The sequence below is a fragment of the Vibrio sp. MM46 genome (assembly GCF_027587135.1).
Lineage (GTDB): Bacteria > Pseudomonadota > Gammaproteobacteria > Enterobacterales > Vibrionaceae > Vibrio > Vibrio harveyi.
Genome location: NZ_JAPPTO010000006.1, coordinates 57,672 through 173,014, shown reverse-complemented (window position 1 = coordinate 173,014; position 115,343 = coordinate 57,672). Strand labels below are relative to the sequence as shown.

At 45.6% G+C, this 115,343-nt stretch carries 102 protein-coding genes and 1 other RNA gene (2 of these 103 cut by a window edge); 54 read left to right on the top strand and 49 right to left on the bottom strand.

What is annotated here, in order from left to right; genetic code table 11:
• The 6 genes in view from sufA to sufE are tightly spaced (at most 48 nt apart) and all read left to right on the top strand, a layout consistent with a single transcriptional unit that may run on beyond the window.
• Window positions 1–367, top strand: the 3' portion of a protein-coding gene (gene sufA, locus OH459_RS09130) for a Fe-S cluster assembly scaffold SufA (protein WP_005447677.1). 5 nt of this gene lie to the left of the window's left edge; 367 of the gene's 372 nt are visible here — the last part of the coding sequence; its start codon lies off the left edge, out of view; it ends in the stop codon at window positions 365–367.
• Between the two features lie 48 nt (window positions 368–415).
• Complete coding sequence (gene sufB, locus OH459_RS09125; RefSeq protein WP_269986430.1) at window positions 416–1,891, top strand: Fe-S cluster assembly protein SufB; 1,476 nt, start codon at window positions 416–418, stop codon at window positions 1,889–1,891.
• 6 nt (window positions 1,892–1,897) lie between these two features.
• The gene (sufC, locus tag OH459_RS09120; RefSeq protein ID WP_017818897.1) at window positions 1,898–2,644 is read left to right on the top strand and encodes a Fe-S cluster assembly ATPase SufC; all 747 of its coding nucleotides are present in this window, start codon (window positions 1,898–1,900) and stop codon (window positions 2,642–2,644) included.
• Entirely contained in the window at window positions 2,619–3,899 is a 1,281-nt protein-coding gene (sufD, locus tag OH459_RS09115; RefSeq protein WP_033007387.1) for a Fe-S cluster assembly protein SufD, read from the top strand. The genes sufC and sufD overlap by 26 nt, the downstream gene beginning before the upstream one ends.
• Entirely contained in the window at window positions 3,896–5,119 is a 1,224-nt protein-coding gene (gene sufS, locus OH459_RS09110; protein WP_199479925.1) for a cysteine desulfurase SufS, read from the top strand. The genes sufD and sufS overlap by 4 nt, the downstream gene beginning before the upstream one ends.
• Window positions 5,120–5,132: 13 nt before the next feature.
• Entirely contained in the window at window positions 5,133–5,540 is a 408-nt protein-coding gene (gene sufE / locus OH459_RS09105; protein ID WP_005447670.1) for a cysteine desulfuration protein SufE, read from the top strand.
• A 19-nt stretch (window positions 5,541–5,559) separates the two neighbouring features.
• Here the strand turns inward: sufE and OH459_RS09100 are convergent, their stop codons facing one another.
• Window positions 5,560–5,946, bottom strand: a complete 387-nt coding sequence (locus tag OH459_RS09100; RefSeq protein ID WP_227740455.1) for a hypothetical protein — start codon at window positions 5,944–5,946, stop codon at window positions 5,560–5,562.
• 202 nt (window positions 5,947–6,148) lie between these two features.
• On the opposite strand from OH459_RS09100, the gene OH459_RS09095 reads away from it, so the two are divergent.
• Window positions 6,149–7,477, top strand: coding sequence for an aspartate aminotransferase family protein (locus OH459_RS09095; RefSeq protein ID WP_269986425.1), 1,329 nt, complete (start codon window positions 6,149–6,151; stop codon window positions 7,475–7,477).
• Window positions 7,471–8,316 carry a 3-keto-5-aminohexanoate cleavage protein gene (locus OH459_RS09090; protein WP_269986424.1) on the top strand — a complete coding sequence of 282 codons (846 nt, stop codon included), beginning with the start codon at window positions 7,471–7,473 and terminating at the stop codon, window positions 8,314–8,316. The genes OH459_RS09095 and OH459_RS09090 overlap by 7 nt, the downstream gene beginning before the upstream one ends.
• A gap of 177 nt (window positions 8,317–8,493) precedes the next feature.
• On the opposite strand, the gene OH459_RS09085 is transcribed toward OH459_RS09090, so the two are convergent.
• The 6 genes from OH459_RS09085 to smpB form a co-directional block, all read right to left on the bottom strand.
• On the bottom strand, window positions 8,494–9,861 hold the full coding sequence (locus tag OH459_RS09085) for a Na+/H+ antiporter NhaC family protein (RefSeq protein ID WP_005447666.1): 1,368 nt from the start codon (window positions 9,859–9,861) through the stop codon (window positions 8,494–8,496).
• Window positions 9,862–10,040: 179 nt separating this feature from the next.
• Window positions 10,041–10,616 (bottom strand): DedA family protein, encoded by a 576-nt coding sequence (locus tag OH459_RS09080; RefSeq protein WP_029789196.1) that lies wholly within the window; start codon window positions 10,614–10,616, stop codon window positions 10,041–10,043.
• 145 nt (window positions 10,617–10,761) lie between these two features.
• Window positions 10,762–12,804, bottom strand: a complete 2,043-nt coding sequence (locus OH459_RS09075) for an FUSC family protein (protein WP_269986423.1) — start codon at window positions 12,802–12,804, stop codon at window positions 10,762–10,764.
• Window positions 12,805–12,903: 99 nt separating this feature from the next.
• A complete protein-coding gene (locus OH459_RS09070) occupies window positions 12,904–13,797 on the bottom strand; it encodes a LysR family transcriptional regulator (protein WP_114321550.1) in 894 nt (297 codons plus the stop codon).
• Window positions 13,798–13,934: 137 nt separating this feature from the next.
• Window positions 13,935–14,302: a transfer-messenger RNA gene (ssrA, locus tag OH459_RS09065) on the bottom strand.
• Window positions 14,303–14,370: 68 nt separating this feature from the next.
• The gene (gene smpB / locus OH459_RS09060) at window positions 14,371–14,856 is read right to left on the bottom strand and encodes an SsrA-binding protein SmpB (protein WP_005440253.1); all 486 of its coding nucleotides are present in this window, start codon (window positions 14,854–14,856) and stop codon (window positions 14,371–14,373) included.
• Window positions 14,857–14,974: 118 nt separating this feature from the next.
• Between smpB and OH459_RS09055 the strand changes: the two genes are divergently transcribed.
• A complete protein-coding gene (locus tag OH459_RS09055; protein WP_005447659.1) occupies window positions 14,975–15,418 on the top strand; it encodes an SRPBCC family protein in 444 nt (147 codons plus the stop codon).
• Window positions 15,408–15,764, top strand: coding sequence for an RnfH family protein (locus tag OH459_RS09050; protein WP_005447657.1), 357 nt, complete (start codon window positions 15,408–15,410; stop codon window positions 15,762–15,764). The genes OH459_RS09055 and OH459_RS09050 overlap by 11 nt, the downstream gene beginning before the upstream one ends.
• A gap of 135 nt (window positions 15,765–15,899) precedes the next feature.
• Here the strand turns inward: OH459_RS09050 and bamE are convergent, their stop codons facing one another.
• The 4 genes from bamE to nadK form a co-directional block, all read right to left on the bottom strand.
• Window positions 15,900–16,259, bottom strand: coding sequence for an outer membrane protein assembly factor BamE (gene bamE / locus OH459_RS09045; protein WP_005447656.1), 360 nt, complete (start codon window positions 16,257–16,259; stop codon window positions 15,900–15,902).
• A gap of 249 nt (window positions 16,260–16,508) precedes the next feature.
• Entirely contained in the window at window positions 16,509–18,173 is a 1,665-nt protein-coding gene (recN, locus tag OH459_RS09040; protein ID WP_049535692.1) for a DNA repair protein RecN, read from the bottom strand.
• Between the two features lie 168 nt (window positions 18,174–18,341).
• Window positions 18,342–19,529 carry a DUF3103 domain-containing protein gene (locus OH459_RS09035; RefSeq protein ID WP_005447654.1) on the bottom strand — a complete coding sequence of 396 codons (1,188 nt, stop codon included), beginning with the start codon at window positions 19,527–19,529 and terminating at the stop codon, window positions 18,342–18,344.
• A gap of 242 nt (window positions 19,530–19,771) precedes the next feature.
• Window positions 19,772–20,656: an NAD(+) kinase gene (gene nadK, locus OH459_RS09030; RefSeq protein WP_005447653.1), complete on the bottom strand. Its 885-nt coding sequence runs from the start codon at window positions 20,654–20,656 to the stop codon at window positions 19,772–19,774.
• A gap of 145 nt (window positions 20,657–20,801) precedes the next feature.
• Between nadK and grpE the strand changes: the two genes are divergently transcribed.
• The 4 genes from grpE to dnaJ all read left to right on the top strand — a co-directional run bounded on the left by grpE (window position 20,802) and on the right by dnaJ (window position 26,662).
• Window positions 20,802–21,398 (top strand): nucleotide exchange factor GrpE, encoded by a 597-nt coding sequence (gene grpE / locus OH459_RS09025; protein WP_005447652.1) that lies wholly within the window; start codon window positions 20,802–20,804, stop codon window positions 21,396–21,398.
• A 420-nt stretch (window positions 21,399–21,818) separates the two neighbouring features.
• Complete coding sequence (locus OH459_RS09020; protein ID WP_005447650.1) at window positions 21,819–23,093, top strand: dicarboxylate/amino acid:cation symporter; 1,275 nt, start codon at window positions 21,819–21,821, stop codon at window positions 23,091–23,093.
• Between the two features lie 301 nt (window positions 23,094–23,394).
• Complete coding sequence (gene dnaK / locus OH459_RS09015; RefSeq protein WP_005447648.1) at window positions 23,395–25,311, top strand: molecular chaperone DnaK; 1,917 nt, start codon at window positions 23,395–23,397, stop codon at window positions 25,309–25,311.
• A 202-nt stretch (window positions 25,312–25,513) separates the two neighbouring features.
• The gene (gene dnaJ / locus OH459_RS09010; protein ID WP_005447647.1) at window positions 25,514–26,662 is read left to right on the top strand and encodes a molecular chaperone DnaJ; all 1,149 of its coding nucleotides are present in this window, start codon (window positions 25,514–25,516) and stop codon (window positions 26,660–26,662) included.
• A gap of 132 nt (window positions 26,663–26,794) precedes the next feature.
• Here dnaJ and OH459_RS09005 read toward each other — a convergent pair whose 3' ends face one another.
• Window positions 26,795–27,229 carry a type IV pilin protein gene (locus OH459_RS09005; protein WP_005447645.1) on the bottom strand — a complete coding sequence of 145 codons (435 nt, stop codon included), beginning with the start codon at window positions 27,227–27,229 and terminating at the stop codon, window positions 26,795–26,797.
• Between the two features lie 103 nt (window positions 27,230–27,332).
• Between OH459_RS09005 and OH459_RS09000 the strand changes: the two genes are divergently transcribed.
• From OH459_RS09000 to tadA, 6 genes are all read left to right on the top strand, one after another.
• The gene (locus tag OH459_RS09000) at window positions 27,333–27,848 is read left to right on the top strand and encodes a GspH/FimT family pseudopilin (RefSeq protein ID WP_026138335.1); all 516 of its coding nucleotides are present in this window, start codon (window positions 27,333–27,335) and stop codon (window positions 27,846–27,848) included.
• Window positions 27,849–27,857: 9 nt separating this feature from the next.
• Window positions 27,858–28,484 (top strand): PilW family protein, encoded by a 627-nt coding sequence (locus OH459_RS08995; RefSeq protein WP_005447638.1) that lies wholly within the window; start codon window positions 27,858–27,860, stop codon window positions 28,482–28,484.
• Window positions 28,484–29,791 carry a hypothetical protein gene (locus OH459_RS08990; protein ID WP_005447637.1) on the top strand — a complete coding sequence of 436 codons (1,308 nt, stop codon included), beginning with the start codon at window positions 28,484–28,486 and terminating at the stop codon, window positions 29,789–29,791. Before OH459_RS08995 ends, OH459_RS08990 begins: the two co-directional genes overlap by 1 nt.
• Window positions 29,781–30,191 (top strand): type IV pilus modification PilV family protein, encoded by a 411-nt coding sequence (locus OH459_RS08985; RefSeq protein ID WP_005447635.1) that lies wholly within the window; start codon window positions 29,781–29,783, stop codon window positions 30,189–30,191. The genes OH459_RS08990 and OH459_RS08985 overlap by 11 nt, the downstream gene beginning before the upstream one ends.
• A gap of 289 nt (window positions 30,192–30,480) precedes the next feature.
• Complete coding sequence (locus OH459_RS08980) at window positions 30,481–32,040, top strand: AbgT family transporter (protein ID WP_005447634.1); 1,560 nt, start codon at window positions 30,481–30,483, stop codon at window positions 32,038–32,040.
• Window positions 32,041–32,417: 377 nt separating this feature from the next.
• Window positions 32,418–32,951, top strand: coding sequence for a tRNA adenosine(34) deaminase TadA (tadA, locus tag OH459_RS08975; RefSeq protein WP_005447631.1), 534 nt, complete (start codon window positions 32,418–32,420; stop codon window positions 32,949–32,951).
• 503 nt (window positions 32,952–33,454) lie between these two features.
• Here the strand turns inward: tadA and mltF are convergent.
• Window positions 33,455–35,059, bottom strand: coding sequence for a membrane-bound lytic murein transglycosylase MltF (mltF, locus tag OH459_RS08970; protein ID WP_005447627.1), 1,605 nt, complete (start codon window positions 35,057–35,059; stop codon window positions 33,455–33,457).
• A 323-nt stretch (window positions 35,060–35,382) separates the two neighbouring features.
• Here mltF and purL point away from each other — a divergent pair, with 323 nt between their 5' ends.
• A complete protein-coding gene (gene purL, locus OH459_RS08965; RefSeq protein ID WP_269986414.1) occupies window positions 35,383–39,279 on the top strand; it encodes a phosphoribosylformylglycinamidine synthase in 3,897 nt (1,298 codons plus the stop codon).
• 232 nt (window positions 39,280–39,511) lie between these two features.
• Window positions 39,512–39,814, top strand: coding sequence for a DUF3622 domain-containing protein (locus OH459_RS08960; RefSeq protein ID WP_005447624.1), 303 nt, complete (start codon window positions 39,512–39,514; stop codon window positions 39,812–39,814).
• Window positions 39,815–39,903: 89 nt separating this feature from the next.
• On the opposite strand, the gene OH459_RS08955 is transcribed toward OH459_RS08960, so the two are convergent.
• The 3 genes from OH459_RS08955 to OH459_RS08945 form a co-directional block, all read right to left on the bottom strand.
• Entirely contained in the window at window positions 39,904–40,326 is a 423-nt protein-coding gene (locus tag OH459_RS08955; RefSeq protein WP_005447623.1) for a hypothetical protein, read from the bottom strand.
• 179 nt (window positions 40,327–40,505) lie between these two features.
• Window positions 40,506–42,686: a TonB-dependent receptor domain-containing protein gene (locus tag OH459_RS08950; RefSeq protein ID WP_269986413.1), complete on the bottom strand. Its 2,181-nt coding sequence runs from the start codon at window positions 42,684–42,686 to the stop codon at window positions 40,506–40,508.
• 240 nt (window positions 42,687–42,926) lie between these two features.
• Window positions 42,927–43,997 (bottom strand): succinylglutamate desuccinylase/aspartoacylase family protein, encoded by a 1,071-nt coding sequence (locus tag OH459_RS08945; RefSeq protein ID WP_005447618.1) that lies wholly within the window; start codon window positions 43,995–43,997, stop codon window positions 42,927–42,929.
• Window positions 43,998–44,327: 330 nt separating this feature from the next.
• Between OH459_RS08945 and OH459_RS08940 the strand changes: the two genes are divergently transcribed.
• Complete coding sequence (locus OH459_RS08940) at window positions 44,328–44,867, top strand: DUF3332 domain-containing protein (RefSeq protein WP_005447616.1); 540 nt, start codon at window positions 44,328–44,330, stop codon at window positions 44,865–44,867.
• A gap of 98 nt (window positions 44,868–44,965) precedes the next feature.
• Here the strand turns inward: OH459_RS08940 and OH459_RS08935 are convergent, their stop codons facing one another.
• Window positions 44,966–46,438: an aminoacyl-histidine dipeptidase gene (locus OH459_RS08935; protein WP_009697714.1), complete on the bottom strand. Its 1,473-nt coding sequence runs from the start codon at window positions 46,436–46,438 to the stop codon at window positions 44,966–44,968.
• A gap of 1,040 nt (window positions 46,439–47,478) precedes the next feature.
• On the opposite strand from OH459_RS08935, the gene OH459_RS08930 reads away from it, so the two are divergent.
• The 14 genes from OH459_RS08930 to pgpA all read left to right on the top strand — a co-directional run bounded on the left by OH459_RS08930 (window position 47,479) and on the right by pgpA (window position 60,299).
• Window positions 47,479–48,768: an NCS2 family permease gene (locus OH459_RS08930; protein ID WP_005447607.1), complete on the top strand. Its 1,290-nt coding sequence runs from the start codon at window positions 47,479–47,481 to the stop codon at window positions 48,766–48,768.
• A gap of 342 nt (window positions 48,769–49,110) precedes the next feature.
• Window positions 49,111–49,575 carry an oxytetracycline resistance phosphoribosyltransferase domain-containing protein Tet(34) gene (gene tet(34) / locus OH459_RS08925; RefSeq protein WP_005447605.1) on the top strand — a complete coding sequence of 155 codons (465 nt, stop codon included), beginning with the start codon at window positions 49,111–49,113 and terminating at the stop codon, window positions 49,573–49,575.
• A gap of 90 nt (window positions 49,576–49,665) precedes the next feature.
• A complete protein-coding gene (gene frsA, locus OH459_RS08920) occupies window positions 49,666–50,913 on the top strand; it encodes an esterase FrsA (protein ID WP_009697716.1) in 1,248 nt (415 codons plus the stop codon).
• A 118-nt stretch (window positions 50,914–51,031) separates the two neighbouring features.
• On the top strand, window positions 51,032–51,421 hold the full coding sequence (gene crl, locus OH459_RS08915; protein WP_005447601.1) for a sigma factor-binding protein Crl: 390 nt from the start codon (window positions 51,032–51,034) through the stop codon (window positions 51,419–51,421).
• A 122-nt stretch (window positions 51,422–51,543) separates the two neighbouring features.
• Complete coding sequence (gene proB / locus OH459_RS08910) at window positions 51,544–52,683, top strand: glutamate 5-kinase (RefSeq protein WP_005447599.1); 1,140 nt, start codon at window positions 51,544–51,546, stop codon at window positions 52,681–52,683.
• Between the two features lie 17 nt (window positions 52,684–52,700).
• Complete coding sequence (locus OH459_RS08905) at window positions 52,701–53,951, top strand: glutamate-5-semialdehyde dehydrogenase (protein WP_269986411.1); 1,251 nt, start codon at window positions 52,701–52,703, stop codon at window positions 53,949–53,951.
• Window positions 53,952–54,078: 127 nt separating this feature from the next.
• Window positions 54,079–54,528, top strand: coding sequence for a transcriptional regulator NrdR (nrdR, locus tag OH459_RS08900; RefSeq protein WP_005424846.1), 450 nt, complete (start codon window positions 54,079–54,081; stop codon window positions 54,526–54,528).
• A gap of 7 nt (window positions 54,529–54,535) precedes the next feature.
• Entirely contained in the window at window positions 54,536–55,660 is a 1,125-nt protein-coding gene (ribD, locus tag OH459_RS08895) for a bifunctional diaminohydroxyphosphoribosylaminopyrimidine deaminase/5-amino-6-(5-phosphoribosylamino)uracil reductase RibD (RefSeq protein ID WP_053053242.1), read from the top strand.
• An 11-nt stretch (window positions 55,661–55,671) separates the two neighbouring features.
• On the top strand, window positions 55,672–56,325 hold the full coding sequence (locus OH459_RS08890; protein ID WP_029789187.1) for a riboflavin synthase: 654 nt from the start codon (window positions 55,672–55,674) through the stop codon (window positions 56,323–56,325).
• 152 nt (window positions 56,326–56,477) lie between these two features.
• Window positions 56,478–57,587, top strand: coding sequence for a bifunctional 3,4-dihydroxy-2-butanone-4-phosphate synthase/GTP cyclohydrolase II (gene ribBA, locus OH459_RS08885; RefSeq protein ID WP_005447594.1), 1,110 nt, complete (start codon window positions 56,478–56,480; stop codon window positions 57,585–57,587).
• A gap of 169 nt (window positions 57,588–57,756) precedes the next feature.
• Window positions 57,757–58,227 carry a 6,7-dimethyl-8-ribityllumazine synthase gene (gene ribH / locus OH459_RS08880; RefSeq protein ID WP_005440184.1) on the top strand — a complete coding sequence of 157 codons (471 nt, stop codon included), beginning with the start codon at window positions 57,757–57,759 and terminating at the stop codon, window positions 58,225–58,227.
• A complete protein-coding gene (gene nusB / locus OH459_RS08875; RefSeq protein WP_005440182.1) occupies window positions 58,227–58,694 on the top strand; it encodes a transcription antitermination factor NusB in 468 nt (155 codons plus the stop codon). Before ribH ends, nusB begins: the two co-directional genes overlap by 1 nt.
• Window positions 58,695–58,772: 78 nt before the next feature.
• A complete protein-coding gene (gene thiL, locus OH459_RS08870) occupies window positions 58,773–59,738 on the top strand; it encodes a thiamine-phosphate kinase (RefSeq protein WP_005447592.1) in 966 nt (321 codons plus the stop codon).
• A 57-nt stretch (window positions 59,739–59,795) separates the two neighbouring features.
• A complete protein-coding gene (gene pgpA / locus OH459_RS08865) occupies window positions 59,796–60,299 on the top strand; it encodes a phosphatidylglycerophosphatase A (protein ID WP_005447591.1) in 504 nt (167 codons plus the stop codon).
• 95 nt (window positions 60,300–60,394) lie between these two features.
• Here the strand turns inward: pgpA and dxs are convergent, their stop codons facing one another.
• Genes dxs through xseB form a run of 3 tightly spaced genes read right to left on the bottom strand, consistent with a single transcriptional unit; the run spans window position 60,395 to window position 63,428 of the window.
• Complete coding sequence (gene dxs / locus OH459_RS08860) at window positions 60,395–62,260, bottom strand: 1-deoxy-D-xylulose-5-phosphate synthase (protein ID WP_009697722.1); 1,866 nt, start codon at window positions 62,258–62,260, stop codon at window positions 60,395–60,397.
• A 19-nt stretch (window positions 62,261–62,279) separates the two neighbouring features.
• Window positions 62,280–63,164 carry a (2E,6E)-farnesyl diphosphate synthase gene (ispA, locus tag OH459_RS08855; RefSeq protein ID WP_005447589.1) on the bottom strand — a complete coding sequence of 295 codons (885 nt, stop codon included), beginning with the start codon at window positions 63,162–63,164 and terminating at the stop codon, window positions 62,280–62,282.
• 21 nt (window positions 63,165–63,185) lie between these two features.
• Window positions 63,186–63,428, bottom strand: a complete 243-nt coding sequence (gene xseB, locus OH459_RS08850) for an exodeoxyribonuclease VII small subunit (protein WP_038898518.1) — start codon at window positions 63,426–63,428, stop codon at window positions 63,186–63,188.
• 265 nt (window positions 63,429–63,693) lie between these two features.
• Here xseB and pomA point away from each other — a divergent pair, with 265 nt between their 5' ends.
• The 7 genes from pomA (at window position 63,694) to rlmM (ending at window position 70,584) form a co-directional block, all read left to right on the top strand.
• Window positions 63,694–64,455, top strand: a complete 762-nt coding sequence (gene pomA / locus OH459_RS08845; protein WP_005427558.1) for a flagellar motor protein PomA — start codon at window positions 63,694–63,696, stop codon at window positions 64,453–64,455.
• Between the two features lie 15 nt (window positions 64,456–64,470).
• Window positions 64,471–65,415, top strand: a complete 945-nt coding sequence (locus tag OH459_RS08840) for a flagellar motor protein MotB (protein WP_005447588.1) — start codon at window positions 64,471–64,473, stop codon at window positions 65,413–65,415.
• Window positions 65,416–65,613: 198 nt separating this feature from the next.
• Complete coding sequence (thiI, locus tag OH459_RS08835) at window positions 65,614–67,062, top strand: tRNA uracil 4-sulfurtransferase ThiI (RefSeq protein ID WP_029789185.1); 1,449 nt, start codon at window positions 65,614–65,616, stop codon at window positions 67,060–67,062.
• A 521-nt stretch (window positions 67,063–67,583) separates the two neighbouring features.
• Window positions 67,584–68,504, top strand: a complete 921-nt coding sequence (locus OH459_RS08830; protein WP_009697724.1) for a transcriptional regulator GcvA — start codon at window positions 67,584–67,586, stop codon at window positions 68,502–68,504.
• A complete protein-coding gene (locus tag OH459_RS08825) occupies window positions 68,485–69,108 on the top strand; it encodes an alpha/beta fold hydrolase (RefSeq protein WP_269986407.1) in 624 nt (207 codons plus the stop codon). The genes OH459_RS08830 and OH459_RS08825 overlap by 20 nt, the downstream gene beginning before the upstream one ends.
• Window positions 69,098–69,496, top strand: coding sequence for a DUF423 domain-containing protein (locus OH459_RS08820; protein ID WP_269986406.1), 399 nt, complete (start codon window positions 69,098–69,100; stop codon window positions 69,494–69,496). The genes OH459_RS08825 and OH459_RS08820 overlap by 11 nt, the downstream gene beginning before the upstream one ends.
• The gene (rlmM, locus tag OH459_RS08815; RefSeq protein ID WP_017188443.1) at window positions 69,493–70,584 is read left to right on the top strand and encodes a 23S rRNA (cytidine(2498)-2'-O)-methyltransferase RlmM; all 1,092 of its coding nucleotides are present in this window, start codon (window positions 69,493–69,495) and stop codon (window positions 70,582–70,584) included. The genes OH459_RS08820 and rlmM overlap by 4 nt, the downstream gene beginning before the upstream one ends.
• 87 nt (window positions 70,585–70,671) lie before the next feature.
• Here the strand turns inward: rlmM and OH459_RS08810 are convergent, their stop codons facing one another.
• The 6 genes from OH459_RS08810 to queF form a co-directional block, all read right to left on the bottom strand.
• A complete protein-coding gene (locus OH459_RS08810; RefSeq protein ID WP_009697728.1) occupies window positions 70,672–71,424 on the bottom strand; it encodes a DNA/RNA non-specific endonuclease in 753 nt (250 codons plus the stop codon).
• Between the two features lie 192 nt (window positions 71,425–71,616).
• A complete protein-coding gene (xni, locus tag OH459_RS08805; RefSeq protein WP_005447572.1) occupies window positions 71,617–72,399 on the bottom strand; it encodes a flap endonuclease Xni in 783 nt (260 codons plus the stop codon).
• A gap of 57 nt (window positions 72,400–72,456) precedes the next feature.
• A complete protein-coding gene (gene ppnN / locus OH459_RS08800; RefSeq protein ID WP_005447570.1) occupies window positions 72,457–73,833 on the bottom strand; it encodes a nucleotide 5'-monophosphate nucleosidase PpnN in 1,377 nt (458 codons plus the stop codon).
• Window positions 73,834–74,050: 217 nt separating this feature from the next.
• Window positions 74,051–75,616 carry a GGDEF domain-containing protein gene (locus tag OH459_RS08795; RefSeq protein ID WP_005447568.1) on the bottom strand — a complete coding sequence of 522 codons (1,566 nt, stop codon included), beginning with the start codon at window positions 75,614–75,616 and terminating at the stop codon, window positions 74,051–74,053.
• Window positions 75,617–75,714: 98 nt separating this feature from the next.
• Window positions 75,715–77,997: a tetratricopeptide repeat protein gene (locus tag OH459_RS08790; RefSeq protein ID WP_017188442.1), complete on the bottom strand. Its 2,283-nt coding sequence runs from the start codon at window positions 77,995–77,997 to the stop codon at window positions 75,715–75,717.
• A 148-nt stretch (window positions 77,998–78,145) separates the two neighbouring features.
• Window positions 78,146–78,991, bottom strand: a complete 846-nt coding sequence (queF, locus tag OH459_RS08785) for an NADPH-dependent 7-cyano-7-deazaguanine reductase QueF (protein ID WP_009702368.1) — start codon at window positions 78,989–78,991, stop codon at window positions 78,146–78,148.
• Between the two features lie 107 nt (window positions 78,992–79,098).
• Here queF and syd point away from each other — a divergent pair, with 107 nt between their 5' ends.
• From syd to OH459_RS08765, 4 genes are all read left to right on the top strand, one after another.
• Complete coding sequence (gene syd / locus OH459_RS08780; RefSeq protein WP_005447560.1) at window positions 79,099–79,644, top strand: SecY-interacting protein; 546 nt, start codon at window positions 79,099–79,101, stop codon at window positions 79,642–79,644.
• Window positions 79,645–79,646: 2 nt separating this feature from the next.
• The gene (locus OH459_RS08775; protein ID WP_005447555.1) at window positions 79,647–80,423 is read left to right on the top strand and encodes a Zn-ribbon-containing protein; all 777 of its coding nucleotides are present in this window, start codon (window positions 79,647–79,649) and stop codon (window positions 80,421–80,423) included.
• A 318-nt stretch (window positions 80,424–80,741) separates the two neighbouring features.
• The gene (locus OH459_RS08770; RefSeq protein ID WP_269986404.1) at window positions 80,742–82,937 is read left to right on the top strand and encodes a bifunctional metallophosphatase/5'-nucleotidase; all 2,196 of its coding nucleotides are present in this window, start codon (window positions 80,742–80,744) and stop codon (window positions 82,935–82,937) included.
• A 90-nt stretch (window positions 82,938–83,027) separates the two neighbouring features.
• Entirely contained in the window at window positions 83,028–84,218 is a 1,191-nt protein-coding gene (locus tag OH459_RS08765; RefSeq protein WP_009699859.1) for a YibE/F family protein, read from the top strand.
• A gap of 87 nt (window positions 84,219–84,305) precedes the next feature.
• Here the strand turns inward: OH459_RS08765 and OH459_RS08760 are convergent, their stop codons facing one another.
• From OH459_RS08760 to metN, 3 genes are read right to left on the bottom strand one after another with little or no spacing between them, the layout of a single operon-like run.
• A complete protein-coding gene (locus tag OH459_RS08760) occupies window positions 84,306–85,115 on the bottom strand; it encodes a MetQ/NlpA family lipoprotein (protein WP_005447551.1) in 810 nt (269 codons plus the stop codon).
• A gap of 32 nt (window positions 85,116–85,147) precedes the next feature.
• Window positions 85,148–85,825, bottom strand: coding sequence for a methionine ABC transporter permease (locus OH459_RS08755; protein WP_005432672.1), 678 nt, complete (start codon window positions 85,823–85,825; stop codon window positions 85,148–85,150).
• A complete protein-coding gene (gene metN, locus OH459_RS08750; RefSeq protein ID WP_172580410.1) occupies window positions 85,815–86,849 on the bottom strand; it encodes a methionine ABC transporter ATP-binding protein MetN in 1,035 nt (344 codons plus the stop codon). Before metN ends, OH459_RS08755 begins: the two co-directional genes overlap by 11 nt.
• A gap of 343 nt (window positions 86,850–87,192) precedes the next feature.
• Between metN and gmhB the strand changes: the two genes are divergently transcribed.
• From gmhB to treC, 4 genes are all read left to right on the top strand, one after another.
• Complete coding sequence (gene gmhB / locus OH459_RS08745) at window positions 87,193–87,744, top strand: D-glycero-beta-D-manno-heptose 1,7-bisphosphate 7-phosphatase (RefSeq protein ID WP_005447547.1); 552 nt, start codon at window positions 87,193–87,195, stop codon at window positions 87,742–87,744.
• 74 nt (window positions 87,745–87,818) lie between these two features.
• Window positions 87,819–88,766, top strand: coding sequence for a trehalose operon repressor TreR (gene treR, locus OH459_RS08740; protein WP_050934962.1), 948 nt, complete (start codon window positions 87,819–87,821; stop codon window positions 88,764–88,766).
• Between the two features lie 175 nt (window positions 88,767–88,941).
• Complete coding sequence (treB, locus tag OH459_RS08735; RefSeq protein ID WP_005440120.1) at window positions 88,942–90,366, top strand: PTS trehalose transporter subunit IIBC; 1,425 nt, start codon at window positions 88,942–88,944, stop codon at window positions 90,364–90,366.
• Window positions 90,367–90,459: 93 nt separating this feature from the next.
• Window positions 90,460–92,145, top strand: a complete 1,686-nt coding sequence (gene treC, locus OH459_RS08730) for an alpha,alpha-phosphotrehalase (RefSeq protein WP_050934963.1) — start codon at window positions 90,460–90,462, stop codon at window positions 92,143–92,145.
• A gap of 98 nt (window positions 92,146–92,243) precedes the next feature.
• Here treC and OH459_RS08725 read toward each other — a convergent pair whose 3' ends face one another.
• From OH459_RS08725 to OH459_RS08715, 3 genes are all read right to left on the bottom strand, one after another.
• Window positions 92,244–93,143: a hypothetical protein gene (locus OH459_RS08725; protein ID WP_050934965.1), complete on the bottom strand. Its 900-nt coding sequence runs from the start codon at window positions 93,141–93,143 to the stop codon at window positions 92,244–92,246.
• A 131-nt stretch (window positions 93,144–93,274) separates the two neighbouring features.
• Window positions 93,275–94,801, bottom strand: a complete 1,527-nt coding sequence (locus OH459_RS08720; RefSeq protein WP_005447542.1) for a winged helix-turn-helix domain-containing protein — start codon at window positions 94,799–94,801, stop codon at window positions 93,275–93,277.
• Between the two features lie 90 nt (window positions 94,802–94,891).
• Entirely contained in the window at window positions 94,892–95,494 is a 603-nt protein-coding gene (locus OH459_RS08715; RefSeq protein ID WP_005447540.1) for a YitT family protein, read from the bottom strand.
• A gap of 347 nt (window positions 95,495–95,841) precedes the next feature.
• Here OH459_RS08715 and glyA point away from each other — a divergent pair, with 347 nt between their 5' ends.
• Window positions 95,842–97,092 (top strand): serine hydroxymethyltransferase, encoded by a 1,251-nt coding sequence (gene glyA / locus OH459_RS08710; RefSeq protein ID WP_005440106.1) that lies wholly within the window; start codon window positions 95,842–95,844, stop codon window positions 97,090–97,092.
• A gap of 727 nt (window positions 97,093–97,819) precedes the next feature.
• Here glyA and lipA read toward each other — a convergent pair.
• From lipA to leuS, 12 genes are all read right to left on the bottom strand, one after another.
• Entirely contained in the window at window positions 97,820–98,785 is a 966-nt protein-coding gene (gene lipA / locus OH459_RS08705) for a lipoyl synthase (RefSeq protein ID WP_005447535.1), read from the bottom strand.
• Window positions 98,782–99,444, bottom strand: coding sequence for a lipoyl(octanoyl) transferase LipB (lipB, locus tag OH459_RS08700; RefSeq protein WP_005447534.1), 663 nt, complete (start codon window positions 99,442–99,444; stop codon window positions 98,782–98,784). The genes lipA and lipB overlap by 4 nt, the downstream gene beginning before the upstream one ends.
• 176 nt (window positions 99,445–99,620) lie before the next feature.
• A complete protein-coding gene (gene ybeD / locus OH459_RS08695) occupies window positions 99,621–99,899 on the bottom strand; it encodes a DUF493 family protein YbeD (protein WP_005384135.1) in 279 nt (92 codons plus the stop codon).
• A gap of 126 nt (window positions 99,900–100,025) precedes the next feature.
• Window positions 100,026–101,204, bottom strand: a complete 1,179-nt coding sequence (locus OH459_RS08690; RefSeq protein ID WP_005447533.1) for a serine hydrolase — start codon at window positions 101,202–101,204, stop codon at window positions 100,026–100,028.
• 92 nt (window positions 101,205–101,296) lie between these two features.
• On the bottom strand, window positions 101,297–102,100 hold the full coding sequence (locus OH459_RS08685) for a septal ring lytic transglycosylase RlpA family protein (protein ID WP_009697737.1): 804 nt from the start codon (window positions 102,098–102,100) through the stop codon (window positions 101,297–101,299).
• 3 nt (window positions 102,101–102,103) lie between these two features.
• Window positions 102,104–103,225 carry a rod shape-determining protein RodA gene (gene rodA, locus OH459_RS08680; protein WP_005447521.1) on the bottom strand — a complete coding sequence of 374 codons (1,122 nt, stop codon included), beginning with the start codon at window positions 103,223–103,225 and terminating at the stop codon, window positions 102,104–102,106.
• On the bottom strand, window positions 103,225–105,150 hold the full coding sequence (gene mrdA, locus OH459_RS08675) for a penicillin-binding protein 2 (RefSeq protein WP_017188433.1): 1,926 nt from the start codon (window positions 105,148–105,150) through the stop codon (window positions 103,225–103,227). Before mrdA ends, rodA begins: the two co-directional genes overlap by 1 nt.
• 29 nt (window positions 105,151–105,179) lie before the next feature.
• Window positions 105,180–105,650: a 23S rRNA (pseudouridine(1915)-N(3))-methyltransferase RlmH gene (gene rlmH, locus OH459_RS08670; protein WP_005447517.1), complete on the bottom strand. Its 471-nt coding sequence runs from the start codon at window positions 105,648–105,650 to the stop codon at window positions 105,180–105,182.
• Between the two features lie 4 nt (window positions 105,651–105,654).
• A complete protein-coding gene (gene rsfS, locus OH459_RS08665; RefSeq protein ID WP_009697738.1) occupies window positions 105,655–105,972 on the bottom strand; it encodes a ribosome silencing factor in 318 nt (105 codons plus the stop codon).
• 90 nt (window positions 105,973–106,062) lie between these two features.
• The gene (gene holA / locus OH459_RS08660; protein WP_172580411.1) at window positions 106,063–107,082 is read right to left on the bottom strand and encodes a DNA polymerase III subunit delta; all 1,020 of its coding nucleotides are present in this window, start codon (window positions 107,080–107,082) and stop codon (window positions 106,063–106,065) included.
• 5 nt (window positions 107,083–107,087) lie between these two features.
• On the bottom strand, window positions 107,088–107,645 hold the full coding sequence (locus OH459_RS08655) for an LPS-assembly lipoprotein LptE (protein WP_009697740.1): 558 nt from the start codon (window positions 107,643–107,645) through the stop codon (window positions 107,088–107,090).
• Window positions 107,646–107,816: 171 nt separating this feature from the next.
• Entirely contained in the window at window positions 107,817–110,390 is a 2,574-nt protein-coding gene (gene leuS / locus OH459_RS08650) for a leucine--tRNA ligase (protein ID WP_009697741.1), read from the bottom strand.
• A gap of 155 nt (window positions 110,391–110,545) precedes the next feature.
• On the opposite strand from leuS, the gene OH459_RS08645 reads away from it, so the two are divergent.
• A complete protein-coding gene (locus tag OH459_RS08645; protein WP_005447499.1) occupies window positions 110,546–111,016 on the top strand; it encodes a zinc ribbon-containing protein in 471 nt (156 codons plus the stop codon).
• Window positions 111,017–111,066: 50 nt separating this feature from the next.
• Here OH459_RS08645 and lnt read toward each other — a convergent pair whose 3' ends face one another.
• From lnt to miaB, 5 genes are all read right to left on the bottom strand, one after another.
• Window positions 111,067–112,587, bottom strand: a complete 1,521-nt coding sequence (gene lnt, locus OH459_RS08640) for an apolipoprotein N-acyltransferase (RefSeq protein WP_045488655.1) — start codon at window positions 112,585–112,587, stop codon at window positions 111,067–111,069.
• A gap of 37 nt (window positions 112,588–112,624) precedes the next feature.
• The gene (gene corC, locus OH459_RS08635) at window positions 112,625–113,524 is read right to left on the bottom strand and encodes a CNNM family magnesium/cobalt transport protein CorC (RefSeq protein WP_053053230.1); all 900 of its coding nucleotides are present in this window, start codon (window positions 113,522–113,524) and stop codon (window positions 112,625–112,627) included.
• A gap of 106 nt (window positions 113,525–113,630) precedes the next feature.
• Complete coding sequence (ybeY, locus tag OH459_RS08630) at window positions 113,631–114,095, bottom strand: rRNA maturation RNase YbeY (protein WP_005425552.1); 465 nt, start codon at window positions 114,093–114,095, stop codon at window positions 113,631–113,633.
• A gap of 2 nt (window positions 114,096–114,097) precedes the next feature.
• Window positions 114,098–115,195, bottom strand: a complete 1,098-nt coding sequence (locus tag OH459_RS08625; protein WP_269986389.1) for a PhoH family protein — start codon at window positions 115,193–115,195, stop codon at window positions 114,098–114,100.
• A gap of 73 nt (window positions 115,196–115,268) precedes the next feature.
• On the bottom strand, window positions 115,269–115,343 hold the end of the coding sequence (gene miaB / locus OH459_RS08620; RefSeq protein WP_005438595.1) for a tRNA (N6-isopentenyl adenosine(37)-C2)-methylthiotransferase MiaB. The gene runs 1,350 nt beyond the window's last position; only the last 75 of its 1,425 coding nucleotides appear in the window; its start codon lies off the right edge, out of view — the gene reads right to left on this strand; the stop codon is at window positions 115,269–115,271.

Sequence of the window (115,343 nt, the reverse complement as noted above, 5' to 3'; positions counted from 1 at the left end):
GGGACTCAACTCAGTAGACAGCTTCGATCCAAGCAGCAGTTGGCAAGGGCTAACTCTGACCGATAAAGCTGCCAATCAAATTAACAAGCTGCTCGAAAAAGACGAATCTCTATGTGGCTTGCGACTCACAATTAAGCCTTCAGGTTGTGCGGGCTACGCGTATGTACTGTCCACCGTGGATGAAGTCATCGCTGACGATCTTGTATATGAGCATCTAGGCGCCAAGTTATTTGTGCCTCTTGATGCCATGCCTTATCTCGATGGAACAGAAGTGGACTTCATTTCACAAGGGTTGAACCAGATGTTCCAGTACAACAATCCTAAAGTACAAAGTGCTTGTGGTTGTGGTGAAAGTTTTAATGTGTAAAAGCGAGCACTGCTCTAGGGCAGTGGCTGGTTTTAAATGGTACCGACAATGACACAAAGTGGTATTGAGATCCAAGAAGATGTTCAAGCTTGGGTTGATGATGATAGTTACAAACAAGGGTTCTACAGCAATATTGCGACAGACCAGTTAGCAACAGGCATCAATGAAGATGTTGTACGTGCGATTTCTGCCAAAAGAAACGAACCTGAATGGATGCTGGAGTTCCGACTTCGGGCGTTTCGAATTTGGCAAACCATGGAGGAACCGCATTGGTTAAAAGCGCACTACGCCCCGCTTAACTATCAAGATTATAGCTATTATTCCGCGCCATCTTGTGGTCAGTGCGATGATACTTGTGCTGGCGATGAAGCATCGCAAGACCCGGAGTTTTTGACTAAAGAAGTCGAACAAGCTTTTGACCTGCTGGGTGTGCCAGTTCGTGAGGGAAGCGAAGTCGCTGTTGATGCAATCTTTGACTCCGTATCGGTCAAAACCACGTACAGTGAAAAATTGGCAGAGAAAGGCATCATTTTTTGCTCATTCAGCGAAGCGATTCACAAGTACCCTGAGCTAGTACAAGAGTACCTAGGGACAGTCGTCCCGCCAGAAGATAACTTCTTTGCTGCGCTAAATGCTGCCGTTGCGTCGGATGGCACCTTCGTTTACATCCCCAAAGGTGTTGAGTGTCCTATGGAGCTCTCGACCTATTTCCGGATCAATGCTGCAAAAACAGGTCAATTTGAACGTACGATTTTGATTGCTGATGAGGGCAGCTATGTCAGCTATATCGAAGGATGTTCGGCACCATCGCATGATAATTACCAGCTGCATGCTGCGGTGGTAGAAGTGATCGTCCTCAAAGATGCTTACGTGAAGTATTCGACCGTACAAAACTGGTTCTCAGGCAAAGATACCAACGGCGGTATCCTCAACTTTGTGACCAAGCGAGCGCTGTGTAAAGGCAGTGGTTCAAAGATGTCTTGGACTCAATCCGAAACGGGATCTGCCATTACATGGAAGTACCCAAGCGTCATTCTCCAAGGGGATAACTCGATCGGTGAGTTTTATTCCATCGCGTTAACGTCGGGTAAGCAGTTGGCTGACACTGGCACTAAGATGATCCATATCGGTAAAAATACCAAGTCCACCATCATCTCAAAAGGCGTCTCCGCTGGGCACAGTGAAAACAGCTACCGCGGATTAGTGAAGATCTTACCGAGCGCTGAAAATGCGCGAAATTTCACTCAATGTGACTCGATGCTCATCGGTCCGGATTGTGGGGCGCATACCTTCCCTTACGTTGAAGTAAAAAACAACTCCGCTCAGGTCGAGCATGAAGCAACCACAACCAAAATTGGTGAAGACCAACTGTTTTACTGTTCACAACGAGGCATCGCTGAAGAGGATGCGATCTCAATGATTGTGAACGGTTTTTGTAAGGATGTGTTTTCCGAATTACCGCTGGAGTTTGCCGTAGAAGCACAAAAATTATTGGCAATCAGCTTAGAACACAGCGTTGGATAATGAAAAATGTTAATAATTAACAACTTAAAAGCCCAAATTGAAGAACAAGAAATTCTAAAAGGAGTCAATCTTCAGATTAACCCTGGAGAAATTCACGCCATCATGGGACCAAACGGTTCCGGTAAAAGCACGCTGGCAAGCACGCTCGCGGGACGTGAAGACTACGAAATTACCGATGGATCTGTCGATTTCAACGGCAAGGATTTATTGGAATTAGATCCTGATGAACGTGCAGGCGAAGGCGTGTTCTTGGCATTCCAATACCCTGTCGAAATTCCGGGAGTGAGTAACCATCTCTTCTTACAAGCATCAGTGAATGCGGTGCGAAAATACCGTGAACTTCCGGAATTGGAACGCTTTGAACTTGCGGATTTAATTGAGGAGAAAATTGAGCTTCTCAATATGCCGAAAGACTTACTTTCTCGCTCGGTAAACGTCGGCTTTTCTGGCGGAGAAAAGAAGCGTAATGACATCTTGCAAATGGCGGTACTTGACCCACAACTTTGCATTTTGGACGAGACCGATTCTGGATTAGATATTGATGCACTTAAAGAAGTTGCTAATGGCGTAAATAGCCTAAAAGACGGCAAACGTTCTTTCATCATTGTGACCCATTACCAACGCATTCTTGATTACATCAAACCTGACTTTGTGCACGTGCTGTATCAAGGAAAAATCATCAAATCGGGTGATTTCTCTATGGTGGCTGAGTTAGAGGAGAAGGGCTATGGTTGGCTCACCGGAGAGGAGTAATTGTCTATTGCCATTCAGTGACTATTTAAAGCCTCGTCTGATTGAGTTAGATGAGGTTGCCAAATACCATTGGCAAGCCGCGTTAGCACAAGGATTACCGACTCGTCAGCATGAAGATTGGAAATACACCTCGCTTGAAGGCTTCGATGCCATTGATTTTTCCAGCCAGCGTGAGACTGATGTATCGATGGCTTTCGTTCAGGCTCACAAGCTTGATATGGATGCAGAAAGGTTAGTTTTTGTGAACGGTCAGTTCCAACCTAATTTGAGTGATATTGATGGCGAGGCATTTCGACTTTCTTTACTTAATGGTGATGCAAAACAAGCGTTGCCTGCCGCGATTGCACCAGAAATCTTTTTGCATCTCACGGAAGCATTTTCCGATACGACTTTGTTGATTGAGGTCGATGCCAAACATACCGTAGCCAAGCCTATTTACTTGATGCAAATTGAGTCTCGACCTCAAGGTGGTATGGCACATCATCGCGTACACCTAAAAGTCGGACAAAGTAGCGAAGTTAAAATTGTTGAGCACCTTCTTTCTGCTTGTCATGGCAACCGTGTGGCAGCAAGTTATTCCGGTTCGCGACTTACGATGGAGGTTTCGGACAACGCTGAGCTTACCCATTACAAGCTCTGCTTGGGTTCTGTGGAACATTACCATTTTGCTCACAATGATCTTTTCGTTGGACGAGATGCAAATGTATCAAGCCAGACTTTTTTGCTCTCTGGTCAATTGACGCGCCACCACACCAGCTGCCAGTTAAATGGCGAAAATACAGAGATTGAAATCAACAGCCTAGCGCTACCTAGCCATCAGCAAACGTACGACACGCGTACTTACCTTGAACACAACAAAGGGCATTGCACGAGTCAGCAACTGCACAAAATTATTGCCAGTCAGCAAGGCAAAGCAGTATTTAACGGCATGATCAAAGTCGCCCCAAACGCGCTCAAAACTGACGGACAAATGGACAATCACAACTTGTTGCTAAGTAAAGCGTGTGAGGTCAACAGTAAGCCTCAACTGGAGATCTATGCGGACGACGTGAAGTGCAGTCACGGTACTACCACAGGAGCATTGAGCAAAGAGCAGGTGTTTTATTTGCAGGCTCGCGGATTGCCAAAGCACCAAGCTGAACAATTGATCACCCTTGCCTTTGCCGCGGAAGTCGCAGAGGCGATTGATATTGACGTTATTCGTACGCTGGTTTTACAGCATATAGAGTCCAAGCTAGCAGAGGTAAATGCATGAGCTCTTCCATAACAGCGCAACGAGCACACTTTCCAACCTTACATCAGGAAGTGAACAACAAGTCTTTGGTTTACTTAGACAGCGCAGCAAGTGCACATAAACCATCGGTCGTGATTGAACGAGTCGACACCTTTTATCGACATGAAAACGCAGCGGTTCATCGTGGAATCCATCATTTGAGTGCTCATGCGACAGACTTGATGGAACAAGCGCGTGATAAGGTTCAGCAATTCATTAGTGCCAAGCTGCGTGAAGAGGTGGTTTTTGTTCATGGAACTACGCATGGCATTAACCTTGTTGCGAATGCTTATGCGAAAGCGCAGTTGACGGAAGGTGATGAGATCATCGTGTCTGAAATGGAGCATCACGCCAATATCGTGCCTTGGCAAATGCTAGAACAAGACATCGGGATCAAAGTGGTGGTGTGGCCGCTAGAGCTTGATGGAAGCTTGAGTTTGGATACGCTGAAAACGCTGATGACTGGGCGTACTCGCTTATTAGCGGTCACCCACGTCTCTAATGTGCTTGGTACCATTAATCCGGTCAAAAATATCATCGAGTTGGCTCATCAGAATGGCACCCGAGTGCTGGTAGATGGGGCACAAGCAGTGATGCACCAAGCGGTCGATGTACAAGAAATTGACTGCGACTTCTATGTCTTTTCAGGGCATAAGCTCTATGGTCCGACAGGGGTAGGGGTGTTATACGCGAAGAAAGAGCTGCTTGATATTATGCCTCCGTGGGAAGGTGGCGGCGCGATGATAAAAGAGGTCGATCTTTACCAAGGAGCCACTTATAACGACGCGCCATGGCGTTTTGAAGCTGGCACTCCTAATGTTGCAGGCATTATCGGTTTAGGGTGTGCGATTGATTATGTGCTCGATCTTGGGTTTGAAGCGATTGGTCGCTATGAACAAGCATTGGTTGACTACCTCTACGATCAATTAAAGACGGTGCCAGATATTGTCATTTATGGTCCTCAAGAGCGCTGCGGCGTAGTGTCATTCAACCTTGCACAAGTGCATGCCTTTGATGTGGGTAGCTTTTTAGATAAGTACGGTGTTGCGATTCGAACGGGGCATCATTGCGCTCAACCTCTGATGAAATACTACCAAGTACCTGCGATGTGTCGTGCATCGGTTGCTTTATATAATAATCAACAAGATATTGATGTTTTGGTTTCTAGCCTAAAACGTATCCATACCTTGTTAGTCGGATAGGAAAGAGAAAGTAGTGGACCAAAAACAATTAATTAAAAACTTCAATCGATGTATTGATTGGGAAGACAAGTACTTATACATCATTTCGCTTGGCGAGAAGTTTGCTCGTTTACCAGAAGCGTTACAGACTGAACAGACGGCCATTTACGGCTGTCAAAGCCAAGTATGGATTCAGGTACAAGTAGAACAAGGAAAAGTGCAATTGTTGGGTAGCAGCGACGCGGCTTTAGTGAAAGGGCTTGTCGCTGTGGTGTGCTTGTTATTGCAAGATAAAACACCGAAGCAGTTGTTGGAGACTAACATTAAAAGCATTTTTGCTGAGTTAGGTTTACAGCAACAATTAACTCCGGCCAGAAACCAAGGCATTGAAGCTATGGTTAAGAGTATCTTTAAGCAAGTTCAAGCGCTAGAAATGGCGTGATTTCCGCAGAGCTTCTGTGTTAGGTAATGGACGAGCGTTTGGCAAAGTCAGTGCGAAGGATCTTGGCTTTGTCCATCACGTCATAGCCTTTGTAGAGTTGACAAGTGAGATTGAGTGAATCAAGTGCGTAGGCTTTGCATTGGGAGCGGCAGCAAAGCTCGTTATTGGTGTCATTCAATTCAGCCATCATTCTGGTGTAGAGCTTTTTTAGGCAAAGTAGATAACTCATATCATCACCGCTATCACGAGCAGTCAGGGCGACGTCGAGACTCGCATGATAATACTCTGATAACCGTTTTTCAGACGGACCATGACGATTAAGATTCATCTCTGCAAGAAAGAACTCTGAAGTGGCTGTTTGTAATCTATCCTTATAGTCGTCAATCTCTGCAGTTAGCCATGTCATCACGCAATCCATAAAACACCTTCCATCTGTTACTTGATCTTAATGATAATTATTATCATTTATAAATCAAGGCTTCTTATACGTTTTTATCGTTACTCCTGCGTCTATTCCAAATGCTCATCGCGGTTAACTTTTCTTACCTTGCGTATAAATCGCATCTTCCTGACTATGCTTAGCAAATAGTCACTAGGAAGGGACGCTCATGTCTTATGTGTTTCACCGCCATTGTCACGCCAAGTTGCCTACTATCGCCAGAGGGGAAGGGGTTTATCTGTTCGATAGCCAAGGTAATCAATATCTCGATGCTTGCGGTGGCGCTGCCGTATCAAACCTTGGGCACAGCCACCAAGCTGTTAAACAAGCCATGCTCGACCAAATCGAAAAAGTACCTTTTGCTCATACTGGCTTTTTTACTAGTGAAGTAAGTAAGCAGTTGGCTGAGTTGATTTGCCAGCAAATGCCATCGCAATTCAATCACGTCTACTTAGTCTGTGGGGGCTCTGAAGCGGTTGAATCTGCACTAAAGATGGCAAGACAATACTTTGTGGAATGTGGTAAGCCAGAGAAAAAGCAGTTTATTGCTCGCCAGCAAAGTTATCACGGTAATACGCTTGGTGCGTTGGCTGTTGGTGGTAACGAATGGCGGCGTGAGCCTTTTAAACCCATTTTGCACCCAAGCCATCACATTGCGCCGTGCTATGCCTATCGTCATCAAAGAGAAGGTGAATCAGAGCTCGATTACTCACTGAGAGCTGCCAATGAACTTGAAGCTAAAATTTTAGAACTGGGCTCGGATAACGTCATGGCGTTTGTTGCAGAGCCGATTGTTGGCGCAACAGCTGGCGCAGTACCTGCCACTCTAGGTTACTTCAAACGAATACGAGAGATTTGCGATCGCTATGATGTGTTGCTGATCATGGATGAGGTGATGTGTGGCGTTGGTCGTAGCGGTAGCTTTTTTGCTTTTGAACAAGAGCAAGCCGTCCCAGATTTAGTCTGCATGGCGAAAGGATTAGGTGCGGGTTATCAACCTATCGGAGCCGTTGTTGCCAATGACAGAGTCTATCAAGCAATCGCGTCTGGTAGTGGCTTCTTTCAACATGGGCATACTTTTATGGCGCATCCCGTCGCATGCGCAGCCGCCGTTGCAACCATTCAGACCATCGGTGACCAAAAGCTCCTGCAAGCCGTCAACCAACAAGGAGCAATGTTAAAAAGAGAACTCGAGTCAGCACTTTCAGACTTCCCGTATATTGGGGATATTCGTGGTAAAGGGCTGTTTCTTGGCATTGAACTTGTGGCAGACAAAGTAAGTAAAATCCCTCTGCCTAATTCAATTTTGGTAGACAAAAAGATCAAACATCAAGCGATGAAAAATGGACTGATGTGCTATCCAATGGGGGGCACGATTGATGGTGTCAATGGGCATCATATCCTTCTTGCACCGCCTTTTATCATCGAACGAAGCCACATCGACGAGCTGGTGGAAAAGCTCACTCGTACACTCAGAGAGGTGTCGCAAACATGGTAATAAATTCCCCTACAGAAAGAGCTCGAATTGCGATTATTGTTGCGCCTAATGGAGCGAAAAAAACCAAGCAAGATCATGCTCAATTGCCGATGAATACTGAAGAAATGGTTGCCGAGGCGAAAGCATGTCAAACGGCAGGGGCTACCATGATCCATTTGCACGCGAGAGATGTGCAAGGCAGGCATTCTCTAGAGGTTGATGACAACTTAGAAATCTACCACGCGGTGAAAGCTGCGGTTGGGAATTCGATGATAGTTCAGCTCACAACTGAGGCTGTTGGTATGTATTCACCACAACAGCAAATGGCGCTGATCAAAGCGGTAAAACCAGAAGCCGCCTCTTTTGCTTTGCGTGAACTGATTCCTGATGAGCAGAGTGAGGAGCAAGGTCTTATCTTTTTTGATTGGGTCGCTTCTCAGGGCATTCTCAGCCAAATCATTTTGTATGATCAGGCAGACATCGAGCGCTATTTCTCCCTAAGAGAGCGAGGCGTTTTACCAAAGCAAAACCAACACGCGTTAGTGGTACTTGGTCGATATCATGAGGCTCAACAATCTTCGCCATGGGATTTACGGGCACTGCATTTGGAGCGCTTTATCGAAGAGAACGTTAGATGTGCCGTATGCGCGTTTGGCGCGAGAGAGCAAGACTGTTTAACCCATGCAATGTTACTGGGATTGGATGTTCGGGTAGGCTTTGAGAACAACCATTTGAGTTCGGATGGTCAGCTCGCGAAAAGCAATGCAGAGCAAGTTCGGCGATTGAAAGAGATTTGTGAATTGCTCGATGTGCCCCTGCATGATGCGGAGAGTTTTCGCCTTAGCCTGAGTGGTAGTTGATTTGAGAGATTCCCGACTCAGTCGTTCCTCCTTCTCGAGAATGACGGAATTAGCCTTGGTTGATGCTTTGTTTTACATAGCGTCATTATCTAGAGCGGCGAAGGAGCGAGTAGGGAATCGCTTCTTTTCTTAAGACACAAAAAAGGCTCCAATCGGAGCCCTTCTTCAAAGTTAATTTTAGCTTTCAGTCTGAGGGACAGGCTGACGTGCCGGATGCTTGATAAACACCGCCACGATAGCTGCAATTGCAAGCGCGAAACAGTAATAAGAGTTCGCGACAACTTCTAGTGGAGAAAGGTTAAATACCGAGCCCAATAGCAGAACTTGCGCACCGTATGGCAATACACCTTGGATAACACACGAGAAAATGTCCAACAAACTTGCAGAGCGACGCGGTGAAACGTTGTTCTCTTCTGCCAGCTGACGAGCCACGCTACCTGATACGATGATGGCAACGGTGTTGTTGGCGGTACAGGTATTCACCATCGAAACCAGACCAGCAATACCGAGCTCACTTGCACGACCATTTGCTTCTTTCGAGTGGCTAGAGCCAAACGTACGGATGATGCCGCTCACTAGGTTAGTTAGAAACGCGAGACCGCCTTGGCGACGCATAAGCTCACTCAGACCACCAATCAGCATGGATAGCAGGAAGATCTCTTGCATGTTGCCAAAGCCTGAGTAGATGTCTTGTGCGAAGTTGGTTAGACCGTAATCATCGATAGAAGACAAGCTCACGCCGCCTGCCAAAACGATACCAATAGTAAGCACGACAAACACATTCATGCCTGATACAGCAAGGATAAGAATCGTCACATATGGCAGCACTTTCAACCATTCAATAGGACCGGTTTCTGGTACTTGAGTCGCTGTGCTGTTGAAGGCGAAGATCACAAGCGCAACCAGTGCTGCTGGTAGTGCGATACGGATGTTCTCTTTGAATTTGTCCTTCATCTCACAGCCTTGAGAACGGGTTGCCGCAATCGTGGTGTCTGAGATGATCGAAAGGTTATCACCAAACATTGCGCCGCTAAGCACTACACCAGCAGTCAATGGAAGACTCATACCTGCTGATTGAGCAATGCCCAGAGCAACAGGCGCAACTGCTGCGATGGTACCCATTGAGGTGCCCATCGCTGTCGCAATAAATGCAGAAATCAGGAAGATACCCGGCAAGATCATGCTAGTTGGAATCGCAGAAAGACCAAGGTTAACTGTCGCATCTACGCCGCCAGACGCTTTTGCAACTGCAGCAAAGGCACCGGCAAGCAGGTAGATCATACACATCGCGATGATGTCTTGATGACCAACGCCACGCATAAAGTGTTCGATAGAGCGATTGAGTTTGTCTTTGCTTAGGATGAGCGCAAGGATCACAGCAGGCAATACCGCGATAGGCGCTGGCAGTTGGTAGAAGGCGAAATCAACGCCTTGCAAGGATAAGTAAGTGCCCACGCCAATAAACAGCGCAAGGAATAGCACTAAAGGTAAAAGTGCGACCGCTGATGGTGCGATTGCTTTATTAGAATTTTTAGAACCAGACATGTGAACGACAACATAATCAACAAATAAGGCGAGCAGACTAATCTGACACCAAAGACTTGTCAACGTCTAGACGTCTAAATGGCTGGTTATTTTTAATCGAAAAGACCAAGAAAAAAGGCTCACATAACATATCTTATTGATACTGTGAGCCTTTGTAGAATTTTACTTGTGTAGAGTATTTATGCTTTTTTTCGTTTGAGGAGCGCGAAGATCATCAGTGAGAACAACAACGCTGCGCTCGACCAAACCACGTAGCGATGCTCGGTATAGAACTGGCTGAGAACGCTTAGATGCTCAAACGCAAAGTTAGTGAGCAAACTGAACACGGCAACCCAAATGGTGGTTGCAAGGGCGTTGCCCAATAAGAACTCTTTACGCGACATCTTAGCAATGCCACAAGCAAGCGGCATAAACTGTTTCATTCCTTCAATAAAGCGGCTGACAACCAAGCAAGCAGGACCATACCTCTGAATTGTATTTTGTAGCTTCAGCATTTTAGGGCCAGAAATATAGCCTTTCTTGTCTAACCAACCTTCAAAGTAATAGCCAATCAGGTAGCCGCACGTGTTGCCAAAAAAGCAACTCAACCAAGAGACTATCATCACTAGGCTAAGGTTCATGACATGCTCAGATGAGATGATAGACGCCGCAATCATCAGCGATTGCCCCGGCATCGGAATGCCAATACCTTCAAGAAAGATGCTGACGATAAGGGCGAGATAGCCATATTGCTCAAGCAGCGGCTTCATCGCCATCAGTAAATCATTAATGTGTTCCAAATGCTTTCCTCTAACCAAAGTGGAACGAAGCTGGAGTGATACTCCTGTTAGTTAGCTTGGTCAATCGACGTTGTTCTCAAATAGTCAAATCTGACATTCCGTTGATAATAGTGGCGCGTATTTAGTCTTTTAGGTTACGCCTTACTAAGTCGTGCATTTGCTTAATCGTCATCAATGCTAACCAGATGATCTCTTCGACAGAGCGCTGTCCTGCGGTCGAGGAGGGATGATTGGCATCGGTTTTATTGCTCAGTGCTGGCAGCTCATGAACACGATTGTCACGAATCGTACTGATCAACGCATCCATCGCATCATGAATCAGGCGTTCTACTTGCAATGAACCTTGGTAATGGGTGCCCCCTCTCACTAGAGGGATCAGCAAGCAGAGGTAGTGACTCAACAAGCGATAATGGCTCAACATATCTTCATAATAATGCGGATCGGCGCGAGTGTGCCTTGGCTCTTGCTGCATCTCGTTGTAAATCAGTTCAAGATCGCTTTCTGCAGTGAGCATGGCGGCACGTTGCTTAGTGAGCGCCATGTGATCACGTTGCTCTGTGTCGACTTGTAACTGCTCATAGCAATACACAAATAAGCTTTTTGAACTATCGAGCGCTTTTAATGCTTGGGTATGAATCTCCTTACCTCGCCACTGCGGCCACAATAATCCATAACCAAGTAGGACAATTGCGCCACCGACGACATTGTCGATCAAGCGCGGAGCGGCAAAGTCGAGCCCCTGGTGTGCCATGGTTTGATAAACCAAAATCAACAGCGCGGTAATACAGCCAATCGCCAGCGAGTAATGGCGCATAATATTGAGCATTGCGATGGGTAATAGGAGCGCGATTAATACCAACAGGATGGTCGTTGGTACGCCAAGATGAATCAAAGAGGTGGCGAAGAGTACCCCAAGTGCCGTGCCTAAGCTGCGTTGCCAAGTTTTACTTCGGGTTGCCAAGAAACTCGGTTGAATGACCATCAACATGGAAATCAACACCCAATCCGGGCGAATCAATTCAAAGTATTCAGCAATCCCAGCTCCAAGAGCGAACATCAAACCAACGCGAGTCACATGGCGCCAAATTGGGTTGCCTCGACTTGGCAAACGAAAAGACAGCTCGAATGGTTGCACCTCAAAGGAGCGTTCATAAGCGGGCTCATTGAGCTCAATACGACGAGAAATATGCTTTACCGCGTATGCCCAGTAGCGAAAGCGAGGTTGGTCTTCTAACTTCACCGCCTCAATCAAATCATGGGCTTCCTGCTCTAGTGAGCTCAAGTGTTCCATCTCTTCATGCGTGTTATGTAAAAGCTGCTTGGCTTTGTGTCTTAATCTTTGCTGGCAGTGTTGGCTCCAAACCAAGAGCAGATCTCGTTTCGGTTTACTGGATTGAAATTGCTTAAGCAGATCAGGGTTGCTGGTATGGCTGCTCAAGACGACTTCAAATGTATCGAGCGCCAAAAACAAAGCCTGACGTAGAGAGTTGGCATCTTCATGTTTCGAGCGAAAAGATTCTGATTGCAGTGCTTGTTGGAACAGTTCAATCAACTGATATTTGATGCGTCGTTTCGGAGCATCGGTTTCGCTTCCAAGTAAGAAAGCTTGGCGATATTGAATGTAGTCCGCTAGCGTCTCGTAAATCGCAGAAAGACAAACACGCAGCGCGTAATGTTTCCATAAGGCAAACCAAAGCCAACTGAACAGCGCAAAAGTGAGTGGTCCCAACACCAACATAGGATAGAGACCAAGTACCGCGCTGGAATTATGTAGTGACAAGCTCACGACCGCGATCAGCAAGCTCGACATGCCAAGACGTCCCCAAAACGGACCATTCACTGCTGTACTCGCCAATATTGCTCCCATCGCGCCGTAAGTTAGCCACAGCGGTAAGCCCATATTCAGCAGAGCATAACTGATGACGAGCGTAATGCTCCACGTAAAAGCGGTAATCGCAAAGCGTGTCCAGCGTCTAGGACCGGCAGTGTCTAAACCGCTGATCAATGCTGCAGGCATGGTCATTAAAGCTGTCATGGCGAGATTGATTTGGTTGAATAGCACACCCAATCCCATGAATATGACAATCGCGCTGGTAGCACGCAAACCAAGGTTGACAGAAGGGGAGTACCAGATTTTACGCAGAAAGGCAGGAGATAACGTCATAAACCCTCATTACAGTTGGCAACACCTTCAGTGTAACGCGAATATCTTTACATGTGCTGGCTTCAACCACAGTTTGAAAAATTGAAGCGGAGTCGTTATCTAACCGACGCCTTCTCCAAGTTGAGTAAATAGCCAATCAGTGAACAGCGAGACTTTTCGCGCCGCTAGACGGTAGTTCGGCACAAATACGTAATAGCCATAATGGCTATGCATACGCAATTGTTGGATGTGGTAGACCTCATCTCTCGACATCGCCTGTTGCACCATAAAATCAGGCAGGAGGGCAAGCCCTTTGCCAAGCTTTACCGCTTCATAAGAAAGATAGAAATGCTCATGACCGACAGGGTGATAATGAATCGCGCTTTGCAGAGATTGCTCTAGTTTGAACTGCTCCCACAACTGCGGGCGCGTTGTTTGAGGAATAAAAGCGAAATCCGTAATGGATTGTTTGTCGTTACACGTTGAAGAACTTGATGAGCCCGTTAGCAGCAGCGTTTCTTGACGCAACAATCGACCATGTTCGTAGTGACTAGAGAGAGGAAGGCAACGGATGGTGATGTCGCTGTCTACGTCTAACTGATTTATTGGACCATCACTGGTGCGAACTTTAACGCGGATATCAGGATGGATTTGATGGAATGCATCAATGTTTGGCACCAACCACAAACTGGCGAAAGAAGGCGTAACATCAACCACCAATAACTCTTGCTCTGTGTTGGTTTGAATCAAGCTTGCCGTCGCATGTTGGATTATCTCCAGCGCTTCGGTCACCTTGGGTAAGTAACGTTTTCCTTCTTCGCTGAGTTCAATACCATTGATACCACGCTGAATCAAAGGTAACCCAACCAGTTGCTCTAACGTCGCAATTTGTTTGCTCACGGCACCTTGAGTTACGCACAAACTCTCTGCCGCTTTAGAAAAACTCAGATGGTTAGCAACTGCAACAAAGGTTCGCAGCGCACGAATAGAAGGGTACTCACTGCCTTTTAGCATAAACTCATGTCCATTGATGAATGCTTAACCACAGACTAAGAGATTTTGGCTAGGAATCAAAGCGATGAGTTGAGGGGAAATACGAATCGCAGATACAAAAAGGGCCAACCCTTTCGAGTTGGCCCTTTCCAAACGTTTGGTGGAGCTGGCGGGAGTTGAACCCGCGTCCGAAAACCTTTCATCATTGGTACTACATGCTTAGTCGATCTTTAAATTCACCACCCACCTGCGAACCGACACGCTAATGAATGACTATCCTGAATTAAAATTCGCCGTTCATCTCTCAGGCGGGAGAATCCGGGCTAGCGCGTTTGGGTTTGATCCCTCGTTGGTCCCCGTCTTACGTGCGGAAGCTAGGGCGAGAGAGCTCTGAGCAGGTTATTAAGCTGCTAGTGCGTAGTTTTCGTCGTTTGCGACTATTTTTTTGCGGTTTGTTAACGAGGCCTACCGCACCTCGGCATGCACCTCAGACTTCTGAATTCCCGTCGAATCCTAAATCAGCCCCAGAGGTAATATCGGCATAGTAACAGAAAAGCCTAAGCTGTCCAGTACTATGCGTCTAAGTGGTCAAGTTTAACGCAGTGAACTCTTCATCACGCGTGCTTTTTCACGAGCCCAGTCTTTTTCTTTCAGATCGGTACGTTTGTCGTGAAGTTTTTTACCTTTCGCAACACCGATTTTGATCTTCACCCAAGAGCGAGACCAGTACAGTGACAATGCGGCTAGCGTCATACCTTCACGGTTGATGCGACCAAGAAGGTTGTCGAGTTCACGACGACTCATCAATAGTTTGCGCACACGTGTAGGGTTTGCGACAACGTGAGTAGAAGCTTGGTTAAGAGGCGTGATGGTCATTCCGCTGACAAAAGCTTCTCCGTCACGCATGAAAACGTAGCTTTCAGCGATATTGGCTTTACCTTGGCGAAGTGCTTTCACTTCCCAGCCTTGTAGCTCCAAGCCTGCTTCAATTTCATCGTCAATGAAGTATTCGTGGCGAGCTTTTTTATTCAGCGCGATAGTGTTGCTACCCGCTTTTTGCTTTGATTTTTTCTTTACCATAATGGACTCATTATACGGGTTGGATATGGGTTAGGAAATCCTTTTATTTGCGCTATCGTGGAATAAAAGTAGAATTGGCACAAGCCTTAAACATGTACGCGTATCGATAGGAGTGTGTATGAAGCAAATCAGCCGTTCTGCCTTGGTGTCTTTTAGTGCAGAGCAGATGTTCGATCTGGTCAATGATGTTTCTAAGTATCCTGAGTTTCTACCTGGTTGTTCAGGTTCACGAATCATTGAGTCTTCGGACGATGGTATGGTGGCTTCTGTCGATGTAGCAAAAGCAGGTATCAGTAAGACATTTACAACCTCTAACGAGATTATTCCGGGTCAAGCGATCATGATGAATTTGGTCGATGGTCCATTTAAGACACTGCGTGGTGGTTGGATCTTCACTGCTTTGGATGAGCAGGCGTGTAAAGTGGAACTGAAGCTTGAGTTTGAATTCTCAAGCAAGATGATCGAAATGGCTTTCGGCAAGATTTTTAATGAGCTAACCAATAACATGGTGAATGCTTTTACCAAACGCGCGAAACAGGTGTACGAGTGCTATGAGTATTGAGTCGGACATGATTCACGTGGAAGTGGTTTATGCGCTTCCTCAAGAGCAGCGTGTATTCAATTTGGTGGTAAACAATCAAGCAACGGTTGAAGATATTATCCGCCAGTCGGGTGTGCTTGAGCTATACCCGGAGATTGATTTGAAGAAGAATAAAGTCGGTGTTTACAGCCGTAACGTGCGATTAGATGCAACGGTACGCGACAAAGACCGTATCGAAATTTACCGCCCACTATTGGCAGATCCAAAAGAGATTCGTCGTAAACGAGCGGAGCAAGCAAAGGCCGCTGGTAGTGCAGACCCTGTGACAGGCGGTAAGCCCAATGCTTTGAGAAAAGCTGAGGAATAATGCTTTTGATTACGAACAACGCCTCCCAATTGGGAGGTGTTGTTTTTTGTGGGGCGAACTTTCCTTGCTCTGTTGAGCAGAAATAAAAAAGCCTCCGTCAGGAGGCTTTAAGAATACAGTGAAAATAAAGGTTGCTTACTGAATCTTCTCGTAAAATGCATCGCTTTTCGGGTAGTCACCAGTGATGTCTGCCAGCGTGCCTTGGTCGTTAAACTGAACGATAAGATCTTTTTGCACTGAGTCACCGTGACCAGGAGTGTGGTGGTAAATGTAGTACCACGTATTCGGGTAGCCATTTTCAACCAACATAGGTGAACCAAGAACGTAGCGAACCTGTGCTTTAGTCATCCCAAACTTTAATTTATCAACCGCACTTTGTTCTACGTAGTTGCCTTGGTTGATATCAATGCGATAAACCAGTTTTTCCAATACCGAACATCCTGTCAGCAATGTCATTGCTAATGGTACGGCAACTAACCACTTCTTTAATTGCATAATAATTTCTTAGTAACCTTTAAAATACTGCGCTGATAATAAACAAGCTCGACGCAGATGTAAAAAGCTATGCGTCGTATGGTAGGGAATCTGACAACGAATTTTGAGTTGAGTTGCATTTATTCGCTGAGATTGAACAATAATTGGCGGAACATTGCGCATTCGTTTAGCGAAAAGCAAAAGTACTGGGGCAGTTGAAATGGGAGAGAGCCACTGAACTGATTGATATGCGGTGGCTCAGTAATAATCTTAAGCAGCGATAAGCAGTTCTTTAGCATTTGCCAATGTAGAATCTGTAATTTGACTACCACCAAGTAGACGAGCTAATTCTGCCACACGTTGCTCTTCATCTAGTGAGCGCATTTGTGTTTCAGTTTGACCACCTTTGGTGTGTTTTGCGACAAACATTTGCTGATGACCACAACCTGCGACTTGAGGTAAGTGGGTGACACACATTACTTGGGTCGACTCTCCTAGTTTGCGCAGCATCTTACCGACAACAGCGGCGGTTGGACCACTGATACCTACGTCTACTTCATCGAAGATCAAGCTTGGAGTATCTACTTTCTGCGCGGTGATCACTTGGATGGCTAATGAGATACGTGATAGCTCACCACCCGATGCCACTTTAGCGATGGGTTGCAATGGCTGACCTGGGTTGGTTGAAACCAAGAAGCAGACGCTGTCCATTCCCAGCGGTGATGGGTGGGTATTTTCGTTGTTCACTTCAATGCTGAATACCGCTTTCTCCATGCTCAATTCGTGCATGCTTTGTGTGATCAGTTTGTTCAACTCTTTTGCGTAGCGACTGCGTGATTTGTGCAGTTTTTCCGCTTGGGTCAAGAAGCTTTGATATTTTTGTTCAACTTCTTGAGCGAGTTCATCCAAACGTTCATCAGAGCAATCGAGCGCTTCGATTTGAGCCAACAGATCTTGATGGTGTTGATATAGCTCATCAGGCATAACGTGGTGTTTACGAGCCATTGACATCACTTTAGAAAAGCGTTCTTCGACATAAGCCATGCGACCCGGATCGACATCAATGCCATCAAGGTAGCTGCGAAGTTCGTTTTTAGTTTCTTCTAGCTGGATCATTGCTTCTGCCAGCATATTTGGTAGCTCTGCTAATTTCTCATCCAATTCAGCTAATTGAATTAGGGAGTGATTGGCCGATTGCAAAATACCAAGCGCATTGACTTCTTCACCTTCGTAAATAAGTTCGATGGCTTGCTGACAGGTAGCGGCAAGTTCACCGCTATTGGACAGTCGTTTGTGCTCTTGTTCGAGCTCTGCGAATTCTTCTTCACCTAGCGATAACTCATTCAGTTCTTTGATTTGGTATTCGAGCAACTGCTTTTGTGCCTGATTTTGCTGGCTGTTCTCTTTTAGTTGCTTGAGGTTATTGTCTGCCTGACGCCAATGCTGGTAAGCACTGCGTGTGCCTTTTAATAGGTTTAAATGTCCTGCATATTGGTCAAGCATTGCCATTTGGTGCTCGCTCTTCATCAATTGATGATGTGCGTGCTGTCCATGGATGTTGATCAACAACTGCCCAAGAGATTTGAGTTGTGAAAGTGGGACTGGGCTGCCGTTGATGAAGGCTCTAGAGCGACCTTCTTTGGTGATGATGCGACGCAAGATACACTCGCTGCCATCAAGCAGGTCGTTATCTTCTAGCCAACGCGTTGCGTGTAGATTGTTATCCAGTAAAAAGGCAGCGCTGACTTCTGTTTTCTCTTCGCCTTGGCGCACCATACCTGCATCGGCACGTCCGCCTAAACAAAGACCTAACGCATCAATTGCAATAGACTTACCTGCACCTGTTTCACCAGTAATGGTGGTCATGCCCTTTGAAAGCTCGAGCTGTAAAGACTTAACAATCGCAAAATTATTAACACTTAGATGAGCCAGCATTTTTATTTACCTGTATAACTGAACAATACTGTATAAGAAAACAGTATATACTGTTTCTTTATACAGTAAAGTCAGGTGCGGTATTTTTTCTTAAAGAAGCGGCTTTTTGTGATGAAGAGAAGAAAAATAGGTCGTGCAAAATGCAACGACCTATTTAAATTGAACAAGTTACGGACGAGTTGGGTTAATGGTGAGCGGTTCTAATGTGACGACTGCATTGACTCCCGCGCCCGGATGGTCGACGTAAGATGTGTCTTGCATCAGGGTGTAGTAAACATCAACGAAATCGTCATCATTGGTCAGAACCCCATCAGGAATTGCATCAATGATCTTGTTGGTGATCTGAGGAATAATGGCATACGCCTGCACCTCTGGATCTGGAATCGCCTTTAATACTTCTTCAGCAACTTGAACGAGCAGTTTTGCCAACTGTTTGTAATCCGTACCGTCATCTTGTTCCATCAATACAATGTCAGCCGCGCCCCAACGGTAACGAGACCAATGAATGATGATTTGATTCGGGTAATAGTCTTTGTTGTCATAATCCAAATATGGAAGCTCGACTAAATCTAACGTCGGCTCGTCGCGACTTGGGTTCACCCCTGTGACGATGGCGTAGATTTCTGCTTTACCCGAGATCCATGGTTCTTGGTCATCAGAAAGACGGATCTTCTTCAGTTGTGTAGTCTGAATTGGTTGAACCGAACTTTCAGCGCTAGCGAGAAGTGGGGAATTAACTTGCTGTTTGTCCGCTAGGTATGGCTGAACCATCGTGGCTTGACCTAAGCTCTTCATCTCAGCTTGCATCGCTTGCAGACCTGCTTTTAGTTCTGCAGAGCTGTTATTGTCGACAACCAATACTGGTACGTCAGGAAGCTGATAGACATCGAGCTGGTGGATTTGACCATATACATCGTACGCTTCGATATACTGCCATTGCGAGTCATCACCGCTTGGCTCGAAAGCAAATAGGGGATCGACTTTCCCTTCTTGCCATACATTTAGCATCTCTTCATTCGCTAGACGGACTTCTAGCAACTGATCTGAGTATTGTTCGATGCCTTTCCATGTGCGGATTTGGTTGTCGGCTTGTACAAGCTGTTTACTGAAAGCAGCTTGAGGCGTTTGTTCAACAAAGGAAGATACTGGGACGCTAGTGTGCTCCGCGGTAATGTCCCTACGTAGCATTGGTTCCATGCTGGTATAGCTCTCACTAAGTTGCTGAGCGAGTGCGCGTTTTGTGTTGGTTATATCCTCGGCTTTTGCGTTTGATATATTGTTAACCTTTGCCTCCTCAGACTGGCAGCCCATAAGCGCTAAAGTACTGAGAGCGGACAATATAATTGTTTTTTTCATAGTGTGTCCTTTGAGATAGTTTGTATGAAATAGAGTTAATATTCTATTCATGGCAAGAATATCACCAGACACCTATCATTCAATTTGCTCTCCAAGATTTGTATAAAATCTGCCCACAAGATCAAATTTTATAAATCTAGATTTAGTAGGTTTTTATTTTGTGTCGCCTTAATCGGGATAGAGTAGAAAGCTGAAATATGAGCAAAGAAAAAAGGTTGATGCTTTCACACCAACCTTTATTGCTAAAACAGTTTGCTCGACCATCCAAGCTTATTTCTTAGTACGTGATAGTAGCTATAGTCTTTCGGGTGGATAAGTTTGAGAACGTTCGGGCTCTGGTAGATGTGTATTTCATCACCTGGAGAGACGGGGAGCGAAACTTGTCCGTCACAACTTACTTCCTGAGTACCGCGGTTTTCTGGTGACACGACCAGTTTGATACGACGTTTGCCATCGACAACTAATGGGCGGCTAGACAATGTGTGCGGGAACATTGGCACTAAAGAAATCGCGTTTAAGCTTGGTGACAAAATAGGTCCACCACCTGACAGGGAGTAAGCCGTAGAGCCTGTTGGAGTAGAGACAATCAAACCATCGGCACGCAGCGAAAACGCAAAGCTGTCATCAATATAAACTTCAAACTCAATCATGTGCGCCACTTGTCCTGGGTGGAGCACGGCTTCGTTTAATGCCGCGTTATGGCTCTTGATTTGACCGTGACGATGGATCTCTGCTTCCAATAAGAAACGCTCTTCTTCTATATATTCGCCTTTTAATACGGCTTTTAATGCTTCTTTGAAATCGTCGGGGTTTAGATCCGTCAGGAACCCCAAGTTACCTCGGTTGACACCAATCACAGCAACATCGAAACGAGATAGAATACGAGCAGCACCCAGCATGTTGCCATCACCGCCAACTACGATAGCGAGATCGGCGTTTTTACCTAGCTCTACGAGGCTAGCAAACTGGCTTTGCGGGATTTCGTCTAAAATTGCAGCAAGGCGATCATCGATAAATACTTGGTAACCTTCGGATGTCAGCCATTCGTATAACTCTCTATGAGTTTGAATTGCCTGCTGATCTCGTGGTTTTCCGATAATCGCGATCACGTTACATGGGTTTTTCATAGCATTTCCGCATTAAAGAGGCTTGAATCAGGAATCTTCATCCCCATAATAATGGCAAGTTACCTAAATATGCGAATTTTTATGTGGTTAAAGCCCACAAAACGTGAGTGGCTTTAAGGGCATTAAGTTGAATTCTGGAGATATCATGAGCAACGAAGAAAACAAAGTTACAGAAGAAGAGCTTGATCAAATCATCGAAGAAGCTGAGAAAGTAGAAGCCGCAGCGCAAGAAGCTGAAGCAGAACTTGAAGAAATTGGTGATGAGAAAGACGCTAAGATTGCTCAACTAGAAGCAGCACTACTGTCTAGCGAAACAAAAGTGAAAGACCAGCAAGATGCGGTTCTTCGCTCTAAAGCTGAAGTAGAAAACATGCGTCGTCGTACTGAGCAAGAAATCGATAAAGCTCGTAAGTACGCTCTGAACAAATTCGCTGAAGAACTACTTCCAGTTATCGATAACCTTGAGCGTGCAATCCAAGCTGCAGATGCAGAGCACGAAGTGGTTAAGCCAATTCTTGAAGGTGTTGAGCTAACACACAAGACGTTTGTAGACGCAGTATCGAAATTTGGTTTGAAAGAGATCAACCCAGAAGGTGAAGCATTCAACCCTGAATTCCACCAAGCTATGTCTATTCAAGAAAGCCCAGATCACGAATCAAACACAGTTATGTTTGTGATGCAAAAAGGCTATGAGCTAAACGGTCGAGTTGTTCGTCCTGCAATGGTTATGGTTGCTAAGTAATCAAATAACTCATTGATATAAATATATTAAAACGCCTGCTATTCAATAGCGGGCGTTTTTGTTTCAAACATCTCTATAACATATTCATCTCTCTGAATATGTGCGAAAAATGAAATTTGATCCCCTTCAAATTTTTTCTTATTGGTAAAAAATTTTCCAATAAGGGATATCCTTTCTTTATCTTGCTTACTTATGGAATGGGTGTGTCTATAAGTACCTGTTATCACTCGCAATCAAAATTTAATTCTGAATATGAATGTAGATCTAGTGGTTTACTTTTAATGTTATTTATTAACAATCCTGTAAAGAAAGTCTTTATTTTGTAACTGTGGTGTGTATTATTCGCGAGGTCTGCCGTAAAAACCAGCAGATGTAACTATAAAAGCATAAATAGCAAACACAACATTTTGGAGATTTATGATGGATAAATCGCTTTCTAGCAAGATTTTTATCGGCTTGTTTGCGGGTCTTCTGATCGGTACTGCAATTCAGTATCTTTTTAGTGGCGTTGCTCTCTTTGATACATATTTACTTGGCGCAGCGGAAGGCGCTGGTGGTATGTTCGTATCATTGATTAAGCTGTTAGTAGTACCTCTTGTTTACGTATCTATCGTATGCGGTATCGTGGACCTAAAAGACATCACGGCTTTTGGTCGTCTTGGTGGTAAAACCTTTGCTCTATACATTATCAACACCATCATCGCGATTACTGCGGCACTGACTGTTGGTCTTATTTTCCAACCGGGTGCTGATGCAAATCTGGCAGGCACGATTTCAGAAACTGTTAACTTAACAACAACTGAAACACCTGACATTTTCTCGTTGGTTGTAAACATCGTTCCAAGCAACCCTGTACAAGCGTTTGCAAATGGCGACATGTTACAAATCATTTTTATGGCAATTTTGACAGGTCTTGCTATTCAAGCTTTGGATTCTCGAGGCGGTCCGGCAATTCGTACGTTTAAAATGGCGAACGAAATCATGATGAAGCTGGTTGGTCTAGTAATGAGCCTTGCACCTTACGGTGTATTTGCTCTGATGATTCAACTAGGTGCAACACTGGATGCAAACACGCTGATGTCTGTTGCTGGCTACGTAGCACTTGTTGTTGCAATGCTAGTGTTCTGGATTTTCTTCTTCTACCCAATGGCGGTAGGTATTGCGACGGGCACTTCACCAAAAGCGTTCCTACGTGCAACTCGAGAGCAGATCCTATTCTCACTATCAACTGCAAGTTCAAACGCAACTATCCCGGTAACAATGCGCACGCTAACTGAGAAGCTTAAGGTTTCTAAGTCGGTTGCTGGTTTCGGTGTACCGCTGGGCGCAACAATGAACATGTCTGGTGTTTCTATCTATATCGCACTAGCAACTATGTTTGTCGCAAACGCGTTTGGTCAGCCAATCAATACTGCTGATATCTTTACTCTTGGTCTAACTATCTTGCTACTTTCTATCGGTGCTGGTGGTGTTCCGGGCGGCGGCGTAGTGATGGTAGGTGTTCTATTACACCAACTAGGTCTTCCACCAGAAGGTTTAGCAATCATTGCAGCTGTAGACCGTATCAACGATATGTTCTGTACTTCATCTAACGTAGTTGGTGATACAGCAGTAAACACTATTGTTGCGAAGTCTGAAGGCGAGATTGGTAAAGAAGAAGTCGTAGACGCAGAGCCTGCACAAGCAAGCGCATAATTTGCAATACACTCTTAGTTGAAAAGCGAGGCTATATGCCTCGCTTTTTCTTTTATAGAAACGAGAATCGAGATTGAAAAGTCGAAAGGGGCAGAGTTGCGCTCGTCTCTCGCCTTTTGCGCAACTTTTTTTTGTTTTTTTTCACTCTCTCCCTTGAAAAGCCATTTGCAGCCCTTATCTATTGGGCATAAGAGAAGCAAACAACATTACTTTAGTTTGTGAGCAAGGGTTGAAACCCGATTCTAAGTCCCCACATAGGGGATATAGCAAAACAAAATAGAATTTATTCGGAGATAGCCTGATGGGTAAAATCATTGGTATTGACTTAGGTACTACTAACTCATGTGTTGCTGTACTAGACGGCGACAAACCACGTGTAATTGAAAACGCAGAGGGTGAACGTACTACTGCATCGGTTATTGCTTACACTGACGGTGAGACGCTAGTAGGTCAACCAGCGAAACGTCAAGCAGTAACTAACCCAACTAACACGCTATTTGCAATCAAGCGTCTAATTGGTCGTCGTTTTGAAGACGAAGAAGTTCAGCGTGACATCGAAATCATGCCTTACAAAATCGTTAAGGCTGACAACGGTGATGCATGGGTAGAAGCAAAAGGCCAGAAAATGGCGGCTCCTCAAGTATCTGCTGAAGTACTTAAGAAAATGAAGAAAACTGCTGAAGACTTCCTAGGTGAGGAAGTAACTGGCGCAGTTATCACAGTTCCTGCTTACTTTAACGATGCTCAACGTCAAGCTACTAAAGACGCTGGTCGTATTGCAGGTCTAGAAGTTAAACGTATCATCAACGAACCAACAGCGGCTGCTCTAGCATACGGTCTAGACAAGTCAGGTGGCGACCGCACTATCGCGGTATACGACCTTGGTGGTGGTACATTCGATATCTCTATCATCGAAATCGATGAAGTTGAAGGCGAGAAAACATTCGAAGTTCTAGCAACTAACGGTGACACTCACCTTGGTGGTGAAGACTTTGATAACCGTCTAATCAACTACCTAGTAGACGAGTTCAACAAAGAGCAAGGCATCAACCTTAAGAACGATCCACTAGCAATGCAACGTGTTAAAGAAGCAGCAGAAAAAGCGAAAATCGAGCTTTCTTCTACTTCTCAAACTGACGTAAACCTACCTTACGTTACTGCTGATGCAACTGGTCCTAAGCACATGAACATCAAAGTGACTCGTGCGAAACTAGAATCTCTAGTTGAAGACCTAGTACAACGTTCTCTTGAGCCACTAAAAGTTGCTCTAGCTGACGCTGACCTATCAGTAAACGACATCACTGACGTAATCCTAGTTGGTGGTCAGACTCGTATGCCTATGGTTCAAGCGAAGGTTGCTGAGTTCTTCGGTAAAGAAGCTCGCCGCGATGTAAACCCTGATGAAGCAGTAGCAATGGGTGCTGCAGTTCAAGGTGGTGTACTTGCGGGTGAAGTTAAAGACGTACTTCTACTAGACGTTACTCCACTGTCTCTAGGTATCGAGACAATGGGCGGCGTAATGACTAAGCTAGTTGAGAAAAACACGACTATCCCAACTAAAGCGAACCAAGTTTTCTCTACAGCAGAAGACAACCAGAGCGCGGTAACTATCCACGTTCTTCAAGGTGAGCGTAAGCAAGCGTCTTTCAACAAATCTCTAGGTCAATTCAACCTAGAAGGTATCCAAGCAGCACCACGTGGTATGCCACAAATCGAAGTTACTTTCGACCTAGATGCGGATGGTATCCTACACGTTTCAGCGAAAGACAAGCAAACTGGTAAAGAGCAGAAGATCACTATCCAAGCTTCTGGTGGTCTAAGCGATGACGACATCGAGAAAATGGTTCAAGAAGCAGAAGCTAACAAAGAAGCGGACAAAAAGTTCGAAGAGCTAGCAACTGCACGTAACCAAGCTGACCAAATGATTCACGGTACTCGTAAGCAAGTAGAAGAAGCTGGTGAAGCTCTACCTGCAGAAGAGAAAGAGAAGATTGAAGCAGCTATCTCTGAGCTAGAAACTGCACGTAAAGGTGATGACAAAGAAGCGATCGACGCTAAAGTTCAAGCGCTAATGACTGCAGCTCAAAAGCTAATGGAAATCGCTCAACAACAAGCTCAAGCGCAACAAGCACAAGGTGCTGACGCTGGTGCACAACAGTCTCAAGAAGACGATGTTGTTGATGCTGAGTTCGAAGAAGTTAAAGACGACAAGAAATAATATTTCTTAACTAGGCGGCTTATGGTCGCCTAGAGTCGATAAGACTTTTGTGTGCGGGCGTTTGGGGTAACTCTTACGCCCGTCTGTTTGTCCAAGCTGTCTTTCTAGTTAAGTATTTTGCAATAAGTGCACTTACCTAGAACGATACAAACACCAAGCGGTAAATCATGCCGTTTGCAGTAATTAATTGGTGACGAAGAACATGTCAAAACGTGATTTTTACGAAGTATTAGGCGTAAGCCGTGATGCCTCTGAGCGCGATATCAAAAAGGCGTACAAGCGTCTAGCAATGAAATACCACCCAGACCGTAACCAGGGTGATGAATCTGCTGCGGATAAGTTTAAAGAAGTAAAAGAAGCGTACGAAATTCTCACTGACCCTCAAAAGAAAGCGGCGTACGATCAGTATGGTCATGCTGCTTTTGAACAAGGCGGTGGCGGCTTCGGCGGCGGCGGTTTTGGTGGCGGTGGTGCTGATTTCGGCGACATCTTTGGTGACGTTTTTGGCGATATCTTTGGCGGCGGTCGTCGTGGCGGTGGTCAGCAACGTGCACAACGTGGCGCAGATCTACGTTACAACATGGAACTGTCGCTAGAAGAAGCTGTTCGTGGCGTATCGAAAGAAATCGAAGTACCAACGCTTGTTCATTGTGATACCTGTGACGGTAGCGGTGCGAAGAAAGGTTCTTCAGCTGAGACTTGTGGAACCTGTCATGGTCACGGTCAAGTTCAAATGCGCCAAGGTTTCTTTGCTGTGCAGCAAACCTGTCCTACCTGTCATGGTAAAGGTAAGATCATCAAAGACCCTTGTAACGAATGTCATGGTCAAGGTCGCAAACAGAAAACTAAGACACTTAACGTTAAGATCCCAGCAGGTGTTGATACTGGCGATCGCATTCGTCTATCTGGCGAAGGCGAAGCTGGAGAAATGGGTGCACCAGCAGGTGACCTATACGTACAAGTTCACGTGAAAGAGCACCATATCTTCGAACGTGAAGGCAACAACTTGTATTGTGAAGTGCCAGTTAGCTTTGCTATGGCTGCTCTAGGTGGTGAAGTTGAAGTTCCGACACTAGATGGTCGTGTGAACCTTAAAGTACCAACAGAAACGCAAACAGGACGTATGTTCCGTATGCGCGGTAAAGGGGTGAAAGGCGTTCGTGGTGGCGGTGTTGGTGACCTAATCGTTAAGCTTGTAGTAGAGACTCCAGTTAACTTGAGCGCTCGTCAGAAAGAATTGCTTAAAGAGTTTGATGAATCTTGTGGTGGCGATGCCGCAACTAAGCACAAACCAAAATCTGAAGGCTTCTTCAACGGCGTGAAGAAGTTCTTTGATGACCTAACAAGCTAATTGCTGGTTAGTTGAATCCAATAAAAAGCCTGCTGTGATGCAGGCTTTTTTGTATCTGCTTTCTTTTTATTTAAAGTGACTTTATGGCATCGAACTTGTCGTCTAAGTTGTCTTTATCTATTCTCGAAAGGGCTAATCCCAACATGCACTCGGTGACTCTATGTTGGTGGACGTTAGGGTTATTTTATTTACCCCACTAGGGAAACAGTTATCACCGTTTTGCCCTAAATCGGCTTTTGCCGTCGCTTCGATAACATAAGCTGCGCTGGATGTGCTTGCGATACTAAATGAAAAGCGATTTGAATCGGAGTCGCAGATCGTACAAGTCCCGCCAGAGATGATGCTACTCCAATCGTACCCACCGTTGTAAGAGGTTTCTAGCTCCAGTTGTATGCGACTGATATCGCTTAGAGCAACGGTGCGATGTGCCGTAATGGTGTGGTTGGTATATGACGGATAAGCGATAGCCGCGATGATTCCAATAATCACAACTGCTATCAGTATTTCGATCAATGTCATCCCTCTAAATCGTTTGTTGTATCCGTTACAACCAGAAATTCGAATCATGACGAGTAGTTTCCTTTTCACTTTTCCGCCTATTTTTCTCAGGTGATAGCATCTGCGCAAGATGAATTACGGTCCTCTTGCCGTTTGCATAGGAATTTGGGAAATGCCTCGCGGGTTTACATTATTGGAGCTTCTGATCACTATCGCCGTGCTGAGTGTTTTGCTCACGGCTGCTGCTCCTTCTTTCCAAAATGTTTTTGAAACCAACAAAATGCAGCGCTTAGCGAATGAACTGCATGGTTTTGTTATTCAAGGTAAGTCAGAAGCGGTATTGCGCCGAGAGAGGCTTTGGGCACACCTGATCATGTCTGGAGGTTCATCCAGTGATGGTAATTGGCGCATTGAGCTCACAGATAATAGCTCCGAGGGAGTCGGTACGGTTTTATTCTCGTTTTCAGGCGCGCCTTACAAGGGCATTGTGGTTACTCCGAGCTACGCTTCAGACCAAATCAGTTTTGATGACGTCCATGGTCGCCCTTCTTCAGGCAACATTCGCTTTTACCCGGTCGGAGAGTCTTCTAAAGCCTTAAAACTTATCTCTCACACTTTGTCTGCGCGTGTCCGGGTATGCAGCGACAACAACAATACCGAGTTCTTCGGCTATTCAACCTGTTCTTGAGGAGTGAATATGTATAAGCAGAAAGGCGCGAGCCTCGTCGAGTTTATGATTGCATCCTCTTTAGGGCTGATTGCTCTAGCTATTGTTGGATCGCTTTACATCAGTGGACAAAAAGTGGCGATGGAGCGTTCCAAAGAGCTGATGTTACTGCAAAACACGGGCAGCGTACTAGCGATGTTAAGAAACGATATCCAACGAGCTGGCTTTAATGAAAGTGGCAGTGATTCAGTCAAAATTTCAGGAGCGACCGATACGATTTACACTCTTGATACTCCGGGGATGGGGTTGATTGCATATGCCTATCAAGTTGGGACTTCAGGTGCAGCACCACTTTATAAAAATGTTGTATATGAGCAGCGGATTAATACGCCCGAGTCTTTGTTTGTCTGTGAGAAAAAACAAACGACGATATGGAACGTCAGTCAAGTTATTGCGCTTTCTGGTACCGGTACATGCAATACGCTTTTTGATAAGAGAGCGATTCATATTAACCGCTTTGATCTTGCCGCTCGCACTCTGAAAAACACAGATGCTGAAAGCGCGGTAGTCACCATTACCTTAGGAACGGAATTAGTTGGCGCAACAAGTGTTCAAACAGAGCAGTCGTTTACCGTGAAGCAGAGGAACTGGCAGTAATGAGAAATCAACAGGGAGCCGCAGCATTATTAGTTGTGAGCGTGTTGCTGGTTGCGGCATTAATGATGTCACTGGGAAGCTACAAGTCCCTTTTCTATCAAATCAAACGTGCCAACAATCAAATTGAATCCAGACAAGAGCATTGGCGTGCAGAAGGCGGGTTAGAGTGTGTTTACAGCAAAACCAAACTAAATAAAGAATTGCCAACTAACGTCAATGACTGCATCACAGCGATGGGACTTGATGCACTTACATTTTCCTCTGGTCCTTCAAGTCTCGTGACTTCAACGATTGGTCATCGGGAAACGAAAAAGACCATCAAGTTGCCTTCAAGTAGCGGGGCGGGGGCGATCAAATCTAAATCTGATCTGGTTATTAATGGTTCATATACGAGCTCTCCAGATCCGAGTAAAAGTCTCGGTAGTAATTTGTGGGAGTGCACCTCCGTTCTTTATTACAACTTTTTCTACGCTACCAGTGTAAGTACTTTTCACCCTTATCAGCTATCCGACAAACCTTATTCAAGTTTCCCTGATAGTCCTGCTGGACAGGAACAAAAATGTGCATCTACACACTACAGTTGGGGCACAAGTGTTGCGGCATCTAAGAGCGATTATCGCCAGTCTTCGGACATGGACCCATTTAAAGATGTCTTTGATGTCCCGCGTAGTGAATGGTTCGATGTGATGTCTGATAGCTCTTTGTTTGGATATGTACCTTTGTCGTTGAATGGTATGACATTGGACTCTGAAGCGGATCTTCCTTCTCCGGTATTCAATGATACTTGCGCGGAGGGGATAGTTAGCAATATCGAAAATGGAAAAGATCTCATTTGGGTTTACGGTGGTTGTGAAATAAACACGGCAGATTTCACGAGTATAAAGAACGCAATAGATAACAGCCTAGGGGGCAACGGAATAATCCTAGTTGTTCAAGACGGTATTTTTTCTACGATAGGGACACAGAATTTTAAAGGTATGCTTTACCATTTTATTTCTCCACTGTATGTCGACCCGACAACCGGGGCTACATTAGATTTTACCGACTGGGCAGCTTCCGCGAATGACCCAGCATTGGATGGCGTTATCGCGGCTTTAGATGCAACAGTGCCTATGGAAAAGACAAAGATTGGCTATTTTCAGCACGGAGCGTTTAACCCATTAGGAGGTTTTGTCATGGACGCGCCTGGAACATTTGCACTCTTCAATGCGGCTTTATCCTTCCAATACAATCGTGATGTGATTGACGAACCTTGGAAGAAGCTAAAGAAAGTATATTGGCAAAAGGGGTCTTGGAATGATCTCTAGACAACAAGGCTTTAGTTTAATTGAGGTGCTGATTTCTTTTCTTTTATTGGGCATTGGGGCGCTCGGACTCACTAAACTACAAATTTACATGGAACGTGAATCGGATTATGCGATTCATAGTATCGAGGCGTTGAGACTGGCTGAAAATCAACTTGAGTGGTTCCGCTCTCGTGGTGCTTCTGAGGCGATGTCTACCATTACGCCTGCCAATTTTGCTTCGATTGCAACCGGATCTTCTGCTAGTGGATCTTATGTTGTTGAGTGGGAAGTTCCAGCAGCTACGGTTTCAGGATCGCTTAAGACCATTACTATCAAATCGAGTTGGGTTGACCGAATGGGGGAAACGCAATCAGTTGAATTGAAAACTATGATTTCGCGTCATAGTGAATTCGAAAAGTGATGGATTAGGTATTCCTCTTATAATTACTTTTATCGTTAATATTGACGCTTTTTATTGCTAAATTACGTGGTTAATGGGTGGTTTTACAACTGTTAATGCGAATGGTGTGCTACTGTTTTTTTTATGTTTAATTGATATGGCGTTTTTGCAAAATATGTCTCCAAATATGGAAAAAAACATAGAACCTTGTGCTTTCTGAGGCGCTATTTACTAGAATGCTCTGTTGAAAATAGGCCGTTATAATTATTCAAATAGGCCATGGCACCAACATCATTCATATGGAGTTACGATGAGTAACCAAGCAGTAAATAAGGCACCGTCACCGAAGCCGAGCGGGATGGATCGCTTCCTGAACTTTATCGAACGAGCAGGTAACAAAATTCCTGATCCAGCGATTCTGTTCTTCTGGGCACTAATCATTACTTGGGCTGCGTCTGCACTTTTGTCGAATGTTTCTTTCGACCTTCTAAATCCTCGAACTGGCGAAGCTCTCACAATCACTAACCTTCTAACAGGCGAAGCACTAGCAAGTTTCCTTGCTAACATGGTGACAACGTTCACTGGCTTTGCACCACTTGGTATCGTTCTTGTAGCGATGTTGGGTGTAGGTGTTGCCGATTCTTCTGGCTTCATCACCACTGGTCTTAAGAAGATGCTGAACTTCACGCCAGCTAAACTTCTTACTCCAATGCTCATTCTTGTAGCAATCGTATCGCACACTGCGGCGGATGCGGGCTACGTTCTAGTTATTCCTCTTGGTGGTATCATCTTCCACGCGGCTGGTCGTCACCCTCTAGCGGGTATCGCGGCAGCGTTTGCAGGTGTATCGGGTGGTTTCTCTGCAAACTTCATCCCTTCAGGTATTGATCCTCTATTGGCTGGTTTCACACAAACAGCTGCACAGGTTCTAGATCCTGAGTACGTGGTTAACCCACTAGCAAACATCTTCTTTACTGGTCTATCTTCAGTAATCATTGTTGCTATCGGTTGGTACGTAACTGAGAAAATCATCGAACCACGCCTAAAGAACACACCAATCGACGAAGACGCAGAGAAAGCACCAGATCTAGGTTCTTTCACTGAGCTTGAGTCTAAAGCGTTCCGTTACGCTGGTTGGGCAATGATGGCGGGTATCGCTCTTCTTGTTGTGGCGCTTATTCCAGAAAACTCTGCACTGCGTTCACCTGAGGGTGAGATCACTGCGTTCTCTGCGCCAATCATGAAGTCTATCGTTCCGTTGATCTTCATCCTGTTTATCATTCCGGGTTACGTTTACGGTCGCGTTTCAGGCACGTTCAAGACAAGTAACGACATCATCAAAGCTATGGCGGATACTATGTCTACTATGGGCGCATACATCGTAATGTCGTTCTTCTGTGCACAGTTCCTATCAGCATTCGCGCAATCAAACATCGGTACGATGCTAGCGCTTTACGGTGCAGAAGGTCTGAAAGCAATGAACCTACCTGGTGAAGCTACTATCATCGGTATGATTCTTCTAACAGCTTCTGTAAACCTTCTAATCGGTTCTGCATCGGCGAAATGGGCTCTTATCGGTCCAATCCTAGTTCCTATGCTAATGGCTGTGGGTATCTCTCCTGAGCTATCTCAGGCGGCTTACCGCGTAGGTGACTCTGTATCGAACATCATTTCACCTCTGATGGTATTCTTCCCTCTAGTCGTGGTTTACTGTCAACGTTACGTGAAGTCGACAGGTATCGGTACGCTAGCATCGCTAATGATGCCATTCTCGATTGCAATGCTAATCGGCTGGTCAGTATTCCTAGTGGTTTACTGGATGCTAGGCATTCCTCTAGGTATCCAAGCGCCATACACTTACACAATGTAAATACCGTCATATTTGGCGCTGTAGCGTTGTTAACTGCGCAAGTTCACCCTAATCACATAGAGCCTCTATGCTCATAGGGCTGAACTTGCTTGTTGCCTAGCTACAACACCAACTATTTAGGTATTGGTAATTCGAAAGCGCTGGTCGAGAGACTGGCGCTTTTTTGTTTTGGGAGTCGGAACGGACTTTGCCCTTCGGGATACAAAATAAAGAGATCCCCAACTCGCTCGTACCTCGCTCTTGAGGATGACGATCAAACTGCTTTGAATCACGGTATTTGCACCCTAACAGGCAAAATCATCCCGCTTCCACTTCCCCTCTTTGAAGGTTAAAATCCACTTTCAATCACGATCTATCCCAAATTCCGGAGCTCCCTTTTGTCAGATTCTCAGTTTTCTCCTCAAGACGAACTATTTATGCGCCGTGCGATGGAGCTTGCCGAGCAAGCCGAAGCTGAAGGGGAGGTACCAGTTGGCGCTGTGTTGGTAAAAGATGGAGAGGTTATTGCGGAAGGTTGGAACCGTTCTATTTGTGCTCACGATGCAACCGCACACGCCGAGATCCAGACATTACGAAAAGCAGGAGAAGCACTAGGTAACTATCGACTGCTTGATACGACTTTGTATGTCACGTTAGAGCCTTGTCCTATGTGTGCTGGTGCGTTGCTACATAGCCGAGTAAAGCGAGTGGTTTACGGTGCGCCTGATTTAAAAGCAGGGGCAGCAGGGACGGTATTGAATTTGTTCGAAAGCCAAGCGGCATACCATTACGCAACAGTAGAAAATGGATTGCTAGAAGAGGAGTGCCGCGCTCAGTTGCAAGCGTTCTTTAAGCGTCGTCGTAAAGAAATTAAAGCCAAAAAACAAGCGCAGAAAGCGTTAGATAATGAGCAGGATACAAAGGGCGAATAAATTCAGGCGAGTAAATTAAGGTTCGCAGCAATAATTCATCTCTTTAGCAAACACCTACTCGGAAGTAGATGTTTGCTTCAAGTTCTCAGTGATTCACTAGGTGAACGAAAACACGGTTACGTGCACTGACTTTCTTTTTCATACACGTAAGCTTGCGCTTACGGCGGTTAGCAGCCACTGTCTTATTCAAACGTTTTGACTGCACTCTGCGTTTTCTCATAATCAGAACCTCTTGCAGACAACGAACACATTCTCCGACACTCGCATAGCAAAGCGTCCGATTCATTATCAATTGATGACATTATGGTGATGCACACTTCCGATGAAGGTGACATCGAGTGAGGAGAGGTGACCAAAAGAACTTACTTTTCTGCGCGCTTCGTATTGGTATGCACCAAATAGCAACGCAAACTAGATAAGCTCGAAAGACCGGATTCTAGATAACTTTTTTTGTTGACTCAACAAAAAAATAGCGAGCTGTGAGCTCGCTATTTTCGAAAGGTTTATTCCGCCCCTGAAACAGGAATAGGTTCGGTTTTCGTCTCTGGTTTTTGCACTTCATTTGGTGTTGTGCTTTTAGCCCCTGAAACTTGCTCAGCCAAGGTTTCAACCGCCCCAGAAACCAATAGGTTTGGATCGAGTGGCGGAATGACCTGAAGATCTTCCGTATCTTCGTCAATGGCTGGTTTCTGACTGACATGACCAATGATCGATTGATAGTAACGGCGGATGTTTTCTACGTAGTTACGTGCTTCATCACCACGGGCATAACCGTAACGGGTTTGGCTGTAATAACGTTTCTGACGCAACAATGGTAGACGCTCTTTTACATCTGCCCATGCGTTTGGATCGCCGCCTTGCGCTTTAGTCAGGCGTCGTGCGTCCATCATATGACCATAGCCAACGTTGTAAGATGCCAACGCAAACCAAATCTTTTCGTGTTCATTAATGGAATCTGGTACACGAGCGACAATACGACGCAGGTATTCCACACCACCTCGAACAGACTGTTCTGGGTCAAGTCGGTCCGTTACTCCAACGCTCTTCGCAGTAGGCAATGTAAGCATCATCATTCCACGTACACCCGTCGGTGATTTTGCTTTTGGTTTCCAGTGGGACTCTTGGTAAGCCAATGCGGCGATCAAGCGCCAATCAAACTCTTCGCTGTATTTTTGGAATAGTGGTGCCCACTTAGGCAGGCTGTTGTCTAGCGCTCGGATAAAGGCGCGAGTATCGACATAATCAAATGCTTCAATATGACCGATGTACTTTTCTTCTAGTGTCGCCAACTCGCCTGACTGCTGGATATTGCCAAAGAATTCAATCAGCATCGCGTATAAGCTTTCATCTTCAGAGCGGCGAGTAAACCAAGAGACGGGTTGGTCTTCTGTTAGCTCAAAAGCAAGTGCAAGATCTGGGTATAAACGTTGAGCTAAAGACAATTCGACCGAGTCAGTTACAGTAAAACGCAGTTCACCCGTCGATACGTGTTTTAGCAAATCGCGAGTGTCTGCATCGCCAACAATCTCGAATTGAAGCTCTGGATATTCTTTTTGTAGTGACGTTAGTGTCGGAACAAACTGTGATTGTTCAACGATCTGTAGCGTTTCTGCACCTGCATTGGCATTTTCATCGACAGCCTTTTCATCTTTTGATTCTTGATACTTGATGAGCTGATCAATGTCGCGAGGACGAAGTTGTCCTTTCTTATATACCACCTGTTGGCTTACGTAGTAGTAGGCAGGTCCCGGACGGAAACGTTGCACCGCTTGCGAAGTTTGATTCAAACCTGTCGCAATGATGTCGATATCGCCTTTTTTGAGGGCAGGGAATAACTCGGCTTGACGGAAAGCAGGTTTGATTTCCAATTTCACGCCTAGTTGTTCTGCAAATTTACGTGCCAGTTCGTAATCCAAGCCAGCAGGACCGTCTGGACCAATGTAGTAGGAGAGTTGGTTATTTAGCGTGCCAACACGTAGGACACCACGCTCTTGGATTTGCTCGAATTCACTTTTAGGTTCCGACTCAATCTGACAGGCAGAAAGTAAAAGCACAGAAGCGAAAAGTAGGGCGCTGCGCTTGAGTCGGTTGAACTGACTTATTTGCATTAATTCGGTACGTCTCGATAAATTTCTAGTTGCCTTTATATCAAAGCGCGCTGGTGGGGCAAAGTGAATCAGACAGATAGAGTGCGACATTGTGTGATTTATCGACATTTTAGTCGTAATTCAAATTTGGCAAAAAAAATGACGCAAACGGTTGCTTTTGGTGTTACATCACAAAAACAATTGCTATATAATGCGCTCGCAACGAAGAGGTGGCATCGGCATAGGTTTGAAAAACCTTCGGGAATAGCTTCGAAGAAAACAGTATAACCCACTGAATTTATTCCAATATCACCTTAATCACTTGCAATAAGAGACCTAAGCACATGAGAATTTTGCGTGGCTCCCCAGCTCTTTCTGAGTTTCGTGTTAATAAACTACTGGAACTATGTCGTGAACAAGATCTGCCTGTCACTGGCATTTACGCAGAGTTTATGCACTTTGCGGATCTAAAGTCTGACCTTGATGACCAAGAGTTGGAAAAACTGGAAAAATTGCTGACTTACGGTCCAACGATCGAAGAGCATGAGCCAGAAGGTCTTTTACTTCTTGTGACTCCTCGCCCGGGCACTATTTCGCCTTGGTCTTCTAAATCTACAGACATCGCCATCAACTGTGGTCTAGACAAAGTAAAACGTCTTGAGCGCGGCACAGCATACTACGTAGAAACAGCGACGCCTCTTAACGATGCTCAAATTGCAGATGTAAAAGCGCTCATCCATGATCGCATGATGGAAGTTACTTTTACTGACTTCGACGACGCAAGCGCATTATTCCAAGCTGCAGAACCTGCACCAGTGGCAGACGTTGACCTATTAAACGGCGGTCGTGCTGCGCTTGAAAACGCAAACGTTACCCTAGGTCTTGCACTTGCAGATGATGAAATAGAATACCTTTACGATGCGTTCGTAAATAAGCTTGAACGTAACCCGACTGATATTGAGCTAATGATGTTTGCACAAGCGAACTCAGAGCACTGTCGTCACAAGATCTTCAATGCAGATTGGACTATCGACGGTGTTAAGCAAGAGAAGTCTCTGTTCAAGATGATCAAAAACACATTTGAAACCACACCAGAAAACGTACTGTCTGCGTACAAAGATAACGCAGCAGTTATGGTGGGTTCAGATGTAGGTCGTTTCTTCCCGAACCCAGAAACTCGCCAGTATGGTTACAGCCAAGAGAAAGCGCACATCCTAATGAAGGTGGAAACGCACAACCACCCAACTGCTATCTCTCCTTGGCCGGGCGCTTCTACTGGTTCAGGCGGTGAGATCCGTGATGAAGGCGCGACTGGTATCGGTGGTAAGCCAAAAGCAGGTCTTGTTGGCTTCACTACTTCTAACCTACGTATTCCTGGTTTTGAGCAGCCTTGGGAAACAGATTTCGGTAAGCCGGGTCGTATCGTTAACGCTTTAGATATCATGCTAGAAGGTCCACTTGGTGGCGCGGCGTTCAACAACGAATTTGGTCGTCCAAATCTACTTGGCTACTTCCGTACTTACGAAGAGAAAGTTAACTCTCACGCAGGTGAAGAGGTTCGTGGTTACCACAAGCCAATCATGATTGCTGGTGGTATGGGTAACATCCGTGACGAGCACGTTCAGAAGAAAGAGATCCCCGTAGGTGCAAGCCTAATCGTACTTGGTGGTCCTGCAATGAACATCGGTCTTGGCGGTGGTGCTGCTTCTTCAATGGCATCTGGTCAATCAGCAGAAGACTTAGATTTCGCTTCAGTACAGCGTGAAAACCCAGAGATGGAGCGTCGCTGTCAGGAAGTGATCGACCGTTGTTGGCAACTTGGTGATGCTAACCCAATCGCATTCATCCACGATGTGGGTGCGGGCGGTATCTCTAACGCACTTCCAGAGCTTGTCGACGATGGCGAACGTGGTGGTATTTTCCAACTGCGTGACGTACCAAATGACGAACCAGGCATGAGCCCACTTGAGATCTGGTGTAACGAATCTCAAGAGCGTTACGTAATGGCGGTTGCGCCAGAGAACATGGAAGTATTCGATGCAATCTGTAAGCGTGAGCGCGCACCATACGCAGTAGTAGGCATCGCAACTGAAGAGCGTGAGCTTAAACTTGAAGATTCACACTTCGAGAACACGCCAATTGACATGCCAATGGATGTGCTTCTTGGTAAGACGCCTAAGATGCACCGTGATGCGAAAACGCTAAAAGCAAACAACCCAGCGGTTAACCGTGACGGCATCGAGCTGAACGAAGCCGTGGATCGCGTTCTACGCCTTCCAACGGTTGCAGAAAAAACATTCCTAATCACTATCGGTGACCGCACGGTAACAGGTCTTGTCGCGCGTGACCAAATGGTTGGTCCGTGGCAGGTTCCAGTAGCAAACTGCGCGGTAACTGCAGCAAGTTACGACACTTACCACGGTGAAGCAATGTCGATGGGTGAGCGTACACCAGTTGCTCTATTAGACTTTGGTGCATCGGCTCGTCTAGCGGTTGGTGAAGCAATCACAAACATTGCAGCGACAAACATCGGTGATATCAAACATATTAAACTGTCTGCAAACTGGATGTCTCCAGCAGGTCACCCGGGTGAAGATGCAGGTCTTTACGAAGCGGTGAAAGCGGTAGGTGAAGAACTATGTCCAGCACTTGGTCTGACTATCCCTGTGGGTAAAGACTCAATGTCGATGAAGACTAAGTGGGAAGAGAATGGCGAGCAGAAAGAAGTAACGTCTCCGCTATCTCTAATCATCACTGCGTTTGCTCGTGTTGAAGATGTGCGTAAAACAATCACACCTCAGCTTCGCACAGATAAAGGTAATACTAGCCTTGTTCTAATCGACCTAGGTAACGGTCAAAACCGTCTAGGTGCAACGGCTCTAGCACAGGTTTACAAGCAGCTTGGTGATAAGCCAGCAGACGTAGATAACGCAGCACAGCTAAAAGGTTTCTACGAAGGCGTTCAAACTCTAGTTGCGAACGATCAAGTAGTGGCTTACCACGATAAAGGTGATGGCGGTCTATTCGTTACTTTAGCTGAGATGGCATTCGCAGGTCACTGTGGCGTTAAAGCTGACATCGCTGACCTAGGTGACGACGCTCTAGCGGCACTATTCAACGAAGAACTAGGTGCGGTACTTCAGGTTAAGAACGATGACCTAGACGCTGTACTTTCTACTCTTGCAGCAAACGGTCTTGAGGCATGTTCACACGTAATCGGCTCTGTAGAAGCATCTGATGAGCTAGTGATTACTTCTGGTGAGACAGTAGTTCTTGAGCGTAACCGCACTGAACTACGTACTATCTGGGCTGAGACAACGCATAAGATGCAAGGTCTACGTGACAACCCAGCATGTGCTGACCAAGAGCACGAAGCTAAGAAAGACAACTCGGACCCAGGTCTGAACGTTAAGCTAAGCTTCGATGTGAACGAAGATATTGCAGCGCCATATATCGCAAAAGGCGCTAAGCCTAAGATGGCTATTCTGCGTGAGCAGGGCGTTAACTCTCACGTAGAAATGGCAGCAGCGTTTGATCGTGCAGGTTTCGAAGCGACTGATATTCACATGAGCGACATCCTAACAGGTCAAGCGGCTCTGGATGAGTACCACGGTCTAGTGGCTTGTGGTGGCTTCTCTTACGGTGACGTACTTGGTGCGGGTGAAGGTTGGGCTAAGTCTATTTTGTTCAATGCACAAGCTCGTGAACAGTTCCAAAGCTTCTTTAATCGTGACAACACATTTTCTCTAGGTGTGTGTAACGGCTGTCAGATGTTATCGAACCTGAAAGAGCTAATCCCAGGTGCAGACCTATGGCCACGCTTTGTTCGTAATGAATCTGAGCGTTTTGAAGCGCGCTTTAGCTTAGTTGAAGTTCAGAAGTCTGATTCTGTATTCTTTGACGGCATGGCGGGTTCTCGTATGCCTATCGCAGTTTCTCACGGTGAAGGTCGTGTAGAAGTACGTGATGCTGACCATCTAGCAGCGATTGAAGCATCAGGTACCGTTGCGGTTCGTTACGTGGACAACCACGGTAATCCAACGCAGCAATACCCGAATAACCCGAACGGCTCGCCAAACGCTATTACGGGTCTAACGACTCAAGATGGTCGTGTCACAATCATGATGCCGCACCCTGAGCGTGTGTTCCGTACAGTAGCGAACTCATGGGCTCCAGAAGGTTGGGGTGAGAATGGTGCTTGGATGCGTATGTTCCAAAACGCACGTAAGAACATAGGCTAATTACGACGTAGTCCAAGGTTAACGAAAAGAATAAAGCGCTGGTTGAAAAACTGGCGCTTTTTTATTTAAGGGAATCGAGAACGTCTCCCGTCTCCCTTAAAAAACTTGCAGCGTTTCGGTAACTTTTATGCTCTAATACCGCGCTTACCAAGGGATGGTGTTAAACAGCTCAGCTTAGATGGAGTTATCAAGTTGACCGAATCCCTGATTAATCCCTTAGGAAATGAAAGAAATGTCTAAAAATCCAAAATTTGCTATCCGCGTAACTGAAAAACGTAACGGCTGGAGCGCAGAGATCACTCGTCAAGTGACATCTCGTAAGACAGTAGTATCAAAACGTGAAACTGGTTTTGACAGCGAAGAGAAAGCACAAGCTTGGGCTGAGCAAGAACTAGCGGGTTTTGTTCAAAACCAAGTTGTTCGTAACGAGCGTAAAGCAGCACAGCGTCAAGAGCGTGAAGCTGAGCAACTAGCGGCGAAAGTTCGCAAAGAAGAAGCTCGCAAAGCGCGTGAAGTAGAAGCTGACGAAGAGTAATCTCAGCCTACTAGATGGCTTATCTGTGCCGTCGATTATGAATTAAAAAGTGCCCTGAGATCATCTCGGGGCATTTTTGTTTGTGTCGTTTAAAAGCAGTCCGAAGATACCGAGAAGCTCACCGAACCTTCTGCAGGGGCTGCAAATTGCTTATTACCAGCAAGCAATTGAGGATTATTCGAATAGGTTCGATGCTTGTGGCTGTTTTTGGGAGTATGTACGGGCGGCAAATCGATGTTATGCAAGCCGTCAGAAAGATCTTTGGCTTCCCCATAATCATAATCTCTCGCTTCCGTAATCTCTCCTTTTGTGTATTGGCAATGATCGGGTTTGCCATCTTCTTTCCACGTTAAACCATCTGTTTGAGCATCAAGATCTAAGTTGTCTGTCACAGTGGCAGCGTAATGATCTTCTAATTGCTGGCGCTTACTGTGTTCTTCCAAATATTGAGAGATATTGTCTTGTGAAATACTCGCTGCATGCGGAGAGGCTAGGGCAGCGACAAATAACATTTGTTTCCATGTCAGCGTTTTTCTTCGAAGGCTCATAAGTCTCGTATGTAAAATGAGGGTGATAGACCCAAGTCACTCTGGCTGAATCAAGCATTTTGAGGTTACTTGGATATAAATGAAAACTCGGAGCCATTCATAGCCCCGAGCTGGTTGAAGACCAATACAGATAATGTGATTAATTAGTACTGGTAAGTCAGTTTAAGTTTAACTTCACGACCCGGTGAAGGCACGCCGTTAGATAGGTAGGCTTCATAGTAACGGTCAGTTAGGTTTTTCACGACCGCTCCAACACTCAAGCCTTTGACTTGTTGCACATCCCAAACGACATACGCATTTTGCAGCGTATATTGCTCACTAGGCGATTTTACTTTCAGGTTGTTACCCTCTGCCTTCGTTTTGGTTTGTGCATCGTACCAACGTACTTCCCAACCTGAACGTAGACCTGGGAGCCATTCGTAACCGAAGCCTAGGTTGATGTTCAATGGTGGTACATCTGGGTGATCGTCATCAGAACCAGTGGAGTCAGATAGACTACCTTTGTTTTTACCACGTACGTAACTCGCTGAAAAATCAGTATAGAAATCTGAAATACGGTACTGTGAAATCAACTCAAAACCGTAGTTTTTGAACCCATCTAAGTTCGTATTCCAGCTTTGGTTTTCTGTACTGTTTTTATCTAGATTTGCACCTGTTCGGATATCGACCGTGTCATTTACGTCGTTGTAAAACACGGTAAACTCCGTTGCAAGGTTGTCACGGTCACTGACGAGACCTTCGGTTAAATTGATCACGCTCGCTTGGTAGGCATGAATACGCGAAACATCCAGATCTCTTGCTGTCGCCGTAGCGCGGGCATATTGTACAGAGTAGATGTTATCAACCGTTGGCGCTTTTAATGCGTATGCGTAAGAGAAATTCAAACGCGTATTATTAGTGGCATCAAAATCGATATCGAGACGCGGACTAAAGCCTTTATGGCTCGTCTCACTGTAGTCATGTCCAGCCGCCGGGTCGTTGTAGTCTGGCGCTGCATTGCCTTTACCTTCGCTGGTGATGTATTCATAACGCAAAGATGGCGTGATGGTTAGACGATCGGTCGCTTGGTAATGGTCTGCTACATAAGCGGCGTAAATCGTCTGTATACCCGATGGTTCGTAATAAGGCGTGTACCAGCCGTAGTTCTTTGCTTCTTTTTTTGCATACGATTTATTGAAGACCAGTGAATCGCGATCAGTTTTTTGGTACTGAAGACCAGTGACTAGTGCGTGATCTCCAATTTGTGCTTGGTTGAAGACATCAACATAATCGCGTTCGTAACTTAGCCAAGACTCGTGACCGTAGCTGCCGACAGAGACGAACATTTTTTCGAATGCAACATCAGGGCGTACCCAGTGGCGATCGTTTTCAGAGCGTGCCATTTTGATGTTGAAATCAATGTAAGGATTGGAAGGCATGTAATGGTAAGAGAGCGTTGTCGTATTGTCGGTGTATTTGTTGTCGACCGTGTACGCGTATTTCGCCTTCTCCAATGAGCCATATTTTTTGATGTTGTAGTCGGAAATATTCGGCATTTTTCCACGACGGTTCGCCCAAGGTTTGCGGCCTTCGTCTTTGTAGCGCGTATGACTGATTTCGAACTCGTGGTCGTCATTTTCATAGCCGACTTTCACTAGCATGTTTTCTTGCTCGTAACCCGAATAATCCAACGTTTCACCGCCGCCAACTTGGATGTCATCTGAATCTTTTACCGAGCCATTGGCTAAGAAGTAGAAGCCGGCGTCGTTCTTGCCGTATAAGGACAAGGTGTATGAGTTTTCATCACCATTATTGTTATAGCCAGTGGAAACACGAGCACCAAAGTTACGATCGCCATCGAGGAGATCATCGACACTTTTCGTTTTGATACGGATGGAGCCACCAAATTTACCATTCAATGCGCGATAGTCGTGCGCGCCTTTGATGATCTCTGCCTCACCAATTAAGAACGGGTCAAAGAAGAAGGTTCCGTAACGGTATTGTTGGAAGCCGATAGGTGCGCCATCAACAAATACAGCGATGTCACTTGGGTCATCAAAACCGCGGATATTGATACGTTCCCCCCCAGAGCGAGCACCACCATCTAATGTTGCTCCTGGCACGGAGTCGATCATATCTGCAAAATTGGAATACTGCTGTTCCTCGATAAGAGACCAATCAATGGTCGTTTGAGCAGGTTCTGCAACAGTGATTGGTTTCGCGTAATGCACACCAATGACTTCAAGCTCTTCATCTGAGCCTTCTGCTGCATAGGAAGCAAGGGAGTTGAGCACTGCGAGCGAAACAAGGCTTACCTTGAAGCCATGAGTGGATAAACGTTTCATATTCGTCATTTATAGTAATTTGATTAGGCGAGGATTATATGAATGCTGAACAAATTAATAAATGATAATGAGATTAATTATCAATGGTGTTTTTTTGAATGCCTGTAAAGTTTTATATCCACTAAATGACGGTAAAACAGATTTTGATAGGGATTAAGATATGTAGGGGAGTGAATGTGTCTATCTTTTCGCCACAAAAAAGCCCAGATGAATTTCTGGGCTTTCAGTTTATGCAAAAACTTATTGCTGAGTTTCTAGCGGAATTTGCCCTGTCGTGACTTGATCAACATCGAACTCCGTTAGCTCTTCAATATAGCTTTCTACGGTTTGTTCAACGACATCATCGTCTTGTTTGAAGTAAGCAATGTGGAAGATTGCATCACCTTCGTTAACGAGAGGCAGTGTTTGCTGACCGATCACGATACCGCCTTTTGGTGCAACCAGTTCAAGTTCGTCGTGACCAAGCGGCGAGCTGATGTATGCGAGTGTTTCACCTTCTTCAACTTTGTCACCTAGGTTCACGACAGTACGCAGAATACCGTTACCTGATGCACGTACCCAACTGGTGGATTTTGCGATAATTGGTTCTGGTAGCTTTTTGCGGCTTGCGCGAAGCATGCCGATGGCTTGCATGACGCGCTGCACGCCAAGTACACCTGCGCTGATAGATAGAGGGTCAAAGCGCAGAGCTTCACCAGCTTCATAAGTTAGCACTGGGATATCGCATTTTTCAGCTTCACTACGCAAAGAGCCATCACGCAGTGCCGAGTCTACGATCACTGGTGTGGCAAACGCTTTTGCGATTCGCAGTGTTTCTGGATTACTCAGGTTCGCACGGATCTGCGGTAGGTTAGTACGGTGAATCGCACCCGTATGAAGATCCAAGATGTAATCACAGCGTTTGGCGATATTGTTAAAGAATCCATGCGCCATGCGAGATGCCAATGCACCTTTTTCGCTTCCTGGGAAGCAACGGTTTAGGTCGCGGCGGTCCGGTAGGTAGCGTGACTTATGAATAAAACCAAATACGTTCACAATAGGAACCGCAATCACGGTGCCTTTCAGCTTTTGCGGATCCAGTTGGTTGATCATCTGACGAACGATTTCTACGCCATTAAGCTCATCACCATGGATCGCCGCATTCACCATTAGCACGGGACCTTCTTGTTTACCGTGGATGATTTCCACAGGAATAGAAAGTGGTGAGTGCGTGTAAAGCTGTGCTGCTTCAAATTCGGTTTCTAGTCGTTGTCCTGGTTGTACTTGATGCCCGAGTAGCTCAAATACTTTGCTTTTTTTACTTCTGGCCATAAACCATCTCTGTCAAATACGTTAGCAACAATGTAACAACTGGTTCAAAATCACACTAATCATTCTTCTTTAGGTGACGAAAAATAATTTTTATTGAAAAGATTAAAGTTTCACCAGATGTATGAGTTGTGTAAGCACATTGGGTTAATTTCTGTGTTTATTGAGTGGCTGTACGCTGTGTTTTAAAGTAGCACATTCATCGAGTAAATAAGGCTGTGTTAAATTTAATACTCATATTTTTTTGAAGAAAAACTGACTTTTACCTATGGTTTTAATCCGCTAATATCCCCGCCGAATTTTTGACCTAATACTATTTAACTAGAGGTTTTGATGAAAAAGGCGTTCGCTAAAATTGGCGCATTGACTGCAGTCGCAGTTTCTCTTTCTGGCTGTGTGGGCAGTAATGCAGTGACAGGTTACGTAATGGGCTTTAACCTAAAAGCAGTAGATAACCGTTACGCTCGTGGTGGTCTAAACATGCTTTTGGCGCCTGTTTATGGTGTTGCTGTTGCAGCGGATTACATCGTATTCAACTCTCTAGAATTCTGGACTGGTAAAAACCCACTAAACGGTAAGCCACACATCTTTGATACCAAGATGGATACTTACATCGACGTGAACCACCAGTTAGACAAATCTCTAACGACTGCACCGATCGGTCCTCTAACGCACAACCGTGTTATCGAGCAAGGTCAAATGCAACAGATCGACGAGAACACCGTTCAGATGGACATTACATACAACAACGGTGACAAAGCGACACTAATGGGCGTTCGTGAAGGTGACTTCGTTACTTACTACATCGATGGTGAAGTAGTTGCTAAAACTTCTATGGATGAGCTAGCGGCATACGCGCAAACTCGCGCATAGTTTGCGATACTCTTGTTATAAAGAGTCTGTAATAAAAAGCTCACAATAAGAAAAGGGTGCCGAGGCACCCTTTTGTGTTTTTCGCGTATTGGTTTGAATTACGCTTTTTCAGGAATGGCTTCAAGAAGCGCAACCATTTGGTCCCAGAACAGTTGAACGGTATCGATCTTCACTTTCTCATCTGGAGAATGAGGGAACTTGATGGTTGGACCGAAAGAAACCATATCCATGTTCGGGTAAGGTTCTTTGAACAGACCACATTCAAGACCTGCGTGGATAACCATGATGTTTGGCTTGTGACCGTAGATGCCTTCGTACATATCACGGAAAATTGCCATGATCTCTGAATCAGCATCTGGTTTCCAGCCTGGGTAAGCGCCAGAGAATTCAATTTGAGCACCAGCCAGTTCAGCGACAGATTGAAGCATACCTTCAACTTGGCTACGACCTGAGTCGATCAGGGAACGAATTAGGCATAGAACGGTTACTTTGTTCTCTTCTGTTGTGATAACACCAACGTTAAGTGATGTTTCAACCACGCCTTCAACTTCATCACTCATACGCATTACACCGTTTGGACAAGCGTTCAATGCTGCGATGAAACGTTGTTGGTCTGCAATCGCAAACACTTGTGCATCTGTTGCAACTTCTTCGTTGAAAGTCACGATGTCTGTTTCAATTTTACCAAGCTCTGTTTTTAGTAACTCAGTGTAGTAGTTGAACAGTTCCGCTAGTTTATCTTGATTTTCTGCCGGTAGTGCTACAGTTACAAAAGCTTCACGAGGAATCGCGTTACGTAAACTACCGCCACGGAATTCAACCAGGCGAAGATCCAACTCTTGCGCGTGACCAGCGAGGAAGCGACCAATCAGTTTGTTTGCATTACCGCGACCTGTATGGATGTCACAGCCAGAGTGACCGCCTTTTAGACCTTTCAGTGTTAGTTGACGAGTAATAAAGCCCGCTGGAATTGCGTCACGAGTAATATCGAAGGTCATTGCGCCATCGATACCGCCTGCACAACCCATGTACACTTCGCCTTCTTGTTCTGAGTCTGTATTTAGAAGGATATCGCCTTCCAACCAGCCAGCTTCAAGACCAAATGCACCTGTCATGCCTGCTTCTTCATCAATAGTCAGTAAAACTTCAATAGGACCGTGCTTGATCTCTTTAGAAGCAAGTACAGCAAGACAAGAAGCCATGCCGATGCCGTTATCTGCACCTAGCGTTGTGCCCTTTGCTGTTACCCATTCACCATCGATGTATGGCTGAATTGGATCTTGAGTGAAGTCGTGATCAGTGTCTTCGTTCTTTTGTGGCACCATGTCGATGTGTGCTTGAAGCACTACACCTTTTTTATTTTCCATACCTGGTGTCGCAGGTTTTTTAATGAACACGTTGCCAGTTGGATCGCGGCGTACGTCAAAACCTTGCTCTGTTGCCCAAGTAACAATGTACTGTGCTAGAGCTTCTTCATGTTTTGAAGGGTGAGGGATTGAACAAATCTTATCGAAAAACTGCCAAAGTGGAGCAGGTGATAAGGTACTGATTTCAGAATGGAATTCAGACACGGAAGACTCCTTTTGATGTGCTTTGCCAAATTTAAACCGTAAATTTAATGGGTGTTTAGCAGTAAATGCTAATCGGTATTGGCTTGGAATTGCCCTCAGCATACCACCAGAAAAGCGGTTCTAGTAGTTGTGGTGAAAAGGATTTGCCCTAGAACTGTCACAGATTATGAACACAACGTAATACACCAATGCAACGAGCTTAGTATGTTCTGAAAGTTTGTTTAATTTTTAATTTACTAAACTGTAATTTAATTACAGTTAATTCTTGATGAAGGTCAATTTATTAAGTTTTTGTGATTCTGGTCACTAAAATGCTTGTAATTAAATTTCTGGGTGGTATATTTGTAACCAGCTTCTGAGAGAAGAATGAAATGCTCAAAGGATGAGTCCGTTTATCGCCTCCAAGGAACTGAGAAATCAACCAAATTAACAGTATTAATTGATTTAGAAGGTGATATTTATGAAAGGTTTACCAAGTGCAATGTTCTGGAACAGCAAATCTGTTTACACCGGTAACTTTGTATACCCAACAAGCTTTGGTTACTAATTGAAGCCAACGCATGTGACTCGAACAAGTTTGTTCACCCCTATAAATTGGAATTTTTTTTCAGTGCATAGTGCTGACATGATTCACCGCCACTCAAATTGAGTGGCGTTTTTTTATCTTCTGATCCCAATCTCGCCTATTTTATCGCCACCAAGCTTCAATTCTCCGATTGCTTATCTCACTTGTTTCATTTTCTGACCAATTCTTTGGGTATTTAGCGTCCAAAACGATGACTTTGCGTTTGAAAGTTTAATACATTGCTCAGTTTATACACATACGTTTGTTTTCAGTACAAGTTCGTTAGTTATTGTTTATTAAGACCTAAATTTATTTGCTGTTTAAAACGCTAGCGAATGGGTTTCATATCCCAAGAAAAAAATCCCTTTAGAGTGAAGATTCTATCTGGAATTTGTTATTTGATAACTTTATAATTCGAGCCAATCGATTACGCAACCGTTTACTTTTTACTTTTTACCTTTTACAGGATTCGATCATGCTCGAAAGGCTCTTTAAACTTAGTGAAAATGGCACCAATGTGCGCACTGAGATCATCGCAGGTGTTACTACCTTCCTAACTATGGCTTACATCATCTTTGTAAACCCAGCTATCCTTGCAGATACAGGTATGGATCGTGGTGCCGTGTTCGTTGCGACGTGTCTTGCTGCCGCTATTGGCTGTTTCATCATGGGCTTAGTAGCAAACTACCCAATCGCTCAGGCTCCAGGTATGGGGCTAAACGCGTTCTTTACCTATTCCGTTGTGTTGGGCATGGGTTACACATGGCAAGTCGCGCTAGCAGCAGTATTTGTTTCCGGTCTGCTATTTATCGTCTTGAGTGTGTTTAAGATTCGCGAATGGATCATCAATTCGATTCCACTTTCTCTTCGTACTGGTATCTCAGCAGGTATCGGTCTGTTCCTTGCTTTCATCGCACTGAAAAACGCAGGTATTGTTGTAGATAACCCAGCAACGCTAGTTTCAATGGGTAATATCACTTCTCTACCATCTGTACTTGCAGCGATTGGCTTCTTCATGACGATTGCATTGGTTCACCGTGGTGTGAAAGGTGCGGTTATGATCGCAATCCTAGGCGTAACAATTCTTGGTCTGATCTTTGGTGACGTTCAGTGGGGCGGCATCATGTCAACACCACCAAGCATCGCGCCAACCTTCATGCAGCTAGACTTCTCTGGCTTGTTCGAAGTAGGTATGATCTCTGTAGTATTTGCTTTCCTATTCGTTGACTTATTCGACACTGCAGGCACGCTAGTTGGTGTTTCGCAAAAAGCGGGTTTGACTGACGAAAACGGCAACATTCCACGCCTAAATAAAGCGCTACTTGCAGACTCAACAGCAACATCTGTCGGTGCTCTACTAGGTACATCAAACACGACGTCATACATTGAGAGCGTTTCTGGTGTAGCCGCTGGTGGTCGTACAGGTCTAACTGCTGTGGTTGTTGGCGTACTGTTCCTTCTTGCTCTATTGTTCTCTCCACTAGCGGGAATGATTCCAGCTTACGCAACGTCTGGTGCACTATTTTACGTGGCTATCTTGATGCTTTCTGGTCTTGTTGGCATCGACTGGCGTGACCTAACAGAAGCGGCTCCTGTTGTCGTAACGTGTTTGGTTATGCCTTTGACTTTCTCTATTGCAGAAGGTATCACGCTTGGTTTCATTGCTTACGCTGCGATCAAACTGTTCAGTGGTAAAGGACGTGAAGTCTCAATGAGTGTATGGGTTATGTCCGCTATCTTCATTGCGAAGTACATCCTAGGCTAACTCTGACGATTAAAAGAAAAGCCAGTGTGGGCACACGTTCACACTGGCTTTTTGTTTGTGGGCTTTTACTGGAGGGGAATTTCTCCTTGTTTATGGAGCATTTCTTCTCAAATTCATTCCCTTCTTTATTTTGCCGTGTTCACTGAATTCGATTTTTCTGCGTAATAGACGGAGAATTTTGATATCAGCGTTGGTATTAATCATGGGTTTCGGTAGAATAATCGTTTGCGTAGCTTGAAACCCCCATTTCCTCTGGTGTGGGAAATCTAGATTGATGAGTCCATTTCAGCGCCATCAGCTAGGTCACGGGGATGCATATTTTGAAATTATTAGGTTATTACAATGAGTAAAAAATTCATTATCACTTGGGATGCGATGCAGTCTTACTGCCGTGAACTGGCTGAGAAACAAATGCCAGCTGAGCAATGGAAAGGTATTTGGGCGGTAAGCCGTGGTGGCTTGGTTCCTGGTGCTATCTTGGCTCGTGAGCTAGGTATTCGCTACGTAGATACAATTTGTATCTCAAGCTACGACCACGATCATCAACGTGACATGACAGTGCTTAAAGCGCCAGAAGGTGACGGTGAAGGTTACCTAATCATTGAAGACCTAGTAGATAGCGGTGATACAGCGCGTAAACTTCGTGAAATGTACCCGAAAGCAAAACTGATTGCTGTATGTGCTAAGCCTTCTGGTAAAGAGCTACTTGATGACTACGTAGTAGACATCGCACAAGACACTTGGATCGAGCAACCTTGGGATATGTCTATCCAGTACGCTGAGCCAGTAAATCGCAAGCAAAAATAAGTTTGCACTAAGAATATTGAGAAATGCCCCTTTATAGGGGCATTTTTTTTATTATTATTACGCTATTGCAACCAGCCTAGAGTTCTTCCTATGTCAGAAGACGTCAGTAAAAACCTCTCCGAAACTTTGTTTGTCAAACACAAACAAGCGAAAGAAACCTCTGCACTTACTCAATACATGCCGACCAGCCAAAAGATTCTTGATGAGCGAGAAGAGCATGAAGATCGTGCTTGGTATCGTCATTTGAGACGTCTTCAATGGGCGTGGCAGGGCTTATCTCCTATCGAAATGGAAGGGGTACTTTCTAAAATCGCGTCATCGAATCATTCTCGTACCGAAGATAAATGGCTTGATACGGTCATGGGTTACCACGGTGGTAACTGGACGTTTGAGTGGATTAAGTTAGGCATGGAGCATCAACGCCGCGCGAATGAAATGAAGGGGGAGGAAGCGGCTGATGAGCTGTTTACGGCTTCATTGTGTTTTAGCATTGCAGGCTATCCACATTTAAAGAATGATAACTTAGCCATTCAAGCACAGGTATTGGCGAACAAAGCGTATTCAGAAGGCTCAGAAAAAACTAAATACGTGATCAAGCAGATCGAAGTGCCTTACCAAAAACGCAAGATCATCGCGAACCTACATCTTCCTCGCACAGATAAACAATTACCAGTTGTAATGGTCAGTGCTGGTTTGGACAGCTTGCAAACGGATATGTGGCGCTTGTTCAGAAACCACTTAGCTCCAAAAGACATTGCGATGGTGACTATTGATATGCCGTCAGTCGGTCATAGTTCACATTGGCCGCTGACTGAAAACTCCAGTTGCCTTCATCAAGCGGTTTTGAATGAACTGTATTCTCTACCTTGGGTTGATCACCACAAAGTTGGATTGATTGGCTTCCGCTTTGGCGGTAATGCCATGATTCGTCTTTCGTTTGTTGAGCAAGAAAAGATCAAAGCTTGTGTGGCTTTGGGAGCACCAGTGCATGATCTGTTTACGTCGCCTAAAAAGTTGCAGCAAATGCCGAAGATGTACCTTGACCTGTTAGCGTCTCGCCTTGGTAAGAGTGCTGTTGACATCAATAGCATGGCCGGACAGATGATGGCATGGTCACTCAAGGTACAAGGTTTCCTAAGTAGCCGCAAAACTAAGGTGCCAATTTTAGCATTGAGTCTCGAAGGGGACCCAGTTTCACCTCATAGTGATAACCAGTTGGTAGCACTGTTTAGCCAGTACGGACAAGCCAAGAAAATCAGTTCCAAGACAATTACAAAAGGTTATGAGCAATCCCTCGATTTAGCCATAAAGTGGTTGGAGGACGAATTATTAAGATGACAAATCTCCTAATTTAGTTAAGAGTGATATATGTGAGCAAAAAATAAGCTCATGATAATTAAAAATAATAATCATTCTTGGATAGCTAAATATCCTTACTATGGAAACGGAGATTCTTATGTCAGAGACGACACAAGGACCGACTCACTTTCGCTTGATGTCAAAGTTGAAGGCGATAGGTCCGTACCTGCGCGAACCACAATCACAAGAAGGGCACTACTATTTTGACTGTCTATCTGTCTGTGTAGACGACAAAAAGTCACCTGAGAAACGTGAATTTTGGGGCTGGTGGATGGACTTGGAGTCCATCGAAGGTGGCTTTACGGCAAAATACCATATTGGTAAATACAACAAAGAAGGGGAATGGACCTCAGAACCATTACCAAATAAGGTAGTAGAGGAAGTGTACTTGACACAAAGTACCTTCCATCAAAAGCTTATTGATACAGTGGCTGAGCATTTCAAACTGGAAGTGGAATATCACACCGAATCGTTTGATTTCGCCTAATTTGGCTGTTTTCTTCCCTGATAAGACAAAAAGGTGCGTTTTCGCACCTTTTCTGCTTGTTAAATCCCCATTTGATTGCTAAAACATCCACTCTTTATTTGTTTTTCATTTCAGAAGACATCATGACAACGAATCAACAGAATGCAGTTGTTTCACAACCACAGACCGTCGTTGTGAAACTGGGTACAAGTGTGCTGACAGGCGGCACTTTGGCGTTAGACCGTGCTCATATGGTAGAGCTGGCTCGTCAATGTGCTGAGCTTAAAAAACAAGGCCATTCAGTAGTAATGGTTTCGTCTGGTGCGATTGCAGCAGGCCGTGAGCATCTTGGATACCCCGCACTGCCCAACGCGATGGCGAGTAAACAGTTGCTTGCAGCCGTGGGTCAGAGCCGTCTGATTCAAACATGGGAGTCTTTGTTTGGTATTTACGGTATCAAAATTGGTCAGATGCTACTGACTCGCGCTGATTTGGACGATCGTGAACGTTTCCTTAACGCACGTGACACCATTAATGCGTTGGTTGCGAATGACATTATCCCTATCGTTAATGAAAACGATGCTGTCGCAACAAATGAAATCAAAGTAGGTGATAACGATAACTTGTCTGCTTTGGTGGGGATTTTGTGTGGTGCAGACAAATTGCTGCTCCTGACTGATCAAAAAGGTTTGTTTACCGCAGACCCACGTAAAGATCCGAATGCTGAGCTGATCAAAGAAGTGAAAACTATCGATGATACTTTGCGTAAAATTGCAGGTGGTAGTGGCACAACGCTAGGTACGGGCGGCATGGCAACCAAACTTCAAGCGGCAGACATAGCTCGCCGTGCAGGTATTGAAGTTATTATCGCCGCTGGTAGTGCACCAAATGTTATCTTTGACTCATTGAGTTCAGAGCCACAAGGCACACGTTTCCTACCGTGTTCTGAAGCACTAGAAAACCGTAAGCGTTGGATCTTAGCCGGTCCTGCGGCGTCTGGTGACATCATTATTGATGACGGTGCCGTTAACGCGGTTGTAGGTAAGGGCAGTAGTCTGCTTGCGAAAGGCGTTATTAAAGTAAGTGGTGATTTTGCTCGTGGCGAAGTCGCCCGCGTGACAAACTCCCACGGTAAACTGGTTGCTCGTGGTATCAGTGCCTACTCAAGTGAAGACCTAGCGAAAATTGCAGGTAAGCACAGTAAAGATATCATCTCTATTTTGGGTCATGACTACGGCTCAGAAGTGATTCATCGCGATGATCTTGTCGTCATTCAAGAATAGAAATTGAGGGAAGCAAAGTGGATTTAACGAATATGGGTAAAGCTGCCAAAGATGCAGCTTTCGAATTGGCGACAGCGTCAACCGCACAAAAGAACCAAGCACTAGCCATTATCGCCGATGAGCTAGAAGCAAATGCAGCAACTATTTTGGCTGCAAACGCAAAAGATATTGAGTTAGGTCGCGAAGCGGGTCTAACGGATGCATTACTTGACCGCCTTTTACTGAATGAAGAGCGCTTAACGGGTATTGCTAACGATGTTCGTAATGTGATCAGCCTTAACGATCCTGTGGGCAGTGAAATTGACAGCAAAGTGCTAGAAAACGGCATGTCTCTGTCTCGTCGTCGCATGCCACTTGGTGTAGTTGGTGTGATTTACGAAGCGCGTCCGAATGTAACCATCGATATTGCTGCTTTGTGTCTAAAAACAGGTAATGCAAGCATCCTACGTGGTGGTAAAGAGACATTTTTCTCTAATATGGAACTGGTGAAGGTTATCCAATCGGCACTTGCGAAAGCAAACTTGCCAGCGGCTTCTGTTCAGTACATTGAAAAACCGGATCGTGAGTTGGTTTCTCAATTACTTAAGCTAGACGACTACGTCGATATGATCATTCCACGTGGTGGCGCTGGTCTACACAAAATGTGTAAAGAGAACAGCACCATTCCAGTGATCATTGGTGGTTTTGGTATTAGCCACATTTTTGTTGATGAATCAGCAGAGCTAGAGAAATCACTCAATGTTGTTGAAAACTCAAAAGTTCAACGTCCGTCCGCATGTAACTCGCTAGATACTTTGCTGGTTCACGAGAATATCGCTGCGCAGTTCCTGCCAATGATCGTAGAGCGCATGAACGAAAACGTAACTTTTGTCGCAGAGCCAAAAGCAAAAGCAGTGATGGCACAAGCGAAACAAATTCGCGATGCGGGTGAAGGTGATTTTGATACGGAATGGCTAAGTTACACGCTAGGTGTAAAAGTGGTTGCTGATGTGAAAGAAGCGATTGATCACATGCGCGTTCACAACGCGAGCCACTCAGATGCGATCATGACAAACAGCCTACAAAACTCAGAATTGTTCATTAACTCTGTCGGTTCTGCGGCGGTTTACGTAAATGCCGCAACACGTTTTACTGACGGTGCTCAGTTTGGTTTAGGTGCTGAAGTTGCGGTATCAACTCAGAAACTGCATGCTCGTGGTCCTATGGGTTTGGAAGAACTGACCAGCTACAAATGGGTTGGTAAAGCGAACTACTTAGCACGCAGTTAACAGAAACCGTTTGATATTGATTGAAAAAGGGGCAGCGATGCCCCTTTTTGTTTTCTCTAACATAGCAATTCCGCTACACTAGTCTTGCTTTTGGGACGAACCCAATTGCAAGCTATTTGGAGGTGATATGCATTGTCCTTTTTGTTCTGAGAACGATACAAAAGTAATTGATTCACGCTTGGTTGCTGATGGGCATCAAGTGCGTCGTCGTCGTCAATGCCTTGCGTGCAGTGAACGTTTTACAACGTTTGAGACCGCAGAGTTGGTGATGCCGAAAGTGATTAAATCTAACGGTAACCGTGAACCATTTGATGAAGATAAAATGGTTGGTGGTATTCAACGTGCCTTAGAAAAACGTCCAGTCAGTGCTGACTCTATTGAGCTAGCCATCAGCATGATTAAGTCCCAACTGCGTGCAACTGGTGAACGTGAAGTACCAAGTGAAATGATTGGTAATTTGGTTATGGATCAATTGAAAGAGCTGGATAAAGTCGCTTATATCCGCTTTGCATCGGTTTATCGTAGCTTTGAAGACATCCGTGAATTCGGTGAAGAAATTGCTCGCCTAGAAGACTGATTGAATCATGGCTCAACAATCTCTCTCTTCAGAATTTACCTCTCAAGATTTCGAAATGATGTCGCGTGCGCTCAAGTTAGCGAAGCGCGGCATTTATACAACGGCACCTAACCCGAATGTAGGCTGCGTTATTGTCCGTGACGGTGAGATTGTTGGCGAAGGTCATCACCATCGTGCGGGGGAACCTCATGCTGAAGTTCACGCGATGCGTATGGCTGGCAATAAAGCTGAAGGCGCAACGGCATATGTGACACTGGAACCTTGCTCTCATTATGGTCGTACGCCACCTTGTGCAGAGGGGCTAATCAAAGCCAAAGTCGCACGCGTTGTTTGTGCAATGGAAGATCCAAACCCGAAAGTTGCAGGGCGCGGTTTTCAAATGCTGCGCGATGCGGGGGTAGACGTTCAAGTTGGCTTATTAGAAAGCGATGCGATCGAGCTGAACAAAGGGTTTATCAAGTTCATGCAAACTGGCATGCCTTATGTTCAGTTGAAAATGGCAGCCAGCCTCGATGGGCAAAGTGCACTCAATAATGGTCAGAGTCAATGGATCACCTCCCCAAAGGCTCGCCAAGATGTACAGCGTTATCGAGCGTTGAGTGGCGCTATTCTCTCGACCAGTAAGACAGTCATTGATGACAATGCATCGCTGAATGTGCGTTGGGATGACCTGCCATGCAGTGTGCGAGCTCAATATACTCAAGATGAAGTTCGTCAGCCTCCTCGTGTGATTTTCGATCGCCAGTCTCAACTTAGCGATGATCTAAAACTATTCAATACTGACGGTGAGCGTATTATTGTTAGCCACGACGGCGATATTGCGCCTGAGCTGACGGAAAATGGTCAAATTGACTTAACGGCGACATTAAAAGCTGTGGCGAGCGAATATCATATTAATCACTTGTGGGTTGAAGCTGGCGCTACACTCGCGAGTTCATTAATCAAAGCTAACCTTGTAGATGAACTGATTGTTTATCTTGCTCCTAAATTAATGGGCAGCGATGGGCGAGGTTTGATTGGTGCTCTTGGGCTAACCGATATGGCACAAGTTATCGATTTAACTATTACCGACGTTCGAATGGTAGGGGTGGATATTCGCATTACCGCAACCGTCAAACGCAACCAAAGCTAGAAAGAAGCATTATGTTTACAGGAATTGTAGAAGCAGTTGGCAAACTAACTGCAATCACGCCAAAAGGCGAAGACATCACCGTTACGGTCGAAGTTGGCAAGTTGGATATGTCTGACGTTAAGTTGGGGGACAGTATCGCAACGAATGGTGTGTGCTTGACGGTCGTCGACTTCGGTAGCAACTATTACAGTGCCGACTTATCACTGGAAACGCTGAATAAAACAGGTTTTGCCGCTTACCAAGTTGGCGATAAAGTGAACCTGGAAAAGGCCATGTTACCAACGACACGTTTTGGTGGGCACATTGTGTCTGGTCACGTCGATGGCGTGGGCGTGATTGTTGAGCGCAACCAAGTTGGTCGAGCGATTGAATTCTGGGTAGAAATGCCTGCTGAAATCAGTAAGTACGTCGCAGAAAAAGGCTCGATCACAGTGGATGGCATTAGTCTGACCGTCAATGACCTACGTAAAAATGGTTTTAAATTGACGATTGTTCCTCATACCAGTGAAGAGACCACGATTGATCAGTTCCAGGTGGGTCGCAAAGTGAACCTAGAAGTGGATGTACTGGCTCGCTACATGGAACGCTTGCTGCAAGGTCAAAAAGAAGAATCGCAAGAGTCACGTATTACCATGGACTTCTTGCAGCAAAATGGTTTTGCGTAGGCGAAACCGACAATAATCACAGAACGTTATCAGGTTAATTGACTTAATAAGGGTTGGCTGCAAACTGCGCTAAAGCCAGTAGACATGGCTAACCGAAACGTTAAACGTATTGCTGCTGCAATAATAAATTTATGAATAACGGGAAACAGAATATGCCTATCAGCACGCCTCAAGAAATTATTGATGACATTCGCGCGGGCAAAATGGTCATCCTGATGGATGATGAAGACCGCGAGAATGAAGGTGATTTGATCATGGCTGCCGAGCACATTACGCCGGAAGCAATCAACTTTATGGCTACGCATGGTCGTGGCTTGATCTGTCTAACCATGACAAAAGCTCGTTGTGAAAGCCTTGGTTTACCGCCAATGGTGCAAGACAACAATGCGCAATACACCACGAACTTTACCGTTTCTATTGAAGCGGCTGAAGGTGTTACGACAGGTATCTCTGCCGCAGACCGTGCTCGCACTGTACAAGCTGCCGTTGCGCCAAATGCGAAAGCAGCTGATTTAGTTCAACCTGGTCATATCTTCCCTCTAGCAGCACAAGATGGTGGCGTTCTAACTCGCGCTGGTCATACAGAAGCAGGCTGCGATTTGGCTCGCCTTGCAGGTCTAGAGCCAGCATCGGTTATCGTTGAGATCCTAAACGACGACGGCACGATGGCACGTCGTCCTGATCTTGAAGTATTTGCTGAAAAGCACGGCTTAAAGCTAGGTACTATTGCGGACTTGATTGAATACCGCAATAACACCGAAACAACGATTGAACGTGTTGCTGAGTGCGCATTGCCAACAGAGTTCGGTGAGTTCACGCTTGTGACTTACAAAGACACGATTGATAACCAAGTGCACTACGCAATGTGTAAGGGTGACCTTGCTTCTGAAGCGCCATTGGTCCGTGTTCATTTACAAGATGTATTTACCGATGTCCTTCGAAGTGACCGCAACGCAGAGCGTAGCTGGACACTTGAGAAAGCAATGAAGCGCATTGGCGAAGAAGGTGGTGTTCTGGTTGTACTTGGCAACGAAGAGTCAACCGATCTGCTTATTCACCGAGTGAAAATGTTTGAAGCACAAGACAAAGGCGAAGCACCAACGCTTGCTAAGAAGCAAGGTACGTCACGCCGAGTGGGTGTCGGCTCTCAAATCCTTGCTGATCTGGGCATTCACGATATGCGCCTGCTTTCTTCAACCAACAAGAAGTACCACGCACTCGGCGGTTTTGGTCTGAATGTGGTTGAGTACGTCTGCGAATAATAACTGACCAGCGAGTTCCTAGTCTTACACGCACTTATCGTCGCTAAGGCGAGGAACTCGTGATTCGTCCCTAATTTCCATTAGATATTGCTCACAAAATTGTGATAGAATCCGGCGATTCTCACTTGATGAACAATTTTCACTTATAAATAGAGTTAAAGGAAAGCTTATGAAAGTGATCGAGGGTGGCTTCCCAGCGCCAAATGCAAAAATTGCTATCGTTATTTCTCGTTTCAACAGTTTTATTAACGAAAGCCTACTATCTGGTGCGATCGATACACTAAAGCGTCACGGACAAGTAAGCGAAGACAACATCACTGTTGTTCGTTGCCCAGGTGCCGTAGAACTACCTCTAGTAGCTCAACGTGTTGCTAAAACTGGTAAGTACGATGCAATCGTATCTCTAGGTACAGTAATTCGTGGCGGTACACCGCACTTTGACTATGTTTGTAGTGAGTGTAACAAGGGTCTTGCACAAGTTTCTCTGGAGTACAGTCTTCCAGTAGCATTTGGTGTATTGACTGTTGATACTATCGATCAAGCGATTGAACGCGCAGGAACCAAGGCTGGTAATAAAGGTGCAGAGGCTGCACTAAGCGCACTTGAAATGATTAATGTACTATCTGAAATTGATTCCTAATGGGGGCCAGTGTGAAACCAGCCGCACGTCGTAACGCACGTCAATTCGCTCTACAAGCGATCTATTCATGGCAAATTACTAAAGATAATGTTGCCACGATCGAAGAACAGTTTTTGTCTGGCGACAAATACGATGAAGAAGAACTTCACGCATCTGAGCCTGCACTTGCTGCTCCAGAAACAGACGTAGCTTACTTCCGTGAACTACTAAGCGGTGTTGTACTTAGCCACTCTGAGCTAGATAGCAAAATCCGTCCATACGTGTCTCGTCCAATGCAGGACCTAGACATGATGGAACTTGCTCTTCTTCGTCTTGCTATGTACGAGATGACTCGTCGCGAAGATGTTCCTTACAAAGTGGTAATCAACGAAGCGATTGAACTTGCAAAAGTATTCGCGGCAGAAGACAGCCACAAATTTGTGAATGGTGTGCTAGATAAAGCGGCGCCACACGTACGTAAGAAATAACGATTTCTTCATTAAAAAGGTCAGCAGATGCTGACCTTTTTTGTATCAAAAGCTTTTCCATCAAAAAGTAAGTGAATAATGTCTGGTGAATTCAATCTGATCGATAAGTACTTTGTTGGACGTCAAAGCCAACGCAAAGACGTACACCTAGCGGCGGGGGACGACTGTGCGTTAGTGAAAGCGCCAGATAACGTACAAATTGCCATTAGTACTGATACGTTAGTGGCTGGAACCCATTTTCTTGCGGATGCAAACCCTGCTTGGGTCGCACATAAGGCGTTGGCATCAAATATTAGTGATCTCGCGGCAATGGGTGCAACGCCGGCGTGGGTGAGCTTTGCATTGACGATGCCTAAGCCTGATGAAGCTTGGCTCGCTCCTTTTTGTGATGCATTTTTTGAGCTGGCGGATTATTTTGGTATTCAACTTATTGGTGGTGATACCACAAAAGGTCCACTGAGCCTGACGCTCACCGTGCAAGGGTTTGTACCAGAAGGGAAAGCATTGACTCGCTCTGGGGCGAAAGTCGGGGACTGGGTTTATGTCACGGGCAACCTTGGAGATGCCAAAGCTGGTCTGGATGTGATTCTGGATGATTCACTGCGCTCACGTATTGCTGCGCAGGAACTTGAGACAGCGCATTATCTTAGCTCACCTCGTGTTTTGGCTGGTCAAGCGCTTGTTGGGTTGGCTTCGGCTGCGATTGATATCTCTGATGGTTTAATCTCTGATATCAAACACATCCTCAAACGTTCTGATGTTGGTGTGAGCTTAGATGTTTCCCAATTGCCAATTTCTTCAGAACTGGTTCAGTTTTTAGATGATAAGGTCATCGCACAGCAGTATGCTCTATCAAGTGGCGAAGAATACGAACTGTGCTTTACTGTGCCAGAGCAAAACCGTGGCTCATTACAAAGCGCTTTGTCTCATATCGGATGTAAAGTCACGTGTATTGGTCAGATTCGACCAAAAGGTACCTTCGAGCTGCATGATAACAATCAACCGCTTGATTGGGATCTGAGTGGCTTTGACCACTTTAAATGATATGAGCTAGGCTCTAGCCTAAGATTGAAACCAAACTTGCAGTATAGGTTTAAGGAAATGACCAACCCTCTCTCTCTGATTTCATTAAAGAACCCGTGGCATTTATTGGCGACAGGTTTTGGTAGCGGTTTATCACCTGTAGTGCCAGGCACAATGGGCACACTGGCATCTGTACCATTATTTCTATTGTTAGCCCAATTGCCTTTTCCACTATACGTGGTCGCCGTACTTGTCTCTTGTGTGATTGGCATTAAGATCTGCCAAGTGACATCAGACGACATGGGCGTTCATGACCATGGCTCAATCGTGTGGGATGAATTTGCGGGCTTTTGGATCACCATGAGCTTAGTGCCTGCACTGAATATCCCCTTAACAGAATGGAAATGGTTACTTACTGGTTTTATCTTGTTCCGCTTCTTTGACATGGTAAAACCGTGGCCTATCGGTTGGTTAGATAAACGTGTTCATGGCGGCTTAGGTATCATGATTGATGATATCGTGGCAGGCATTATGGCGGGTATCGCACTGTTTTTTGTGGCGAAATACGCAGGTTGGATGTAGTACCCACCACATAGCACTGACCATCGACAAATAAACAAAAGGGATGCCAGAGCATCCCTTTTTTGTATTTACGCGATTTTATTGCTTTACGCTATTTACTTGGCTAGGTAATCGTTGATTGATTTCTCGATGCCTTGTGCGTCTAAACCAAGTTCTTCGTGCAGCTCGTCTTGCGTACCTTGAGGTATGAAGCGATCTGGCAAGCCAAGATTTAGTACTGGCTTGATGATCTTATCTTGCATCATAAACTCAATTACACCTGCACCAGCGCCACCTGCAATCGCATTCTCTTCTAGTGTAACCAGAACATCATGCTCAGCGGCGAGCTGACGGATCAAGGCTTCATCAAGAGGCTTAACAAAGCGCATATCAGCAACTGTTGCGTTGAGGTTTTCAGCCGCCTCCAGTGCGTTACCTAAGAAGGTACCGAAGCTAAGAATTGCCACTTTCTCGCCTTTACGCACGATACGACCTTTACCGATTTCAAGTGCAGTGAAGTCTTTTTCGATTTCAGTGCCCATACCGCTACCGCGTGGGTAACGAACCGCGCTTGGACCCGTGTGTTTGTGACCTGTGTACAGCATCTGACGACATTCGTTTTCGTCACTTGGTGCCATGATTACCATGTTCGGGATACAACGCATAAAGCTGAGATCGAACGCGCCTTGGTGAGTTTGACCATCTGCGCCAACCAGACCTGCACGGTCGATAGCGAACATCACTGGCAAGTCCATGATCGCAACGTCGTGGATCAGTTGATCATAACCACGCTGTAGGAAGGTAGAGTAGATTGCTACGATCGGGTGATCGCCCGCAATTGCCATACCTGTTGCAAGTGTCACGGCATGCTGCTCTGCGATCGCTACGTCAAAGTACTGTTCAGGGTACTCTTTTGAGAAGCGAACCATACCAGAGCCTTCACGCATTGCTGGTGTAATCGCCATCAGCTTAGGATCTTGCGCTGCCATGTCACATAGGAAATCACCAAAGATCTTAGAGAAGGTTGGCTTGCCGCCACTGCTCTTCGGCAAACTGTTATGTGATGGGTCGAACTTTGGTACACCGTGGTAGCCGATAGGATCTTTTTCTGCTGGCTCATAACCTTTGCCTTTCTTGGTCATGATGTGCAGGAATTGTGGACCTTTCAACTCACGCATGTTTTTCAATGTCTTGACGAGCTCGTTGACATCGTGACCATCGATAGGACCGATGTAGTTGAAGCCAAGCTCTTCGAATAACGTGCCAGGAACGACCATGCCTTTTAGGTGTTCTTCTGTACGACGCACCAACTCTTTGATCGGTGGGACGCCGGACAGCACTTTCTTGCCGCCTTCACGGATAGAAGTGTACAAGCTGCCAGAAAGGACTTTCGCAAGGTGATTGTTCAACGCGCCTACGTTCTCTGAAATCGACATTTCGTTGTCGTTTAGAATCACTAGCATGTCAGGGTGAACGTCACCAGCGTGGTTCATTGCTTCAAAAGCCATACCAGCCGTAATGGCACCATCACCGATTACGCTGACCACTTTACGACCTTGACCTTCTTTTTCTGCGCTAATGGCCATACCGAGACCAGCACTGATAGAAGTCGATGAGTGGCCAACAGATAAGGTGTCGTACTCGCTCTCTTCGCGCCAAGGGAATGGGTGAAGCCCGTCTTTTTGACGGATAGTAGGCATTTGGTCACGACGACCTGTCAGAATCTTATGTGGGTAAGCCTGATGACCCACATCCCAGATTAACTGGTCAACAGGTGTGTTATATACATAGTGCAGAGCGACCGTTAGCTCTACTGTGCCTAAGCCAGACGCTAAATGTCCGCTAGACTGACTCACTGAATTTAGCAGATACGTGCGTAGTTCATCGCACAATGTCGGCAATGTTTCTTTCGGAAGAAGACGCAACTCCTCCGGTGTATTTGCTAACGCCAGTGTCGGGTATTTTGAAATATCAAGAGTCATATAAATGCGCGCTTATAGTTTAGTTCTTGCGCTCGATGACATATCGGGCGAACTCTTCGAGTAACTGAGTATTGTATGGGATTGCTTCCAATGCTTGAAGTGCTTCCTGTAACAGAGTGTGAGCTTTCTCCATTGCTCCCTCCAAACCCAGTAGAGATGGATAAGTGCTCTTGTTCAGCTCTTGGTCTGAGCCTTGAGGCTTACCCAGTGTTTCTGTGTCACTAATGATATCAAGAATATCGTCTTGAACCTGAAACGCCAGACCGATCGCTTTTGAGTAGCGTTCTAGGTGTGGCAATACTTCCAGGCCTTTTTCGCCTGCGGCTAACGCACCAAGTTTGACCGCACAGTTAATCAGTGCACCAGTTTTATTGCGATGAATTTCTTCTAAATCTGCGAGAGAAACTCGACGATTCTCGGCACCTAAATCTAACGCTTGACCAAGACACATGCCACTTGCACCAGAAGCTTGCGCTAGTGCTTGTACCATCTTTATACGCTGGCTTTCCGCGTTCGGATTCAGTTTTCCTTCAGCAAGAATCGTGAATGCCAATGTTTGTAGAGCATCACCAGTCAAGATTGCTGTGGCTTCATCAAACTTAATGTGGCAAGTCGGTTGACCGCGACGCAGCGCATCGTCGTCCATTGCAGGTAGATCATCGTGAATCAGAGAGTAGGCGTGAATACACTCAATTGCAGACGCTGGCGTGTCGAGATCTTCTGGCTTACAACCCAGCATTTGACCAGTGATGTAAACAAGGAAAGGACGAACACGTTTTCCGCCAAGCAGCAGACCATATTTCATCGCTTGAATCAGCGGCTGTTCTTGGTGAGGCAATTGCTCAAGCCACAGATTGAGTTGTTGGTTGTTTCGTTGTTGATAAGACGTCAATGTCTCTTGCATCACATTGCTCACTACTGATTATTATTCTGACTCAGGGGTGAAGTCACTCAGTGGTGCTTCATCATCTTCGCTAAGAAGAATGCTTACGCGCTGTTCGGCGTCGCTCAGTTTTGTTTGACCAGCACGAGCCAGTGCAATGCCACGTTCAAATTTACGTAGGGCATCATCAAGGGCAAGATCGCCATTCTCTAATTGATCAACTAAGCTATCTAGCTCTTCAATTGTTGCTTCGAAGGTCATATTTTCTGGTTTCTTGACCGCCATCTTTTATCTGCCTTAATAGAGCCTCTAATAGAATGCACGCAAGTTACCTTAGCCTACTAAGTTGGTCAAATTTAACCTTATATAATTGTCACAAAATTAGCGTTAGACAGGTCTGATAAGACGATATTGATCATAGACTTCGGAGCTAAACGATCTTTTTGTGACGTATTGACCAAGATTTTTCTAAAAAAACTGTTCTAGTTGTCGATACAAGTAATAATTCGCCTGACTAGGCAATATTTAAGTATAGCGAGAGGAGTGCTTTGTGGATTTAGCAACCCTAATAGGTTTGATCGGTGGTTTTGCATTCGTCATCATGGCGATGGTGCTAGGCGGCAGCATCGGTATGTTCGTAGACGTTACCTCAATCCTAATCGTAGTTGGTGGCTCTGCATTTGTTGTGTTGATGAAGTTCACCATGGGGCAGTTCTTCGGTGCGACAAAGATCGCAGGTAAAGCGTTCATGTTTAAAGCCGATGAGCCAGAAGATCTGATCGCTAAGATTGTTGAAATGGCAGACGCGGCACGTAAAGGTGGTTTCCTCGCTCTTGAAGAGATGGAAATCAACAACAGCTTTATGCAGAAAGGCATCGATTTACTGGTTGATGGACATGATGCCGACGTTGTACGTGCGGCACTACAGAAAGACATTGCACTTACCGATGAACGCCATACGCAAGGTACAGGCGTGTTTCGTGCATTTGGTGACGTAGCCCCTGCGATGGGGATGATCGGTACACTGGTTGGTCTGGTAGCCATGCTTTCAAACATGGATGACCCAAAAGCGATCGGTCCTGCGATGGCGGTAGCGCTTTTGACCACACTATACGGTGCGGTGCTTTCTAACATGGTGTTTTTCCCAATTGCAGACAAGCTTTCATTACGTCGCGATCAAGAAACGTTAAACCGTCGTTTGATTATGGATGGTGTTTTGGCGATCCAAGATGGTCAAAACCCTCGTGTTATCGATAGTTACTTGAAGAACTACCTCAACGAGGGTAAACGCGCTCTCGAGATAGACGAGTAATCCGGAGGTCATCTGATGGATGAAGATAACAAATGTGATTGTCCGCCACCCGGTCTCCCGCTGTGGATGGGGACATTCGCTGACTTGATGTCACTGCTGATGTGTTTCTTCGTACTGCTGCTTTCGTTTTCGGAAATGGACGTATTGAAGTTCAAACAAATTGCGGGCTCGATGAAGTTCGCTTTTGGTGTACAAAACCAACTTGAAGTGAAGGACATCCCAAAAGGTACCAGCATCATCGCTCAGGAATTTCGACCGGGTCGCCCTGAGCCGACGCCAATTGATGTCATCATGCAGCAAACCATGGACATCACTCAGCAGACGTTGGAATTCCATGAAGGGGAATCTGACCGAGCAGGTGGTACTAAACGTGACCAAGGTAAGCTGACGGGGGGACAATCACCAGAAACTTCAACGCAAAACAATCAATCGGCAGAAGCAGACATGCAACAACAGCAGTCTGAACAAACGTCGCAAGAGATGGAAACCTTGATGGAAAGCATCAAGAAAGCGTTGGAGCGAGAGATTGAGCAAGGCGCGATTGAAGTAGAAAACCTCGGTCAGCAAATTGTGATTCGAATGCGAGAGAAAGGCGCGTTCCCTGAAGGGTCGGCGTTCTTACAGCCGAAATTCAGACCACTAGTACGCCAGATTGCCGAACTGGTGAAAGACGTACCGGGTATTGTTCGAGTGTCTGGACATACGGACAACCAACCGCTGGATTCTGAGCTGTATCGTTCTAACTGGGACTTGTCTTCGCAACGAGCTGTATCGGTTGCCCAAGAGATGGAGAAAGTAAGAGGCTTCTCGCACCAACGCTTACGAGTGCGAGGCATGGCTGATACTGAGCCATTAGCGCCAAACGATTCTGATGCAAACCGCGCACTTAACCGCCGTGTTGAAATCAGCATCATGCAAGGTGAACCACTTTACAGTGAAGAAGTGCCCGTAATTCAATAAGCGGATATTTGTTCTTATACTAAAAGCGAGCGTTAGCTCGCTTTTTTTGTCATTCCATTTCGCTTAGGTGTATAATCTTGCGCCTTTGAAGTGAGCTCAGGCTACCTTTTATGACCAAAACGCACTTTTGCTGCGTATGAAGCATCGAGGTGGAGTATCACTCATTGTTGATTGCGAAACTAACCTGCGAACTAGACTATGAAATTTATTGTAAAGCCCCATCCAGAAATTTTTGTAAAAAGTGAATCTGTGCGTAAGCGCTTCACAAAGATTTTAGAGTGCAACATTCGTAACATCGTTAAGAGCCGTACGGAGTCTGTCGCGGTATTCAACCGTCGTGATCACATTGAAGTGACCTCTGAGAGTGACGAGTTCCACGCTGAAGTTTTAGAAATCCTGACGCACACGCCAGGTATTCACCATATTCTTGAAGTAAAACAAACTGAATTCAAAGACTTGCACGATATCTACGAGCAAGTGTTGGAGCTAAGCGGTTCACTGATCGAAGGCAAGACTTTCGTAGTGCGTGCCAAGCGTCGTGGTAAACACGAATTTACTTCTATTGAGTTAGAGCGTTACGTAGGTGGCGGTCTTAACCAAGCGGTAGAAAGCGCTCGAGTTAAGCTAAGTAAGCCAGACGTAACGATCAACGTTGAAGTGACTAACGACAAGCTAAACCAAGTGTTGGCACGTCACAAAGGTCTAGGTGGTTTCCCTCTAGGTACACAAGAAGACGTACTAAGCCTGATCTCGGGTGGTTTCGACTCTGGTGTTTCTAGCTACCTACATATCAAACGTGGCTCAAAAGTACATTACTGTTTCTTTAACCTAGGTGGTCCAGCACATGAAATCGGCGTTAAGCAGGTTTCTCACTACCTATGGAACAAATACGGTTCTTCAGCAAAAGTACGTTTCATCTCAGTTGATTTCGAGCCTGTAGTTGCAGAAATCCTAGAGAAAGTTGATGACGGCCAAATGGGCGTGATCCTGAAGCGTATGTTCATGCGTGCGGCAGGTATGATTGCTCAGAAGATGAAGATCGAAGCATTGGTAACAGGTGAAGCACTGGGTCAGGTATCGAGCCAGACGCTAACTAACCTACGCCATATCGATAACGTAACAGATACTCTGATTCTGCGTCCGCTGATCAACTGGGATAAAGAAGACATCATCAATCTAGCGCGTGAAATCGGCACAGAAGACTTTGCGAAGACGATGCCAGAATACTGTGGTGTTATCTCTAAGAAGCCAACTGTGAAAGCGGTGAAAGGCAAGCTAGAAGCAGAAGAAGAGAAATTCGACTTCAGCATCCTTGAGCAAGTGGTTCAAGAAGCTCGTATGATGGACATCCGTGATATCGCAAAAGAGTCACAGGAAGCAGCACCAGAAGTTGAGCAAGTACAAGCAGTAGAAGAACACGCAATCGTATTGGATATCCGTAGCCCTGAAGAGGAAGACGATAACCCACTAGAAATCGATGGTGTTGATGTTAAACATATTCCATTCTACAAACTGGGTACTCAGTTTGGTGATCTAGACCAAGCTAAGACATACCTACTGTACTGTGACCGTGGTGTGATGAGCCGTCTGCAAGCACTTTACTTGCAAGAGCAAGGTTTCAACAACGTGAAGGTTTATCGCCCATAATCGCGTTGTAATGCTGACAATCACAAAAGCGCAAATTGAGAAATCAGTTTGCGCTTTTTTCGTTTTAGCACGCGCAAAATTTTCCCTAATGAAGTGATAAGATTGAGCTCAATCGCACGCTTCGGGATTTGTATTGATATAACGATAATTAATCCGAAATCAGGATGAAAAGGTGATGTTGATACCAATTTCTGAAGAAGAGGGACAGTGGGATTTTTTAGATAAAAAAACACCGCCTAATAAGGCGGTGCAAGAAATTTGACAGACAGGTCAAAATAAATACAGGAAGTATCTGTTTTGTCACAGGGAGTGTGGACAAAACATATGGTAGAAATCTACCTAACTCGAAATACGAGTTTGCAAACACAACATCGCAACAACGAAGCCAATTGATTCACAAAAGGAATCAAGCCGTTCAGGCTCGTGTTGCGGGATGAAATATAGAATTTATCTGGCTGTTCGGCAACGGACATTTTATAATGTTTCAGATAAAAAAAACTAATCCTACTTGAGGTCCCATAATGTCTCGCAGATTGCCTCCGTTGAATTCACTTCGCGTTTTTGAAGCGGCTGCCCGCCATCTCAGTTTTACCCGTGCTGCTGAAGAGTTGTTTGTTACTCAAGCGGCAGTGAGCCACCAAATTAAAGCGTTAGAAGAGTTCTTATCTTTGAAACTTTTCCGTCGTCGCAACCGCTCTTTGTTGCTAACGGAAGAGGGGCAAAGTTACTTTCTAGACATCAAAGATATCTTCACTTCGATTTCAGAAGCGACCGATAAGGTATTGGAACGTAGTGAAAAAGGTGCGTTGACCATCAGTTTGCCACCAAGTTTTGCAATCCAATGGCTGGTACCTCGCTTGGCGGATTTTAATGCCCAAGAACCGGACATCGATGTGCGTATTAAAGCGGTTGATATGGACGAAGGTTCACTGACTGATGATGTTGATGTGGCTATCTATTATGGTCGTGGTAACTGGCCTGGTTTGCGTGCCGATAAACTCTACCAAGAGTTTTTGATCCCACTTTGTTCACCTTCGTTACTTTTAGGTAACAAACCATTAGAATCTCTAAGTGACCTTAAATTACACACCTTGTTACATGATACCTCTCGTAAAGATTGGAAGCAGTTCGCTCGCCAGCAGAATATCGAAGGCATCAATGTGAACCATGGTCCTATTTTCAGCCACTCGACCATGGTGCTTCAAGCTGCTGCGCACGGGCAAGGTGTCGCTCTAGGTAACAACGTGCTAGCCAAACCTGAAATGGAAGCGGGACGCTTAATCGCGCCATTTGATGAGGTATTGGTGTCGAAGAATGCCTTCTATGTGGTGTGTCACGAACAGCAAGCGGATATGGGACGTATCGCGACGTTTAGGGACTGGATGCTGGCAACCGCAAGAAAAGAACAAGAGGAAGTATTGGATGAGCCATTGGATAGCTGAGGGACCTGAAAACGGACCGCTGTTTATTTTTGCTCACGGCGCAGGGGCAGGCATGGAACACGATTTCATGACTGCCGTCGCCAGAGGATTAGTTGAGCAGGGTATACGCGTGGTGCGTTTTAACTTCCCCTATATGGTTAAGCGAGCGGAAGATGGCAAGAAGCGTCCGCCAGATCGTGCCCCAAAACTTCTTGAAGCTTATGAAGAAGTGATCGCTCACTTTACTTCTCAACCTATCGTGATTGGCGGTAAGTCGATGGGTGGGCGTATGTCGAGCTTACTCGCCGATAATGCGCTGGTGGCGGGTGTTGCCTGTTTAGGTTTCCCTTTTCATCCTCCCGGTAAACCAGAGAAATACAAAGGCGAGCATTTAGCGAGTATCGAAAAGCCAACTTTAATCCTACAAGGTGAGCGCGATACATTCGGCAAGCGCGAAGAGTTCGAAGGCTTTGCATTATCAGAGCAGGTCACCGTGAGCTTTCTGCCAGACGGTGACCACAGCTTTAAGCCACGCAAGAGCTCTGGCTATACAGAGGCAGGTAACATTGCTTCAACAGTGGAGCAGTTAGCGACATTTATTAAAGAGGTGTCCTGTGAAAAGTAAGTGGTTACTCTCATTTACTGGTCTTTCTGGCTTAACATCAGTGGCGCTAGGTGCATTTGCTGCACATGGTTTGAAAGCAAAGTTATCGCCTTATTTACTGGGCGTCTTTGAAACCGGCGTTTTGTATCAGTTCATCCATACTTTGGCTATCGCATTTTGTGCGATTTTGCTGTTGCTCAATTTGGGGCAAAAAGCACAAAAGTATTTTTTCATCGCGGCGATTTGCTTTATCATCGGCATCTTTTGTTTTAGCGGCAGTCTTTACGCGCTGGCGCTGACGGGCATTAAGTGGTTTGGACCAATTACTCCTATGGGAGGACTCTTGTTCATGATCGGTTGGTGTCTGTTCTTTTTTGCTGCGTTTAATATCAAAGAGGTCTCCAAGTGAAACAACTAATGCTCTATTGCCGTTCTGGCTTTGAGAAAGAGTGTGCTGGTGAAATTCAGGACAAAGCAACACAATTGGAAGTGTATGGCTTCCCTCGTGTGAAGAAAAACTCAGGTTATGTTGTCTTCGAATGTTACCAAGATGGAGACGCAGATAAGCTAGCAAAAGGCTTAGACTTTAGCGCACTGATTTTTGCACGTCAGATGTTTGCTGTGGCTGCCGAGTTCGAAGCGCTACCAAGCGATGACCGTATCAGCCCAATTCTTGCTGAATTGTCTGAAATCGAAGCATTCCCACGTTGTGGCGATCTGCGTATTGAAACTCCCGATACTAACGAAGCGAAAGAGTTATTGAAGTTTTGCCGCAAGTTCACGGTACCAATGCGTCAGGCGATGCGTGGTAAAGGTCTGATGTGGAACAAAGACAACGCGAAGAAGCCAGTACTGCATATTTGCTTTGTGGCTCCGGGTCATTGTTACGTGGGTTACTCATACCCAGGCAACAACTCGCAGTTCTTCATGGGTATTCCCCGCCTTAAGTTCCCTGCTGATGCGCCAAGCCGCTCTACGCTGAAATTAGAAGAAGCATTCCACGTCTTCATTCCGCGTGAGGAATGGGACGAGCGTTTGGCTCCTGGCATGTGGGGTGTTGACCTAGGTGCTTGTCCGGGCGGTTGGACTTACCAATTGGTGAAACGTTCGATGTTCGTTCACTGTGTGGATAACGGCATGATGGCGGATAGCCTAATGGAAACGGGTCAAATTAAACACCACATGGTAGATGGCTTTAAGTTTGAACCAGACCGTAAGAACGTTACTTGGATTGTGTGTGACATGGTTGAGAAGCCAGCACGCGTTGCGCACCTTATGGGGCAATGGCTGCTAAAAGGTTGGGCGAAAGAAGCGATTTTCAACCTTAAGCTTCCAATGAAAGGTCGTTACGATGAAGTGCTGCAAGATCTTGAAAACCTAAAAATGTTCCTGATTGAGAACAAGGTGAAATTCAAGCTGCAAGCGAAGCACCTATACCATGACCGCGAAGAGATCACGATTCACATTCAATGTCTGTCTAATATCTCACCACACTAAGCTATCGTTTCTATGTGGTTGAACATTTTCAAAAAAGCGCCTAATGCAGGCGCTTTTTTATTGCGGTTTAAGAACCATGACCATTACTTAGTTGCTGGTAGGCCACATCTCTTCCCATTTTACTGATTCCATGTTGTCTTCGATGCTATCTGGCGTTTGAGCAAAAAAGTCTAATCCAGTTTGACGTTCAACTTCGTCAATGGTGGTAATAAAGTTAGCTAACTCAGAGCTTGAAACATCACGATGCGGGACAATGAACGCAATGGCTTCATCAAAGCTTGGATCAAGAATGACTTTGTAAAACGCGCTCGGGATCACCACACCATTACCGATTGTTCCTTCGTTGCCTTGGTAAATCGGTCCAGTCACCACATAAAGTTCGTTGTATTCATTGGCGAGATCACGAACATGTTCTTCTAGAACGCGCCAACCAACTCGGTTAAACCCCGGAAGTTGAGGCGACATGTTGCTCATCAAAAAGCTCTGCTTCATTGACTCTCGGGTGAAGTCCATTGTCGCTGACGGAGCAAGGTGTCCTCTGTCGTAACCTGAGCCTTTGTAGTCCGCTAGGGTAGAGCGCGCGTAATCCGGCATTTCAGTGTCTTCTTTGAAGGAGTTACTGCGTTTGTTGGTGATATTCACGCTTTCAGCGGTAATGTGGTAAGCAACCCAGTCTGCGTTTTTGGTGTCGTAGTTGTACCCAACCGCATAGCCATCTCGGCAGAGGAACTGATCGCTGTTGGTTGAAGGCATACCTTTATCAAGGTGTTGACCGCAAGTTTCAGCAAGGGTAGGGAAGGATAGGAGCGTGACTAAAGATACTAAGATGATGTTTTTCATTATTTTTCTCCGTTATTGGGAGATTTGAAAATAATGAAATTACTCACTAAGACTGTGAATTAGCTTATAAACTAATCAGTATCTTGTAGGTTAATGATGAGGTAAATATCATTGCTGTGAATGTAAAGGGTTACACAACAGATTTTATAAACGTGTTGTCTAACCCAAACTAGCAGCGTAAAAGAGGTGCACTTACTCGGCTTTATTTGGTCCGGTAAAGCGAATGTCTTGCAGGTTAAAGCCGAGCTCGATGTCGCATTTCAACGCCGCTACGCGTTTGCATAGACGTGCAGATTCAATGTGTTCATCCAGCTTCTTACGATATTTCGGTACCAGCTCTTCACTTGCGTATGCCGCTTCAATGTCCTCAAACTGAGTGAGAATTTCCTTAGCGGCTTTTGGACCAACACCGGGTACACCCGGTACTTGGCTTGAGCTAATCCCTGTTAAACCCCAGTAGTCGGCAAGCTGAGTGGGTTTCACGCCAAACTCTTTTTCGATAAACGGTTCATCCAACCAACGATGCTGGAAGTAGTCTCGGATTTGCAAAGTTGGGGACAACAATTGGCAATAACCTTTGTCGGTGGAGACGATGGTGACTTTCTCTCCGTGACTTGCGACTTTAGTGGCGAGGGTTGCAACTAAGTCATCCGCTTCATCACCTTCAGATAGCAGTGAGTCGATGCCTTGTTCCCACCACGCTTGTTGAATTGCGTCTAAACCTTGCATCAGGGGCTCTGGCATAGGTTTGCGGTTTTGTTTGTAGTCTGGAAGGATTTCCGCGCGCCAACCTCGGTCTTGTTCGTGGTGATCGAATACCGCGATGATGTGCGTAGGTTGCGCCTCAGATAGGATGCGAGTCAGCGTTCTGCCTGTCGTTGTGATGGTTCTTGCTATGTCAGTTGGATCGGGTTGTGCTGAGTGCACGCGGCGGATCAGGTTTAGGGCATCAATGATAACAAGATGAATAGACATAATGACTTAGCAATAAAAAGGGGCGGAATGCCCCTAGTGTAACCAAAGCTGAGTTATCTATCGACCACCATTTTCTCGATGGGCAATACGGTAGCATGGTTCATACGCAGTGCCACCCGGCAGTTTCATGCGGTGCTGCTCTACGAAGTCTTTCAACAGCTTGTCGAGTTTTTTCATCAAGACTGGATCGCCATTGATGGTAAACGGACCTTTGCGTTCGATTTCTCGAATCCCTTCCGCTTTAACGTTACCAGCAACAATACCTGAGAAGGCTTGGCGCAGGCTTGCAGCCAGAACTTGAGGTTGTTGGTTCAAATGCAAATCTAGGCTTGCCATCGCATCATGAGTTGGTTCAAACGGAAGTTGGAACTCTGGCTCAATTTTTAGCGACCAGTTAAAGCTGTACGCGTCGCCTTTTTCTTTACGATGCTGACGAACCTCGTCCATTGAGCGTTTCATAATACGGGCAACTTCTGCCGGATCATCAATCACGATTTGGTAGTGCTTCTGACCTTCTTCGCCCAATGTATCGGCAATAAAGGCATCGATTGAGCGGAAGTAGGCTTCACTCTCTTTAGGGCCTGTAAGTACGATAGGCATTGGTTGGTCGGCATTTTCGGGGTGCATCATGATACCCAAGATGTACAGCAACTCTTCGGCGGTACCCGGACCACCAGGGAAGATAACGATGCCGTGCGCCATGCGAACAAAGGCTTCGAGACGTTTCTCGATGTCTGGCATGATCACCAACTCGTTCACGATTGGGTTTGGTGGCTCAGCCGCAATGATTGAAGGCTCGGTCAAACCAAGGTAACGCTGCTCGGTATAGCGCTGTTTGGCGTGACCAATCGCTGCGCCTTTCATTGGACCTTCCATTGCACCAGGACCACAGCCCGTACAGATGTTCAGTTCACGTAGACCCAACTCGTTACCCACTTCGCGAGTGTATTGGTACTCTGTCGCGTTGATTGAGTGACCACCCCAACAAACCACAAGGTTCGGCTCAATGCCGGGCGTCAACGTACCAGCATTACGCAAGATGCCAAATACGAGGTTGGTGATGTGCGTGGCATTGGTGAGGTTAAGACGTTGGTTGTCCGCCAAATGCATGTTTACGTACACGATGTCACGCAAAACAGAGAATAAGTGCTCTTGAATACCCTTGATGATCTCTCCGTCAACGAACGCATGTTCTGGCGGGTTGGCAAGCTCAAGCTTGATGCCGCGTTCGCGTCGAACTACGTTCACATCAAACGATAGGTATTTATCTAACAGCTCTTTTGAGTTGTCGGTATGGCTACCAGAGTTGAGGACCGCGAGCGTACAATTGCGATAGAGCTGGTAAAGCTCACTTGATGCGGTTTTCTTAAGACGTTCAACTTCCAGTTGTGATAGCAAATCCATGCTACCTGCGGGGCTTATATGGGTAATCATAAGGCCTCCTTGCTAGTGCTTTCTTTGAGGGAAGAAACCAACTCACCTACTTAGCTTATACGTGTCGTTCTACTCAGTGGTTGGCAGACTTTGTTTATAGCGTTTAAACAGCTTAGCAGACTGGAAGAGGAGAAACGTGATAACTCGTTGAAAATTTGAGGCAATATGACAAAACAGCACGTAAAAAGTGTTCGTTTGATTGTTTTTTGAACGCTTTTTAGTTCCAGTTGACTTGGTTGTTACCACGCTGTTTGGCGTCTTTTAGCATGTTACCAAGACGGTCGAGGACGTATTCTGGGTTGTCTGCTTCTTTAAATGATGTAGAAACCGCAGTTAAGGTGATCATGATGTTTTGTTCACGGAACTTGAATGGTAATTTGCTGATGTCACGTTGAATGTTTTTCATCAATTCAAGCGTGTATTCTTCTGATTGTTCCGGGATCAACAAGATGAACTCTTCACCACCAAAACGCGCTACGGTTTCCGTATCTGCAATCCGCTTGTTCATCGTGCGGGCAATGATTTTTAGCGCCTTGTCACCAGCTGTGTAACCGTAGCTATCATTAACCGCTTTGAAGTTATCCACGTCAAACAGCACCACGCGCAAGTTTTGCTGTGAGCGAATCCAACGACGATATTCGAGCTCTAAACGATCGTTAAAAGCCGTGCGATTGTAGACCTTTGTAAGAGGATCAAGCAGCATACGCTGAGCTTGGTCTTCCAAGCGGCGACGGTAATCTTGTGTCGTTTCGAACACTGCTTCCAATTGATTTTTGCTGTAGCTTAGGCGTTCTTGAAGTGCTTGCTCACGCTCTTCTGTCATTCTCAAGCGCTCAGTCAGTGATGCCATTTTTGCCAGCAGTGGCGAAACTTCGCCTTTTAACTCGTCTAAGTCTTGGGCTTGCTCAAGAGACTCTTGACTGCGTTCAACCAAAGTGGTCATCTCAGCGTTCAGCTCTTGACGATGCTCAAAGTAAGTTTGGTGCTGGTCAACATTCTGATGAACGGTTTTGAGATTGCTAGACAGTGACGTGTTCAACTGTTCTAGGAACTGTTCTGATGATTTACGCTCGTACTTGGTCGCTTCCACGACCAGTTTTAATGTGTGTAGCGTTAATTCAATTAGAGATTCAGCATTGACGCCTAAAAGTAACTTAGCGCGAATATCCAACAGTTGATCGCCAGACTCACCTTCAAAATCGAGTTCCGTGATGGTGTGTTGTAGATCGCTTGCAAGGCATTCCAGTTGTGACTTATCAGGACCGTGTTCTAGCTCGCCTAGGTTAAGGCGTGAATTAGAGGTGATTATCTTGAGTGCGCGCTCGTAGATGCTCAGTAGCTTAGTGGCTTGATCGACTTTCTTACCAGCATGGACTTCCGAGAAGCTCATCAGGTTACGCAATTCACGTTTTAACTGCGCAGGTAAGCCGGTGATACGTTGAAGCGTTTCACCACTGTGTTTGATTTGTTCGTCGAGATAACCGTTTTGTTTTTCCATCGTCTTAGATTGCTGTTTGAGCATTCTTTCTAGCACTGCTAAGCGAGGTATCAGCGTACTTACATCTTTATGATGTTCAAGCTCTTGCTGAATTTCGCGCAGGTAGTTGGATACTTGAGAGTTTGAACCCTGACAAGCAGAAGACAATGATGCCACAACTCGCTTAAGAACTTGCTGCTCACGTTGAAATTTGAGCGAAGTATCACGATGAGTCAGCCTGAGTTGGTCAAGTTGACAACTCAGCTGATGAAGCTGCGACTGAATATCGGATTCCAAGATTCCCATGAAGTGACTACGGTTAAGTCCATGTACTACTGACGATTATTTGATAATAACAAAAAACTTTATAGCGTCATCACTGATCACGCTCAACCGTTGTTTAATTATCCGTTTTTTAATATTTTTTTGATGTCGTCCTCATTCTTGTACGAAGAATGAATCTTTATTAGCCCTTGATTGATGGCATGTTGGCAAGCTGTCCTTATGTCACCGGTTGCAAAGCTCGCAGCAGGTGCATTATCAATGGCCTTTAAGAATACCCAATGACTGTGCTTATCTTTTAAACTAACTTCACGTGCTATGTGTGTCGCAAGCAACAGTAGATCGAGCAGTTCTTCATCGTTAATCGCGGTGTAAGCACGCGGCAAGAATGGGTAATCACTGATGCCCATACGAATGATGCGATTGACGTTGTGCTGTGCTGCGAACTCGTCCACCCAGCCTTGGAATTTATCAAAGGTGGCTTCTGCGGAGGCATCGCGATCGGCATTTGGCTCAATGTACAACAAGTTTGCATCTGAGAAATGGTACAAACGTGTTGGCTTCTGAATGCGTTCTGCTAGGAACTCACCAAATGCACGTTCTAACTCTAAGCCAGCTTTGTAACCATGTTGAACGTACATGCTGCGCAAGAATGGCAAATCGATCATCACAAAGCGTAAGCGGTCATTCAACGGCTCGTGGATAAGTTCACCCATTTGCCATTGTTCGAATGTGTCGCTCGACTTCTTCAATGAACGCGATAGCTTGACGTTGAGCATACGTAAGTTACGCAAGCGTGAGCGAGAGTGAGTGAACAGATCATTACGCAGCTTTTCAATCTCAGCTGTTTGACGTTGGTTGATAACACCACGACGCATGATGAATAAGAACATCACCAAAACGGTAATAAACAGTGCGAACGAGATCTTTTGGAATTTACGATGCTCCATTTCAACTTGAGCTAGCTTGTCTGCCTGACCTACATAGTGGATGCTTTGCTCAGCAAACTCTTTTTGTTGGCGGAAGGCATCTTCACTGATTTGGTTAAGCTGCTTTTGCTCTAGGCGCACTAGGCTGATGTATTTTTTGTACGCTTGAAGGGATAACTGGTATTCGCCAGCTTGCTCATACCCCAAACCCAGTAAGCGATAGCTTTGCTGTTTAATGAAGCCCGTATCTTCTGGTGCTTTCTCTATCAGGTCTAGCGCTCTCTTGGCATTGACGATCACATCTTTACTGTCATTTTGATGGTATGCCAGACCTGATTTAAGCAGTGCAGCTTTGGCTTCTAGCTGAGGTAAATCAGCGTATTCCAATAAGTCTTTGGAACGGTCTAGGTACTGCTCTGCTAACGCATAGTTGTAAAGCTGAAGGTAAGTGGCAGCTAGGCTCAAACGTATTTTAATGATGCGGTTGATATTCTTACTGGTGCTGTCGTGATCAAGTACATTGAAGTAATGCACCAGCGCGAGGTTGAACTTACCTTGGTAGAAGTAGATATCGCCCATCTGTTCTAGCACGTCAGCCAAAATTGGGGAGCTTGGGTAACTGTCGTAAAAGTCCGCCGCCTGAGAGAGGTATTCAATTGCTTTGTCGTAAACGCGGCGCTCTTGGAATAGTCGAGCCAATAGACGGTTTACCTTTGCTAGTCTGGCTCCACTATCGCTCTCGATAGATTGCCAGTAACCGTAAAGCAGTTCTGAGAGCGCGAGGTTGTATTTCTTGTTGTTGAGGTAAAATTCGCCTACCGCTGTGTGGTAGTCAATCAGAGTCAGATCTGAGCGATTGTCTTCCAACATGGTTTTAGCTTTAGCATACAAACGCTCAGCGTTTACGGAGTCACCGCTATTTGCTGCGAGCAAGGCACGTTGCATCACTAAGCGGTAACGAACGCTGTCGGTACGCTGTAAAACCGGATTTGCTTCTTCAATCTGCTTTTCGATCTGGTCGAGTTTTTGTTCTGCTGCGGCGTAGTTTTTGTCGTACATCCAAATCATTTGGTTGCGCATCAGTTGCACATCCAAATTCATGTACGGCAATTGGTATTCTTTGGCTAGACGTTCTGCTTCATCAAGGTTGTTGATGGCAGAGCGAATGTTGCCCATTGCATAATCGGCTTGTGCAATGATTTTGTGCGCCTCAATCGTGCTGCTCGGGGTGCGGATACTGCGGTCGGTCTCTTCACGAGACATCGCGGAAGGGCTGCCATTCTCTTGGCGTTCAATCAGCTCGCGTTGCAAAAGGTAGTTTTTGGCCGCTTGTTTTGCTTGTGAAGGTTCGATCTCAGCTAATTGCTGAGCTTCATTGAGCAAAGCGGAAGATAAAATGGTCGCGTGAAGTGGCTGTGCTAACAATAAGCAAAGAAAGCCAATCAGCCTTAATAGACGCGAACTGTCCCAAAACATCCTTTTCGTTCCCTCGAACTGTGTCGTTTTTGAATAAACAATATTAGAGAAAAACGCCCAGCAATCCAACAGATAGCTGGGCGTTTTTGAGTATTTAAGCAATGAGTGTTGAGTATTTAGCTCATTCGCTTTTGATTAAGTACTCAGATTATTGACGAGCCATGCGATTATTGTGCGCTGGCTTGTCTTGTTCCGTTGAGCGGTAAGGGTTGATATCCAAACCACCACGACGCGTGTAACGTGCGAATACGGTTAGTTTCGTTGGTTGGCAGTACTTCATCAAGTCAGTGAAGATACGTTCAACACATTGCTCGTGGAACTCATTGTGTTCACGGAATGAAACCAAGTAGCGAAGCAGCTTCTCACGATCAAGCTTAGCGCCTTGGTAGCGAATTTCTACGCTGCCCCAATCTGGCTGGTTGGTGATCAAACAGTTTGATTTTAGTAAATGGCTGTGAAGTACTTCTTCCACTTGCTCGTTACCTGCAGCGCCGTCTAGAAGCGCGGCATCGAAGTCGTAGCTAGTGATTTCGATGTCTTGATCGTCAATGCATTCACCTTCCATCGTGACAATAGGTTGGTTGGTGTAGTGACTAACTGGATTTACTTCCACAAGTACTTGCTCGCCAGCGCATGCTGATAAATCTTGCGCTAAACGCTCAGTGACTTCTTCCCAAGTAGCAAAACGCGTTTGGTTGTAGCTGTTTAGGTACAACTTGAACGACTTTGACTCAATTAAGTTTGCGCTGGTTGCTGGGATGTAGACTTCGCCAACGGCAACTTGAGGCAAGCCTTTGCTGTTTAGCCAAGATAGCTCGTACAGCGTCCAAATATCGTGACCCATAAACGGTAGGCTGTCGCCAAGTTCAAGGTCATCACGGTTTAGGCTGCGAGGTACAGGTTGCAGCAAGCTTGCGTCGTATTGATTTGCGTACTCGGTCTTTTTACCCAGAGTTAGGCCAGCAAGCTCTTTAGCGTCAGAATATTTGCTCATACTTTGTGGTCATTTTCGATTAGAATGGCGAGAATTTTACTGAATCCGTTGATTAATTGCCATCCGGCAGACACCGCGACCTGATAAAAACTAACCAGGAGACCTTCATGACCCAAACCGTTACTCAGGCTCTACAGGACTTTAGCCTGCGCTACCAACAAGCTTGGCAAGACGAGCATAACGAACTGCCACGCAGTGAAGAGCTTGCTGATCTTGTTTCTCCATGTGTAGAAGAGAAACGCGACGGGGCCGTATTGTGGAAAGCATTCCCACGTGAAGAAATGGCGGATTTCACTAACGTTGAGAACGCAATTGAGCTGACGCTGCATGAAGACATCAAAACCTTTTACGGTTCTCAGTACAGCGCTGATATGGACGCAACTTGGCAAGGTAACGAACTGACGTTGCTGCAAGTATGGAGTGATGATGATTTTACTCGTCTGCAAGAAAATATTCTTGGTCATCTAGTCACTCAGCGCCGTCTAAAACTAAAGCCGACGGTATTTATCGCAGCGACAGATGCAGAGTTGGATGTTATTTCTATCTGTAACTTAACCGGTAATGTGATTCTTGAGCGCTTAGGCTCAGACAAACGCGACGTACTGGCTGAGACGCTCACCGAGTTTCTAAGCAAACTAGAGGCTGCAGTGTAAGCATGTACGTTGTTGAGTTGCAGTTTGAGTGTTTTGATAACACTACCGTAAGCGCGGTTGATAAAGCGATTAATGGTCTGATGGACGCATTGCGCTACAACGGTCAGGTGCTTGGTCGTGAGTTTCCTATCGTGATGGGTGATGGCGAGTTTTATGTTCGCGTGGTTTGCCCAGAGCAAGACAGTTTGCACCCTCGTTACCATTCTGATTTCGTCAAAGTGTGCATGAATCGTTTGTCGGAAGCCTCGTTGCTTGCGCCGAAAATGCGCATGTTGGGTCGTGATTTGAACTCAGAAGAAGCGGCGGAAGAAGAGACACCTAGCTGGCAAGTGCTGTACACCACGTACGTTCATACTTGTTCTCCACTGCGCAGCGGCGAGACACTGTTACCAATTCCACTTTACCGTAATGGTGCTACGTTGAATGGTGACCACAAAGCGGTGGTGAAATGGCAAACCGAATGGCAAGCGTGTGATGAAATCCAAATGGCAGGTGGCTGTCGTGCTGAACACGCTGCGCTGCATGAAATTTGCGACGCTGACAGTGTGCTGTTCCGTCGAGGTTGGGATTTGCGTGGTCGTATTGAATACATCACCAAGATCCCGACTTATTACTACCAATACCGAGTTGGTGGTGAGTCACTGGAAGCGGAAAAAGCGCGCAAGTGTCCCAAATGTGGTGGTGACTGGTTACTAGACGAACCGCTACACGACATCTTCTACTTTAAGTGTGACGATTGCCGAATTGTCTCCAATATCTCTTGGGACCACATCAAGTAGTCTATTTTTAAAAAGCTGGCGTCTATGCCAGCTTTTTTCTATCGCTATAAATGAATCAGGGTTGATTGGTATAATTTTCTATTATTTATTTTATCAATACATTGATTCGAAAAGCATTTTCATTGACCATTCCTCTCATCCCCTTGATTGTGATCTTTGTTCATGTTCAAAGAAAAATGTAACTTAGTTGCATGGTTTATAAGCATTGAAACGTTTGCTTCTCAAAAATTTCAAATAATATCCATATCCTTTTTGAGGTTTTGGGAAGAGGGCCCCTTCCGAAAATATATATAAAAAAATAATCTGGAAGGAATTGAGATGACTTTATTTAAACGAAGCCTAATCTGTATTGCAGTTGTCGGCTTGATGGCTGGTTGTAACGATGATGAAACCAAATACGTAGAGGTACCATCAGATTACAGTCCAGTGGTCGCAGAGGGTAAAACGCTAACTAACACACCTGACGTCGTCGTCAAAGGTGAAGCAACGCAAGATGACGAAGTCACCATTGCTATCGCGGCGACATCGGATTTACATGGTCGCTTGTTTGGTTTTGACTATGCGCTAAATGCCGTAGACGATGACGCTGGCATTACCCGCATCGCAACCTTGCTTGCTGACCAAAAAGCGGCACATCCAAATATGATCCTGATTGATATCGGTGATACGGTTCAGGGCAACTCCGCGCAGCTATTCAACGATGACCCAACTCACCCTGTGGTTGAGAGCATGAACTCTCTTGGCTTTGATGTTTGGGTACCAGGCAACCATGAATTCAACTTTGAGCGTTCGTTTGTCGATCGCAACCTCGATCATTTTAATGGTGCGGTCCTGTCTTCTAACATCAAGTGGGAAAGTAACGATGTGAACTACATTCGCGCGTTCCAAATGTTTGAAGTGGAAGGCGTGAAAGTGGCGATCGTTGGTCTAACGCCATCGAACGTGCCGAACTGGGAAGCCTCAGCTCCGGATCACTTCAAAGGCTTGAAGTTTGAGAATGAATTGGACGCAACCAAAGAAGCGGTTGATCAACTGGTGTCTAAATACAATCCAGATGTGATCGTGGGCGCGCTTCACCTTGGTCGCCAAGAAGACGGTGGTGTGGGCGTTTATGAAATTGCGTCTGCAATGGCGGATAAATTCGACGTTATTCTAGCGGGTCACGAACACGCGAACTACATCGAACAAGTGAATGCGGACGGCACAGTTACACCAATCAGCAAATCAACATCAGAAATCGGCGGCGAAAATACGTTGATTGAAGATAAAGCCAAGTCTGGCGAATACACTCAAGATAACCGCGCACAAAGCGTGAAAATCATTGAACCAGGTAAGTGGGGTGCTTACCTTGCCAAAGCTGAGATTCAACTGAAGAAAGTCGATGGTAAGTGGACTATGGAAGACACCACGTTAACCAACATCGGCACGAAGAAGGTCAAAGAAGAGCAGGCTCTACAAGCGAAATTCCAATACGTGCATGATATTTCGGTTGAAGACGCGACGCGCGAGCTTGGTCGTGTAACGGGCAACTTCACACCAAGCGCATCAGGCTTCCCAGATGAAGCGACCGCGACGGATTACAACTACACCGCAGAGCGTCTGTACTCGACGATTCACCTTGCGAAAGTGGTTGATACACCATTGATGGATGTGATTAACCAAATCCAAATGCAGCAAATCGAAGCGGCGATGGGTAAAGGTAACGGCGCGATAGTCTCTGCAGCATCTCTGTTCTCTGATCAATCTAACTTAATAGACAACGAAGTGTACACCAAAGGTAAGTCGACTAACTTGTATAAATACGACAACACTTTGCTTGGTGTGGAGATGACAGGTGCCAACCTAAAACGCTTCATCGAATGGTCTTACTCTTACTTCAACCAATACCAACCGGGTGATATTACCGTTTCGTTCAAGAAAGGCGCTCCTGCTTACCTATACGACCAATTTGATGGTGATATCGAATTTACTGTGGATCTGAGTAAGCCGTCTCTTGAGTTGGATGAAAACAATACAGTGACGAATGAAGGCAGCCGCGTCAACATCACTAGCATTGGCGGTGAACAGTTCGATCCTAATGCAACTTACAAAGTGGCAATGAACAGCTACCGCTTTGGTTCGCAAATCCAGAAGTTTGGTTGGGCGAGCAAAGATGACGTGTTCTACGACTCAGTGAATGAGCCGGTATACGCAATCCGCGATATGTTGACGGCTTATGTTGAGAAGAACAAAGGCATCAACGTGGCAGATTTTAATGGCAACGTTGGTAACTGGTCGTTCACGCAATACCTGCCAAGTGGTGAAATTACGACACTAAGAGAAGGTAAAGGCAAGGCGCTGTGGGATCAATTGAAGAACATGGAAATCTGTGTCTCGATTGATTTGGAAAACCCGAAATACCCTGCAATTGTTAAGTCTGTGAACATCAATGATTCGTCTAGCTACTTTGTTAACCCTAACAAAGACGCGGCGACCCTTGATGAGAAAGTCGCAGGTTGTAACCCAACTCATTAATCCTGCATATGGGCGCGGTAATCTTTACCGCGCCTAATTTTACTCACCAGAGGCAAAGCCCGTTTAGTGAGTGATGTAGAAGAGTGCTTCATGATCAAAAGAATCTATAACCGATGGGGTTTCACCCTACTGATTACCCTTATCTCCACGCTTATCTTTCAGTTTTCTTCTTCGTGGAGTGAAGATTTCCGTCCCAAATCTCGTCAACAACAAGAGTTTGTTGAAGCGACTGTCACGCGTTCTATCTCAAACCATGTTGCGCCAGATCCGCTTGTGCCGGATGTGATGACTGGTAAGCAAGTCTTCATGGCAAAAATCCTTGAGGGAGAGAGCGAAGGTTTAGAGGTGGAAGTCACCAATCCTCTTAGTCGCCAGCACAATGTGTACGTTGGTGAAGGCGATACTTTCATTATGATGATCCGCGAAACCACCAATGGTACCGTTTATTGGGCGTATAACCACAAACGCTCAGACGCGATTTACCTTATGCTTGTGCTGTTCTGTGCGCTGCTACTGAGCTTTGGCAAGAAAGAGGGCATCAACTCGATGGTCGCGCTCTATTTTACCGCGGCATTGATTGTTGGCGTGTTGGTGCCAAGTATTTTCGCTGGCTGGAATCCGATGCTGGTTAGTATTTTGCTGATGGTGGTGATCATCGTGGTCAGCTTTATTCTCGTCTCTGGCTATAACCGTAAGAGTTTATGTGCCATGGGCGGCACATTATTGGGTGTGATCGCCGCGGGTGTAATGGCGCAGTGGTTCGGTGAAATGGCGCACTTGTCGGGCATTTACCTCGACAAGGGCGAAGACGTGATTTACCTAACGTCGGTAAAGATGGGCATCCGTTGGTTGATGTTCGTGACGATTGTCGTTGCTGCACTTGGCGCTGTTATGGACGTTGCGATTTCGATTGCATCGGCGTATGCGGAGCTGCAACAAACCGACCCGAAACTCAAACCAAAGCAGTTGGTTAGAGCGTCGATGAATATTGGTCGAGACATCATGGGCACCATGACTAACACCTTGATTTTGGCGTTTGCTGGTGGATCGTTAACAACCATCATGATGGTATGGGGGCTTAACATGCCTGCAAGCCAGTTTATGAATATGCCGCTGGTGGGACTTGCAGTGGTGAATGCGTTAGCGGGCAGTGTAGGCATTGTGCTTACTATCCCGTTTACTGCGTTTTTAGCGCCTTATGTGTTTAAACATCCGCAAGTGGATACGCAGCAAGAACAGGAGCAAAAGAAGCTTGAGCAAGACGAAGTTCAGCTGTTTTAGCGATATAAAACCGCAATGAAAACAAATGCAAAAAGGGCGCTCCGATGAGCGCCCTTTTTAAGTTTCAAGTGTTGTAGAAAGAGGGGATTACCAACCTTTCACTACACCACCTTTGAAGATGTCTTTCGCTGCTTCGTAAACTTCATCTGTTTGGTATGCTTTCACGAAGTTTTGTACGTTAGCTGCTTGAACGTTGTCTTCACGAGCAACGATAAGGTTTACGTATGGAGACTCTTTGTCTTCTACGAAGATACCGTCACGCTCAGGTGTTAGGTCAATTGAACTTGCGTAAGTTGTGTTGATGATAGAAACCGCAACGTCATCAAGAGAACGTGGAAGCTGTGCTGCGTCTAGTTCAACGATAGTGATGTTTTTCGGGTTACCTACGATGTCACGTACTGTTGCCAGTAGACCAACGCCATCGCGCAGTTCGATCAGACCTTGTTGCTCAAGAAGTAGAAGAGAACGACCTAGGTTAGTTGGATCGTTTGGAACCGCGATGCGAGCACCATCTTCGATTTCATCCACTGATTTCACTTGCTTAGAGTAACCAGCGATAGGGTATACGAAAGAGTTGCCTGCAGTTACTAGCTTGTAGCCACGATCTTTTACTTGCTGATCTAGGTATGGCTTGTGTTGGAACGCGTTTGCGTCGATTGAGCCATCATCTAGTGCTGCGTTTGGTGTTACGTAATCGGTAAAGGTAACCAACTCAACATCCAGGTTATATTTCTCTTTAGCAACTTTTGCTGCAACTTCCGCAACTTGAGCTTCAGCACCTGCCATTACGCCAACTTTTACTTTATTCACGTCGACTTCTTTGTCACCACAACCAGCAAGAACCAGTGCAGAAGCGGCAGTTGCAACAGTCAAAAGACTCTTAAGGCTAAATTTCATCTTTATCTCCTTATAATTGGTATTTTCAATTCTTATCTGTGGTCTACACGGCGTACGATTGCATCACCGATAGACTGAATAATTTGTACTAGAACAATCAGCATCACGACCGTTACTGCCATGATGACTACGTCGTAACGGTGGAAGCCATAACGGATAGCTACGTCACCAAGACCGCCGCCGCCTACCGTACCCGCCATTGCTGAGTAGCTTACAAGTGTTACTAGGGTAATCGTTACTGAGTTAACAATAGTCGGCATTGCTTCAGGAAGCAGAACTTTTGTGATGATTTGTGTTGGTGTTGCGCCCATAGATTGTGCAGCCTCAACCAAACCTGATGGTACTTCCAGCAGTGCACCTTCAATGAGACGCGCCACAAATGGGATTGCACCGATAGTCAAAGGAACAATCGCTGCTGTTGTACCGATAAAGGTGCCAACCAACAGTTTGGTTACTGGAATAATCGCAACCATCAGCACTAGGAAAGGAACCGAGCGACCAATGTTAACGATGGCGCCAAGCACGCGATTAAGTTTAGTGTTCTCCAGCAAGCCACCTTTTTTAGTGGTGTGCAAAATTACGCCTAGTGGAATACCAACAGCAAAACCAACGATGCCAGCAACCGCAACCATGTATAGGGTTTCCCATGTTGCGCCCAAAAGTAGGTTGCTGTTTAGGCTCAGCCATTCAGAAATCGTATTAAAGGACATAGCCAAGTACCTCTACTTTCACGTTGTGCTCACGCAGGAACTCAATCGCTGCGTTATCGTCTTCTTCGTTACCAAACAGCTCTGCGACCATCATGCCGAACTTCACGCCGCCAGCGTAATCCAGATCAGAACTTAGGATGCTCACGTCGATGTTGTACTTACGAGCGATTTGCGTCATCAGAGGGGCATCCACGGTAGCGCCAGTAAACTCTAGGCGAACCAATGGGTAGCTGTTTTCTACGCGCGTGGTTTGTAAGCGTGCTTGGTAATCTTCTGGGATAGAAAGATCCAAAGTAGAGCGAATGAACTCGTGTGCCAGTGCTGTCTTCGGATGCGCGAAGATTTCACCAACGGTGCCTTTTTCCACTAGTTCACCATCACCGATGATCGCCACTTCGTGACAGATGCTCTTAACCACTTCCATCTCGTGAGTGATCAGAAGAATGGTGATTTCTAGCTTGCGGTTGATTTCTTTTAGTAGTTCTAAGATGGACTGAGTCGTTGCTGGATCCAGCGCACTGGTTGCTTCGTCACACAGCAAAACACTAGGGTCTGATGCCAGTGCACGTGCAATCGCCACGCGTTGCTTTTGACCACCACTTAGGTTTGCTGGGTAGCTTTCATACTTGTCTGAAAGACCAACGAGTTTAAGTAGCTCAGTCACTTTTGTTGTGATTTGCGCTTTGTCTTTGCCTGCTAGCTCAAGAGGGAGTGCGACATTGTCGAAAACGGTGCGAGACGACAGCAGGTTAAAGTGTTGGAAGATCATCCCGATGTTACGGCGAGTTTCTCCCAATTGCTTTTTGCTTAATTTGGTTAGATCAACGCCATCTACGATGATGGAACCCGATGTCGGGGCTTCCAGCATGTTCACACAGCGGATTAGGGTACTTTTACCCGCGCCCGATGAGCCAATAACACCGAAGATGGTGCCCTTCGCGATATCTAGATTAATGTCCTTAAGGGCAAGAATTTCCTTACTGCCTTGGTAGAACACTTTATTGACGTTTTTTATTTCTATCATGTTTCAACCTGCACAGAGATACTGGGAACTTCGCTGTTAAAAACGGCTTTTAACAGGAGTAAATTTTGAACTCTATCTCAATTCTCAGTTGATGCTATGGGTTAAGTAGTATTAAGTCAATAGATATTTTTACGTCTAGACGTCTAAATGTATGGATGTTCTGTTGGAAAAGGAAAACAGAGAATGTTTGGCGGAAGGGCATATATAAGAGGGATACTCAAGATTTACCGATTCTCGGGCGACAAATCAACTGTTTTGTCGCCCACTCACACCAATTAGATAGTGTGAGTGCTTATAAGGTATGTAATAATCTGATAAAACCGAGTAAATAGAGAAATACGTTTTGGCAAAACCTGCTGTTTTTATCGACCGTGACGGCGTGATCAACGTTGACCACGGCTACGTTCATGACGAACATGATTTTGAGTACATTGACGGTGTCTTTGAAGCGACAAAAGCGCTGAAAGATAAAGGCTACCTGCTGGTGCTTGTGACCAATCAATCTGGCATTGCACGTGGTAAATTCAGCGAAGACCGTTTCTTGTCTCTGACTCAATGGATGGACTGGAACTTCGCTGATAATGGCGTTGAGTTCGACGGCATCTACTACTGCCCGCATCATCCGGAGCATGGCATTGGCGAGTACAAGCAAGATTGTGATTGTCGTAAGCCAAAACCAGGTATGTTTATTTCTGCGCGTGACTTCTTGAAGATCGACATGGAGAAATCTGTGATGATCGGCGACAAAGCCGAAGACATGATGGCAGCAGAAGCGGCAGGCGTTGGCACTAAGATTTTGGTTCGCACTGGTAAGCCAGTAACAGAACAAGGCGAAGCGATTGCAACGGTAGTATTAGATAGCATTGCAGACGTACCTGCGTACCTAAACAAGTAATCTTCATTACTGACTGAGATAAGGGAAGCCGCTGCTTCCCTTTTGTTTGATTCCTTCTTTTAGTCTGAACACTTATGAGCAAAAAACTCACCATTCTTGATATCGCGAAACTGGCTGGCGTGGGCAAGTCGACGGTCAGTCGTGTGCTTACCAATGATCCCAAGGTAAAACCGCAAACGCGTGAGAAGGTAGAGCAAATCATTCGTGAATCAGGTTATGTACCCTCAAAATCGGCTCAGTCGATGCGTGGCGGCAGCCAAAAGGTGATCGGTGTGATCATCTCTCGTCTGGATTCGCCATCAGAGAACCGCGCCGTTGGTACCATGCTCAACGCTTTGTACTCGGCAGGGTATGACGTGGTGATCATGGAGAGCCAGTTCGATCGCGATAAAACCAATGAACATTTGGATGTGCTCAAACGTCGCAATGTCGATGGCGTGATCGTGTTTGGTTTTACTGGGTGTGATGAACAAGCTTTGGCGGATTGGGGCAATCGCATTGTCGTGATCGCGATGGACACGCAAATGGTTTCCTCGATCAACTACGATAACCAAGGCGTTATCGATATGGCGCTCTCCCACCTGGAACAACAATCTATTTCTCGTATTGCCTACATTGGTGTTGATCCAGAAGACCGCACTACAGGTCTCGCTCGCCTTAATGCTTACCAAGCTTGGTGTGAGAAAAAGCGCATCGAACCTTGCTTCCAAACCGGCAAGCTCAACCACGAAAGTGCTTATCAGCTGGTGGATCACGTTCTTCAATCCGATACACAAGCCATCGCTTGTGCCAGTGATACCATTGCTCTCGGTGTAATTAAACGTTTGCAAGAAATCGGACGCGAAGATGTGGTGGTTACCGGTGTGGGTGGTAACGAATTGCTTTCTTTTCTCTTCCCGAATGTCTTTAGCGTGGATCCAGGCTACTCTCATGCTGGTGAAAAAGCCGCTAACATGCTGATTAATCAATTAAATGGTGATGAGTCTGTGGTGCATTTTACCCAGCAGCCTATCCGTCATTAATCCTTCTTTCGATGATCTGCTCTAAAATTATACTGTGATCATTCTCAATTAATGGGACTGTTCCCATTTTGTTTTTGAATGCGAGATGGCACTATTAAAATCATCAAATGGGAATGTTCCCATTATAAAAATAAAACGATGAATTGAATGTATCCAATACAGGGTGGACAAAGTTATGAGTAAGATTGCGCGTCAAGATGTACAGCGTCTTATTGAGCTGGTCGGGGGATCGGACAATATTGCCAGTGTAAGCCACTGCTTAACTCGCTTGCGTTTCGTGTTGAATGACACTGACAAAGCCGATACAAAACAGTTAGATGCACTGCCTATGGTGAAGGGCTGCTTTACCAATGCCGGTCAATTTCAGGTCGTTATCGGCACTGAAGTTGATGAGGTTTACAAAGTACTGATCGAGCTTAGCGGCAAAAGTGAATCGAGCAAAGATGAATCTAAGAACGCTGCTCGTCAAAACATGAACATCGTTGAGCGTGGTATTTCCCACCTTGCTGAAATCTTTGTACCACTGCTACCAGCGATCATTACCGGTGGTTTGATCCTTGGTTTCCGTAACGTGATTGGCGACATCAAGATGTTTGATGGTCAAACGCTAACGGAAATCAGCCAGTTTTGGGCAACGGTACACTCTTTCCTATGGCTAATTGGTGAGGCGATCTTCTTCTTCCTACCGGTTGGCGTGTGTTGGTCGACAGTGAAAAAGCTTGGCGGTACTCCGATTCTGGGTATCACATTGGGCGTGACTCTGGTTTCGCCACAGTTAATGAACGCCTATTTAATTGGTAAGCAAGTGCCTGAAGTATGGGACTTTGGCTTATTCGCCATCGAGAAAGTGGGCTATCAAGCGCAAGTGATTCCAGCGATGCTTGCTGGTATGGCTCTGGCGTTTATTGAAACCAACTTAAAACGCATCATTCCTTCTTACCTCTACCTAGTGGTCGTGCCGTTTGTCTCTATCATCGTGTCTGTGATTCTTGCGCACTCTATCATTGGTCCATTTGGTCGTATGTTAGGTGACGGCGTTGCTTTCGCAGCAAAAGCAGCCATGACGGGTGACTTCGCAATGATTGGCTCAACCATCTTCGGTTTCCTATATGCGCCATTGGTAATTACCGGTATTCACCACACCACCAACGCGGTTGATCTTCAACTGATGCAAGAGCTAGGTGGCACGCCAATTTGGCCTTTGATTGCACTTTCAAATATTGCTCAAGCGTCTGCAGTAGTCGGCATCATTATCATCAGTAAAAAACATGGTGAGCGTGATATCTCGGTGCCTGCGGCTATCTCTGCTTACCTTGGTGTGACTGAGCCAGCGATGTACGGCATCAACTTGAAATACAAATTCCCAATGCTGAGCGCGATGATCGGTAGTGCGATTGCCGCTGCTATCTGTGGTAGTGCAGGTGTGATGGCTAACGGCATCGGTGTGGGCGGTTTGCCGGGCATCTTGTCTATCCAACCGCAGTTCTGGGGCGTATTTGCTCTGGCGATGTTGGTGGCGATTGTCGTCCCAGTAGCGCTGACGCTTGTGTTGTATAAACGCGCACAGATGAAAGGCGAGTTAGAAACCGCTAACGCGTAATTCAAACTGAGGCAGTGATTTGGCTGCCTCGTTTATCTCCTCTATTTTTTTAAGATTTTTAAGTTTCCGTTTAATGGTAAGTGAGCGTTAGAAATGGCAATGACCAAGCATGATGAGAGCTGGTGGAAAACCGCAACCATCTACCAAATTTACCCAAAAAGCTTTTGTGACAGTGGAAGTAAAGGCACGGGCGATATCAAAGGGATCATTTCTAAGCTGGATTATCTAAAACACCTTGGTGTGGATGCGATTTGGCTGACGCCGGTTTATCAATCACCAATGATCGACAACGGTTATGACATTTCCGATTACTACGCGATCAACCCAGATTTCGGCACCATGCAAGATTTCGATACCCTGTTGGTTGAGGCTCACCAGCTGGGTATTCGAATCATCATGGATATCGTGGTGAATCATACTTCGACAGAACATAAGTGGTTCCAATCGGCATTGGGTGATAAAAACAGCCCATACCGTGATTACTACATCTGGAAAGATCCGGTTGATGGCGCAGAGCCAAACAACTGGCAATCTAAGTTTGGTGGCAACGCTTGGGCGTTGGATGAAAAAACGGGTCAGTACTATTTGCACCTTTTTGCTAAAGAGCAAGCGGACCTAAACTGGGAAAACCCGGTAGTGCGTGAAGAAGTCAAAGAAGTCATTGGCTTCTGGGCAGAGAAAGGTGTGGATGGTTTTCGTCTAGATGTCATCAACCTGATTTCCAAGCAACAAGATTTTCCAAGTGATGATATTGGTGATGGTCGCCGTTTCTACACTGACGGTCCTCGCGTACATGAATATCTTCAAGAGATCAGCGAAGCTGTGTTCCAAAAGTACGGTAGCGTGACGGTGGGTGAAATGTCTTCCACCACGCTAGAGCATTGTCAGCAGTATTCAGCGCAAGATGGCAAAGAGCTATCAATGGTGTTCAACTTCCACCACCTAAAAGTTGATTACCCAAATGGTGATAAGTGGACGAAAGCGCCGTTTGATTTCATCCAACTGAAACAGATCTTCAACCATTGGCAAACTGGTTTAAATGGCAAAGGGTGGGGGGCGCTATTTTGGTGTAACCACGACCAACCGCGCGTTGTGAGCCGATTAGGTAACGACGAACAATACCGTGTTGAATCTGCCAAAATGCTTGCGGCATCGGTACATATGATGCAAGGCACACCTTATGTTTATCAAGGTGAAGAGATCGGCATGACCAACCCGGGTTACACCGAAATCAGCCAATATCGAGATGTTGAAAGCACGAACATGTACGAAATCATGGTTAATCGCGATGGTGTATCTCACGACGATATGATGGCGATTTTGGCGCAGAAGTCGCGTGATAATTCACGTACCCCAATGCAATGGAACAGCGCGAAACATGCGGGTTTTACTGTAGGCACGCCGTGGCTAGAGGTGGCTCAGAACTATTCTGCAATCAACGCGGAAGCGGCGATTGCTGATTTGAACTCAGTGTTCTACTTCTACAAGCGCTTGATTGAACTGCGTAAACAGGTTCCGGTGATCACTGATGGTCGTTACGAGGACCTGTTGCCTGAGCACAAACGTATTTTTGCTTACGCACGTCAGAACGATAAGCAAACGCTACTATGTATCAACAACTACTACGGTGAAGAAGCGGAGTGTGTACTACCAGATCGTTTTGATATGAGTAAAGCCAAGAACCTGCTTTCCAACTATCAAAATGCGACCAGCGCGATTGCTTCTAGTCATCAGGTATTGCGTCCTTACGAAACTCGCATCTTGCTGATTGAAGAGTAAAAATTAAGCTTCCCCTAAGGATTTCGGTCCTAAACAAAAGGCTTTGGAGTGCTCCCCAAAGCCTTTGCTTTTTATCTAAATAAGATTTGATGGCTGAATTAAGCTTTTTCGATCTTATTCAAAGTTACTTTCGTTTCTCTAACTTGAATCTGTTCACTCTTTAGCAGTTCTACTTGCTCAATGAATCCTAGAGTTGGGTTAAACCAGCGTTCAGCAGAACTCTCAAACTCTTTTGAATCGATCAATTCCATACCGTCACATACAAGGTTATAAGTATTTTTCTCGGTTAGGTATGCCGCTTCAACCGATTTACCGGAGACATTAAACGTCTTACGGGCACCTGTTTCCCCAACTTGTTGGCTCCAAGTGGTTTTACACTGAGCGTTATCAGCTAACGCGTTTACCCAAGGATTATCATCAAAGGAATCAAGCATGCGTTTCACTTGCTCTCCTGACAAATCTACGATTACAGATACAAGATGTTTGCTGATATCAATGTTTGGATCCTTCTCTTTCACCGTTGACCCCTCTAACCGAAATAGAGGACTGCTGTTCATCATCATGACGTTAGATAGAGAGTCAATGAGATAAAGGTCGGTAACTTCATGCAGCGCACCGTCAATACCAGCAAAGTAAATGGTATTACCTTCTTGCTCGCTATTGTCTAGGTAGAACTGTGTAATGCCGTTGTTTTCCAGAAGTTGGATAACGGGAATAAAAGGGTCATCTTGCTGGGTGTCGCGTAGTCGGTCGATGAGCTTTTGAACAGCCATTGGCTCAAAGCTTATCGTTATAGGTTCGCCCTGTTGACCGTCAGCAGAAGTGACGTAGTGAAGCTTTGTACTTGCTTCAGGTTTGAAAGATGAGTTTTGGATTGGGTAGTCGAAGCTTGATTGTGGACCTTTGCTTTCGCTTGTAGAACCAGAAGAAGAACCGCCCCCTCCACAGCCGTAAAGTGCGATCGTAGCTGCTGTGAGAAGCGTCATTTTTTTAAGCATGAGTTTACATTCCTAATTTTAGAAGGCTGATAAATCGAGCCGTTATTTGAATGTCGCCATGCTAAGTTTTGAGTGAGAAAAAGGGCAAAAAACAAAAACTAATAGAGTTAAATGAAAGCTTAATTTTATATTTAGGTCTTTGTTTTTTCTGGGTTAATGTCTTCTTCGATATTGGTGCAGTATTCTTCAATTAATGCCTTCCAGCGCATCACAATTTCCTTTTCTTTAATACTGACACGCAACTTCTTCCAAGGCTGTAAGCAGGTTTCTTTCGATTCCGGCTGAGACAAACGACTGAATAACTCTTCAGAAGGCATAACACGTAAAAGAGCTACGAGCGATTCCATGTAATTTAAGCGGAACTGATCAAGCTTATTTTGCTTGTAGGCAATATGAGATACAAAAGTGTAAATTAGGGCATTCTGAATTAATGAGTCTCCCGCCGGTGTCGTCAATAAGGTTTTCGCCTTATCGAGATTGCCGAGTTTGTAATTGAGGATACCCATCCATAAGTTAAGCTCATCGGGTAAGGCATCGAACTCGGACTGTACTTGATAAAGAAATCCTTCGAGTTTAGTTTGATTTTGTTCGTACAACGCGAGATGGCGAGCTATCGTGATGGCAGTAAACTCATCCATGTTTTTAATACCATCCATTGAGAATTGCTCATCCAATAGCATCTTCTCGTGTGCATCGGTTAACTGCCAATTGCTCTGAGAAGGTGCAGGCAAATTAAAGTATTGAGCGATATCTGCATGCATACGAAAGATATCTGATTGTAGATGGCTGATACGGAGCTCGTATTGATTACGAAACGCCAATTTTCCCGTCGCTGGGTAAATTAGGTTCATTTGCGCTTTGAGTCCCCCTTCTGTGGAATCATCTTTTAGCTCAATGTTGAGCTGATAATCGCTGGTTTGCATGTTTCGTGCGCCAGGGAAATAAGGGGTCTCATTAATCGGGTCGAGAAAGTAGCTCGGCGCATCTTGGTTGGCGATATCGGTATAAGGATACTCGACTTGTTGCTGCAACAAGATCGCTTTCACTAGAGTTCGGTACTCACGAGCAGTGGTGCCTATGGCATCAACGCGGTTCAGCAACAACTCTACTTTAGGGATTAATAGTTGGTTTCGAGTTTGCTGAGTTGAAATGCCTTGCTGCTGCCACAGCGTCACCCCAAGCCCAATACTCATTAGCGCAAGTGCGGCGCATAAGCCATAAACAAGTTTGAATTTGTGAGACGCAGGGGCAAGGTTGCTCTTAGCTGGCTCTTTGGTTTGCTGAGCCTTCTGGGCTGGAGGTAGCAATTGAATATTGGCTGGATTAAGGAAGTAACCTTTACGTGGGTAGGTGACCAACAATTTGGCTGCATCGTGCTCCGGCAAGTGTTCTTGAAGCAAAGCTCTGAGTGTACTGATTCGGTTGGTTAGGACATTCTTTGAAATGAACTTACTTTGCCAAATGGTCTCGATGATGGTTTCAGCAGAGAGTGGGTGTCCAACACTGGTGAGTAACAGCTCCAGTAACTCGACGGTACGCGGCTCAAGATCGATACTGACTGCTTGTTTATGCAGAGTTTGAGTCTCTGGATTGTAGATAAGCTCGCCAATAGCAATCTGACTTTTGGTTTGTTTGGCTTGTTGTAGAAAGTCTCGCATACCATCATGAGTGATTAGTGAATGGCGAGATATTATATAGTCATTGGAGCGCAAAATCTTATAAATTGCGCTCCAATCATCATGGAAAGGCTATGAACCGTAGCTCACCGAATAGCGATGCGGTTTATGGTTCATCGCAAGCACGAGGTTCAGTGCGAAGGCTCCAAGTATCGACAACCCAATAACCCAAGGTGTGACGAAGAAGAAAGACGCAAACAAGATACATGCGTCAATTGCCATCTGGGATTTACCTACAGAAATACCGAACTTATCTTGGATGAATAAGCACAATACGTTAAAGCCGCCCAAGCTTGAACGATGACGGAATAGGATCAACATACCCAAGCCCATCAGCAAGCCACCCGCTACCGCGCAGTAAATTTCGTTGATTGATTCCAATGAAATCAGTAAATACAGGTGATCAGCAAAGATAGAAACCAAAGCGCCAGAAATTGCACTGTTAATGGCAAAGTGACGACCGAAGCGTTTCCATGCGAGCAAGTAAAAAGGACAGTTGGCTAAAAAGTAAAGCACACCAAACGTAAAAGGTGTAAATTGGCTAATAAGCAGAGCCAATCCGGTTGTGCCTCCGGTTAAGAGGTTCGCGGATTGGAGAAAGAAAACGCCTTGAGCTACCAAAAAGGTACCTGTAAGAATTGCCATCCAGTCTTCTTTTCTTGAGTGTTTTTCCATCTAATATGCAGTCATTTGTGATAATTCGGGCGTGCATAGTAGTAAAAAGATGATCTTTTCGGTAGCTAGAGGGTAAAATTTGCGGTAAACCTATGTAATTGTTGTTTTACAGGGTGTAAAGCACAAAATTGACAGTCAGGGAATCATGGTTAAACGATTGCAACATCGTCATGATATTTCTTGCTTGTCACCATGAAAAAACTGCATGAGAAAAATTGTAAATTTCTCTTTATGACCTAGATCAAATTATGTAGAATGCGCGCCATTAGGTCGACGAAAACGTTTGCGTTAGGTCGTTATTCAGTTTTTTTGCAACTTTCAGTACCAATCTGAGTCAGGAGATACAGATGCTTAAGCGTGATATGAACATCGCAGATTACGATGCGGAACTGTTCGCAGCTATCCAGGAAGAGACTCTTCGCCAGGAAGAACACATTGAACTTATCGCTTCTGAAAACTACACAAGTCCACGTGTAATGGAAGCTCAAGGTTCTCAGCTAACGAACAAATACGCTGAAGGCTACCCAGGCAAGCGTTACTACGGCGGTTGTGAGTATGTAGATAAAGCTGAAGCACTAGCGATCGATCGTGCATGCCAACTATTTGGTTGTGAGTACGCGAACGTACAGCCTCACTCAGGTTCTCAAGCAAACAGCGCAGTTTACATGGCGCTTCTAAACCCAGGCGACACAGTTCTAGGTATGAGCCTAGCGCACGGTGGTCACCTAACTCACGGTTCACCAGTAAACTTCTCTGGTAAGCACTACAACGTTATTCCTTACGGTATCGACGAAGCAGGTCAAATCAACTACGACGAGATGGAACAGCTAGCGCTTGAGCACAAGCCTAAGATGATCATCGGTGGTTTTTCTGCTTACTCGCAAATCGTTGATTGGAAACGCATGCGTGAAATCGCAGACAAAGTTGATGCTTACCTATTCGTAGACATGGCGCACGTTGCTGGTCTAATCGCAGCAGGCGAGTACCCAACACCAGTTCCACACGCTCACGTAGTAACAACGACTACACACAAAACGCTAGCGGGTCCTCGTGGCGGTCTTATCCTTTCTAACGAAGGTGAAGAGCTGTACAAGAAGCTGAACTCAGCAGTATTCCCTGGCGGCCAAGGTGGTCCTCTAATGCACGTTATCGCTGGTAAAGCTGTAGCGTTCAAAGAAGCGATGGAACCTGAATTCAAAGCTTACCAAGCTAACGTAGTGAAAAACGCGAAAGCAATGGTTGGTCAATTCCAAGAGCGTGGTTACAAAATCGTATCTAACGGTACTGAGAACCACCTATTCCTAGTTGACCTAATCGACAAAGACATTACAGGTAAAGATGCAGATGCAGCACTAGGTGCAGCAAACATCACAGTAAATAAGAACTCGGTTCCAAACGACCCACGCAGCCCATTCGTAACGTCTGGTATCCGTGTTGGTACGCCAGCAATTACTCGCCGCGGCTTCACTGAAGATGACGCGAAAGAGCTAGCAAACTGGATGTGTGACGTTCTAGATAACATCGGCAACGAGGAAGTTATCGAAGCGACGAAGCAGAAAGTTCTAGAGATCTGTAAGCGTCTACCAGTTTACGCATAGTTCTCTGTGTAAATTCGCTTTCTTTGCAAAGTAGTACAGGCTGACTCGTTCTATTTCTGCGATTCAGTGTGATAATTTGATTGATGAAAGGTCCTCGTTTGAGGACCTTTTTGTTTTTCTAGCGTATGGAAATATCAGCTTAGGCTCTTCGGAATGATGTGCTTTGGTCTCTGAGAGACAGGTTGCTATGTGGAAGCTTGGGAGTATTTGCGTGGAAAACGAAAAAGGTTATTAGACTCTGAATATACTTTTGATTTGCTCAAGAGCCCAACGTTGTCATTCCCTACAAGCGAGGAACGAGCGGGATAGGGAATCTCTAATTATCGTTGTTACTTAGAGAGTGTTGAAATGAGATTCCTGATATCGCCTAGGCTCTTCGGAATGACGTGCTTTGGTCTCTGAGAAACAAGTTGTTATGTGGAGGCTTGGGTGTATTTGAGTTGAAAACGAAAGAAGTTATTAGGTTCTGAATATACTTTTGATTTGCTCAAGAGCCCAACGTCGTCATTCCCTACAAGTGAAGAACGAGCGGGATAGGGAATTTCTAATTATCGTTGTTACTTAGAGAGTGTTGAAACAAGATATCCTGATATCTCGTAGGTTCTTCGAAATAGCGAGTTTGGTTTTAACCAGTAGGGTTATTGTTCGAACGACGATGCTTTATGTTCTATGGAGACAAAAAAGGTTGGCACAGAGCCAACCTTTTCTTATCAAAACAAGCGAGAGCTTATTTCACTTCAATACCTTGAGCCTGCATATCAGCATGGTAAGAAGAGCGAACAAATGGACCACACGCCGCGTGGGTGAAGCCAAGTTCTAGTGCGATCTCTTTTAGCTCGTCAAACTCTGAAGGTGGAACGTAACGTTCTACTGGCAAGTGGTGACGGCTTGGTGCTAGGTACTGACCAAGTGTCAGCATAGTTACACCATGTGCACGAAGATCTTTTAGTACTTCGACGATCTCTTCTTTGGTTTCACCAAGACCCATCATTAGACCTGATTTCGTCGGTACATTTGGATGCTGCTCTTTGAATTTTTGCAGTAATTGCAGTGACCACTTGTAGTTTGCGCCTGGGCGAGCTTTACGGTACAGACGAGGGGCGGTTTCTAGGTTGTGGTTGAAGACATCTGGCGGGTTGTCTTTCATAAGATCAAGTGCCACGTCCATACGACCACGGAAGTCAGGAACCAGAGTTTCAATCTTGATGTGCGGGTTTAGTTCGCGAATTTCGCGGTTACAGTTAGCAAAATGCTCTGCACCACCATCACGCAAATCATCACGGTCAACAGAAGTGATTACAACGTACTTCAGTTTCATGTCTGCGATGGTTTTCGCAAGTTTCTTTGGTTCTTCAGCTTCAACAGCAAGCGGACGACCATGGGCAACGTCACAGAAAGGACAACGGCGAGTACAGATCGCACCAAGGATCATGAAAGTTGCCGTACCGTGGTTAAAACACTCAGCTAGGTTAGGGCAAGACGCTTCTTCACATACAGAGTGAAGGTTGTTCTTACGCATTGCTGATTTGATGTCTTGAATACGTTGGCTGTCGGCTGGTAGCTTGATCTTCATCCAATCAGGCTTACGTAGCACTTCTTTCTGCTCTGTTGGCATGTTCTTTACGGGAATCAATGCCATCTTGTCGGCGTCGCGGTATTTAACGCCTTTTTCCATCTGGATTGGTTTGCTCATGCTTTGTTACCTTGAGAAGGTGCTTCTGTGCTGAAATCTACTTGCTCGTAATCAAGCAAAGTAACGAGTTCTTGTATTAGTTGTTTTTCCACGGCTTCGATGTCTTCAGGACCGCCAACTTGGCTGACTTGAACCATCTCCATTCCTTCGTAGCCACATGGGTTAATACGTAAAAAAGGACCTAAGTCCATATTAACGTTCAACGCTAGACCGTGGAATGAGCACCCTTTTCGAATGCGAAGTCCGAGAGAACATATTTTTTTACCGCCGACATAAACGCCAGGGGCATCAGGTCGTGCAGCAGAATCGATATTGTATGCCTTAAGAGTGTTAATAACGAGGTTCTCGATGTGCGTAACGAGATCTCGCACTCCTAATTTTTTGCGACGTAGGTTGATCAAGAAGTACGCGACTAATTGACCCGGACCATGATAAGTCACCTGACCGCCACGATCGCTTTGAACAACAGGAATATCTCCGGTATTAATCAGGTGCTCGGCTTTACCTGCCTGACCTTGAGTGAATACTGGGTTATGTTCTACCAACCAAACTTCATCAGGCGTGTCGTCTGTGCGTTGGTCAGTAAACTCATGCATCGCCTTCCATACAGGCTCATAATCTTGGCGTCCAAGTCGTTTCACAACAAGTTGGTGTTGCATGGGAATTCCTGTCGATAATATATAAAGTTTTTGGATTATAAACCGGATGACCCTGATGCTCTACAGCTGAGTAACAGATTTTTAACTGAAAGTTCGAGTGGTTTGTATTATCTGTATGATAAATAAAAAGAAAGCAGCCGAAGCTGCTTTCAAAAAAAATTTAATTTATCAAAAAATTATAGAACCATGCGTACGATGTCGATTTCACCCAGTTCTTTGTATAGGGTTTCAACCTGCTCGATAGACGTTGCAGTGATGTTGATAGACACCGAGTGGTAGTTGCCCTTAGCACTTGGTTTTACTGTTGGGCTGTAGTCACCTGGAGCATGGCGCTGGATAACTTCTAGAACTAGCTCTGGAAGCTCAGGCTTTGCATGACCCATTACCTTGTAAGTAAATGAACAAGGGAACTCAAGCAGGTCTTTCAATTTTGCATCAGAGTTGATGGTTAGCATATCGGTAACTCCAGTTGGTATTCGTTGCGGTGCGAAATAGTACAGTCAAATTAGGGTGAACTCAAGATTAACAAAGCCGCCCTAGTTGGCGGCTTTGTAGACTTGTTTGTTGGTCAGAAGCGACTGTTAGAAGAAGCTCTTAAACAACAATACGATGTAGTCCCACATGCGGCTAAATAGGCTGCCTTGGTCTACTGTTTCCAGTGCCATTAGTGGGTACTCAGCAATATCTTCACCATCAATTTGATAGTATAGCTTACCAACTACATCACCTTTCTTAATTGGGGCTTCAAGTTCTTTTTCAAGTACGAAGCTTGCTTTTAGGTTCTTTGCTTCGCCGCGAGGTAGGGTTACGTAGGTATCTTGGTCAAGACCCAGAGCAATGGTGTCTTTGTTACCCATCCAGATTTTTTCTTCTACGAAAGTTTCACCCGCTTTATGAGGTGCCACTGTTTCGAAGAAACGGAAACCGTAGCTCAGAAGCTTTTTGCTTTCTGATTTACGTGCATTCGCATCTTTTGTACCCATCACAACCGCAACTAGGCGCATTTGACCTTCTGTTGCAGAGCTTACTAGGCTATAACCAGCATTGCTTGTGTGACCCGTTTTGATACCGTCAACATTCATGCTCTTATCCCACAGTAGACCGTTACGGTTGTACTGAGTGATGCCGTTGTAAGTGAATTTCTTTTGAGAGTAAATACGGTACTCGTCTGGTACGTCACGGATCAGTGCTTTACCAAGCAGTGCCATATCGTAAGGTGTTGAGTATAGGTTAGGGTTGTCTAGACCGTGAACGTTCGCAAAGTGCGTGTTCGTCATACCGATCGTATCCGCCCAAGCATTCATTAGATCAACGAATGCATCTTCTGAACCAGCAATGTGTTCAGCCATTGCCACACACGCATCGTTACCAGATTGGATGATGATGCCACGGTTCAGGTCTTTTACTTTTACCGTCGTGCCAACTTCAATGAACATTTTTGAAGAGTCAGGGAAGTTTTTCGCCCAAGCATTCTTACTGATGGTTACATCATCGTCTTCTGAAATATTACCACGCGCTAGCTCTTGGCCAATTACGTAGCTGGTCATCATTTTTGTCAGACTAGCAGGAGACAATTTTGTGTTCATCTCTTTCTCAGCCAGAACTTTACCTGAGTTGTAATCCATAAGTACGTAGCCTTTGGCTGCGATTTGAGGAGCATCTGGGACAACAACTGGTGAAGCAAAAGCAGATTGAGCGATGGTTGCTGATAGTGCAACCGAAGAAACGAGAATAGATTTCACAAACTTATTTTTATTCATGGTAATTCAAATTTTTTGGTTAACTGTCGACATCTTAACAGAATCCCCACTTATGTAAGAGGGGCTCTGCATAGAAAATCATGACACCAAGGTCATTTGCCAGTTTTGTGTTTTTTAATAAATGCGGACGAATAGCCGAGCAACTTTACTTTATCCAGTGTGGCTTGCGTCAGAGAATAGTCAGTATATGGACCTAACAACAAGCGATACGAACCTTCCGTGGACTCCAAGAAAGTTTCCGTATCCAGCTTTTGACCAAGCTCTTGGCCTAAAGTTCGCGCTCGATCTTCATATTTTGAAGAAGCAACCTGAATGACGTACTTAGGATGGGCCGCTAACGACTTTTCATCGGTCGGTTTATCCACCATGATGACTTCGATCTCTACGTTCGCCGTCCCAGTTTTCACTACGTCAAGCTTGTAAGCTGCCGCGTAGCTCAAATCAATGATGCGACCCTCATGGAAAGGACCTCGGTCGTTAACTCGCACAACCGTGGATTTACCATTGTCGGTATTGGTGACTTTCACGTAGCTCGGTAATGGCAGCGTTTTGTGCGCAGCAGTCATCGAGTACATGTCGTAAATCTCGCCATTCGAGGTTAAATGACCTTGGAACTTCTTGCCGTACCAAGAGGCACGACCTTTTTCCGTAAAGCCTTTTGCATCACGAACGATTTTGTAGTCTGAACCTCGAAGGTTGTAATCGCTGTTACCACCTAAGCTGTATGGTTCGTATTTTGGGTGCGCATCCTCAATGTGCTCGACTGATAATGGCTTTTCTGGAGCTACATCAGATTCAAGTTCATAACGTCCTTCCTGCGTTTTTTGATCGGTGGATGAACAACCCGCCAAAATCAAAGCAGAAAAAACTAAGGAATATAAAGCGCGTTTTTGCATGGTCTAGGTCGCCTTAGAGAATGCTTTTCGGTGTGTATGGATCGACATAAGAATGCCAAAACCAGCCATCAGTGTCACCATTGAAGTACCACCATAACTGATCAACGGTAAAGGTACGCCTACTACAGGTAGGATGCCACTTACCATGCCGATATTTACAAAAATATACACGAAGAAGCTGAGTACAATACTGCCCGCCATCATTCGACCAAACGCTGTTTGTGCTTGGCTTGCGAGGTAGAGACCTCGACCGATAATAAATAGGTAGATGGCTAATAGGCAAAGGAAGCCAATCATACCCCATTCCTCAGCGATTACTGCAAAGATAAAGTCAGTGTGTCGCTCTGGAAGAAATTCTAATTGAGATTGTGTACCTTGCAGCCAACCTTTGCCTGAAATACCACCAGAGCCGATTGCAATCTTACTTTGGATAATGTGATAGCCGGCACCAAGAGGGTCTGACTCTGGATTAAATAGAGTGCGCACACGTACCTTTTGGTATTCGCGCATCAGGAAGAACCATAAAATAGGAATAAAACCACCCAGAGCAATGGCGGCTGCGGCAATGATTTTCCAACTAATACCCGCAAGGAAGATAACGAAAATACCAGAAGCGGCGATCAGAATTGAAGTACCAAGGTCTGGCTGTTTTGCAATAAGAATGGTTGGTAGACAAACCATGATTAGTGCAACAATGAGCGTTTTGAACGTCGGAGGAAGTGGTTGACGACCGATGTAGCGCGCCACCATTAAAGGTACGGCAAGCTTAAGGAGCTCTGAGGGCTGGAAACGAACAAAACCAAGATTGAGCCAGCGTTGGGCGCCTTTGGAGGCTTCACCAAAGAAGAGCACGCCAAACAACAGAATAACGCCACCAACAAACATTAATGGAGCAAGGCTCTCATAGGTTCTGGGCGAGATCTGTGCCAATACGATCATGACAACCAGTGACAGCACCATGCGCATTGCTTGACGATCCATCATCGCCAAACTTTGACCACTGGCACTGTACATGATGACAAGACCAAAGCCCATCAACGCAAAGATGCCGAGTAACAACGGCAAGTCGATATGGAAGCGTTCAAACAGAGCACGGTTTTTGCCTGTAGAGGGATCCATTTTCATCACTGCGCTACCTCTTTCTTCGCATTGTTTTGTTCTTCATCTGACTCGATTTTTTCAGGACCAAGGATGACACGGTCGAAGATCTTTCTCACAACAGGCGCGCCGTTACTCGAACCACCACCTGCGTTTTCCAGTACCACTGATACGACGACTTTTGGATCATCGAATGGCGCAAAACCGGTAAACAACGCGTGGTCACGTAAGTGTTCTGCGACTTCATCTGCGTTGTACTCTTCGTCTTCTGCAAGACCAAATACCTGAGCGGTCCCTGACTTACCACCAGTTTGGTAATCCATATTATAGAAAGAGCGACGAGCAGTACCTTTTGGACCGTGGTTAACCAAACGCATGCCTTCCTTCGCCATATTCCAGTATTTGTCTGGCACATTTTGGATAGGAGGGTAGGTTTCGTATTCAGAGCTTTCTTGCTCCTCAAAGTCGCCACCGTTGTCGATGGTTGCTTTTAGCAAGTGAGGTGCTGTTACAGCGCCTTCGTTAACCAATACTGAGGTCGCTTTCGCTATCTGCATTGGTGTTGCTGTCCAGTAACCTTGCCCAATACCAACAGGGATAGTGTCGCCCTTGTACCAAGGTGTTTTATGACGAGCCATTTTCCATTCACGAGTTGGCATGTTTGCCTTACTTTCTTCGTAAATGTCGATGCCCGTATAATCGCCAAAACCAAACATCATCATCCAATTCGATAGGCGATCAATGCCCATGTCGTAGGCAATTTGGTAGAAGAAGGTATCGACGGATTCTTCAATTGATTTGATGATGTCGACGCGACCATGACCCCAACGTAGCCAGTCACGGAATGGACGAGTATCTGAATTTGGAATTCGCCAGTAACCAGGATCGTTTCGGGTGGTTTTCGGTGTCACAACACCTTCTTCCAGAGCCGCTACAGCAATGAAGGGTTTGATGGTTGAAGCTGGTGGGTAAATGCCAAGCGTTGTGCGGTTCACCAATGGACGGTTTTTATCGTTTAATAGTGCTCGGTATGCTTTACCTGAGATCCCGTGTACGAACGCATTTGGATCGTAGCTTGGGCTAGAAACCATAGCTAATACACCATTGTCTCGAGGGTCGAGCACTACCGCGCTACCACGACGTCCATCTAATAACTGATGCACATAGAGCTGTAGGTTGATATCGAGGTTTAAGACGATGTCTTTACCTGGCACAGGTGGAACGTATTTCAAAGTACGAATGACACGTCCGCGGCTGTTTACTTCCACTTCTTGGTAACCCGCCGTACCGTGCAATAGGTCCTCGTAGTACTTCTCGATACCTAACTTACCGATGTCACGAGTTGCTTGGTAGTTGGCGTCTTTTTCTTCGCGCACTAAGCGCTGCATGTCGCGGTCGTTAATACGAGAAACATAGCCAATCACATGGGTCAGTACTTCGCTGAATGGGTAGTAACGCTTTAGCGTAGCGCTAATCTCAACGCCCGGGAAACGGTATTGATTGACAGAGAAAATAGCAACTTGGTTTTCATCCAATTGAGTCAACAACGGAACTGACTTGAAGCGACGAGTACGCTTACGCTCACGTTGGAAGCGTTCGATTTGCTCTGGTGTGATTTCAAGGATGGTTTGTAGCTCTTTGATGGTGCCGTCAATGTCTTTGATTTTTTCTGGGGTCAGTTCCAGGTTAAAGACGGGGCGGTTTTCAGCGAGCAGAACACCATTGCGGTCGTAGATCAAACCACGGTTTGGTGCAATAGGAACCACTTTAATGCGATTGTCATTAGAACGGGTTTTATAGTCTTGGAACTGGTTTACCTGAATGTTGTACATGTTGGCAACCAGCAAGCCCATCAAAATTACGATACCTATAAATGCAACAATAGCGCGACTAGAAAATAGACGCGCTTCTGCTTGGTAATCTCGAATTTGACTGCGGCGTTTACGAATCATTAACGCTTGTCTCTACAGCTAAGTAGCGATTATTCGCGGTGGTAAGGGTGGTTAGCAGTAATGCTCCACGCTCGGTATAAACTCTCTGCCATCACGATACGCACAAGTGGGTGTGGTAGTGTCAGTGCTGACAGTGACCAACTTTGATCTGCTGCGGCTTTACAAGCTGGCGCTAAGCCTTCAGGACCACCGATTAGGATCGACACGTCACGACCATCTAGTTTCCATGCTTCTAGCTGTTCTGCTAGCTGTGGGGTATCCCACTTTTTCCCTGGAATATCGAGAGTGACGATACGCGCACCTTTAGGTACCGCAGCCAACATCGCTTCGCCTTCTTTTTGTAAGATGCGTGCGATGTCTGCATTTTTGCCACGTTTACCCGCAGGGATTTCAACCAACTCAAGTGGCATATCATGTGGGAAGCGACGACGGTATTCTTGAAAACCTTCTTCGACCCATTTTGGCATTTTGGTGCCAACGGCAATTAGTTGAATTTTCAAAAGATTAACCCCAGAGTTTTTCTAGTTGGTATAGCTCGCGATGCTCTTCTTGCATCACGTGAAGCATTGCGTCGCCCATGTCTAGGACAACCCATTCACCTTCATTTTCGCCTTCCATACCTAGTGGCTCTAGACCAGCTTTCTTCACTTCAGATGCGACGTGATCAGCGATAGATGAAACGTGACGCTTCGACGTGCCAGTACAAATGATCATGTAATCTGTCACGCTTGATTTGCCTTCTACATTCAGAATAACAATCTCTTCCGCTTTCATGTCGTCGGCTTTATCGGCTAAAAAGTCTTTAAGTTCTTCGCGAAGCACTCGGTTTTCCTCGGTATTTTCTTTTTTGTCTGTGGGCGTTTTAATCTCGTTGAGTTAAAACTGGTCGCGCACTATATCACGCTTTGAAAGCTAAATTGCCAGCTTAATATCAGGAGAGCAGGTTTCTAGGCTCAATTGATGGATAGTTGGCCACACAGATTCATCGTATTGGGTTTTGGCTTTTATCTCAGCATGTGTGAGCAAGGATAAAAGGGCACAAATTCTTGAGGCTGACAGGCGAGTCAGCGCAGCATTATAGAATGGGCGTTTATTTTGCCACACTCGATGCTTTTCAAACACCTGACTCATGCCCATTTGGGTAAGGTCTCGATGCATGTTAAGTAATTGGTTGAACTCTTTCTGTACACTACGGATAAGGATAACAGTCTCTGTGCCTTCAGCTTCAAGCTGGCGCAAAATGCGTTGTGCTCGGTTGGCTTTCCCAGCAAGGAGAGCGTCAATCCAATGGAAAATCGTAAAGTGGTTGTGTCGGCTCAAGGCTTCTTCAAGGCGCACAACCGTCAGTTCGCCATCTGGGTAGAGTAAAGCGAGCTTCTCTAAGCTTTGTGAGAGCGCGAACAAGTTCCCTTCATGCCACTGTGCCAACATTTGCAGTGATTGCTGATCTGCTTTTAGCCCTAATGTGCGGCAACGAGCCTGTACGAACATCGGCAAACGTTGCAGATCTGGTGTTTGGCAGCTTACCCAATCACCTTTTGCACTCAGCGCTTTAAACCATTTTGCGTTTTCTTGGGCTTTTGTCAGTTTACTGCCCACGATCACCAGCATAATGTCGTCGTGTAGCATTTCACATAGGGTTTGCAGTTCTTTACTAACTGTTGTCGTTACGCCGCTTTCTGGTAGCTCAAGTTCAATTAGTTGGCGACTGGAAAATAGGCTTAGTGCTTGGAAACAATCATATACTTGGTTCCAATCTAAACTAGCGTCAACCGCGAAACGGTGTCTTTCTTCAAAACCTTGCTGGTGCGCCATTGTTTGGATCGCTTGGCGACTTTCTTGAATCAGCAGAGGTTCATTACCAAAAATCAGGTAAACCTGTTTGATGTGTTTCGCTAGATGGTCAGCCAGCTTGTCGGCAAAAATTCGCATTCTGATTAAGAGTTAGTGTTCGTAGAGTTAGTCTTCATCACATCAGGGGTAGGTTGACCTTGTTCGTATTCCGCACGAACTCGACCTAGCTGACGCATCATTTGACTCGCCGCTTGTTGACGCATTTCGTCTTCGATAACGTCACGTTCTACCGACTTCGCCAATGCTGTTAATGGGTTATCAAGGTAGTTGCGGTTTACGGTTGTTTTGAAGTCTTTTGCACCGAAACCAGGAATAGTCACACGGTACTTCACTACGTAAGTCAGTTCTTTCTCTGCCGCACGACTGTTTTGGTACAGCGATAGTGTACGTTCGTCGATAGTCGCTTCGATCAGGTGCAGGTTTGGTGTACTTGAAGATGGTTGTACTAAATCTACTTTGTTCAATTCAAGTTGAGCGCGAATATAACGCGTCAATGGGCTGTATTCATCGTAGCTAGTGAAAGACATGGTATGCAGTTCTTCCGGAACCGAGTATTCGCCACGAAGGTGGAAACCACAGGCAGAAAGAAGCCCCGCTAATACCAAAACCACTGGTAGTTTAATCAAAGAGAAAAAGCGCATTGATTGTATTCATCCTAAATTGAAGGGGTTATTTACCTTAAACCACTCAGCTTGAATGGCTTGAGGTAAATAAACAGGGTAGCGAACTACCCTGTTTAATGACTCTTTACAGGCGAATAAGTTCGCTCTGCTTTGAGTTATTGCTAACTACGTATCGTTTGTCGTGAAAGACTAGTTAGCAACGATGTTCAACAGTTTACCTGGTACGTAAATTACTTTACGGATTGTTAGACCATCTGTGAACTTAGTAACGTTTTCGTCATTTAGACCAAGCTCTTCAACTTGTTCTTTCGTTGCGTCAGCCGCTACAGTCAGTTTCGCACGCAGTTTGCCGTTAACTTGAACAACGATAGTCTTCTCGTCTTCAACAAGTGCTTTCTCGTCGAACGTTGGCCATACAGCATTGTCGATGTCTGCTTCACCTAGCGCAGCCCATAGTTCGTATGAGATGTGCGGAGTGATTGGGTAAAGCATTGCAACAACAGCTTTTAGAGCCTCATCAAGGATTGCACGATCTTGCGCAGATTCTTGAGGCGCTTTCGCTAGCTTGTTCATCAGTTCCATGATTGCAGCGATTGCTGTGTTGAACGTTTGACGACGAGCAATATCATCAGTCACTTTCGCGATAGTTTTGTGAACGTCACGACGAAGAGCTTTTTGGTCACCAGAAAGTGCTGCTGCATCTACTGCTTCTGCTGCACCTTTTGATGTGTGCTCGTTTACTAGTTTCCAAACACGTTTCAGGAAGCGGTTAGCACCTTCTACGCCAGACTCTTGCCACTCAAGTGTCATGTCTGCTGGAGACGCGAACATCATGAATAGACGTACTGTGTCTGCGCCGTACTTGTCTACCATCTCTTGAGGGTCAATACCGTTGTTCTTGGACTTAGACATTTTGATCATGCCTGAGTGTTCAACGTTGCGACCTTCGTTATCCGTTGCAGAAGTGATGCGACCTTTACCGTCACGTTCAACTTTAACGTCAGTTGGTGCAACCCACTCTTTACCGCCTTTCTCGTTCTCGAAGTAGAACGCGTCCGCTAGTACCATGCCTTGACACAGTAGTTGCTTGAACGGCTCGTCAGACGTTACGTAGCCTGCATCACGCAGCAGTTTGTGGAAGAAGCGAGAGTACAGTAGGTGCATACAAGCGTGCTCGATACCACCGATGTACTGGTCTACCGGTAGCCAGTAGTTTGCTTTTTCTGGATCTAGGATGTCATCAGCTTGTGGTGAACAGTAACGAGCGTAGTACCAAGAAGACTCCATGAACGTATCGAATGTATCTGTCTCACGTAGAGCAGGTTCGCCGTTAAAGGTTGTCTTTGCCCACTCTTTGTCTGCTTTAATTGGGCTAGTAACGCCATCCATTACTACGTCTTCTGGAAGAATAACAGGTAGCTGGTCAGCGGGTACTGGGTGAACTTCACCGTCTTCAGTGGTTACCATTGGGATTGGTGCACCCCAGTAACGTTGGCGAGATACACCCCAGTCACGTAGACGGAAGTTAACAGTCTTAGTGCCTTTGCCTTCTGCTTCTAGCTTCGCTGCAATTGCATCGAATGCCGCTTGGAATTCTAGACCGTCGAATTCACCTGAATCGAACAGTACACCTTTCTCAGTGTATGCCGCTTCAGAGATGTCTAGCTCGCTGCCATCAACCGGCTTGATAACAGGCACGATGTCTAGACCGTACTTAGTTGCGAACTCGAAGTCACGTTGGTCGTGTGCAGGTACTGCCATTACAGCGCCTGTACCGTAGTCCATCAGTACGAAGTTTGCTACGTAAACAGGAACTTCACGACCGTTCAATGGGTGAATAGCAGTAAGGCCAGTCGCCATACCTTTCTTCTCCATTGTCGCCAGTTCAGCTTCTGCTACTTTGGTGTTCTTACACTCTTCGATGAACGCAGCAAGTTCTGGGTTGTTCTCAGCCGCGATAGTCGCTAGAGGGTGACCTGCAGCGATACCAACGTAAGTGACGCCCATTAGCGTGTCTGGACGTGTTGTGTAAACTTCTAGGTCTTGTTGACCCTTCACTTCAAACTTGAGCTCAACACCTTCAGAACGGCCGATCCAGTTGCGCTGCATGGTTTTCACCATTTCTGGCCAACCTTCAAGTTTGTCTAGATCGTCCAGCAACTCTTGAGCGTATTCTGTGATCTTGATGAACCACTGAGGAATTTCTTTTTGCTCTACTGGAGTGTCACAACGCCAGCAGCAGCCATCTTCAACCTGCTCGTTCGCAAGAACAGTTTGGTCGTTTGGACACCAGTTAACAGAAGAAGTCTTTTTGTAAACCAGACCTTTCTCGTAAAGCTTAGTGAAGAACTCTTGTTCCCAACGGTAGTACTCAGGTGTACATGTTGCGAATTCACGGTTCCAATCGTAACCAAAGCCAAGAAGCTTAAGTTGGTTCTTCATGTATTCGATGTTTTCGTAAGTCCATGGTGCAGGTGCAGTGTTGTTTTTCACTGCTGCGTTTTCTGCAGGTAGACCAAATGCATCCCAACCGATTGGTTGCATTACGTTTTTGCCTTGTAGGCGTTGGAAACGAGATACTACGTCACCGATGGTGTAGTTGCGCACGTGACCCATGTGCAGTCGACCACTTGGGTATGGGAACATGGATAGACAGTAGAATTTTTCTTTATTTGGGTCTTCACTTACAACAAAGGTCTTGTTGTCATCCCAGTGCTTTTGAACTTTCTGTTCAAGGTCTTGTGGATTGTATTGTTCTTGCATCGATGGTATCCGGTTATCTTGGAATTTGTGAGTTCGGTTAGAACAGACTTAAATAGATCGTCATAGAATACCTAAAGCTAGGGATCACAACAATAGCCAATCTGTACCCATACGCCTTGAAGTGGTGCTTGGTAGTAGAAAGATGGAGGTCAGTTATGCCTAAACGTAAAGCAGGTTATGAGGAAATGCTCGAGGATGTGATTGAAACCTTGAAGCACAGTCCGGATGAAGTTAACAAAGTATTCGAAACGTCGGGCAAAGTGGTGGATGCTGCCAACGACATGACCAAAGACGAACTCTCACTGATATCAGCTTATGTCAAAGCCGATTTAAAAGAGTTTTCTGATAGCTATGAAGAAGGTAAGAGTGGACCCTTCTATCTCACAATTGCCGATTCCGTTTGGCAAGGTTTGCTCGAAATTACAGACCGAACCAAAGTGGAGTGGGTTGAACTGTTTGATGACTTAGAACATCAAGGTCTTTATGAGGCGGGAGAGGTGATTGGACTTGGCACATTGGTCTGCGATGAATGTGGTCATAAGACGACATATAACCACCCAACTGTGATCATTCCATGCATTAAGTGCAATCATACTGGCTTTAGTCGTCAGTCTCTCAAGCCATAAGAACAGCATTAACAAACGTAAAAAAAGAGGCCTAAGAGCCTCTTTTTCACTTATGACTTTTTCTTCCTTGATAACCACCAAGCCAACATCAAACTTAATCCAGCCCAAATATACAGAGGCCAAGTGCCGACGATGCGATACGGAGTTTGACCATCGGTAGGAACAAGTTCTGCGCGAAGCACTGCGGTTTCAAATTGAGGGATTTGTTCAATCACCTTACCTTTATGGTCGGTCACTGCGGTTACGCCATTGTTGGTCGAACGAATAAGTGGCTTACCCAGCTCTAGAGCACGCATTCGAGCAATTTCCATGTGCTGTAGTGGACCAATTGAATGACCGAACCAAGCGTCGTTAGAAAGCGTTAGAATGAAATCAGTATCGTCGGTCACGTTCTGACGAACTTGTTCGCTGAAGATGATTTCATAACACAGTGCAGGATCCATGTGCTTTCCATTCGCCACGATGTTTGGCTGAATGAAATCGCCACGGCTGAAGGAAGACATTGGCAAGTTGAAGAATGGTGCAAGTGGGCGCAATACGTCTTCAAACGGCACGAACTCACCAAACGGAAGTAAGTGGTGCTTGTGGTAGCGCTTGTCCATATCAAAGCTGTAATCACCGTATGGATTTACACCCAGCGATAAAATGCTGTTGTAGAATTGACCGTCTTTTCCTTGGTTTACCACACCCGTAATAATGGCGCTGTTGTTCATTTTCGCCGCAGTATCGATGTTTCTCAAGAACGACGGGACTTCAATTTCAAATGCAGGAATGGCAGCCTCTGGCCATACGATGATGTCAGCATCCCAGTTCTCACGAGTGAGGTCTGCGTATTTCATGATGGTTGGCCAGCGTTGGCTCGGTAGCCATTTTAGGTTCTGGTCAACGTTACCTTGGATCAGCGCGACTTTGGTTGTGTCTTCAATGCGAGGAGTTACCCAATCGTATTGGCGAATACCAAAGCCTGCACTTAACAGTACCGCAGGGATGATGATCATTAACCATTGCTTGTGAATCCAAGCATACGCCAATGCACCAGCACTGATCATGATGAACAGTGTTAGTAGTTCTACACCACCGATGGGTGCAAAGCTGGCAAATGGTGCGTCAATTTGACTATAGCCAAGCCATAGCCAAGGGAAACCTGTCATAACCCAGCCACGTAGCCAGTCGGTCACTAGCCATAATGCAGGAGCAGCAAGCAATGCTTTGCTCAGGGTAAATTCAGGGAAAAACTTGTTAGCGAGCCACGCAAATAAGCCGGTGTATATGGATAGGTAGGCGATTAACAAGCCCATGAGGAATAGGTTTGCAATCAGCGGCATGCCGCCAAAGCCTGCAATGCTAACGTAAACCCAGCTTACTCCTGTCGCAAATTGCCCTAAACCCCATGAATAACCGATCCAAAGCGCACGCCTAGGTGATTGGTCTGCAAGAAGAATAAGTAGGATAGCAGGGCTAAGTATGGCAAGCGGCCATAGCTGATAAGGAGCAAATGCTAGGGTAGTGGAGGCGCCAACAAAAGCGGCCACTAAGGGCCGCTTGAGGCGATGAAAGAGTACATTCATCATTTTATTTTTCTGATATTCCCGATGTTAGGGTATCGCGTTACTCTTGAGTGGCTTCAACCAGCTTTTCTTCGTCTGGAATCGTCACTTGAAGTTGAATGACACGACGGTTGTCGGCTGCCGTTACTTTGAAGCTGTATGCATCAATATCCACGACTTCGCCACGCGATGGTAGGTGACCAAAAGCAGTCATTACCATGCCGCCAACGGTATCCACTTCTTCATCACTGAAGTTGGTACCGAATGTCTCATTAAACTCTTCAATGGTTGTCAGAGCTCTGACAGCAAACGTATGTTTGCTCAGCTTACGGATATCGGTTTCTTCATCATCATCGAACTCATCTTCAATATCCCCTACGATTTCTTCAAGGATATCTTCGATAGTTACAAGACCAGAAACACCGCCGAATTCATCGACAACAATCGCCATGTGATAACGTTCTTCACGGAATTCTTTTAGCAGGCGGTCTACACGTTTACTTTCCGGTACTACGACTGCTGGTCGAATCACTTCTTCGATATCAAATGGGTTACTGCCTGAGCCCAAGTATTTGAGTAAGTCCTTCGCTAGTAGAATGCCTTCCACATGGTCTTTATCTTCGCTGATCACAGGGTAGCGAGAGTGTTGAGCATCAGTGATCAGTGCGATCAAAGTATCAAGATCGTCTGTGCGCTCAACAGTAACCATTTGCGAACGCGGGATCATGATGTCACGCACGCGCATTTCGGAGATTTCCATTACACCTTCAAGCATGTCGCGGGTGTCGTGGTCAATCAGGTCATTGATTTCAGAGTCGCGGATCACATCCACAAGCTCTTGGCGGTCTTTTGGTTCGCCTTGAAATAGTTGACCTAGACGTTCAAAGAAGGACTTTCTACTCGGACCTTCTGCCTTTTCTTTCTTGCCTTCATTAGAAGAGGGAGAATTATCTTCGTTCATTGTTTCTCAATTAAGTAACGCTATCAGATGTGTGATAGCTCACATAGAAAGACGAGTACGAGATGGTTATCTGGGTAGTTCGCCTTTCCCTGTCGAGCAACCAAAGCTACTCTTTTTCAGCAATATATGGGTCTTCATAACCCATACCTTGCATGATTTCTGTCTCGAGGGATTCCATCTCTTCAGCTTCATCATCCTCGATATGGTCATAACCTAGCAGATGCAAGCTGCCATGTACAACCATATGCGCCCAATGTGCTAGTAGGGGCTTATTCTGCTCTACTGCCTCTTTTTCAACAACTTGGCGACAGATAATCAAATCGCCCAGTAGATCCATCTCCATACCTGGTGGTACTTCGAATGGGAAAGATAGCACGTTGGTCGGCTTGTCTTTACCACGGTATTCGTGGTTTAGCTCGTGACTTTCTTGCTCGTCGACAATACGAATCGTCAGTTCCGCTTGAGGCTGAAATAGAGGAATAGTCTTATCTAGCCACAATTGGAAATCTTGTTCAGAAGGTAAGCCTTCTTCATTTTCGACTGCCAGTTGCAAATCAAGTTCAATTGCCATGGTTATTCCTTAGTCGCCGCGACTTGTGCGCTTAATTCTGCTTTTGCTGCTTCTAGCAGTTTGGCATCACGTTCTTCACGACGGCGTTTTTCAAACTCTTTACGTTCTTTCTGGTCTTGCGCTTCCCACTTCTCATAAGCGTTAACAATACGAGCAACCACTGGGTGGCGCACTACGTCGTCAGCTTGGAAGAAGTTAAAGCTGATGTCATCAACTTCGCTCAGTACTTCAATTGCATGACGAAGACCTGATTTCGCACCGCGAGGTAAGTCAATTTGAGTGACGTCACCGGTGATAACCGCACGAGAGTTGAAGCCGATACGCGTTAGGAACATCTTCATCTGCTCGACGGTGGTGTTTTGGCTCTCATCTAGAATGATGAAGGCGTCGTTTAGAGTACGACCACGCATGTAAGCAAGAGGTGCTACCTCAATCACGTTACGTTCAATCAGCTTTTCTACGCGCTCAAAGCCCAGCATTTCAAATAGGGCGTCGTACAGAGGACGTAGGTAAGGGGCGACTTTCTGGCTCAAATCACCAGGTAGGAAGCCCAGTTTCTCACCCGCTTCAACCGCAGGACGAGTTAATAGAATACGACGGATCTCTTGGCGCTCTAGTGCGTCAACGGCTGCTGCAACCGCTAGGTAAGTTTTACCTGTACCTGCAGGACCGATACCGAAAGTGATATCGTGCGTTACCATGTTCATCAGGTATTGACCCTGATTTGGTGTACGAGGCTTGATCACGCCTTTCTTGGTTTTTACGAAGACTTCTTTACCGTGTTCGATGTTCGACTCGGTATTTTGCTCCAACACACCTGATTCTTTGATCGCCAGATGGATCTGCTCTGGTTCGATATCAGGCGTTTCGCCGCGGACAGGAGCGGTGTCTACATAAAGGGTTTTCAGAATATCCAGCGCAGCAGCTGCGGTATGAGGTTTACCGACAATGGTGAAAAGGTCGCTACGGTGGTTAATTTCAACGCCTAGACGACGTTCTAAATGCTTGATGTTGTCATCGAATGGACCGCACAGGCTTGCTAGTCGGCGGTTGTCTGAAGGTTCTAGATTGATTTCTAGCGTTACGATTTTATTGCTCAATGTTGCCTCTCATTTTATGCCATTTAACGAGAGCCTGATAACGACCAGGCTCTCAATGGCTATTTGTACGAGCTTATGGCGTAAAAGTAGCTACACCTAGCTCATCTTCGCGACGCGTTTTCGCCATCATTTGCGTTGGTGAAATCAC

What these genes read in the sequence shown, in the direction of transcription:
- lipB (WP_005447534.1), bottom strand. Translation starts at nt 99,444, where the DNA reads ATGCAACACCAACTTGTTGTGAAACGACTTGGACGCCAAGATTATGAG.
- OH459_RS08840 (WP_005447588.1), top strand. Translation starts at nt 64,471, where the DNA reads ATGGATGAAGATAACAAATGTGATTGTCCGCCACCCGGTCTCCCGCTG.
- sufS (WP_199479925.1), top strand. Translation starts at nt 3,896, where the DNA reads ATGAGCTCTTCCATAACAGCGCAACGAGCACACTTTCCAACCTTACAT.
- grpE (WP_005447652.1), top strand. Translation starts at nt 20,802, where the DNA reads ATGAGCAACGAAGAAAACAAAGTTACAGAAGAAGAGCTTGATCAAATC.
- dnaK (WP_005447648.1), top strand. Translation starts at nt 23,395, where the DNA reads ATGGGTAAAATCATTGGTATTGACTTAGGTACTACTAACTCATGTGTT.
- OH459_RS08940 (WP_005447616.1), top strand. Translation starts at nt 44,328, where the DNA reads ATGAAAAAGGCGTTCGCTAAAATTGGCGCATTGACTGCAGTCGCAGTT.
- holA (WP_172580411.1), bottom strand. Translation starts at nt 107,082, where the DNA reads ATGCGAATTTTTGCCGACAAGCTGGCTGACCATCTAGCGAAACACATC.
- OH459_RS08990 (WP_005447637.1), top strand. Translation starts at nt 28,484, where the DNA reads ATGAGAAATCAACAGGGAGCCGCAGCATTATTAGTTGTGAGCGTGTTG.
- OH459_RS09000 (WP_026138335.1), top strand. Translation starts at nt 27,333, where the DNA reads ATGCCTCGCGGGTTTACATTATTGGAGCTTCTGATCACTATCGCCGTG.
- treB (WP_005440120.1), top strand. Translation starts at nt 88,942, where the DNA reads ATGAGTAAGATTGCGCGTCAAGATGTACAGCGTCTTATTGAGCTGGTC.
- ribH (WP_005440184.1), top strand. Translation starts at nt 57,757, where the DNA reads ATGAAAGTGATCGAGGGTGGCTTCCCAGCGCCAAATGCAAAAATTGCT.
- OH459_RS08945 (WP_005447618.1), bottom strand. Translation starts at nt 43,997, where the DNA reads ATGGCCAGAAGTAAAAAAAGCAAAGTATTTGAGCTACTCGGGCATCAA.
- OH459_RS08985 (WP_005447635.1), top strand. Translation starts at nt 29,781, where the DNA reads ATGATCTCTAGACAACAAGGCTTTAGTTTAATTGAGGTGCTGATTTCT.
- rodA (WP_005447521.1), bottom strand. Translation starts at nt 103,225, where the DNA reads ATGAAAATGGATCCCTCTACAGGCAAAAACCGTGCTCTGTTTGAACGC.
- ribBA (WP_005447594.1), top strand. Translation starts at nt 56,478, where the DNA reads ATGCCTATCAGCACGCCTCAAGAAATTATTGATGACATTCGCGCGGGC.
- OH459_RS08825 (WP_269986407.1), top strand. Translation starts at nt 68,485, where the DNA reads ATGAGCCATTGGATAGCTGAGGGACCTGAAAACGGACCGCTGTTTATT.
- sufC (WP_017818897.1), top strand. Translation starts at nt 1,898, where the DNA reads ATGTTAATAATTAACAACTTAAAAGCCCAAATTGAAGAACAAGAAATT.
- OH459_RS09035 (WP_005447654.1), bottom strand. Translation starts at nt 19,529, where the DNA reads ATGAAAAAAACAATTATATTGTCCGCTCTCAGTACTTTAGCGCTTATG.
- frsA (WP_009697716.1), top strand. Translation starts at nt 49,666, where the DNA reads ATGTCAGAAGACGTCAGTAAAAACCTCTCCGAAACTTTGTTTGTCAAA.
- OH459_RS09055 (WP_005447659.1), top strand. Translation starts at nt 14,975, where the DNA reads ATGAAGCAAATCAGCCGTTCTGCCTTGGTGTCTTTTAGTGCAGAGCAG.
- OH459_RS08795 (WP_005447568.1), bottom strand. Translation starts at nt 75,616, where the DNA reads ATGGGAATCTTGGAATCCGATATTCAGTCGCAGCTTCATCAGCTGAGT.
- OH459_RS08790 (WP_017188442.1), bottom strand. Translation starts at nt 77,997, where the DNA reads ATGTTTTGGGACAGTTCGCGTCTATTAAGGCTGATTGGCTTTCTTTGC.
- mltF (WP_005447627.1), bottom strand. Translation starts at nt 35,059, where the DNA reads ATGCAAATAAGTCAGTTCAACCGACTCAAGCGCAGCGCCCTACTTTTC.
- ppnN (WP_005447570.1), bottom strand. Translation starts at nt 73,833, where the DNA reads ATGATTACCCATATAAGCCCCGCAGGTAGCATGGATTTGCTATCACAA.
- OH459_RS08960 (WP_005447624.1), top strand. Translation starts at nt 39,512, where the DNA reads ATGTCTAAAAATCCAAAATTTGCTATCCGCGTAACTGAAAAACGTAAC.
- OH459_RS09075 (WP_269986423.1), bottom strand. Translation starts at nt 12,804, where the DNA reads ATGACGTTATCTCCTGCCTTTCTGCGTAAAATCTGGTACTCCCCTTCT.
- ispA (WP_005447589.1), bottom strand. Translation starts at nt 63,164, where the DNA reads ATGCAAGAGACATTGACGTCTTATCAACAACGAAACAACCAACAACTC.
- OH459_RS08645 (WP_005447499.1), top strand. Translation starts at nt 110,546, where the DNA reads ATGCCTAAACGTAAAGCAGGTTATGAGGAAATGCTCGAGGATGTGATT.
- OH459_RS08890 (WP_029789187.1), top strand. Translation starts at nt 55,672, where the DNA reads ATGTTTACAGGAATTGTAGAAGCAGTTGGCAAACTAACTGCAATCACG.
- OH459_RS08770 (WP_269986404.1), top strand. Translation starts at nt 80,742, where the DNA reads ATGACTTTATTTAAACGAAGCCTAATCTGTATTGCAGTTGTCGGCTTG.
- proB (WP_005447599.1), top strand. Translation starts at nt 51,544, where the DNA reads ATGACAACGAATCAACAGAATGCAGTTGTTTCACAACCACAGACCGTC.
- queF (WP_009702368.1), bottom strand. Translation starts at nt 78,991, where the DNA reads ATGAGCAAATATTCTGACGCTAAAGAGCTTGCTGGCCTAACTCTGGGT.
- thiL (WP_005447592.1), top strand. Translation starts at nt 58,773, where the DNA reads ATGTCTGGTGAATTCAATCTGATCGATAAGTACTTTGTTGGACGTCAA.
- OH459_RS09090 (WP_269986424.1), top strand. Translation starts at nt 7,471, where the DNA reads ATGGTAATAAATTCCCCTACAGAAAGAGCTCGAATTGCGATTATTGTT.
- treC (WP_050934963.1), top strand. Translation starts at nt 90,460, where the DNA reads ATGGCAATGACCAAGCATGATGAGAGCTGGTGGAAAACCGCAACCATC.
- nadK (WP_005447653.1), bottom strand. Translation starts at nt 20,656, where the DNA reads ATGAAAAACCCATGTAACGTGATCGCGATTATCGGAAAACCACGAGAT.
- leuS (WP_009697741.1), bottom strand. Translation starts at nt 110,390, where the DNA reads ATGCAAGAACAATACAATCCACAAGACCTTGAACAGAAAGTTCAAAAG.
- glyA (WP_005440106.1), top strand. Translation starts at nt 95,842, where the DNA reads ATGCTTAAGCGTGATATGAACATCGCAGATTACGATGCGGAACTGTTC.
- OH459_RS08930 (WP_005447607.1), top strand. Translation starts at nt 47,479, where the DNA reads ATGCTCGAAAGGCTCTTTAAACTTAGTGAAAATGGCACCAATGTGCGC.
- pgpA (WP_005447591.1), top strand. Translation starts at nt 59,796, where the DNA reads ATGACCAACCCTCTCTCTCTGATTTCATTAAAGAACCCGTGGCATTTA.
- OH459_RS08690 (WP_005447533.1), bottom strand. Translation starts at nt 101,204, where the DNA reads ATGAATAAAAATAAGTTTGTGAAATCTATTCTCGTTTCTTCGGTTGCA.
- OH459_RS09085 (WP_005447666.1), bottom strand. Translation starts at nt 9,861, where the DNA reads ATGTCTGGTTCTAAAAATTCTAATAAAGCAATCGCACCATCAGCGGTC.
- ybeY (WP_005425552.1), bottom strand. Translation starts at nt 114,095, where the DNA reads ATGGCAATTGAACTTGATTTGCAACTGGCAGTCGAAAATGAAGAAGGC.
- purL (WP_269986414.1), top strand. Translation starts at nt 35,383, where the DNA reads ATGAGAATTTTGCGTGGCTCCCCAGCTCTTTCTGAGTTTCGTGTTAAT.
- corC (WP_053053230.1), bottom strand. Translation starts at nt 113,524, where the DNA reads ATGAACGAAGATAATTCTCCCTCTTCTAATGAAGGCAAGAAAGAAAAG.
- OH459_RS08830 (WP_009697724.1), top strand. Translation starts at nt 67,584, where the DNA reads ATGTCTCGCAGATTGCCTCCGTTGAATTCACTTCGCGTTTTTGAAGCG.
- metN (WP_172580410.1), bottom strand. Translation starts at nt 86,849, where the DNA reads ATGATAGAAATAAAAAACGTCAATAAAGTGTTCTACCAAGGCAGTAAG.
- OH459_RS08720 (WP_005447542.1), bottom strand. Translation starts at nt 94,801, where the DNA reads ATGCGAGACTTTCTACAACAAGCCAAACAAACCAAAAGTCAGATTGCT.
- treR (WP_050934962.1), top strand. Translation starts at nt 87,819, where the DNA reads ATGAGCAAAAAACTCACCATTCTTGATATCGCGAAACTGGCTGGCGTG.
- OH459_RS08775 (WP_005447555.1), top strand. Translation starts at nt 79,647, where the DNA reads ATGTACGTTGTTGAGTTGCAGTTTGAGTGTTTTGATAACACTACCGTA.
- OH459_RS08955 (WP_005447623.1), bottom strand. Translation starts at nt 40,326, where the DNA reads ATGTTATTTGTCGCTGCCCTAGCCTCTCCGCATGCAGCGAGTATTTCA.
- OH459_RS08725 (WP_050934965.1), bottom strand. Translation starts at nt 93,143, where the DNA reads ATGCTTAAAAAAATGACGCTTCTCACAGCAGCTACGATCGCACTTTAC.
- dnaJ (WP_005447647.1), top strand. Translation starts at nt 25,514, where the DNA reads ATGTCAAAACGTGATTTTTACGAAGTATTAGGCGTAAGCCGTGATGCC.
- OH459_RS08950 (WP_269986413.1), bottom strand. Translation starts at nt 42,686, where the DNA reads ATGAAACGTTTATCCACTCATGGCTTCAAGGTAAGCCTTGTTTCGCTC.
- thiI (WP_029789185.1), top strand. Translation starts at nt 65,614, where the DNA reads ATGAAATTTATTGTAAAGCCCCATCCAGAAATTTTTGTAAAAAGTGAA.
- sufD (WP_033007387.1), top strand. Translation starts at nt 2,619, where the DNA reads ATGGTTGGCTCACCGGAGAGGAGTAATTGTCTATTGCCATTCAGTGAC.
- mrdA (WP_017188433.1), bottom strand. Translation starts at nt 105,150, where the DNA reads ATGATTCGTAAACGCCGCAGTCAAATTCGAGATTACCAAGCAGAAGCG.
- ribD (WP_053053242.1), top strand. Translation starts at nt 54,536, where the DNA reads ATGGCTCAACAATCTCTCTCTTCAGAATTTACCTCTCAAGATTTCGAA.
- crl (WP_005447601.1), top strand. Translation starts at nt 51,032, where the DNA reads ATGTCAGAGACGACACAAGGACCGACTCACTTTCGCTTGATGTCAAAG.
- OH459_RS09050 (WP_005447657.1), top strand. Translation starts at nt 15,408, where the DNA reads ATGAGTATTGAGTCGGACATGATTCACGTGGAAGTGGTTTATGCGCTT.
- OH459_RS08810 (WP_009697728.1), bottom strand. Translation starts at nt 71,424, where the DNA reads ATGAAAAACATCATCTTAGTATCTTTAGTCACGCTCCTATCCTTCCCT.
- nrdR (WP_005424846.1), top strand. Translation starts at nt 54,079, where the DNA reads ATGCATTGTCCTTTTTGTTCTGAGAACGATACAAAAGTAATTGATTCA.
- OH459_RS09080 (WP_029789196.1), bottom strand. Translation starts at nt 10,616, where the DNA reads ATGGCGATGAAGCCGCTGCTTGAGCAATATGGCTATCTCGCCCTTATC.
- bamE (WP_005447656.1), bottom strand. Translation starts at nt 16,259, where the DNA reads ATGCAATTAAAGAAGTGGTTAGTTGCCGTACCATTAGCAATGACATTG.
- OH459_RS08765 (WP_009699859.1), top strand. Translation starts at nt 83,028, where the DNA reads ATGATCAAAAGAATCTATAACCGATGGGGTTTCACCCTACTGATTACC.
- lipA (WP_005447535.1), bottom strand. Translation starts at nt 98,785, where the DNA reads ATGAGCAAACCAATCCAGATGGAAAAAGGCGTTAAATACCGCGACGCC.
- OH459_RS08715 (WP_005447540.1), bottom strand. Translation starts at nt 95,494, where the DNA reads ATGGAAAAACACTCAAGAAAAGAAGACTGGATGGCAATTCTTACAGGT.
- OH459_RS08655 (WP_009697740.1), bottom strand. Translation starts at nt 107,645, where the DNA reads ATGCGCTTTTTCTCTTTGATTAAACTACCAGTGGTTTTGGTATTAGCG.
- lnt (WP_045488655.1), bottom strand. Translation starts at nt 112,587, where the DNA reads ATGATGAATGTACTCTTTCATCGCCTCAAGCGGCCCTTAGTGGCCGCT.
- xni (WP_005447572.1), bottom strand. Translation starts at nt 72,399, where the DNA reads ATGTCTATTCATCTTGTTATCATTGATGCCCTAAACCTGATCCGCCGC.
- sufB (WP_269986430.1), top strand. Translation starts at nt 416, where the DNA reads ATGACACAAAGTGGTATTGAGATCCAAGAAGATGTTCAAGCTTGGGTT.
- dxs (WP_009697722.1), bottom strand. Translation starts at nt 62,260, where the DNA reads ATGACTCTTGATATTTCAAAATACCCGACACTGGCGTTAGCAAATACA.
- nusB (WP_005440182.1), top strand. Translation starts at nt 58,227, where the DNA reads ATGGGGGCCAGTGTGAAACCAGCCGCACGTCGTAACGCACGTCAATTC.
- ybeD (WP_005384135.1), bottom strand. Translation starts at nt 99,899, where the DNA reads ATGCTAACCATCAACTCTGATGCAAAATTGAAAGACCTGCTTGAGTTC.
- OH459_RS08685 (WP_009697737.1), bottom strand. Translation starts at nt 102,100, where the DNA reads ATGCAAAAACGCGCTTTATATTCCTTAGTTTTTTCTGCTTTGATTTTG.
- recN (WP_049535692.1), bottom strand. Translation starts at nt 18,173, where the DNA reads ATGCTGGCTCATCTAAGTGTTAATAATTTTGCGATTGTTAAGTCTTTA.
- OH459_RS08995 (WP_005447638.1), top strand. Translation starts at nt 27,858, where the DNA reads ATGTATAAGCAGAAAGGCGCGAGCCTCGTCGAGTTTATGATTGCATCC.
- OH459_RS09005 (WP_005447645.1), bottom strand. Translation starts at nt 27,229, where the DNA reads ATGATTCGAATTTCTGGTTGTAACGGATACAACAAACGATTTAGAGGG.
- OH459_RS09100 (WP_227740455.1), bottom strand. Translation starts at nt 5,946, where the DNA reads ATGACATGGCTAACTGCAGAGATTGACGACTATAAGGATAGATTACAA.
- OH459_RS08980 (WP_005447634.1), top strand. Translation starts at nt 30,481, where the DNA reads ATGAGTAACCAAGCAGTAAATAAGGCACCGTCACCGAAGCCGAGCGGG.
- OH459_RS09020 (WP_005447650.1), top strand. Translation starts at nt 21,819, where the DNA reads ATGGATAAATCGCTTTCTAGCAAGATTTTTATCGGCTTGTTTGCGGGT.
- syd (WP_005447560.1), top strand. Translation starts at nt 79,099, where the DNA reads ATGACCCAAACCGTTACTCAGGCTCTACAGGACTTTAGCCTGCGCTAC.
- OH459_RS08755 (WP_005432672.1), bottom strand. Translation starts at nt 85,825, where the DNA reads ATGTCCTTTAATACGATTTCTGAATGGCTGAGCCTAAACAGCAACCTA.
- OH459_RS09070 (WP_114321550.1), bottom strand. Translation starts at nt 13,797, where the DNA reads ATGCTAAAAGGCAGTGAGTACCCTTCTATTCGTGCGCTGCGAACCTTT.
- OH459_RS08760 (WP_005447551.1), bottom strand. Translation starts at nt 85,115, where the DNA reads ATGAAATTTAGCCTTAAGAGTCTTTTGACTGTTGCAACTGCCGCTTCT.
- xseB (WP_038898518.1), bottom strand. Translation starts at nt 63,428, where the DNA reads ATGGCGGTCAAGAAACCAGAAAATATGACCTTCGAAGCAACAATTGAA.
- smpB (WP_005440253.1), bottom strand. Translation starts at nt 14,856, where the DNA reads ATGGTAAAGAAAAAATCAAAGCAAAAAGCGGGTAGCAACACTATCGCG.
- OH459_RS09095 (WP_269986425.1), top strand. Translation starts at nt 6,149, where the DNA reads ATGTCTTATGTGTTTCACCGCCATTGTCACGCCAAGTTGCCTACTATC.